The organism is Microbacterium sediminicola, assembly GCF_039531125.1.
GTDB lineage: Bacteria > Actinomycetota > Actinomycetes > Actinomycetales > Microbacteriaceae > Microbacterium > Microbacterium sediminicola.
The window spans coordinates 115,344-230,686 of the sequence record NZ_BAAAPL010000001.1 but is presented as its reverse complement, the minus strand read 5'-3'; the positions used below and the strand labels follow the sequence as shown (position 1 = coordinate 230,686).

Here is a 115,343-nt window from a genome sequence, read left to right as displayed (position 1 = left end):
CTCATGACCGGCACTGCCGCCGAAGCGCAGAACGACCCCCGTGTGATCGAGGCGTACATCGGAAAGGAGGTCTCCGATGACGCTGCTTGAGCTCAGGGACGTCGCTGCGTTCTACGGACCGGTCCAGGTGCTCGAGGATGTCTCGCTCAGCGTGCCCGAAGGCGGCGCGGTCGGCATCCTGGGCGCCAACGGCGCCGGTAAGACCACGACGCTGCGCGCGATCTCGGGCTCGGTGAAGGCGCGCGGCGAGATCCTCTTCGACGGCAAGAGCCTGATCGGCAAGCGCCCGGACCAGATCGCCGCGCTCGGAATCGCCCACGTCCCCGAGGGACGTGGCACGCTCAGCGACCTCACGGTACGTGAAAACCTTCGCGTCGGTGCGTACCTGCGCCGAGACACGCGCAAAGTCGCCGAGGACATCGAGTACTGCCTGGACCTGTTCCCGAATCTCCGCGACCGCATCCGCTCGCAGGGGTCTGCCCTCTCGGGCGGCGAGCAGCAGATGCTCGCGATCTCGCGCGCAATCATGGCGGGGCCCCGCCTCATGCTGCTCGACGAGGCCTCCCTGGGTCTGGCTCCGAGCACCGCGGCCACCGTCTACTCCGCGATCGCACGGCTGCGCAAAGAGTCGGGCATCGCCATGGTGGTGGTCGAGCAGAACGCGACCCTCGCCTTCACCGTCGTGGAGTCCGCCACCGTCCTCGAGACGGGTCGGAACGTGCTGACCGGTCCGACTGAACAACTCAAGGGCATGGACGAGATCCGCCGTGCCTACCTGGGAGGCTGACGCGTGGATACCTTCATCCAGCTCGTCGTCGACGGTCTGTCGACAGGATCGATCTACGCCGCGCTCGCTCTGGCGATCGTGCTCGTGAACCAATCCACCGGAATGGTGAACTTCGCCCAGGGCGGTATGGCGGTCTTCTCCGCCTATATCGCCTGGTGGATGACGACCATGGGCGTCCCGCTCATCCTCGCGATCCTCATCTCGATCATCGTGTCGTTCCTCTTCGGCGCTGTGATCGAGCGGTACCTGATGCGAAGGTTCGAAAGGGGTGATCCCGATACCGCGGTCGTGGTGACCATCGGTCTGCTGACCCTCATCACGGGGGTCGTGGCGTGGATCTGGACCTACAACAACCAGCTCTTCCCGTCGCTGTTCCCGCTGGAAACCGTCGAGGTGTTCGGCGCGGCCATCAGTGTGCGCTCACTCGGCACCGTCGCCGTGATCGTCGTGGTGATGGCGCTCCTCCAGGCGCTGTTCATCGGCACCAAGCTCGGGCTCGCCCTGCGCGCGGTCGCCGTCAACCCCTACTCCGCATCACTTTCGGGCCTCCCCGTCGGCCGAATGCTCATGGTCGGCTGGGGGCTCGCGGCGTCGCTGGGGGCCATCGCCGGTGCCCTGGTCGCGCCGGATCTCACCCTCACGCCGGGAATGATGGACGGCCCTCTCGTCTACGCCCTCGCAGCGGTGATTCTCGGTGGCATGTCGAGCCCGATCGGCGTGGTCGTTGCCGCCTGGATGATCGGAGTGCTGGAGAACCTCGCCGCGGTCTACGTGCCCTTCATCGGCCACGACCTCAAGATCGCGGTGCCGTTCATCCTCATCTTCGTCGTGCTGATCGTGCGACCCCAGGGCCTGTTCGGTCGGAAAGTTGTGGTGCGAGTGTGATGACGAATCTCGATTTCGCCCCCACTACGGCGCCCAGCATCTGGCAGCGCCCCTGGGTGAAGTGGGGCCTGTGGGCCGTTCTCGCCGTCGCGCTCATCGTGCTGCCGCTCGTGCTGCCGGAGTTCACGAACCTGACGCTGGCACGCGTCGGTGTCTTCGCCGTTGCCGTGCTCGGACTCAACGTCGTGATGGGCTACACCGGCCAGGTCTCGCTCGGTCAGATCTTCTTCGTCGGACTCGGGGCCTACGTGACGGCATACGGTGTGACCAACGACTGGAACATCGTCCTGGTCTTCATCGCCGCCTTCGCCATCCCGGCCGTGGTGGGCTTGGTCATCGCGCTCGCGGCAGCCCGACTCGGAGGGCTCGCCATCGCGATGGTGACGATCGCGCTGCCGATCGTGGGCGTCCCCCTGGCCAAGCGCTTCTCCGACATCACGGGCGGATCCCAGGGACTGTCCTCGCGGTTCTCGGATGCCCCGGAATGGACCGGGCTCTTCAACGATCAGTGGCAGCTGTACGTCGTGATCGCGATCACCCTCGTCGTGTTCCTGCTCACCCGACAGCTCGTGACTGGCAAGTACGGCCGCGCGTTCGCCATCGTCAAGAGCAACGAAGCTGTCGCGGCATCCATGGGCATCTCACCCTACGGCTACAAGGTTCTCGCGTTCACCGTCGCTTCCCTCATCGGCGGCGTCAGCGGGTTCCTCTACATGTTCGTGATCCAGTACACCTCCCCAGAGACGATGAGCTTCCCGCACTCGATCACGCTGCTCGCGTCGATGGTCATCGGCGGTGCGGCGAGCATCGTCGGCTCACTGCTCGGCGGCGCCTACTACGTCCTCGTCCCCCAGCTCACGAACATCATCGATCCGAACCTCACGGCGGTCCTGCAGGGCGCGATTCTCCTCGCCGTCCTCTTCGTCCTCCCCGGCGGCCTCGTATCGCTGCCTCGGACGATCCGCCGAATGATCCGCCGCGGTCGCAGCACCGGCCACGGCCCCCAGAGCTCTCCGCCTGCGGCAGCACAGCAGAACCCCGCGGAGGGAACCCCAACAGAGAGGCAAGACCAGGCATGAACATGCGAATGAGAACGAAGGGCGTTGTCGGCATCGTCGCCATGACGTCGGTGCTCGCGCTGACCCTCGCCGGCTGTTCCCGCGGCGGAGGCGGCGGTGACGAGACGTCGGCACCGAGCCCCGGCATCACCGACACGACAATCACCCTCGGCATCACCACTCCGCTCTCCGGCGCGACCGCCGGCCCCGGAACCTGCACCGTCGCGGGCATCGAGGCCTACTTCGGCGCCGTCAACGCGGCGGGCGGCGTGACCTTCGGCGACGGCAAGACCCGCACGGTCGAGATCACAGCCCTCGACGACGCGTACGACCCGCAGAAGGCCAAGGCCAACTACGACCAGCTCAAGGACGAGGTCTTCCTGATGACCGCGGGCCTGGGCACCCCGACCAACCGCGCGTTCCGCGAGGCCGCGATCGCCGATGGGGTGCCGCAGGTTCTCATCATGACCGGCGACCCGCTGTTCAGCGACCAGGCCGAGAGCCCCTACCAGCTCGGCTTCGTGCCGATCTATCAGAACGAAGGCTCCGCGTTCGGAGATCTGCTCGCAGCATCCGGAGAAGACCACAAGGTGGCGATCCTCTACCAGAACGACGACTACGGCAAGGGCTATGTCGAAGGCTTCACGGACGCGGTTGCCGATGCCTCGAACGTGGAGATCGTGAAGGAGCTCTCGTACGAGGCCACCGACACGACCGTCGATGCACAGATCACCGAGCTGGCCGCCACCGGCGCCGACGTGATCTTCAACGCGATGTCGATCACGCCGCTGGTGATCTCGGCGATGCAGAAGGCACAGGAACTCGACTGGCTGCCCAGCTGGTTCCAGCCCTCGAACACGTCCTCGCCGGGCGCGATCCTGGAGCCCGCCGGCGCGGCTGTCTTCCCGGGCGTCTACACGGTGTCGTTCGCGAAGGCAGCGGCCAGCCCCGCCTACGCCGACGACCCCGAGATGCAGACGTTCCTGTCCGACCTGGCGGAGTACGCGGACTACCCCGACACACCGGCCTTCCCGCACTGCGCGTGGAGCTACATGGTCGGTGCCACCCTGGAGCAGGTCTTCGAGAAGATGACCACGCCGACGCGTGACGAGTTCATGACGCAGCTGCGCACGATCTCCGACTTCGTCGCTCCGCTCATGCTCGAGGGCACGTCGGTGAACACCACCGAAGACGGTCTCCCCGCCGTCTCCGAACTGGTCGTCCAGAAGTACAACGGCAACGGCTACTCCGACGCGATGAGCTTCGGTTGATCCGGGGGTGTGGGTCGGAGGCGCGATCCTTCGGCCCACACCACTCTCACCGATGCACACAGCACCGACCGCCGGGGCGGAGGGCGTTCGCGCCTTTCGCCCCGACTACGTCATTGCGCGCAGCAGCGTGGCGATGCCACACAGATGCTGTCGGGTCGCCGCCTCCGCGGCATCCCCATCGTGAGCGATGACCGCGTCGATGATCGCAGCGTGCTCCGGCGCCGATTCGGTCGCGCGCCCGGGATGAAAGGCCAGGCGGAACTGATGACGAGCAGACTGAGCGCGCAGGCGCTCGAGCAGGACACTCGCGGTCGCGTGCCCGCTGATCTGCCTCAACCGCGCATCCATGAGCTGGTTCAGGCGGGAATACTCCAGGAGATTTCCCTGCGCCACCGCCTGTGTCATGTCGTCGCGGATCTGGCGGAGTTCGTCGGCCTCGGCATCCGTCACCCGCTCGGCGGCCTTGCGCGCGCACAACGACTCGAGTCCAACGCGCACCTCGACGATCTCGATCGCCTCGTCGACCGAGATCGAGCGCACACGCGCACCCTTGTTGGGCAGGCGCTCGACGAGACCCTCACTCACCAAGTGCATGAGCGCAGAGCGCACCGTCGCACGGGAAGCGAGGAAACGCTCCGAAAGATCCGCTTCGATGAGCCGCTGATGGGGTGCGAACTCGCCCTGCAGGATCGCGTCGCGGATGCGAGAGGTGACATCGGTGTCACCCGCCGTTTCGGCCTCCGACGCGAGGTGCGTGGCCGGATCTGCCATGAGACATGCCTCCCAGATGCGCGTCGGGCGCGCGTGTCGTCACCTCGCAGAATATCCCACGAACAGAACTGTCGCCCGGATTCGCGACAATTTCGTCTCCAGCTGACGGTGCTCCAGGGCTCGATCACGGGAGTCCGCTGATGAGAGTGGCGGTGATCGGACTCGGCGAGGCGGGATCGACCTATGCGCGCGGGCTCCGCGACCGCGGCGCCGACGTCATCGGCTACGACCGCGCCTTCGAACTGGACGACGTCGGGTGCGCCCCCGATGCCGTCTCGGCCGCTCGCGGCGCAGACCTCGTGCTGAGCCTCGTGTGCGCCGCGAACGCCGCCGACGTCGCCGACGAGGTCGCCGACGTATGTCAGGGCGCCGTGTTCGCCGACATGAACACCGGCTCGCGAGAACTCAAACAGCACGTCACCTCCCGGATGGCGCGGGCCGGCGTCCCGTGCGCAGACGTCGCGATCATGGCGCCGATCCTGCGGCACGGCATCATGACACAACTGCTCACGAGCGGCCCGGGCGCGGCGGAGGTCTCACGTCTGTTCACCGCGCTCGAGGTTCCCATTTCCGTCGTCGGCACGCAGCCCGGCGACGCCGCCAGCCTGAAACTCACGCGCAGCGTGTTCCTCAAGGGACTGGGCAGCCTCGTCTTCGAGAGTCTGCGGGCTGCCGAGGCGCTCGGCGCCCACGACTGGATGCTGGAGCAGATGGCGGGCGAGTTCGGGCCCGAGGGCGAGACGCTGGTCGAGCGGCTGATCACGGGGACTCGCCTGCACGCCGTGCGTCGCAGCCACGAGATGAAGGATGTGCGCGAGTACCTGCGCAGCATCGACGTGCCCGCCGAAATGACCGAGGGCACGATCGCCTGGCTCGACCGGATCGTCGCCGGGGACGACCGCGTCAGCTGAGGCAGCCGACGCGACAACTCTCACGCGAGGGGTCACAACACGCTGTTTCGCAGCGCTGGGAGGCGGCAATTTGTGACCCCTCGCGGGGGAGGTAGCGTCGTAGGCGCCCACTTCCTGTGATCGAGGTACCGATGTCAGACACTTCCCGACGTCCCGGGCGTCGCCGCAAGGACGAGGGTCCGCGCGCGACGTTCCGCCAGCTCCTCCCCTTCCTCCTCGAGCACCGCGGAGTGCTGGCGATCGTCGCCGCGCTGAGCGTCGTCGGCGCCGCCGCCACTCTCGGTCAGCCGCTGCTGGTCGGGCAGGTCATCACCCGCGTGCAGGAGGGAGATGCGCTGGGACTGCTGGTGTGGGCGATCGTCGCGCTCGTGGTCGTGGCCTCCCTCATCTCAGGCTTCCAGCACTACCTGCTGCAGCGCACCGGCACCGCAGTCGTCTATTCCAGTCGGCGCAGCCTGATCGCCCGCATCCTGCATCTGCCGATCAGCGAGTTCGACGCCCGACGCACCGGCGATCTCGTGTCCCGGGTCGGCACGGACACCACACTGCTGTACGCGGTGCTCACACAGGGGCTCGCGGATGCCGTGGGCAACTCCCTCATCTTCCTCGGCGCGCTGATCGCGATGGCACTGATCGACCCGCTTCTGCTGCTGGCGATCGTGATCGTGATCGGGCTGTCCGTCGTGGTGGTCGGATTCCTCAGCGGTCGGATCCGACGCGCGACGAGCGAGCAGCAGGAGAAGGTCGGCGAGCTGGCCTCCGCCGTCGAACGCGCGGTCGGCTCCGTGCGCACCGTCCGCGCCTCGGGTGCCACCGATCGCGAGACCGACGAGATCACGGGCGTCGCAACCGAGGCCTACGGGGTCGGCGTGCGGATCGCGAAGGTGTCGGCGCTGGTCGTCCCGGTCGCCGGTATCGCGCTGCAGGTGTCACTGCTCGTCGTGCTGGGCCTGGGAGGCTTCCGCGTTGCGTCCGGCGCGATCGAGGTGGCGAGCCTGGTCACCTTCGTCATGTTCTTGTTCCTCCTCGTGGTGCCGCTCGGCACCTTCTTCGGCGCGATCACCTCGGTCAACCAAGCCCTCGGCGCGCTCGGCCGCATCCAGGAAATCCTCGACCTGCCCACCGAGGCCGCCGAGGACGCCGCGATCGCGGCATCCATCGCCACGACGGCGCCCGCGGGGGCGCAGGTGCCGGCGATCGAGTTCCGCGACGTGCGGTTCCGGTACCCGGCCGCCGTCATCGCGGCGCGGCAGAAGGCTGAGGCGGAGGCACGGGCGGTGCTCGAGGGGGCGCACGTCGACACCTCGACCATCGCGCTCCCGGGCGATGCATCCGGCGCGAGCGTAGCCCAGGCGGATGAGGTGCTGCGCGGTGTGTCGTTCTCGGTGCCGCGCGGATCCCGCGTCGCGATCGTCGGACCCTCAGGCGCCGGTAAGAGCACGACGCTCACACTCATCGAGCGCTTCTACGATCCGACCGGGGGCGGCATCCTGCTCGGAGGGCGCGATATCCGCACCCTCGATCGCGACGGGCTGCGCGCGCAGCTCGGCTACGTCGAACAGGATGCCCCGACGCTGGCCGGCACCATCGCGCAGAACCTGCGCTTGGCCTCCCCCGACGCCACGGAGGAGGACTGCGAGCGGGTGCTGCACGCCGTCAACCTCGACGAGGTGCTCGCGCGCAGCCCCCTGGGACTCGAGGCTCCTGTCGGCGAGGCGGGCGTCATGCTCTCGGGCGGTGAGCGCCAGCGCCTCGCGATCGCACGTGCGCTGCTGGCCGCCCCTCCGATCCTGCTGCTGGACGAGTCCACCTCATCCCTGGACGGCCTCAACGAGCAGCGGATGCGTGACGCGATCGACGCGGTCGCCGCCGGGCGCACGCTCATCGTGATCGCTCACCGCCTGTCGACCGTCGTCGACAGCGACCTGATCATCGTCATGGACCATGGCGAGGTCATCGGCCAGGGCACCCACTCCGAGCTCGTCGAATCGACGCCTCTCTACCGCGACCTCGCCCGCCACCAGCTCCTCGTCTGACGAGGCTCATCCTCCCGGCGAACCCACACGTACATTGCGAACCCACACGTTCCTGGCGTCGGGAAGGTGTGGGTTCGCAATCAACGTGTGGGTTCGGCGAAAGGGTTGGCTGTGGATGCCGTCGCGTCAGGCGGACGTGAGGCGGTAGCGGAGGGCCGAGAGCTCGGCGCCGAGCTGGGCGGGGACGCGACCGTCGAAGGTGTCGAAGAACTCTTCGGTGAGGTCCGCCTCCCGCGCCCATGATGCGGGGTCGATCGCGAACAGCTCCGCGAGGTCCTCAGCGGGCACGTCGATGCCATCGAGGTTGAGGTCCTCGATCTTCGGGAGGCGACCGATCGGGCTGTCGACAGCGCCGACCTCGTTCTCGATACGACGCGCGATCCACTCGATGACACGCGAGTTGTCGCCGAAGCCCGGCCACAGGAAGCGGCCGTCGGGACCCTTGCGGAACCAGTTGACCTGGAAGATGCGCGGCGCACGGTCGAAGCGGAGCTTCTGCCCGACCTTGAGCCAGTGCCCGAAGTAGTCGGCCATGTTGTAGCCGCAGAACGGCAGCATGGCGAAGGGGTCGCGGCGCAGCTCGCCGACCGTGCCCTCGGCAGCGGCGGTGCGCTCTGAGGAGATCGTCGACCCCAGGAACACGCCGTGTGCCCAGTCGGTGGCTTCCACGACGAGCGGGACGTTGGTGGCCCGGCGCCCGCCGAAGAGGATCGCGTCGACGGGAACTCCGTCGCGGGCATCCCAGTCCGGCGCGATCTGGGGGCACTGCGCTGCGCTCACCGTGAAGCGGGAGTTCGGGTGCGCGGCGGGGCGGCCGGAGCCGGGAGTCCAGGGGTTGCCCTCCCAGTCGATGAGCTCTGCCGGCGGCTCGTCGGTCAACCCCTCCCACCAGACGTCACCGTCGGGGCGGAGCGCCACGTTCGTGAAGATCGTGTTGCCCCACAGGGTCTCGACGGCGGTGACGTTGGTCGACTCGCCCGTGCCGGGCGCGACGCCGAAGAATCCGGCTTCAGGGTTGATCGCCCACAGACGCCCGTCCTCACCGGGGCGCAGCCACGCGATGTCGTCGCCGAGGGTCTCGACGCGCCACCCGGGAATGGTGGGACGCAGCATGGCGAGGTTGGTCTTGCCGCAGGCCGAGGGGAACGCGGCGGCGAGGTGGTACTTCTTTCCCTCGGGGCTGATGACGCGGATCAACAGCATGTGCTCGGCGAGCCATCCCTCGTCGCGCCCGATCACAGAGGCGATGCGGAGCGCGAAGCACTTCTTGGCGAGGATGGCGTTGCCACCGTAGCCGGAGCCGAACGACCACACCTCGAGGGTCTCGGGGAAGTGGACGATGTACTTCTCGTCGTTGCACGGCCACGCAACGTCCTTCTCACCCGGCGCGAGCGGCGCACCGACCGAGTGGACGGTCTTGACCCACGGCGAGCCCTGGGCGATCTCACGGAGCACGTCGATGCCCACGCGCGTCATGATCTCGATCGAGGTGACGGCGTACGCGCTGTCGGTGACCTGCACCCCGATGTGGGAGAGCGGCCCGCCGACCGGGCCCATCGAGAACGGGACGACGTACATCGTGCGCCCGCGCATCGATCCCTCGAACAGTGGGGTGATCGTCGCGCGGATCTCGTCCGGCGCGACCCAGTTGTTGGTCGGCCCGGCATCGGCCTCACGGTCCGACGCGATGAACGTGCGCGCTTCGGTACGAGCCACGTCACTCGGGTGCGAACGGGCGAGGTAGGAGCCCGGACGCCACTCGGGGTTGAGTTTGATCAGCTTGCCCTCTTCCACCTGCTCACGCAGCAGCGCGTCGTTCTCGGCACGCGAACCGTCGACCCAGTGGATGCGGGCGGGCTGGGTCAGAGCGGCGATCTCCTCGACCCAGGCCGTGAGCGCCTCCATTCCCGGGCCGGCGACCGCAGGCATGTCGCCATAGCTCGCCGCGGGCTTCGGTGTGGAAGTCGTCGGGCGGGTGATGTCGGCGATGGCCATTGTCGCTCCTGTGGGGTTCGGTAAGGGGTTCTTTCCTACTTTGCGGCCACTTTCGCCAGGCTTTCCCGTGCTGCTGGCCGCAAGAAATGCGAATCTTTCGCTAGCATTAAAGAATGCCGACCACCTCCTTGGAACTCGCCACACTGGGGCACCGCATCCGCCATCAGCGGGTCTCGCACGGCCTGACCCTCGACGAGCTCGGCGCGCGCGTCGGCGTCGCCGGCAGCCAGCTGAGCCTCATTGAGAACGGCAAGCGCGAACCCAAGCTCTCGCTGCTGCAGGCGATCGCGCAGGCGACCGATGTGGATGTCGCCGAGCTCCTCACCCCCGAGCCTCCCAACCGCCGTGCAGCCCTCGAGATCGAGCTCGACCGCGCCCAGGCGAGCCCGGTGTTCCGGCAGCTCGGGATCTCGCCGGTGCGGGTGACCAAGGGGATGAGCGACGAGACGATCGAGAGCGTGCTGGGTCTGCACCGCGAGCTGCAGCGGCGCGAGCGTGAGGCCATCGCCACACCCGAGGAGGCGCGGCGTGCCAACACCGAGCAGCGGCTGAGCCTGCGCGAGCGTGACAACTACTTCCCCGAGATCGAGAAGCTCGCCGAGAAGCAGCTCGCCGCGGCGGGGCATGTGTCGGGCGCCCTCACCCACCGCACGGTCAGCATCATGGCGGAGCGGCTCGGATTCGAGCTGATCTACGTCAACGACCTGCCCTCGTCGACGAGATCTGTCACCGATCTCGAGAACGGGCGCATCTATCTGCCACCGGCGTCGATCCCCGGCGGACACGGCCTGCGGTCCATGGCCCTGCAGGCGATGGCACACCGTCTGCTCGGTCACCAGCGGCCCACCGACTACGCCGACTTCCTGCAGCAGCGCCTCGAGATCAACTACTTCGCCGCGTGCTGCCTCATGCCCGAGACGAACTCCGTCGCCTTCCTGCAGCAGGCCAAGAAGGACCGCAATCTCGCCGTCGAGGACTTCCGCGACGCGTTCGGCGTCACCCACGAGGCCGCGGGCATGCGGATGACCAATCTCATGACGAACCACTTCGGCATCCGCCTGCACTTCCTGCGGGTGAGCGAGACGGGCGCCATCCAGCGCGTGTACGAGAACGACGATCTCCCGCTGCCGATGGACGTCACCGGCGCCATCGACGGGCAGATCGCCTGCCGCAAGTGGGCGGCCCGCGCCGCATTCTCGGAGCAGAACCGCACGACCGAGCACTACCAGTACACCGATACCCCCGCCGGCACGTTCTGGTGCGCGACGCAGACCGGAACCGTCCCGGAAGGCGCCTTCTCGATCACGGTCGGCGTCCCCTTCGACGATGCGAAGTGGTTCCGCGGGCGCGAAACCTCCAAGCGCGCGGTATCAACCTGCCCCGATGAAGCGTGCTGCAGGCGGCCGGCGACCGAACTCACCGAGCGGTGGGAGGGCAAGTCCTGGCCGAGCGCCCGGGTGCACATGCAGATGTTCACCCCGCTCCCGCGCGGAAACTTCCCCGGGGTGGATGACGCTGAGGTGTATGCCTTCCTCGAGCGTCACGCCGACAGCTAGTCCGTCGAGGGGCTCTCGCTCGGCTCGACGTCTGCCGCCGCGACGCCCGCGGGCCCGTCCCGCAGCCACGCGACGACGAAGACGACGAGACCCGCGACCAGGCCCGCGATGACCCACAGCACGATCAGGTAGTCGACCCACGATCCGATCGGCGGGGAGCCGGGCAGGAAATTGCGCAGCGGGATCGTGGCGAACAGCATCGCGCCGATCCAGCCCAGCATCGTGACCTCGATCTTGCGCTTGCCGCGCAGCACCGTGAATGCCGCCGTCAGCACCAGAACGGGCATGACGACCATGAGGGTCAGCAGCACGATGCCGAACGCAATCGTCGAGGGGGCCCGCGTCGCCGTGAAGGTGACCCCGATCAGATCGACGGGCCCGTCCGCGGTATCAACGGTGTTGACGACGTCTCCGCGTGCGGTGATCGCCCATCCCGGGACACGCCCATCGGCAGAGAGCTGGTACGAGATCGGCACGGCCTCACCGTCGGCATCCACCCGCACCGGAACGATGACCGACTCGGTCGTATAACGGTCGAACGGCCATTGTTCGACGTATCCATCCGTGACCAGCACGGTCGTGGCCGGCGCAGCGACCTCGTCCGCCGCCCACTCGATCGTGCGCGGGCCGTCGGTGTTGGTCACGAACAGATGCAGCGTCTCGTCCGGGGTAATGCGGTCACTGGAGTACGAACCGAGATCTGTCGGCTCGATGCGGACGGAGAGCCGGTTTCCTGCCGCATCGACATCGGTGGGCGTGAGCTCGAGAATGACGTCCCCGGGCCCGGCGTCGCCGGTCGAGCCCGCCGTATCGACATCGCCGCTGAGGCCGTACGCGATGACCACCGTGAGATAGACCAGCACCACCGCGATGATCGAACCGAAAAGGGCGACGACGCGTCGGCGACGCACGCGGGGGTCCGGGCGCTCACTCACGGCGCCATTGTGACAGACCGCGCGCGGGTCAGTCGGCAAAGGGGGTCAGCCGGCAAAGGGGTCAGGCGTGAGCGTGTACTTGGTCTGCAGGTACTCGTGGATGCCTTCCGCGCCGCCCTCACGGCCCAGACCCGACATCTTCCAGCCACCGAACGGTGCCGCGGCGTTGGAGACGACCCCCATGTTCAGGCCCATCATCCCGGTCTCGAGCCGCTCGATCATGCGCTGCCCCCGAGCGAGGTTCTCGGTGTAGACGTAGGAGACCAGACCGTACTCGGTGTCGTTGGCCAGCCGCACCGCCTCGTCCTCGTCATCAAACGGCACGATCGCGAGGACCGGACCGAAGATCTCCTCGCGCAGGATGTCACTTCCGGCAGCGACATCCGAGATCACCGTAGGGAGGTAGAACGTTCCGGATCCCGCGAGCGCCTCACCGCCGGTCGTGACCTGCGCACCGCGGGCGACGGCATCGGCGACGAGCGAGGATGCCTTCGCCACCGCGCGGTCATCGATGAGCGGACCGATGGCCACGCCCTCCTCGGTTCCGCGCCCCACCTTCATCTCAGCGACCCGCTCGGTGACCCGCCGCGTGAACTCCTCGACGACGCGGCGGTGCACGATGAAGCGGTTGGCCGCGGTGCAGGCCTGGCCGATGTTGCGGAACTTCGCGGCGATCGCCCCGTCGACGGCCTTGTCGAGGTCGGCATCCTCGAAGATCACGAACGGCGCGTTGCCGCCGAGCTCCATCGAGGTGCGAAGAACGCCCTGCGCCGCCTGCTCCATGAGCCGCTGCCCGACACCGGTCGAGCCCGTGAACGAGAGCTTGCGCAACCGTGGATCGCGGATGATCGGCTCGGAGACCGCGCCCGAGGCCGATGTGGTGATGACGTTGACGACGCCCGCCGGGACTCCCGCCTCCTGCAGCAGCTTCGCGAAGAGGAGGGTCGTCAACGGCGTGAGAGCTGCCGGCTTGATCACCACCGTGCACCCGGCGGCCAGCGCCGGTGCGATCTTGCGGGTCGCCATTGCCAGCGGGAAGTTCCAGGGTGTCACCAGGAAGCACGGTCCCACCGGGTGCTGGCTGACGATCATGCGCCCTTTCCCTTCGGGGGTGGGAGCGTATCTGCCGGTGACTCGTGCCGCCTCCTCGCTGAACCAGCGCAGAAACTCACCACCGTAGACGACCTCACCGCGCGACTCCGCGAGGGGTTTTCCCATCTCCAGGGTCATCAGCAGCGCGAAGTCCTCGGCCCGTGCGGTCAGCAGATCGAACGCACGTCGCAGGATCTCCGCTCGTGAACGCGCGGGGGTCGCCGCCCACGACGGAAACGCCTCGGCGGCGGCATCCAGGGCAGCGATGCCGTCGGCCGGGCTCGCATCAGCGATCGTCTTGACCACGTCCCCCGTCGCGGGGTCTTGGACGGTCAGCGTGCGCCCGCTGTCGGCGGCGACCCACTCGCCGCCGATGAAAAGCCCGTCGGGGACTGTTGCCAGAAGATCGCGTTCGCGTGGATCGACCATCAGCCTCTCCTTTCGCTGCGTTCAGCGCCGACGCACCTCAACTCGGCGCGCCGCCGTACCGTTCTCAGGTTACGCCGGTCCACCGCGCTGCCCCATCCGGGAGATTGCACCGGAGAGACAGCGCTGCGCGGCGATGAGTCTGAAGCGTGCGAGCCTCAGCCGGCGAGGCGCTCGGCGGTCTCCACGACGTTGGCCACCAGCATGGCGCGGGTCATCGGGCCCACTCCCCCGGGGTTCGGCGAGAGCCAGCCGGCGACCTCGGCGACGGCCGGATCGACGTCGCCCGAGAGCTTGGCACGGCCGGATTCGGTCGTGCCGACGCGGGTCACACCCACGTCCAGCACCGCGGCGCCCGGCTTGATCCACTCGGGCTTGACGAGGTGGGGCTGCCCGACGGCCGCGACGACGATGTCGGCGCGGCGCACCTCGGCTGCAAGATCCACGGTGCGCGAGTGCGTGAGCGACACGGTGGCATTCGTACCCTTGCGGGTCAGGAGCAGCCCAAGAGGGCGACCGACCGTTATGCCGCGACCGATGACGGTGACATGCTTACCGGCGATCTCGACTCCGTGGCGCAGCAGCAGTTCGATGACGCCGTTGGGCGTGCAGGGAAGCGGCGCGGGGATCGCGGTCTTCGGGTCGACGCCGAGCACGAGACGGCCGAGGTTCGTCGGATGCAGACCGTCGGCATCCTTGTTCGGGTCGATGAGCTCGATGATCGCGTTCTCGTCGATGCCCTTGGGCAGCGGCAGCTGCACGATGAAGCCGGTGACGGCCGGGTCGTCGTTGAGCGCGCGGACCGCGTCAGCGATCTCATCCTGCGTCGCGGTCTCGGGAAGCTCGACCGCGATGGATGCCACGCCCACCTCGGCGCAGTCGCGGTGCTTGCCGGTGACATACGAGCGGGAGGCGCCGTCGTTGCCGACCAGCAGCGTTCCGAGCCCCGGGACGATGCCCTTCTCGGCGAGCACGGCGACGCGCGCGCGCAGCTCTTCCTTGATGGCGGCTGCCGTGGCGATCCCGTCCAACGACTGTGCGGTCATGCGCTTCTCCTGTTCATCGTCCCGACGACGTCTGCGTCTCGGAGCGTCAGACACCTATGTCCATAGGTATCGTACGACACTCGTGATACCAGACAGCTCCTAGTCTTACAGATGACTGAAACTAGGACCATCCCGCTCACGCGTCCTCGTCGACTCAGAGCCCCGGATACAGCGGGAAGGCGTCGGCGAGGACGGCGACCCGGGCTCGGAGCGCCTCGACGTCCGGTTCCGGCAGCAGCGCGAGCGCGATGATGTCGGCGACCTCGGTGAACTCCGCGTCCCCGAAGCCGCGGGTCGCCAGGGCCGGCGTGCCGATGCGCAGACCCGAGGTGGTCATCGGCGGACGCGGGTCATTGGGCACCGAGTTGCGGTTGACCGTGATGTGGATGTCGTGCAGCAGGTCTTCTGCCTGCTTGCCGTCGATCTCGGCGTTGCGCAGGTCCACGAGGACGAGGTGCACGTCGGTGCCGCCCGAGCGCACCGAGATGCCCGCCTCGACCACGTCGGGCTGGGCCAAACGCTCGGCGAGGATCACGGCGCCGCGGACAGTCCGCTCCTGGCGCTCGCGGAACTCCGGGGCCGCAGCGAGCTTGAACGCCGTGGCCTTCGCGGCGATGACGTGCATCAGCGGGCCACCCTGCTGGCCGGGGAACACCGCGGAGTTGATCTTCTTGGCCAAGGCCTCGTCGTTGGTGAGGATGAAGCCCGAGCGCGGGCCGCCGATCGTCTTGTGCACGGTCGAGGAGACGACGTGCGCGTGCGGGACGGGCGAGGGGTGCACGCCCGCGGCCACGAGCCCGGCAAAGTGGGCCATGTCGACCCAGAGCTTCGCGCCGACCTCGTCGGCGATCGCGCGGAAGGCCGCGAAATCGAGCTGGCGGGGATAGGCCGACCAGCCGGCGATGATGACGGTCGGGCGGTGCTCGAGGGCGAGGCGACGCACCTCGTCCATGTCGACGAGGCTCGTCTCGGCATCCACACCGTAGGCGACGATGTCGTACAGCCGGCCCGAGAAGTTGAGCTTCATGCCGTGCGTGAGGTGCCCGCCGTGGTCGAGCGAGAGACCGAGGATCGTGTCGCCGGGCTTCGCGATGGCGTGGAGCACGGCCGCGTTCGCGGTCGCGCCGGAGTGGGGCTGCACGTTCGCGTACTCCGCGCCGAAGAGCGCCTTGGCTCGCGCGATCGCGAGCTCTTCGGCGACGTCGACCACTTCGCAGCCGCCGTAGTAGCGCTTGCCCGGATACCCTTCCGCGTACTTGTTCGTGAGCACCGAACCCTGAGATTCGAGCACCGAAACCGGCACGAAGTTCTCGGATGCGATCATCTCGAGGAATCCGCGCTGACGCGCCAGCTCACGGTCGAGGATCTCGGCGATCTCGGGATCGACCTCAGACAGCGGGGCGTTGAAGAACGGTTCGCTCATGGCGTTCGGCTCCTTGGTGACAGCGGGCGGGGAACTCGGGGGTGGGACGACGGTCGCGGGGGTTACCGCCTCGACCCAGGCGTACGGTCGAGTCCGTGTCGGTCGCTCCCCGGTGGTCATCCACCTCAACGCCAGTCGCGACATGCCGATCATACCGGATCGACCTGCCCCTCCCACGCGGGATGCCGCCGTTGATAAGGTGGGCGAAGGAATTTGTTAGGACTCCTTACTGAAGGTGCCGATGACCGTCGACAGCCGGGAACCTCTCCCGCTCGTGCCCGCCCCGACCGTGGCGCGCCACCTCGGAGCGCCGGGGTTCACGCTCAACGGCCGCGTCGCCGTGACAGGGGACGAGGCCGCGGTCGAGACGGTCCGCGGCTTCCTCGCGGCCCGCACGGGCCTGCTCCTGGGGACCGCCGCCGAGGGCGTCGGCATCGAGCTGAGGATCGAACCCGGCGGTGCGCCGGAGTCCTACACGCTCATCTCAGACGCGGGTGGCGTCGCGGTCGCGGGCGCCGACGCGGCGGGGCTCTTCTACGGCATCCACACCCTTATCCAGCTCGTTCGCCGCGACCGCGACAAATGGCTCATCCCCGCCGTACGCATCGAGGATGCCCCGCGCTTCGCGTACCGCGGCGTGATGCTGGATGTCGCACGCCACTTCTTCCCCGTCGAGACCGTCTGCGCCTACATCGACCGCGCGGCCGCGCTGAAGTTCAATCACCTGCACCTGCACCTGAGCGATGACCAAGGGTGGCGGATCGACCTCCCCTCCCGTCCGGAGCTCACCCGGCGGGCGGCGAGCTCGTCGGTCGGGGGCGACCCCGGCGGCTTCTATTCGGCCGAGGACTACGCGCGGATCATTGCCCACGCCGCCGCCCGGCACATGACGGTCGTCCCCGAGATCGACATGCCGGGGCACACGCACGCGGCGGGGATCGCCTACCCCGATCTCGTCGAGACGCCGGTGCTGACCGACCAGATGCGCGCGGATGCCGCGGCGTTCGCCTCCCCGCTGCCTGCGGAGGGCGTGCCGTACACCGGGATCGTCGTCGGGTTCTCCTCGCTGCGGATCGGCGACCCCGCGACCGACGACTTCGTCGCGGATGTCGTGACCGACCTGGCCGCGATGACACCCGGGCCCTACCTCCACATCGGCGGCGACGAGGCGCTCGGCACGGACGCCGCCGACTACGCCGCCTTCCTCGCCCAGGCGACCCGAGCCGTCGCGGCGGCGGGCAAGACGCCGATCGCCTGGCACGAGGCCGGCGCCGCGCCGAGCCTGCACCCCGGCACGATCGGACAGTACTGGGGGTTCGTCAGCCCGACCGGCGACATGGATGCCAAGACCCGCGCGTTCGCCGAGCGCGGCGGTCGCGTCATCCTCTCCCCCGCCGATGCGGTCTACCTCGACATGAAGGACGCCGAGGACTGCCCCCTCGGGCTCACCTGGGCGAACGGGCCGACATCGCTGCACCGCTCCTACGCCTGGGAGCCGGGGAGTGTCATCCCGGGCCTGCCCGAGGAGGCCATCCTCGGTGTCGAGGCACCGCTGTGGACCGAGACGATCGCCACCGCCGCAGACATCGACCGCATGGCGTTCCCCCGCATCGCCGCCGCCGCCGAGGCCGCCTGGTCAGCGCCGCACGCGCGCGACTGGGACTTGTTCCGCGTCCGCCTCGGCGGCCTCACAGCCCTCTGGGACGCCTACGGCATCGGGTTCCACCGCTCCGACGACGTTGATTGGCGGGACGACGATGCGTGAACACCCCGACGCCACCCTCATTCACTCGGCCAGGCTCGTCGCCGATGGGACCAGCACCCCGGACACCTGGGTGCGCTTCGCGCACGGCACCGTGACCGCGATCGGCACCGGCGACTCGTGGATGGCATCCTCGGAGTCCTCCGAGGTCATCGACGCACGCGAGATCGCGGGCGAAGGAGCAATCCTCACCGCTGGTTTCGTCGACATCCACTGCCACGGCGGTGGGAGCGCCAGTTTCGAGGGCGATGACGACGACATCCGCCGGGCGCGCACCCTTCACCGCGCGCACGGCACGACGCGTCAGGTGCTCTCGCTGGTCTCGGCTCCACTCGGGAACCTCGCGGCGCAGGTGGCGCGCATCGCACGGTTGAGCGAGTCGGATGCCGACATCCTCGGCTCCCACCTCGAGGGCCCCTTCCTCGACCCCGGCCACAAGGGCGCCCATGACCCGCGGGCGCTCACGGAGCCGGCACCGGATGCGCTCGCCGCACTGGTCGAGGCAGGCGGGGACACGATCAGGCAGATCACGCTCGCCCCCGAACTTCCGGGCGGCACCGACGCCGTGCGTGCGCTGGCCGAGGCCGGCATCCGCGTGGCCGTCGGGCACACCGACGCCGACCTGCGCACGACCGCGGCCGCCTTCGATGCCGGGGCCTCGATCCTCACCCACGCGTTCAACGCGATGCCCGGCCTCCACCATCGCGAGCCCGGGCCCCTCGGCGCAGCGCTGGCGGACCCGGATGTCACGATCGAGGTCATCGCCGACGGCGTCCATGTGCATCCTGAGCTCATCCGGGTCCTGTTCGCCGCGGCTCCCGAGAGGGTCGCACTCGTGACCGACGCGATGGCGGCCGCCGGGGCAGGCGACGGGCACTACCTGCTGGGCGACCTGTCGGTGGATGTCATCGACGGCGTCGCGCGTTTGCGGGACGGTGGGGCGATCGCAGGCTCCACGCTGACGCAGGACGCGGCGCTGCGACAGGTCGTGTCCGCAGGCGTCGACCTGCCCGCCGCCGTGCAGGCGCTCACAACGACCCCCGCCCGCGCGATCGGTCGTCCCGACCTCGGCACGCTCACCGTCGGATCGCCTGCTGACGCAGTGCTGCTCAGCGCGGACCTCGAGGTGCGCCAGGTGTGGTTCGAGGGGCTCCCCGCCACTCCGGCGGACGTCGGGCCGGCGCGGGGCGCGAACTAGACTTTCCCTATGCCCGACGCCGCCACACCCGCCCCGCAGCCCGCCGGAACCCGCGCTCCCCTGAACGCGGTCGACGTGCTGGCGCTCGTGTGCGAGCTGTTCGCGTTCGGCACGCTGGCGTTCTGGGGGTTCGCCGCGTGGGAGTTCCCGTGGAACATCGTCGCCGGAATCGCCGCACCGGTGGCCGCGATCCTGATGTGGGCGTTCTTCGTCTCGCCGCGCGCGGTGTTCGTCATCCACCCGTTCCTGCGCGCGCTCATCGAACTGCTGATCTACCTGTCCGCAACCATCGCCTGGTGGAGCATGGGCCTGGGCTGGGTCGGCCTCGTCTTCGCCGTAGTCGCCGTGACCATCGGGGTCCTCGCGGGACGCCGCCGCTTCGCATGACAGAGCAGGCGGCCATGGTGGATACAGAGCAGGCGGCCACGGTGGATGTCGTCGCGCAGCTGGTCGCCGCCCTCGGCGACCGCGTCGACGTCTCGGATGCCGCCCGCGACGCCGCGCGCGCGGACAAGTCCGGTCACGCCGCCCCCGGCCGCCCGCTCGCCGTCATCCACGCCGCCTCCGTCGCCGACGTGCAGGCGACCCTGCGCATCGCCCACGCGACCGGCACCCCGGTCGTCACCCGCGGGGCCGGGACGGGGCTGGCCGGCGGCGCGAACGCCGGCGCCGGGGAGATCGCCCTCTCGGTGCGCGGCATGGACCGCATCCTCGAGGTGCGCGCGGATGACGCCATCGCGGTGGTCGAGCCCGGCATCCTGAACGCCGAACTGAACCGGCAGCTGGCGCCCCACGGCCTGTGGTGGGCACCGGACCCCGCCAGCCGCGAGATCGCCTCGGTCGGCGGCAACATCGCCACCGGCGCCGGCGGGCTGCTGTGCGCAAAGTACGGGGTCGTGCGGGATGCCGTACTGGGCGTCGATCTGGTGCTGGCCGACGGGCGCCTGCTGCGCCTCGGACACCGTACGGTCAAGGGCGTCACCGGCCTCGACCTCACCTCCCTCGTCATCGGCTCAGAGGGCACGCTCGGGGTGATCGTCGGCGCGACGCTGAAGCTGCGGCGCCTGGTTCCGGGCGACGTCCACACCATCGCAGCCACCTTCCCCGACGTCGACGCCGCGGCGCGCGCCTGCAGCGCCGTCACCGCTGCGGGTCTGCAGCCCTCGATCATGGAGCTGCTGGACGCCGCATCCCTCGCCGCCATCCACGATCTGCTCGATCTCCCCGCCCCGACACCCGGTGCCGCGCAGCTGACGATGCAGACGGATGGCCCGACGGCAGCCGCCGAGGCCGCCGCGATCACCGAGGTCCTGGCGGCCACCGGCGGCGCGGTGTCCCTCTCGGCCGACCCGGAAGAGGGAGAGCGTCTGCTGCGGATCCGCCGGTCGATGCATCCCGCGATGGAGCGGCTCGGCACCACCCTCATCGAGGATGTCTCGGTGCCGCGCAGCGCTCTGGCGGCGATGTTCGCCGAGATCAGCCGCATCGAGCGCGACTACGACCTGGTCATCCCGACCGTTGCGCACGCCGGCGACGGAAACCTGCACCCGAACTTCGTGTTCGAGGGCACGGAAGTCCCGGATCACGTGTGGCGCGCCGCCGACGAGCTGTTCCAGGCGGCTCTGCGCCTGGGCGGCACCCTCACCGGAGAACACGGCATCGGCGTCCTCAAGCGCCGCTGGCTGGCCGACGAGCTGGGCGAGGACCAGTGGGAGATCCAGCGCCAGATCACCCGCGTCTTCGACCCCACCGGCATCCTCAACCCCGGCAAGGTGTTCGTCTCGTGAGCGGCATCGTGCGGGTGAGCGCCGCCGTCGTGGTCGATGAGGACGGCCGCGCCCTGGTCGTGCGAAAGCGCGGCGCGCGCGTGTTCCAGCAGCCGGGAGGCAAGCCCGACCCGGGCGAGACGCCGCTCGAGACGGTCGTGCGCGAGGTCGCCGAAGAGACCGGCATCCACGCCTCCCCCGCCGACTTCGTGCCGCTCGGACGCTTCAGCGAGGTCGCCGCGAACGAACCGGATCATCAGGTCGTCGCGGACGCGTTCCTGCTGCGGGTGGAGGGCGTCGACGCGACATCCACCAACGAGATCGAAGAGCTGCGCTGGCTGCGGGAAGAGGATGTCGAGCACACCCCGCTCGCGCCCCTCAGCCGCAATCACCTCATCCGCTTCGCCTGGGCCTGACGCACCTCAGGCGCCTACGGCGAGGGGGTGGTCCGACACGTCCAGGGTGGCTCGATAGTCGCGAGGGGTGCACCCGTACGTGCGCGAGAACGCGCGCGTGAACGTTCCGACGTCGCGGAAGCCGCACTCGTACGCGATCGACTCGATGGTGCGCTCACCGGGAGCCTGCAGCAGCTTCTGCGCCGCCGCGAGGCGCTCGGACCGCAAGATCGCAGCCGGGGACTCGCCCACTTCTTCGAACACCTGGTACAGCCGACGCCGGGAGATGAGGTGCAGGCCCGCGACCTGATCCATGTCGATGCCGGACTCACTCGCATGCTCGCGGAAGTAGTCGCGGACCGCGCACCTCAATCCCTCCGATGTGCGCGGAATGCCCGCCCCCTCCCCGAAGGACGCTCGGACCATCACCTCGGTCAGGTCTCGCATCGTGGCGGCGCTCGACTCGGTCACCCCGTCGGTGTGCACCGTCGTCGCGTATGCGAACAGACGACGCACCGGCGCGGCCCCGACCCCTCCCGGAACGCGCAGGCGCTGCATCGCGTCCTCGAGCATCCCGACCGGAAGCGAGAGCGAGGATCGCGAGACCTGCATGATGAACTGCTCCTGGTCGGGAGCGGAGTAGTCCAGGAAATACTGTCTGTCGGTGGCGTACACCGTGACCGACCCCGGACCGACGGACGTCCCCCGCCCCTCCTGGGAGACCAGCCCCGTCGACGACCGCTGCAACGAGATGTGGATGTCGTCGCTGACCGCGCGGTCCGCAAGGCGGGCCGTTCGCTCGGCGCTCGTGCCGCACGTCGTGACCTGCGAGACCGACAAGCCCGAATCGATCGACGTGTGCACCATCCGCCCGCTGAATGCGGACTCGAAACCCGCACAGCGCAACGGCACGAAACACCCGCTCACAACCGCTTCCCAGCCGTCGGCGCTCTCTGCTTCGAGAACAACCACGTTCGCCTCCTGGTGGAAATCGAGCATAGCCGGGCCCGATTGAGACGAAAAGGGAAAAACCGGACGCAGTGCACAAAACGCCGGATGCCGCGCACAAAACGCCGGATGAACGGCTCGCGGGGCCTGCGAACGTCGTAATGCACGACGATGACGACCGCGATGAGGAGAGACGATGACGTTCTTCGCGCAGACCGAGTGGGATGGCCGCGCCTATGTGGGCGGCTGGGTCCACTTCACCCAGACAGCCCCCGTGGTCTCCCCCTCCACCGGAGAGCAGCTCGCTGCCGTCGGCTCGGCCAGCCCCGCGGAGATGATCGATGCGATCGAGCGGGCGGACGCCGCTCAGCGGGCGTGGGCGGGACGCCCCGCGCACGAGCGGGCGGAGATCATGCGGGCGGCAGCCGGCATCCTTGAGGAGCACCGGGCCGAGCTCGAGCGGTGGCTGCGCGATGAGGCGGGCTCCGCGGCCGGCAAGGCGGCGTTCGAGGTCGGGCTGGTGCACGGGGAGCTGCACCATGCGGCCGCCACGGCGATGATGCCGTACGGGCAGCTCCTGACGAGCTCGCACCCCCGGCTGAGCCTCGCGCGACACCGCCCCGTGGGCGTGGTGGGGGTGATCTCGCCCTTCAACTTCCCGGCGATCCTCGCCGCGCGTTCGGTCTTCCCTGCGCTCGCGCTCGGCAACGCCGTCGTGCTCAAGCCCGACCCGCGCACCGCCGTCGCCGGCGGTCTGTTCCTCGCGGCAGTCCTCCGCGAGGCGGGCATCCCCGAGGGCGTCTTCTCCGTCGTCCCCGGCGGGGTGTCGGCCGCCGAAGCCCTCGTCGAGCATCCGGCCGTCCCGGTGATCTCCTTCACCGGCTCGACCGCGGCCGGTCGCGTGATCGGCGAACGCGCCGGACGCCTCCTCAAGCGTGCGCATCTCGAGCTCGGCGGCAACAACGCCATGATCGTCATGCCCGATGTGGATGTCACGGCAGCGGCTTCAGCGGGCGCATGGGGTTCATTCCTGCACCAGGGACAGATCTGCATGACCACCGGTCGTCACCTGGTGCACTCCTCGATCTACGACGAGTACACCGAGACCCTCGCGGCCAAGGCACGCGCGCTTCCGGCGGCCGCCCCCGACACGGGTGCGCCGCTCGGACCGCTCATCGATGCGCGCCAGCTCGCGCACGTGGACAGCATCGTGCAGGCCTCCATCGGCGGCGGTGCCTCACTGCTGGCCGGCGGCACCTACGACGAGCTCTTCTATCAGCCGACGGTGCTGGCCGACGTCACTCCCGAGCACCGGGCCTTCACAGACGAGATCTTCGGGCCCGTCGCCCCGGTGCTCCGCTTCGACGACATCGACGAGGCCGTGGACCTGGTCAATGCGTCCGAATACGGACTGTCGGTCGCGATCTTGGCCAACGACGCGTTCCGGGCGTACGAGCTGTCGGACCAGATCTCCAGCGGCATCATCCACATCAACGACCAGACGGTCGACGACGAACCGCAGGCACCCTTCGGCGGCGTCGGCAGTTCGGGCACGGGCGCCCGCTTCGGCGGGCACGAAGCCAACATCGAGGCCTTCACCGAGACCCAGTGGGTCACGGTGCAATCCCACATCGCGCAGTACCCCTTCTGAAACACACCACAGCAACGAGAAAGGAAGTGCGAGCATGCATAGGAGCACCCTCGCGACTGCGGCAGGCCTGACGGTCGCCGCGCTCACCCTGACCGCCTGCACGAGCGGCGGAAGCACCGAACCGACAACGGCTGACAGCGCTGAGGCCGGAGATGCCGTCGCTCAGGCCTCGGCATTCCTGGCCCCGTGGGACGGAGACGGCAACAAGCAGCTGCTGATCGACGAGCCGCTGAACGAGCCCGTGGCGGAGGGAACACATGTCGTTTACCTCGACGTGGGCACCCCCGTCAGCGCGGTCATGTGGGCGAACCTTCAGACGCCCGCCGAACTGCTCGGCCTGAACCTCGAGCGGGTGGAGGTCGGGCGCGATGCGCAGAGCATCAACTCGGCGATGAACACCGTGGTCGAGCTCGCGCCCGACGGCATCATCAACATCACCCTGGATCCGATCTTCTTCGAGTCCCAGATCGAGGAGCTCGATGCGATGGGCATCCCCATCGCAAGCGGATCGGTCATGAACACCGTCGAGTACGGCCTCCCCGAGGCATTCAACGGTCCGGACTGGATGACGGCCAACGGGGAAGCGCTGGGCGCCGCTGCGATCGCGCGCTCCGGCGGAGCCACCGAGTTCGTCTTCTACAACATTCCGGAATTCCCCTTCTCCGAGTACGAGCAGGCCGGAGCCGCCGACAAGATCGGCGAGCTGTGCCCCGACTGCACGCTGCGTGTCGTCGATATCCCGATCGCGGAGCTCGGGTCCACCGCCGCCGACCGTGTCGTCAGCGACCTGCAGGCGCACCCCGAGACCGAGTACTTCATCGCGGCCGTCGACGAGGTCCAGATCGGTCTGCCCGCCAAGCTCTCGCTCGCCGGAATCGACGTCAAGGGCATCGGCATGTGGACGGCGCCGCCGAACTACGAGCAGATCGCTGCGGGTGAAGAAGACGCCACCCTCTCGGTCGACCTCGGTCTCATGATGTGGACGGTGCTCGACCAGCTCCTGCGCGAGATGCAGGGCCAGGCCTACGAGTGGCCCGACGCTCAGACCCGCGCGGCGAACCTGACGCGCGTGACCACCCAGGCCAACGTCCCCGAGGACCCGGTGCGCGGCTACGTCGCGATCCCGGACTACCAGGAGCAGTTCGCGGCCAACTGGCTCGTCGGCTGAAGCAGATCCCGACACTGGGGTGGGGCCGGATCCTCGGCTCCACCCCTCTCCCTTCCCGAGAGGACCCCATGTCCACGACACCGCAGCAGCCCCTCCTGAGCATTCGCGGGCTCCTGAAGGTCTTCCCCGCCCTCACCGCCCTGGACGAGGTGAGCCTGGATGTCGGCGCCGGCGAGGTCGTGGCCGTCGTCGGTCACAACGGTTCGGGCAAGTCGACCCTCGTGAAGATCCTCGCGGGGGTCTACTCCGCCAACGCGGGCGAGGTGTCGTTGGCGGAAGGGGCGCAGCTGCACTTCATCCACCAGGATCTCGGGCTGATCGCCGAACTGTCGGCAGCCGAGAACCTCGAGCTCGCGAAGGGCACGGGCTCCCGCTCGATCGCACCGACCCACCCTCGCGCCGAGCGGGCGCACACCGACGAGCTCATCGGTCGCTTCGCGCAGCGCTTCGACACCCACACCCCTGTCCGCAACCTCACGACCGCGCAGCGGGCGATCGTCGCCATCGCGCGCGCGCTGGACGGCTGGACCCATTCGTCGAACGTCCTCGTCCTCGACGAGCCGACGGAGTCGCTCCACCGCTCCGAGGTCGACGTTCTCTTCGACGCCGTCCGTCAGGTCGCCGCGCAGGGAACCGGTGTCATCTTCGTCTCCCACCGCCTCGACGAGGTCTTCGAGCTCGCCGACCGCGTGGTCGTCCTTCGCGATGGCAAGAAGGTCGCAGACAGAGCGGTCGACGCACTCGCACATCACGAACTCATCGAGCTGATCGCCGGCACCGAGCTCACGCCGATCGACGACGGCCACACCGCTCTCACCGGACAGGCGGAGCCAGTCCTCACCGCTCGCAGGCTGGGGGGCGGGAGCGTCCAGAGCCTCGACCTGGATGTCGCACCCGGCGAGATCGTCGGCATCGCCGGGGTCCTCGGGTCCGGCCGTGAAGCCGTACCCGGCCTCATCTTCGGCGCAGTGCCCTCGTACTGCGAGGACTTCCGCCTGCACGGCGACGTGTACGACAACCGCACACCGCAGGAGAGCCTGCGGCGGGGCATCGCCTTCGTCCCCGGCGATCGTGCACGCCTGGGCGTGATCCGCGACATGACCGCCCGGGAGAATCTCACGCTGCCGCAGCTGCGCACCCTCACGACGCGGTGGGGCAACATCTCAGCGAAGCGCGAACGGGCCGAGGGGGGCGCACTGCTCGCCGAATACGACGTCAAACCTCCCCGCCTCGAGCAGCGCATCAGCCTCTTCAGCGGCGGCAACCAGCAGAAGATCGTGATCGCGCGGGCACTCCGTGACGCGCCCGCGATCCTCCTGCTCGACGAGCCGACCCAGGGCGTCGACGTCGGCGCCAAGGCCACCATCTACCAGGCGATCCGCGCCGGCGCCCACGGCGGCACCGGCGTCGTCGTCAGCTCGTCGGACGCGAAGGAGCTGGCAGCTCTGTGCCACCGCGTCGTGGTGCTGCGCGACGGCGAGGCCGCGGCCATCCTCAGCGGGGACGACCTCACCGAGCACCGCATCATCGCCGAGGGCTACGGGCTTCCCATCGCCGCACCACCGCCGGCCGCAGCCGGCCCCATCCCCGACACCACCGAGGAGTTCCCGTCGTGAGCAGCCAGCGAGCCGCCATCCTGCACAGCCTGTCGTTTCGCAACATCAGCGCGGTGTACATCTTCATCATCCTGTTCGCCGTCTTCGCGCTGTGGATCCCCGACCGCTTCCTGCAGATCGGCGTATGGCGCTCCCTCCTCGACGCCGAGGCACTGACCGGGTTGGCAGCCCTCGCGGCGCTCATCCCGCTGATCGCCGGATCCCTGAACCTCGCCGTGGGCGCACAGGTCGGGTTCTGCGCGATCACGTCCGCCTGGCTGCTCTCCAAAGCCCAGTTGCCGATCATCATCCAGCTGCCGGCCGTCATCCTCGCCGGGGCGCTGATCGGATTGATCACGGCGCTCGTGATAACGATCCTGAAGGTCGAACCCATCATCGCGACCTTGGGTATGAGTTCGATTCTGCTGGCCGGAATGGCGTGGGTCTCGGGAAGCCAGCAGATCCTCGATCTCGGTCCCGACTACCGCCTGCTGGCGACGACGCAGATCGGCGGGGTGACACTGCCGGTGTACATCCTGATTGCGGTCGCACTTGTCGCCTGGTACGTCCTGGAGCGCACCCCCGCGGGTCGCCGGATGTACGCGGTCGGCTTCAATCCCGACGCCGCACGCCTCGCGGGCATCAACGTCAACAAGATCAAGGTCTGGTCGCTGGTCGCCGGTGGCGCGCTGGCCGCCCTCGCCGGCGCGCTGCTGACCAGCCGCATCAACGCGGGCGATCCGACCGTCGGACCGAGCTTCCTGCTGCCGGCCCTGACAGCCGTATTCCTGGGGTCGACCCAGTTCCGCGGCGGGCGCTTCAACGTCTGGGGAACGATCGTGGCGATGTACGTCCTGGCGGTCGGCATCAAGGGACTGCAGCTGGCGGGCCTGCCCCGCTGGGTCAACGACCTGTTCTACGGCCTGGCGCTGCTCATCGCCGTCGCGCTCTCGCAGTGGGAGAAGACCTCTCGTCGCGGTGCGGCCATCGATCGCACGCTGCGCAGCATCGGCTCAAGCTCCCGCAAGAAGGACAGCGCCTCAGTCCCGCCCCCTCTGCCGACTGACGGATCTGCACAACGCAGGAGTTAACGGGCGAAACAGCTCCAGACTGGCTCGCACCGGGGCATTTCGGCACCCAACTCCTGCATTGTGCCGGGGAGTCCGGGCCAGGATGGACCGAGGGTGTCCCCTACAGCCCCTGCCAGGCCGGCTTGTTGGCGTACGCGTACCGGTAGTAGTCGACGTGGTCGAGCTCGCTCGCAGCCTCTTCGTCGACGATGACGGTCACGTGCGGGTGCAGCTGGATCGCCGACCCCGGCACGGATGCGGTGACCGGGCCCTCGACGGCAGCGGCGAGCGCCGCCGCCTTGCCCGCACCGAACGCGAGAAGTACGAGATGGCGCGCCTCCAGGATCGTCCCGAGGCCCTGCGTGATGCAGTGCATCGGCACCTCCGCCGGCGAAGCGAAGAAGCGGGCATTGTCGTCGCGGGTCTGCGCGGTGAGGGTCTTCACGCGCGTCCGCGAGGCGAACGAGGATCCGGGCTCGTTGAAGCCGATGTGCCCGTCGGTGCCGATGCCGAGGATCTGCAGGTCGACGCCGCCGGCATCCAGGATCGCCGCGTCGTAGAGCTCGCCCGCGTGGGCGATGCGCGCGAGACTCCCGTCGGGGACGCGGACGCGTGCTGGATCCAAGCCGAGCGGCTCGACGACCTCACGGGTGATGACAGAGCGATAGCTCTCGGGGTGGGCCGGATCGAGCCCGACGTACTCGTCGAGCGCGAAGCCGCGCACCTGCGAGACATCCACGCCGTCAAGGCTCGCGCGCAGCGCCTCGTAGACCGGCAGCGGCGTGGACCCGGTGGCAAGGCCCAGCACGAACTCGGGGTTTGCGCGGATACCGCGGGCGATCTCGTCAGCGACGAGCGCACCGGCCTCGGCGCGCGTGGGCATGATGATGACCTCAGCCATGCGTGAGAACCTCTCTTTCCTCCATCGGCGCGGCACCGATGATCGCCGCACCCAACGCCGCCGCCGGCACGCCGGGTGCCAGCAGCTGAACCCGCGCGGCGAGGTCGAGCGAGCTCAGGAACGCGGATGCCGCGGCGCTGCGTTCCAACTCCGCGACGACGTCCCCGCGCAGCCGCTCCCCCAGAGCGCTGATCCCACCGCCGAGCACGACGGTCTCGACATCCGCTGTCAGCACAAGCACGCGGACAGCGGCCGCCACCCCCCGCGCGATACCGACGCGCAGCTCCCGCGCGTCGGAGTTGCCCGCGTCGGCCGCATCGAAGATGTCCCTGATCGGCAGAGCGCCCGGTCGGCCCCAGCGCTGTGCGACCGCGCCACCGCCGGCGAGCGCCTCGATGCAGCCGCTCTGACCGCACCGGCACGTCGGCCCCGCGGGATCCACCGAGAGGTGTCCGATCTCGCCGGCGGCCCCGCGCGCCCCGCGCCAGAGCCCTCGATCGGTGACCACGCCTGCCGCGATGCCGGTTCCGAGGTTGAGGAACGCGGTCGTCTCGACCGCACCCAGCGCGCGCGCTGCCCCCACGGCCGCAGCCTTCACGTCGTTCTCGACCCGGACCTCGGCGCCGAGCGCCCGGCGGACGGCGCCGGCGAGGTCGAGCTCGGCGACGCCGAGGTTCACGGCGTGGGTGACGCGGCCGGTCGCGGCATCCACCTGCCCGGGGATCCCGATACCGATCGAGGCGACCTTCTCGAGCGTGAACCTGCCTTCGCTCAGCAGCGAGTGGACCGCCTGCACGACGGTGTCGACGACGGCGTCCGGCCCCCACCCGGTGGCGGTGCGCACGCGCGCGAGGATCTCGTCGGCCTCGCCCACCGCGACCGCGTCCGTCTTGGTGCCCCCGACATCCAGTCCAAGTCTCATCGCCCGCTCACCTTCTCGGCAGCGGTTGTGGTTCGTGCGCGCATCAGCCCTTGACCGCCCCCGCGACCAGACCACCGGTCATGCGTCCCTGAACGATCAGGAAGAAGATGACGACGGGGATGGCGATCATGGTGGAGCCGGCCATGACCGCTCCCCAGTCCACCGCCCCTCCGACGCTCGAGGACTGGAAGGCATTCAGCCACGGCATGAGCGTGAGGTTGTAGCCGCGCATCATGAGCAGGGCCATCGTGAACTCATTCCACGACTGGATGAACGCGAAGATGCCGGTGGCTACGAGGCCCGGGGCCAGCAGCGGGAAGGTGACCTTCCAGAACGCCTGCGACTTGGTGCAGCCATCGATCATGGCCGCCTCTTCGAGGTCGGCCGGGACTCCTGCGACGAAGCCGCGCAGGGTCCAGATCGTGAAGGGGATCACCGCGGCGGTGTACACGATCCCCAGTCCCACGAGCGTGTTCATCAGGTGCCAGTCGTCGATCATCCCGTAGATCGTGAACATCATCGCCTCACCGGGGATCATCTGGACCACCAGCACCGAGATGATGAACCCGCGACGCCCGCCGAAGTGGAAGCGCGCGACGGCGACGGATGCCAGGAACGCGAACAGCAGCGTCACGATCAGCACTCCGAAGGTGACCAGCATCGTGGTGCCCAGGGCATGCGGGAAGTCGGTCTGACCGGGGGCCGCCTCACGGGTCCACGCGGTGATGAAGTTGTCGAACGTGAGGTGCAGCGGCAGCACGCTGGGCGTGCGCGAGACGATCTCGCTGTTGGGCGTCAGCGCCATGTTCACCATCCAGTAGACGGGGAACACCGAGGCGACGAAGACGATGAGCGCAGCGAGGTTCAGCGCGCCCCTCGAGAGGAGGCGACGGGGGCGCAGGCGCGGACGGTCGGCACGTCCCGGGCGGCGCGTGCCCGGCGCGGGAGCGTCATCCACCCCGACGGTGCCGAACTGGGTGGCGGGTGTGACGATCGTGCTCACAGCTCCTCCTCCTTCAGGGTGGTGCGGACGTAGCCCCATGACAGCGCCAACAGCAGGATGACCATGACGACACCGATCGCGGCAGTTGCGCCGAACTCGCCGACGCCCTGGCGGAACAGGTAGGTGCCGAGGACGTTGGTCTCGGAGGCCAGTCCGCCACGGCTTTGCAGTGCGTAGACCTGCGTGAAGATGCGGAGGTTCCAGATGATCTGGAGCACCAGCACCACGGTCAGGACGCTGCGGAGGTACGGGAAGACGATGAGGCGGAAGCGCGAGAAGCCGTTCGCGCCGTCGAGGGATGCCGCCTCGAGCACTTCGTCGGGGACCTGGCCGAGCGCGGCGTAGGTCGTGAAGGCGACGAAGGGCACGGACTGCCAGACGACGATGATCGTCAGGACGAAGAAGAAGGACCAGGGATTCAACAGCCACGAGTGGTTGGTCCAGTTCGAGGTGCCGGTGAGGGCGTTGAGCATGGCGTTGACCACGCCGTACTCGGTGTCGAAGATCCAGCCCCAGACGACCGTCGCGGTCAGCGGCGGCATCGCCCAGGCCACGAGGAGTCCGACCGAGACGAGGATGCGCCAGGCGCGGCTCAGTCGCACCATCAGGATGGCGACCAGCATCCCGAGGGTCATGTTCAGGATCGTCAGCACGATCATGATGCCGAGGCTTCGCGCGAGGACGGCGGGGAAGTCGGACTGCGCGAACAGGTCGATGTAGTTCTGGAAGCCGACGAAGCTCGGCCACGTGCCCTGCACCTTGTTCTTGACGGTGTAGTCGGTGAACGACTGGATGACCATCAGGACCGCCGGGTAGACGGTCATGACGCCGATGACGATGAGGGCGGGGGTCAACAGACCCCAGGCGGCACGCGCCTCGCGGCGGGCCTTGCGGCGCGTGCGGGCTGCGGGCGCGGCTGCCGGGTTCGGCGTCGGCGCGCCCGATGAGGGAGCCGGTGCGGTGAGGATGTCGGTCACGGTCCCTCCTTTCTACGACGGTTGTGAGTGGGCGGACAGGGGGCCGCCGCGCGGGGTGTCCACGCGGCGGCCCCTGTCATGCATCAGATCGGCGCTGCGATCACTGGTTGAGGATCGCCTCGATCTGCGCATCGAGCTCGGTCGCGATGGTCTCGACATCTTCACCCTGGGCGATGCGCACGAGCGCGTCGGGGATGATCTGGGCGGCCTCGACCTCAGCCCAGTTGGGGCTGGCGGGGGTGCCCTTCGAGTTGGCGAGGGCCGCAGCCTGCGCCTGTGCGATCGGGGTGTCGGGCAGGGCGGATGCCGCCGAGATGATGCCGGGGGTCAGGCCCTGCTCGGCCAGGAGCACCTGGTAGCCCTCGGAGAGCATGATCTCCAGAGCCGCCTTCGCCTTGTTCGGCGCCGCGCTCTTGGTCGCGATGGCCACGTTCGAGCCACCCGCGAAGATCGGGGCGGTCTCACCCTCGACGACGCCCGGCAGTGCGAACGCACCGAGGTCAGCCGCGTAGGTGTCGGGGCAACCCTCGGAGTTCTGTCCGGCATCCTCGTCGGCCCACGGCCACGCACCGGTGAGGTTACCCGCAGCCCAGGCGGGGCTGGAGATGAAGCCGGCCTCGCCGTTGCAGAAGGCGATGTTCGCCATCAGCTCGTTGCCGTCGGCGGGTGCCACCGTCGCGTCGAGATAGACGGTCTGCAGGAGCGACAGTCCCTCGAGGCTTTCGGGGCTGGAGAACTGCGCATCCCAGGTGTCGCCGTCCTGGACGGCGATCTCGCCGCCGTAGGCCCAGATGTAGGGAAGCGCGTTGTACCAGTCCTTGCCCGGGGCGTAGATGCCCGAGACGGTGTCGGTGGTGAGGGACACACCCTCGGCGACGTACTCCTCGAGTGTCGCGGGCACGGCGTCAACGAGCATCGGGCTGTAGAAGACGACGCGGCCGCCGGCGTAATACGGAGCGGCGTACAGTGCGCCGTCGTAGGTACCGGATTCGACGAGACCCGGGAGGAGATCAGAGCCGCCCAGGGCATCCTGGATGTCGCTGATGTCCAGGAACAGGCCGGCGTCGGCGAAGCCGAGGGCCTGGGTGTTCCCGACCTCGACGATGTCGGGCGAGTCGTTGGAGGACAGCGCGGCGGTGTAGGTGTCAGAGACATCCGCCCACGTCTTCTCCTCGATCGTCAGCGTCCAGCCCTCGTTCTCGGCCTCGAACGTCTCGACCAGGTAGTCGCGAGCGGTCTGGGGCGTGTCGGTCCCGACCAGCCAGACCGTGAGGTCTCCGGTCTCCGGCTCCGCGGCCGCACCGGCGCAACCGGCCAAGACGACGGCCGACGCACCCGCGAGTGCGGCGGCTCCGAGAATTCTCTTCATGGTGTCTTCCTCTGTGTGTGGTGTGGGTGAAGGGCAGGTCTCGCAGGATCGAGGCGGTCACATGGCCGCCCACTCGGGGTGTCGTGTCGCGTCACGACACCCCGAGAAGTCCTGAGAGGACCATGACGGCTGCTCCGCGCAGGACGATGTCCTGGCCTTGCTCCGTCATCCGGACTCGCACACCGTCGTGGAACCTGGTGAGCGTTCGTGCCCGGAGGGTCTCGACGGTCGCCTGCGCAAGCGGCCCGTCGAGAAGTTCTGTGGGACCCGAGAGGACGATCTCGGGAAGGTCGAGGGCGCCGACGATCGGCGCGAAAGCGATGCCGAGCCGCACGCCGGCGTCGGTGAGCACCTGGTCACGGTCGACGTCGGGTGCCGACAGACGCGTGGTCAGCGCAGGGACGGACAGCCATGCCTCCAGGCATCCGACCTTGCCGCAGGCACAGGCGGGGCCGCCGTCGGTGCCGACCACGACGTGACCGATCTCCCCCGCGGCGAAGTGGGTGCCGCGCACGGGACGCCCGGCCAAGACGATGCCCGATCCGACACCACGGCCGACCTTGACCAGGACCAGGTCATCTCCGGCGTCGCCGAAGCTGTACTCGGCGAGAACCGCCGCGTTCGCGTCGTTGGCGACGAGCACGGGCAGCTGAACAGCGGCCTCGAGCTGGGCACGCAGCGGCACCTCGGTCCACCCGAAGTTGGGAGCGCTCAGCACGATACCGTCGTCATCGACGACGCCGGGGGTGCCGACACCGACGCCGAGGATGGGGGCGTGCGCGTCGGCGACGAGGGCCCGTGCGAGCGTGAGCACCGCAGCGTAGGCGTCGTCGGCGGCGGCGGGCGCGGCGACCGCGTGCCGGGCGACGATCTCGCCGTCCAGCGTCAGGACGGCGCCGAGGAACTCATCCGGACCCGACAGGTCGATACCGAGGATGCGATGTCCGGCACGATCGAGGTCAACGAGGATCGCAGGTTTGCCGGGTCCCGCGGCCTCGCGGGCGCCGAGCTCGGCCACCAGGCCGTCGGTGATGAGTTCGGCGACGAGGTCCGAGATCGTGACCCGCGTCAGCGCCGTTTCGCGGGCGAGATCCGCGCGACTCATCGCACCGTCGTGGAACAGGGTCTGCAGCACGAGCGAGCGGTTGTGCGCGCGGGCGTGCTCGGGAAGGACCTTCGCCGCCGTGCGGCGACGGGCGCGTGCGGAGCCGTTGGATACGACCGCGGTGGGCTGGGTGTGCGCGACTTCGGTGGAAGAGCCGCGCTGCACTTCCGATGCAGACATGTTTGTTAGTACACCTTACGAATTAACATCCCGCAACCCCGGGATCGTATTTGCTAGGGGAGTTTACAAACCCGTTACACCCGGCACGAGCACGAAACCGACGTGAAATCCCGCACCGCGCGCGACGATGGAGAGGTGAAGAGCTCTCTCCCGTCGGTGGTCGCGCTCGATGCGGGCCAGTCCGGCATCCGCGCGCGCACCGCCCCGGCCGAGGGCACGGCCGAGCTGCCGTTTTCCCCCGTCCGCACCGATCGGCCGGTCCTCCCCCAGATCGCCGCCGTCGCGCGTGAGGCGAGCGCCGGCGTGCCCGGGCCGCTCGTGCTCGCTGCCGGGATCTCGGGACTCACCGCCGCGGATGCCGATCCTGCCGGCATGCTCGGCCAGCTCGGCGCGCGGTTCGTCGGTGTGCACCTCGCACATGACTCAACGACCTCCTATCTCGGCGCGCTCGGCACCGCCCCCGGCGCGGTCGTCGCCGCCGGCACCGGCGTGGTGACACTCGGCGTCGGGCCCGCGGGCGTCGCACGGGTGGACGGTTGGGGCTACCTCATGGGCGATGCCGGCAGCGGGTTCTGGATCGGACGCCGCGCACTGGAGGCGGTCATGCGCGCCCACGACGGCCGCGGACCGGCGACGGCGCTGACCGACGTCGTTCGCGCGCAGTGGCCGGAGCTGCCTGAGGCCTACATGGCACTGCAGGCCGACCCCGAACGGGTCTCGCGCGTGGCATCCTTCGCGTACGCGGTCGCCGAGGCCGCAACCTCCGGCGACACCGTGGCCCGGGAGATCACCGAACTCGCCGCCGCCGAGCTCGCCCACAGTGTGCGCATCGCACTCGCGCGCGCCGGCGTGACCGAGGCCCCCGTGTGCGCCGCGCTCGGAGGCGTCTTCCGCTCGGAGGCGCTTCGGAAGACCTTCACCACGCAGTTGTGGGCGGACACACCCCGGCCGGTCCGCGTCATCGAGCCGGCCGGCACCTCCGTCGACGGCGCCGCCACCCTGGCGACTCTCCCAGCCGACCACCCCCTCGCCACTCAGGTCTGGTCCGCGACCCGCGAGGGCATGCGCGAAGGCGCCGCACCCCGATGAGGATGCGGCGCCTTCGCGCATCAGGGTCGGTGAGCCGCCTCAGGCCAGGGCGTCGATGACGGCATTGAGGGTCGCGGAGGGACGCATGACCGTCGCGACGAGCGTCTCGTCCGGGCGGTAGTAGCCGCCGATCTCGACGGGATTGCCCTGCACGGCGTTGAGCTCGGCGACGATCGTCTGCTCCTCGGCGGCGAGCTTCTCGGCCACCGGCGCGAAGAGCGCGGCGAGTTCGGCATCCGCGGTCTGGGCGGCCAGCTCCTGCACCCAGTACAGGGTCAGGTAGAAGTGGCTGCCGCGGTTGTCGATCGTGCCGAGCGAACGTCCGGGCGAGCGGTCCTGCTCGAGGAAGGTGCCGGTGGCGGCATCCAGCGTCTCGGCGAGGATCTTCGCGCGGGCGTTCCCGGTGGTCTCGGCGAGGTGCTCGAGCGAGGCCGCGAGCGCGAAGAACTCACCCAGCGAGTCCCACCGCAGATAGTCCTCGGCCAGCAGCTGCTGCACATGCTTGGGTGCGGACCCGCCGGCACCGGTCTCGAACAGGCCGCCGCCTGCGAGCAGCGGCACGATCGAGAGCATCTTGGCGCTGGTTCCGACCTCGAGGATCGGGAAGAGGTCGGTGAGGTAGTCGCGCAGCACGTTGCCGGTGACCGAAATGGTGTCCTCCCCCTTGCGCAGGCGCGCGAGGGTGTACGTCGTGGCCTCTTCGGGCGCGAGGATGAGGATCTGCACGCCGCGAGTGTCCAGCAGCGCGAGACCCTGGTGCACCTTGGCGATCAGCTGCGCGTCGTGCGAACGGTTCACGTCGAGCCAGAAGACGGCAGGGGCGCCGGTCGCGCGGGCGCGGGTGACGGCGAGCTTGACCCAGTCCATCACCGCGATGTGCTTGGTCTGCGTCGCACGCCAGATGTCGCCGGCGCCCACGGTGTGCTCCAGAAGCACCTCACCGGCGGAATCCACGACCTGAACCACCCCGGGCGCGGCGATCTCGAAGGTCTTGTCGTGGCTGCCGTACTCTTCGGCGGCCTGGGCCATGAGACCGACATTCGGGACGGTGCCGATGGTGGCGGGGTCCAGCGGGCCGTTCGCGATGACGTCCTCGATCGTGGCCTGGTAGACACCGGCGTACGAGGAGTCCGGGATGACCGCGATCGTGTCATCCTCGCCCCCGTCGATGCCCCAGACCTTGCCGCCGTTGCGGATGAGCGCCGGCATGGAGGCGTCGACGATCACGTCCGAGGGGACGTGGAGGTTCGTGATCCCCTTGTCGGAGTTGACATACGACAGGCGCGGGCCTGCGGCGATCGCGGACTCGATCGCCGCGGCGATCTCGTCGCCGCCCTCGACCGAACCGAGCCCGGCGAGGATCGAGCCCAGGCCGTTGTTCGGGGTGAGCCCCGCGGCGGCGAGCGTGTCGCCGTAGGTCGCGAAGACGTCGGAGAAGAAGGTCTTCACGACGTGACCGAAGATGATCGGGTCGCTGACCTTCATCATCGTGGCCTTCAGGTGCACGGAGTACAGCACATCGTCGGCGGATGCCGCCGCGAGTGTCTCGGCCAAGAAGGCATCCAGAGCTGCGGCGGACAGGAACGTCGCGTCGATGATCTCGCGCGGGAGGACCTTCAGGCCCTCCTTCAGCACCGTGACGGTGCCGTCTTCGCCGATGTGCTGGATCGTGAGGACGTCGTCGTGGGCAGCGACCCAGGACTTCTCGTTGCTCTTGAAGTCGTCGTGCCCCATGGTGGCGACGCGAGTCTTCGAGCCGTCGGCGAAGGGCTTGTTGCGGTGCGGGTGTGCCTTGGCGTACTTCTTCACGGCCAGCGGCGCGCGGCGGTCGCTGTTGCCTTCGCGAAGGACGGGATTGACGGCCGATCCCTTGATGCGGTCGTAACGGGCGCGCACATCCTTCTGCTCGACCCCCTGCGGCTCATCCGGGTAATCCGGAATGTCGAAGCCCTGCGCCTGCAGCTCGGCGATGGCTGCCTTCAGCTGCGGGATGGATGCCGAGATGTTCGGCAGCTTGATGATGTTGGCCTCGGGAAGAGTCGCGAGCCCACCGAGCTCGGCCAGCGCGTCGCCGACCTGTTGCTCGGGCGTGAGGTTCTGCGGGAAGGCGGCGAGGATGCGCCCGGCCAGCGAAATATCGCGGGTTTCGACATCCACCCCCGCCTGGCGGGTGATGGCCTTCACCATCGGGAGGAACGATGCTGTCGCCAGCGCCGGAGCCTCGTCGGTGTGGGTGTAGATGATGGTGGATTCGCTCACTCGCCCGTCCTTCGTTCAGCCGCCGGGAAAGCCTACCGCACGTCGGGAAATATCTTGATATCGAGATAGTTTGGTGATGAATGCGGATCGCGAGGTGCCGATGTCGAACTTCCCGGCTAGCCTGTGCACATGACGGAACTACGACTGGTCGAACTGTCTGCGGCGACGGTCGAAGCGGTCAACAACTTGTCACTCAAGCCGGGCCAGGAAGACTTCCTCGCCCCCGAGAGTTACGAGGTCGCCGCATCCGATGTCGACCCCGCCACGATGTGGCAGCGCGTCGTTCTGGACGGTGACGATGTCGTCGCTTTCGTGAGCGCGAACTTCGACGACGGTGCCCCACAGGAGTACTTCCGCTCCGTGCTCTGGCGGATCAATGTGGATGCCGACGAGCAGGGTCGCGGCGTCGGACGATTCGCGGTGCAGAGCGTGCTGGAGGAGGCCCGCGCACAGGGCGCCGCCGGCGTCCACGTCATCTATACCGCCGACGAGGCCGGCCCCGGCGCCTTCTTCGAGCGCATGGGTTTCTCCCCCGTCGGCGAGACCGAGTACGGCGAGGTCGTCGCCCTTCTCTCGCTGTAGTCGCCCTGCATCGAACCATCCCGTTCTCGTCGAAGTGGCCCGCTATGCGGGATGGTTCGAGGAAAACGGGATGGTTCGGGGCGTTGTCCTCGCGAGTCACACGAGCGACTGCCTCCGGGCCCTGGCGTCGCCGTCGCTAGACGAGCGACTGCCTCCATGCACTGTGCAGCTGGGCGAACTTTCCGGTTCCGGCGATGAGGGTCGCGGGCGCGTCGTCTTCGATGATCCGCCCGTGCTCCATCACCAGCACGCGATCGGCGATCGCGACCGTCGAGAGTCGGTGCGCGATGATGATCGCCGTACGGTCGGCCAAGAGCGTCTGCAGCGCATCCTGGATCAGCCGCTCTGACGGGATGTCGAGCGATGCCGTCGCCTCGTCCAGGATCAGCACCGCGGGGTCGGCGAGGAAGGCGCGAGCGAACGAGATCAGCTGCCGCTGTCCGGCAGAGACCCGTCCGCCGCGCTTGTTCACGTCGGTGTCGTAGCCGTCCGGCAGCGCCTCGATGAAGGCATCCGCCCCCACGGCGCGCGCCGCCGCCTGGATCTCCTCGAGGGTCGCATCCGGTTTGCCGAGAGCGATGTTGTCGGCGACGGTGCCGCTGAACAGGTACGCCTCCTGGGTCACCATCACGATCGCGCGGCGGAGGTCCTTGGGGTGGAGCGAGCGGAGGTCCACTCCGTCCAGGGTCACCGCACCGCCGGTCGGGTCGTAGAAACGCGACACGAGTTTGGCGAGAGTCGATTTGCCCGCCCCTGTCGTCCCCACCAGGGCGATGGTCTGGCCCGCCGGGATGTCGAGGGAGAAATCGGGAAGGATCGTGCGGTCGTCCGAGTAGCCGAAGGTCACGCCGTCGAAGCGGATATCGCCCTTGGCGTTCCAGAGGTCCACCGGCGAGGTGGGCTCGGGCACCGTCGGGTCCTCTTCGAGCACTCCTGACACCTTCTCCAGGGCTGCGGTGGCCGCCTGGTAGGAGTTCAGGAACATCGCGACCTCCTGCAGGGGCGCGAAGAAGTTCCGCACGTACAGCACACTGGCCAGCAGCACGCCGACGGCGATCGACCCGTCGATGACACGGATGCCGCCCCACAGCACCACGAGGGCGATCGAGACGGATGCCACGGCCATGAGCCCGGGCTCGAACGTGCCGAACAGGCGGATCGAACGCATGTTGACGTCGCGGTAGTCCTCGGCGAGCCCGCCGAACTCCTCGTCGTTGCGCGGCTCCTTGCGGAACGCCTTCACCGCCCGGATGCCGGTCATGGTCTCGACGAACTTCACGATGACCTTCGCGCTGACCACGCGCGACTCGCGGTACACGAGCTGCGAGCGCAGGAAGAACCAGCGCATCAAGAGGAACAGCGGCACCCCCATCACGGCGAGAACGACCCCGGACTGCCAGTCCAGCAGCAACAACGCGATGAGGGTGAAGCCGCCGTACAGCAGGCCCGACACGAGCTGATTGAGTCCGCCGTCCAGGAGTTCCCGGATGGATTCGAGGTCGCTGGTCTGGCGCGAGATGATGCGGCCGGACGTGTACGACTCATGGAACTCGAGGCTGAGGCGCTGAGTGTGCACGAAAATGCGCTTGCGGAGATCCAGCATGACGGCCTGGGTCAAGCGGGCCGCGACCACGGCATACCAGCCGACGAGCGCGGCACCGCCGAAGCCGGCGACGAGGTACACCGCGACCACGCCGATGGTCGGCAGCCAGTTCGCCTGGTCGAGCACGGCGGGAAGCGCGGTATCGATGCCGTACGCGATCAGTGCGGGCCCCGCGACCTGCAGCGCTGTCGAGACCACGAGCACAACGCCCGCGAGCACGAGCTGCCACCGCAGCGGTGAGACGAGCGATCCCAGCAGCCGCAGCGAGCGTGACCGGATGGCGCGGCTCTCGGCGCGCGTGTAGTCCGAGCGGTCTTCACCGCGGGTTCCGACGACGGTGTTCACAGGGTCACCTCCCGCTTCTCGGCTTCGGCCTGCTCGTCTTCGAGACTGGAGATCACATGGCGGTAGTGCTCGCTCGTGCGCAGCAGCTCGGAGTGGGTTCCCACCGCCGTGACGCGACCGTCTTCGAGCAGTGCGACACGATCGGCGAGCATCACGGTCGAGGGGCGGTGGGCGACGATGAGCGCCGTCGTGTCGGCGAGGACCTCGCGGAGCCCCTCCTCGACGAGCGCCTCGGTGTCGACATCGAGCGCAGACAGCGGGTCGTCGAGGATCAGCACCGACGGCTTGGCGGCGACCGCGCGCGCGAGCGCGAGGCGCTGACGCTGGCCGCCTGACAGGCTCATACCCTCTTCGCCGATCACGGTGTCGGCACCCTTCGGCAGGTCGGCGACGAAGTGCGCCTGGGCGACCCCGAGCGCCTCGTTCAGCGCCGCTGCCGCTTCTTCGGAACCCGGCTCGAGGTCCTCGCGGCCCAGCAGCACGTTTTCGCGGACGGTCTGTGAGAACAGAGTCGCCTCTTCGAACGCCATGCCGATGTGGGTGCGCAGCTCCCGCAACGTCAGGTCGCGGATGTCGACGCCGTCCAGCAGCACGCGACCGCCGGTCACGTCGTACAGGCGCGTCGGCAGGGTCGTGAGAGTCGTCTTCCCGCACCCGGTGAGACCGACCAACGCCATCGTCTCGCCGGGGCGCAGGGTCAGATCGATCCCGTCGAGCAGGTCGCGCTGACCGGCGGGAGCGTCCTGGTAACGGAAGTGGACACCCTCGAACGTCAGCTCGCCGTGCGGTTCCCGAAGGGTCCGTGGCTCGCTCGGATCGCCGATCGTATCGACCTCATCGAACACCTCGAACACGCGCTCGGTGGCCGTGCGGGCATCCAGCAGAAACGAGAAGAGGAACCCGATCGACTCCATCGGCCAGCGCAACACCGTCGCCATCGCAAAGTACGCGATGAGCTCGGCCGGACCGATCTGACCCAGCTGGATCAGCACGATGCCGGCGCCGAGCGCGAGTGCGAAGGCGATGTCGGGGAGGAGGATCAACCAGAACCAGATGAGACCGACAGCACGGGCCTTCGCGATCTCGGTGCCGCGCAGCGTCTCGGCCTGCCGGGCGAACTTCTTGAGGGCGTGGCCGCCGCGCCCGAAGGCCTTGAGCACCCGGATGCCGTGCACGCTCTCCTCGACGGCGGTCGCGAGGTCTCCCGACTGGTCCTGGCTCTGCCGCGCGAGCACGCCGTAGCGCTTCTCGAAGCGATAGCCGGCATACCAAAGCGGTGCGCACGAGACGAGGAAGACGACCCCGAGCACCCAGTGCCAGCGGAACAGCAGGATGGCGCCGATGATGATCGTGAGGACGTTGACCACCAGCAGCACGAGTCCGAAGGCGAGCCACCGACGGATGATGCCGATGTCCTGCATCATCCGCGAGAGCAGCTGACCGGACTGCCAGCGGTCGTGGAACGCGACCGGCAGCCGCTGCAGGCGCCGATAGAAGCCGGTCCGCAGCTCGTATTCCACCCGTGTCGAGGGGCCGAGCACGAACCATCGCCGCGCCCAGACCATGGCCGCTTCGGCAAGCCCCAGCGCCAGGATCACGGCAGCGCCCCAGACGATCTGCGTGATATCGCCCGAGGCGATGGGACCCCCGACGATCGCCTCGAGGACCAGCGGGAACATGAGCGCGAGGACACTCGCCGCCAGCGCGCTGAACACGCCCAACACCAGGGGCCCGAGCACCGGACGGATGAACGGAAGCAGCCGGCCGAGGGCTCGTAAGGTGGATGCCTCGCGCGGAGCGCGCTCAGAAGTGACGGTCATGATCCTTGTGGGAGAGTGGTGCGCCGCTGGTGTGCGGTGGAACTTGACGTCGGCGGGCGGTGGACACCGCCGGACGTGACGCCGCGAACGCGGCAGCCCTCCAGCTTAGGCCGGGCCTCAGAGCTGCTGCAACCGCTCCCGTCTCAACAACGCCTGCTTGACGTCCATTCCCCAGGCGAACCCCCCGAGCGAGCCATCCGTGCGCAGGACACGGTGGCAGGGGACGAACAGGGCAGGCGCGTTGCGGGCGCAGATGGATGCCGCTGCCCGCACCGCGCGCGGATTGCCGAGCTCGGCGGCGAACTGGGTATACGTGAGAGGGCTCCCCGGCGCGATACGCCGCAGCGCGCGCCATCCGGTGAGCTGCAGGTCGGTGCCGAACTGGGCCACGTCGACCGCGTCGATCGCGGTGAGTTCGCCCGCGTAGTACGCGGCGACGGCGGCGGCGGCATCCGTGCGGCCGCTCACGGCCGTTTCGGGGCGGTGCATCGGGTGCACGCGCGCGAGGATCTCGGCCGGGTTGTCGGTCCAGCCCGACGCGAGCACCCGGCCCTGGGCATCGGCGAGCAGGGTGAACGGGCCATCGGGGGTGGACACGGTCTCGACTGTCGCGGTCATGCGGACTCCTCGTTGCGGGTCGGGGCGGCGGACGCTCGGCCGCGTCGGGTTGCGGGTCGTGCGGGCGGACGCGCGTCGGCGACGGCGCGCCACAGGTGCGCGGTCATGTACGTGCGCCATGGTGCAGTGCGCCCGGCCCACGCGGCGAAGCCGGCAGCATCGGAGGGAATGCCGCACAGGGCCGCACCGGCGCGCACCGCGACATCTCCGGGAAGGGTGATATCGGGGTCGGCGAGCACACGCATCCGCACGTAGTCGGCGGTCCAGGGCCCGATGCCCGGCATCGCGAGCAGGGCACGCCGCTGGTCGGCCCTGTCATCGGCCATCGTGAGGGTGAGGGATCCGTCGGCGAGGGCAGCCGCCGCCGCGCGGATCGCCCTCACCCGAGCGCCCGGGCCGCGCAGCACCTCGGAGGCGTGCTCGGCGATCGCGGTCATCGTCGGGAACAGCAGGTTCTCCGTAATCCCGTCCGCGGCCGGGACGCGCTCGCCGAGCTCCTCGGCCAGGGTCGTCAGCGCGGTGCGCGCCGCGGCCACGGTGATCTGCTGCCCGACCATCGCACGGATGAGCATCTCGTGAGGGTCGGCGGCTCCGGGTACGCGGATGCCCGGCACCGCGGCCACTCGCGGCGCAAGCTCGGGGTGCCCCGCAAGTGCCGCGTCGATCGCGGCAGGATCGGCATCCAGATCGAACAGCCGCCGGGCGCGGGTGACGAGGGGCGCGAGATCGCCGAGGTGGGTGAGGCGCGCCCGCAGGCGCACCCCAGCCTCCGGCCGCTGGTCGGCCGTGCGCAACTCGAACCAGGCCGGTCCGCCGGGAAGGCTCAGGGTGCGTGCGAACGACGTGCTCGTGACGGTCTCGACACCCGGGAGGGCACGGGCGGACATCCAGGCGAAGAGCCCCGCCGTATCGAGAGGCCCGCGGTGCGGGAGCACCAGATCGATCGCACCCGCGGCGTGGGGCTCGTGCTCGCGACGACGGGCGCGCAGCTGCAGCGGAGTGAGGTCGAACACCTCGCGGATCGTGTCGTTGAATTGCCGGACACTCGAGAACCCGGCCGCGAAGGCGATGTCGGCGGCGGTCATGTCGGTGCCGATCAAGAGCATCCGCGCGGTGTGCGCGCGGTGTGCACGGCTGAGGGCGAGGGGTCCCGCGCCGAGCTCCGCCGTGAGCATCCGCGTGAGGTGCCGGCTCGAATACCCCAGACGGGTCGCGAGGCCGGTGACACCCTCCCGCTCGACCACGCCCTCGGCGATCAGTCGCATCGCCCGGGCTGTCGCGTCACCGCGCAGATTCCACTCGGGCGAACCGGGGGCGGCCTCGGGCAGGCAGCGGCGACACGCGCGATAGCCGGCTTCGTGCGCGGCAGCGGATGTCGCGAAGAACGTCACGTTCGAGGCTTTCGGCGTGCGCGCGGGGCAGCTCGGCCGACAGTAGATCCCGGTCGTGCGCACCGCAGTGACGAACTGACCGTCGAACCGGACATCGCGCGCATGGATGGCGCGATACCTCTCGTCGAAGGTCATCGCCAGCCGCGTCGGCGGGCTCTGCGTCGCTGTCACCCCCTCAGCCTGACACGCCGAGCCGCCCCGCACTGGCGGAAATCAGACACGACACCCCACGGCATCCACCCCACGGCATCCGCCCAACGGCATCCACCCAACGTGGGTCGAAACCAGTTGTCCCCTCCGGAACCAGTGCCAGGGTGCACACGCAACGACTGGTCTCGCGCGCTGAGGCTGGTTTCGCGGGAGATCTGCGGCGCACCCCCTCCCCTGGGCGGGCCCCGAGGGCTAGCGTGGCCACATGGGGGCACGAGAGTACGACGTGGTGGTCATCGGGGCAGGGGCGGTCGGCGAGAACGTCGCCGACCGTGCGGCGCAGGCAGGGCTGCGCGTGGCGATCGTCGAGGACGAGCTCGTCGGCGGTGAGTGCTCCTACTGGGCGTGCATGCCCTCGAAGGCGCTGTTGCGGCCGGGCGCGGTCCTGCGCGCCGCGCGGGCCGTCGACGGCGCACGCCAGGCGGTGAGCGGTGGGGTGGATGTCGAGGCCGCCCTCGCCCGTCGCGACCGGATCACCCACCACAACCCCCTCACCCATCACCACGACGATCGCTCCCAAGTGGAGTGGCTCGCCTCTGCCGGGATCGACCTCGTCCGCGGTCACGCCCGCCTCGCCGGCCGCAAGCGCGTGCACGTGACGCAGGCCCACGGACGCTCCCTCGATCTCATTGCGGATGAGGCGATCGCCGTCTGCACCGGATCGCGCCCACACGTGCCGGACATCCTGCGCGACATCCAGCCGTGGACAAGCAGCGACGCGACCACCGCCACACGTGCGCCCTCGTCACTCGCGATCGTCGGTGGCGGGGTGGTGGCGTGCGAGATGGCGACAGCCTTTGCCGACTTCGGCACGGCTGTCACCGTGATCGCGCGCTCCGGGTTGCTGGGGGGAATGGAGCCGTTCGCGGGCGATGCCGTGCGCGATGCGCTCGTCGCGCGCGGGGCACGCGTCCGGACCGGCGTACGCGTGGTCGACGCGGTGCGGTCCGAGAGCGGCGCGAGCCTCACGCTGTCGGATGGGACGACGCTGGCCGCCGAGCAGGTCCTGGTCGCGACAGGTCGGGCGCCGCGCACCGATGACATCGGCCTCGAATCGGTCGGGATGACGCCAGGCTCGTGGCTGGAGGTCGACGACACGATGCTGGTGTCCGGCTCCGACTGGCTTTATGCCGTGGGCGACGTGAACGGGCGCGCGCTGCTCACCCACCAGGGCAAGTACCAGGCGCGTGCCGCGGGTGACGCGATAGCGGCACGCGCGCACGGCGCGCCGCTGGACCTGCGCCCCTTCGGGACGCACGTGGCGACATCCGATCACCGGCACGTGCCGCAGGTGACCTTCACCGACCCCGAGGTCGCGTCGATCGGGATGACCGCCGAGCAGGCCGAAGAGGCGGGGATCCGGATCCGGGTGCTCGACTACGACCTCGGGTGGCTGGCGGCAGCATCCACCCTCTCCGATGCCTACCGCGGCTGCGCGCGAGCCGTCGTCGACGAGGATCGCGGCATCCTGGTCGGCGCGACCTTCGTCGGAGCCGACGTGGGCGAGTTGGTGCACGCGGCGACGATCGCCGTCGTGGGGGAAGTGCCCCTCGCCCGCCTGTGGCACGCCGTGCCGGCGTACCCCACCCTCAGTGAGGTGTGGCTGCGCTGGCTCGAGTCCTACGGGCGGCCCTGACGCTTCAGTGGAAAGCGCCTGCGGCGTCTACCTCTACGGCTGGGCGTCGATCACTCGAGCCCACGGCCCCCAGTCCGGGTCATGGGCAGGCCACACGATCGCTCCTTCTCGGTCGAGAGCATGCAGCCGATCGATCGATCGCTGAGCATCGTCCGGACCGTTGGGACCCACCGTCGATCCGCACGGGATGCACAGCTCGACATTGCGGCGAAGATCAGCCGCATCACCGGCCAAAATGACCGTTTCTTCCGGGAGCTCCACGCTGATCGACTGATGACCCGGAGTGTGCCCAGGGGTATACAGAGCCCGCAAGCCCGGCGCCAACGACGTGTCACCATCCACGAGAAGCACCGACAGCCCGAGGTGATCGAAGTCATCACGGAAGAGAAACGCCGCGCGTGGATCCTCCGCAGCGCAGACGTGTTCCCACTCTCGCCGCTGGAGCACGAGCGGCTGGTGGACCTTGAGCATGCGCGCGGCACCTGTGTGGTCGAAATGCGCGTGTGTGAGGAGCGCGGCGGCGAGATCGCTCCACGAGAGACCGGCTGCGCGGATCTGATCCCGGAGCGGGTCCGTCCCGGGAACCACGGGGGTGTAGTTGCGATACGAGAATCGCGCTGCCCGGCGATGGTCGTCTGCAACATTCGCGGGATCGAATCCCCCGTCGATGAGCACCCAGCCGAAGTCGAACACGATCGCCGCCGCCGTCACCGGTTCCATGAGATAGCGGAATCGACGTCCGCCCGCGACGGAGACCGACTCTGAGATCGGCTCGTAGCCGAGAACAAGGGGCACAATGCGGCGCGGCACTCCTCCCACGGCGAGCTGCTCCCCCGGGATCCACGCGCGAGTAGCGACGTCGGTCATTTCGCGACCGACGTCGCGAGGGTCAGACACACCGCGGCGAGTCGAGACGGGGTGGCGTCATCCGCCTCCCCCGTCGCGCCGAGCTCCGTTGCCGCCTCGACGATCTGGAGGCAACAACGACCGATGAACGCCGGGTCATCGACCACACCGATACGTGCGACAGCTTCGACGTAGGCCTGCCGCAGGAGGGCGCGGTCTGCGTGGAAGCCAGCGAACTCCGACCCCGCGATTTCCGGCGATGCGTACAGTACGGCCAACCGGTGTGGCGCCTCCAGCAATGTACGCACGTCGAGTTCGGCGAGAGCGACGAGCGCGGCTTCCGGGTCAGGTATGGCGCGGATTCTGTCGAGTTGGTCGATTGTCGGACGGACGGTCTGATCGAGCAGGGCGGCAAGGATCTGAGACTTGCCATCGAAGTGGTAGTACAAGGTCGCCTGACGCATGCCTGCGCGCTCTGCGATCTGGCGGGTCGATGTCGCCGCGTAGCCGCGTTCAGCGAACAACACCGCTGCCGCGTCGAGAATCTGCTCTGGCGCTGGACGCTCGTCAGCGTCGGCGCGGATACGACGAGGCCGGCCGACCCGCGCGCGTGCTCTCTCCTCGGTCACGGTCGACATCATGTCAGGCCCTGCAGATAGCCGCGCCAGCCACCAAACGCCGTGATGTCGGTCGCACCCTCGAGGGCGACGCGTTCGCACAGGAATCCGGTCACGCTCGTGCCGTCGTCGAGCCGCGTGCTGCCCACTCCCATCGGCTGCGGAAGCGACGCGACAAACGTTCCGAATCCTGCCGCGGGCAACAGCCACACCTCACCGGCGATGGCCGCACCGCCCTCGACCACCCGCGCGAGGCCGGGCTTCGGTGGCACCGTGTCGAGGGCGTAGAGGCGGTAGTCGGATGCCGTGTGCACCGCGCGCGCGAAGGTGCCGCCCGCCGCCACGAGCTGGTGGTTGAGAGGTTGGCCGCGCAGGTGCGCACCCACGACGAGGATCTCGATAGCAGGCGCCGTGATCCTCTCGGCGAGTTGCGCGAGCGTTCGATCGGCGAACGGGGCGCCCGTCAGCATGACGCCGAACGGCTTGCCGTCGACGACCCCGGCGGGAACGGCGAGCGCACTGCGGTCGAGCAGATTCGCGAAGTTGGTGTACTTCCCCATCCGGCTGTTCGCGCCGATCGGGTCGGCAGCGACATCGTCGAGCGTCGGGTGCCACGTCGTCGTCGGGGTGAGAAGGGCGACCGTGCCATCGAGTCGGCGCAGACCCTCGAGGCCCAGCCGCTCGAGATTTTCTCTGTCGCGGAAGTAGTCGCTCGCGCGCGCCTCCCGCCCGCCGAGCACGATCTTCGCGACCGTCGGGTCGATGTCGGTGCCGATCAGGTCGGCGTGCGTCTCGATGAAGTCGCCGACCGCGGCCGTGCGCTCCGCAACGAACGCACCGCCGTAGAGGAGGGTTGCGGCCTCGAGCAGCGGGGCGATGTCGACCTCCACGATCTCGACGCCGTTGGCGGCGAGGGACGCAACGACACCACGGAAGGCTTCGGCCCACCCCGGTGCGAGTCCTCCGAGGTGCTCGGCGGTCGGCACCGCGACGCGGGGGCGCGCGTCAAGCGCCGGGGCCGGGGCATCCGCGCGGGCCAGCGGGTCGACGCCGTCAGGGCCGGACATGATCTCGGCCGCCGTGCGCGCCGCGCGGAGGTCGCGGGCGAACACCGTGACGCAGTCGATGGTGCGGCAGGCGGGGACAACGCCGGTCGTGGGGACAAGGCCGATGGTCGGCTTCACGCCGACGATCCCATTGAGGGCGGCGGGAACGCGGCCGGACCCGGCGGTGTCGGTGCCGAGGGCGATGTCGACGATCCCGAGGGCGGTCGCAACGGCAGAGCCGGAGCTCGACCCACCCGAGATGCGGTCTGGCGACCATGCCCCGCGGACCGCGCCATGCGGGCTCCGGGTGCCGACAAGGCCGGTCGCGAACTGGTCGAGGTTCGTCTTGCCAAGGATGACAGCGCCCGCCTCGCGCAGGCGAGCGACCGCCGGGGCATCCACCTCTGGGTCGTATGCGTACGCGGGGCTTCCCGCCGTCGTCGGCAGCCCCGCGACATCGATGTTGTCTTTGACCGCCGCGACCAGACCCAGCAACGGGAGGGTCTCGCCCGCGGCGGCACGGGCATCCACTTCTTCCGCGGCGAGGATCGCGTCATCTTCGTCGCGGAGGGCGATCCAGATCTCGGGACGATCGACCTCGCGGATGCGGGCGTACGCGGCGCGGACGCGCTCGCCGGCGCTCATGCGAGGTCTCCGATCGTGGCGAGAACCTGCCCAGCCGCGACGGCCTGACCGGGGGTCACGAACACACGGGTGATGGTGCCCTCGCGGGGCGCAGTCACGGCCGTCTCCATCTTCATCGCCTCCAACGCGATCAGTCGGTCGCCGTGGCCCACACGGTCGCCGGTTTCGACATTCACTTTCCACACGCTCGCCGCGAACGGTGCCGTCACGGCCTGCTGCCCCGGCGGAACCTCGATATCGGTCGGCTCGGCGGCAGCGACCGCCTCGACGGCCCGGTCGAACTCGCCGGATGCGCGCCAGCGGTCCTTTTCCGCCTCGAAGGCGGCGTGCTGGCGCTCCCGGAACTCGGCGATCCCGGCCGCATTCTCAGCGAGGAATCCGTTGTACTCGGCGACCGAGAACGCGCCGTCGCTCGTGCGGTACGACCCGCGGCCCGCCGCGGTCTCAGCACGTAGTTCGAGCAGTTCGTCAGCCGAGACCGGGTACCAGCGGATGCGGTCAAAGAAGCGCAGCGCCCACGGATCGCTCTCGAACAGCCCACCGCGGCGGTAGGTGTTCCACACCTGCACAGTGCGCCCGACGAACTGGTAACCGCCGGGACCCTCCATGCCGTAGATGCAGAGGTAGGCGCCACCGATGCCGACCGAGTTCTCGGCCGTCCAGGTGCGGGCGGGGTTGTACTTCGTCGTCACGAGCCGGTGTCGCGGATCAAGCGGCGTCGCGACCGGAGCGCCGAGGTAGACATCCCCGAGACCCAGAACGAGGTACTCGGCGTCGAAGACGGTCTTCGCGACGTCGTCGACGGTGTCAAGCCCGTTGATGCGACGGATGAACTCGATGTTCCACGGCGTCCACGGGGCATCTTCGCGCACGCCCGCCATGTACCGCTCGATCGCGAGGCGCGTCGCCGGGTCATCCCACGACAGCGGCAGGTGCACCGTGCGCGACGGAACGACGATGTCGTCGGTTGCAGGCAGGTCAGTCTCGAGTTCGCGAAGCAGACCGACGAGTTCGGAGGCACGCAGGGTGTGGGCCTCCGTGTGGATCTGCAGCGACCGGATACCGGGGGTCACGTCGATGATCCCCTCGGGCGCTGCTGCCGCGAGCCGCTCCTGCAGGGCGTGAACGCGCATCCGCAGGCCCAGGTCGAGCACCTGCTCCCCATATTCGACGAGGACGTTGTCGTCGCCGTCGCGTCGGTAGGTGACGCCGGGGCGGAGCATCCGTCCCGCTGTCTCGATCGGAGCAAGGCGCGCAATGATGCCGTCGTCCCCGTCGCCGACGGGTGCGGACTCGGCCCCCGCGTAGGAACCGGGCAGCACCTGCGCAGCGAGTGCTTCGCGGATGGGAACGAACCGCACACGGTCACCGGGGCGGAGCTGTCCGATCTTCCAGAGATCACCGCTCGCCACGACGGCGGGGCACACGAAGCCGCCGAGGCTCGGGCCGTCGGGGCCGAGGATGATCGGGGTGTCGCCCGTGAAATCGAGCGCGCCGACGGCATATGCCGTGTCGTGAATGTTCGAGGGATGAAGGCCCGCTTCGCCCCCGTCGGTGCGCGCCCACTCGGGCTTGGGGCCGGTCAGCCGCACGCCCGTGCGCGCCGAGTTCACCTGCACCTCGTAGGCGGTCGCGTAGAGCTGGTCGATGTCGGCGCGGGTGAAGTATTCCGGTGCGGCATGCGGGCCCTCGGTGACCGCGATCGTCCAGTCAGAGGTCAGCCGCGGGCGGTCGGCGAGAGGAATTGCGGCGACGGACTCGCTGGTGTCGTGCGCGCCGATCCGCAGGACGTCGCCCGCGCGCAGCGCACGCCCGCCGTGGCCACCGAATCCGCCGAGCGTGAAGGTCGAGGCGCTGCCGAGGTAGGCAGGCACGTCGATGCCGCCGCGGACGGCGAGGAAGAGGCGGATGCCAGGCCCCGGCGCGTCCCCGATGTCGAGCAGCCCACCCGCGGGAACCTCGATGGGCTCCCACAGGGGTATCGGATTCCCGTCGACCGTGACCGGGGCATCCGCTCCCGTGAGGCAGACGGTCGCCGGTGCGCTGAACCGGAGCGCAGGCCCTTGCATCGTGATCTCAAGCCCCGGTGCGTCATCGCTGTTGCCGACGGCACGGTTCGCGGCGCGGAACGACAGCGGGTCCATCGGGCCCGAGGGCGGAACGCCGATATGCCAGTACCCGAGGCGGCCCGGCACGTCTTGCACGGTCGTCATGAGCCCCGGCCGTTCGACGTCGATGCGGGCATCGGGATCGTGGCTCACGCCGAGCGTTCCCGTGTCGTGCGTGACGGACCGGAAGGCGGGAACGTCGCACAGGTCGCGGAGCATCCCGGTGCCCGACACGATCCCGTCGATCCGGCTGGCGGCGAGCGCATCGCGGAGCAGATCGAGCGCCGCATCGCGGGTGTCGGCGTGCGCGATGACCTTCGCGAGGAGCGGGTCGTAGTGCGGGCTGACCTCGGCGCCGGTCTCGATCCAGGTGTCGACACGGACGCCGGGGATCGCGGGGGCACCGTACCCGGGGAGGGCGACGCGAGTGACTAGGCCCGTCGACGGCGTGTTCTGCCGTGCGGGGTCTTCGGCGTAGACCCGCGCCTCGACGGCGTGCCCGCGCGGGGCCGGTGTCGCCTCGAACAGCGCGGGGTCGATGCCGGTGTCACCATCACGAGCGAGGGTCAGCATGAGGGCGACGAGGTCGAGCCCCGTGACGGCCTCGGTGACCGGATGCTCCACCTGGAGTCGCGTGTTGACCTCGAGGAAGTATGGCTCGGCGGTCTCGGCGTCGTAGACGAACTCGACGGTGCCGGCAGAGCGGTAGGCGACGGATGCGGCGAGCGCGCGTGCCGACGTGTGGAGGAGCTCGCGCACCGCGGCGGGAAGGTTCGGCGCGGGGGCTTCTTCGATGACTTTCTGGTGGCGGCGCTGCAGGCTGCAGTCGCGGTCACCGAGGATTGCGACCCGGCCCTCGCCGTCGCCGAAGATCTGCACTTCGACGTGGCGGGCGCGGGAGACGAGCTTTTCGAGGAAGACGCCCGCGCTCCCGAAGTTCGCTCCCGCTTGGCGGACGACGGCGTCGAACGCGTCGGTGAGAGCGGCAGGGTCGGCGCACGCACGCATCCCAATCCCGCCTCCCCCGCCGGTTGCCTTGAGCATGACGGGGTAGCCGATGCGCTCTGCCTCGGCGAGTGCAGTGTCGACGTCGGGGAGGAGGCCCGTGCCGGGCAGCAGCGGAACACCGGCTGCTTCGGCGAGCGTGCGGGCCGTGTGCTTGAGGCCGAACTGCTCGATCTGCGCCGGCGTCGGGCCGATCCACGCGAGCCCCGCCGCCTCGACGGCGCGGGCGGCGTCGAGGTTCTCGGCGAGGAACCCGTACCCGGGGTGCACGGCACCGGCTCCCGTCTCGGCCGCGGCGGCGAGGATCGCGTCGATTCGCAGGTACGACTCGGCGGCGGGCGCAGGGCCCAGCCGCACGGCGAGGTCGGCTTCACGGACGTGCGGGGCGGCGCGGTCGGCATCCGAATACACCGCCACCGTCTTCAGCCCCACCGCGCGGGCGGAGCGGATGATGCGGCGGGCGATCTCGCCTCGGTTGGCGATGAGGACGGTGTCGAAGGCCGTCACGGGCGCGTCACGATCATGCGCAGCGGTGTGCAGTTGAAGTCGTTGCAGGGGTTGTTCATCTGTGGGCAGTTCGAGACGACGACCAGCACATCCTTTTCGGCGCGGAGGGCGACCCGCTTGCCGGGGGCGGACATCCCGTCGACGATGCCAAGCGAGCCGTCTGATTCGACCGGCACGTTCATGAACCAGTTGAGGTTCGAGACGAGGTCACGCGCCGTGAGTCCGTGGCGCGTCCCTTCGGCGAGGAAGTTCTCGCGGCAGCCGTGCTGGTAGAGCGTGTGGTGGCCGTATCGGAGCGTGTTCGACTCTTTGCTGCAGGCGCCCCCGATCGTGTCTTGCCGGTCGATCTCGTTCGCAACAACCGTCATGAGCGGCAGGCCCCGATTGCTGCGCAGCACCGTTCCGGTGCGGACATACGCGTTCCCCTGCCACGCGATCGTGTCGGCCGCGCTGTACCGCTCGGCGGTGTCGGCCGCGTCGAAGATGAGGCAGTCGGCCGACTGGTTGCCTCCGACATCCACGATCGTGAGCACGTCCCCCGCGCGGACGATGCCCGACCAGGGGGCGCGGGGAGCGACATCCTCATCGAGCACGATCGCGCCCTCTGCGAGCGGGGTGGAGCGGTCGAGGATGCTGCCCGGGGCGTAGACGGGGCGGTCGGGGACGGTCGTCGTGATGGTCATGCGCGGGCGCTCACAGTCCTGCCAGCTCGGCGTAGGCGATCGTGTTTCGGTAGGCGCGCTCCCGTTCGGGGGTCGCCGAGAAGACAGCATCGTCGGGGGCCGTGGGGCGGGATGCCCGCGCGACAACCTGCAGCGGCCCGACGACGTAGTCCGCGCGCGGGTCGCGGGCATGCGGCACGTTCGCGATCAGGATGATGAGCGGCAGCTCGGCAACGAGGTCGACGTGCGTGCCAGGACCCGCCGAACCCTGCCAGTCGAGGGCGCCGTCCGCGTCGACGCGGATGCCCTGGAAGAACGTCACGGCGGGCGGAAGGTCACGGAAGGTCAGGCCGTGTTTGACGCCTGCGAGCGTGAACAATCCCTGCCCCGAGGGCGAAGGCCCTTCGGGCGCAGCGTCGCCGTACTTCTGGCTGTTCCAGGCATCGCTCGTCGTGCCGCAGAACGCATCGTGGTGACCGGAGGTGTCGGCAGCGATCGTCGCCAGCACGCGCCCGTCGCCGGAGAGCAGCGGATGCCCCTCCCCGAGGTAGGCCTGCCACGGGATTTTCTGGGTATCGGCGACATTGAGTCGCTCGCTCGGGGTGATGGCATTGAAGACGAGGACGTGCGCGCACGCGTCACCCGAGACGTCCGTGAGACGGATGCGTGTTCCCCGCGCGACCCGCAGGTGCGTGTAGCCGCCGGGCGCGACGGTCTCGGCCCACCGGAGATCCTCGGCGGCGACATCGGAGGGAGCGAAGGGCGCAGTAGATGCAGGCAGGTAGGGCATCCACGGCGATTCGGCCGCGCGCGACCGGGCGTTCTCGCGCGCCCGCGTGACGTCGGCGAGCGGCTGTTCGGATCGCTGTGCCATGCGATCTCCTCCCGAGGAACGGTTATTTCTATCGATCGACAGAAATAGTGTCACGCATCCGGATTACGGAAGTGTTTCGCCCGACGGTGCGGTGTTTTCGAGATCCCCCTCGGAGGCGCCCGCGCCCCCTCCCCCCGCCGCCGTGACGCGGACGACATCCCCACGACGCAGGGCAAGGGTCGTCGTCGTGAACGGCACGTCCTGCCACTGCCCATCCGCCCGGTGAATCGCAACGCGAGCGGGCGCTCCTGGCCCGCCACCGGCGATGCCGCGCGCCGCATGCTCGGGTCGGCGTTGCTCGGCGGCCACTCGACCGGTCGCCTCGTCGGCGAGGAGTTCGTAGTCGCGCCGCACGGCACGCCCACCCCGCCACTTTCCGGCACCTCCGGTGTCGTCGACGAGGGCGCAGGCTCGCACGCGCCACGGGTATTCGAGCTCGATCACTTCGGCGGGGATGAGGGCGCAGTTCGAGGTGTACGAGTCGATGCCGTCGTCGCCGGGTGCTCCCTGCCGGGCTCCTCCCCCACCACCGACGGTGTCCATGAGGGTCTTCTGCGCACCAGTCCGCGGGTCAACGGCCCGCATGAGGAGCGTCGGGAAGGATACATGGGCAGATGCCACGGCGCGACCCGGCAGCAGCTCGCCGAGTGCCTGGAATGCGGCATCCGTCAGCACCTGCACCGCCATATGGCGTGAGACGACGGCCGCGGGCCGGCGGGGGTTGAAGAGCGACCCTTCCGGGGCGATGACGTCGATGAGTCGCATATAGCCGTGGTTCTGGCGGATATCGGTGCCGAGGAAGCACCGCAGCGCGTAGAACAGGCCCGACATCGTGCTCGAGAACGGCACATTGAAGGTTCCCGTCGTCTGCTCGGCCGACCCGGTCAGGTCGACGCGCATCCGCCCGTCGATCACCTGCACCTGGATCTGCACCGGGAGGGGTGTGTCGTAGTGCAGGCCGTCGCCGTCGAGAGCAGCGCGCACCGTCACGGTGCGATCGGGCCATGACCGCAGGCGCGCCTCGGCTCGGGCGGACGTGTCGTCGATGAGGTCGGCCGCAGCATCCTCCAGGGTATTGACGCCGTACCGCTCGGCGAGTTCGCGCAGCCGTTCGGCCCCGCGAACGCACGCCGAGGTCTGGGCGGCGATATCGCCGTCGACGGACTCCGGGTCGCGGACATTGCGGAGCAGTAGCTGCCACAGCGCCTCATTGCGCACACCTGCCTCGATCAGGCGCACGGGTGGGATCTGGATGCCCTCTTCGAACAGGTCGCGGGAGGCATCGGGGTTTCCCGGTACCGCTCCCCGGTTGCGCGCCGCGATGCCGCCGATGTCGATGTGGTGCGCGACCGTGGCGACATACCCGACGAGCGTGCCACCCGCGTAGACGGGGGCGAACATCTCGATGTCGGGCAAGTGCGTGGCCCCCTGATACGGGTCGTTCGTGATGACGACGTCCCCCTCGGCAAGCGACCCCGTCACGGCGAGCGCGCCACGCAGGGCGAATTCGAGCGTGCCCGCCTGCGCGGGGATGAGGTGCGAGTCGGCGATGAGGCGGCCGGAGGCATCCAGAAACCCGCACGAGAAGTCGAGCATCTCGCGGATCATGGGCGAGAAGGAGCTCCGCTGCAAAATGAAGGACATTTCGCGCACGACGGCTTCGAACCCGTTCCACAGCAGTTCCCGAACGACGGGGTCGGTCACGCGCAGAGATTCCGGTGCGGCGGTCACGTCCGCTCCCCTCGCTCGAGGATCATTCCGGCACCGGCGACGGCGGCGATCCGCCAGCCCGCCGGGATCACGGTCGTCGTGTCGGTCTGGGTGACGATCGCCGGGCCTTCGAGTCCGGCGGCCGCGGACCCGCGATCCACAACCGCATAGTCGACGGGTTCGCCGTGCAGGTCGTACCCCGCGCGCCGGGTCGCTGGCACCGGGCTGCCCGTCGCGTGTGTCGCCGCCCATTCGCTGCCCGCGCGCGGCACCGCGACACGCAGGCGCAGGGTCACGAGCTCAACGGATGCCTGCGGCCACGCGTGTCCGTACACCTGCCGGTGCCGCTCATGGAAGGCGGCGGCAACACCGGGAACCGCGGCAGCACCGAGGCCGTCAGGAACGGGGATCGTGAGTTCGTATGCCTGGCCGGCGTACCGCAGGTCGGCATCGAGAGCGAAGACCACCCCGTCCCCGCGTGCGAGCTCGCCGAGCTGCGCCGCGGCCCGCGCACGCAGGTCGGCCGTGACGGCATCGACGGTGACCGCATCGATCGCGTCGAGCGGGGCGACGAGAGTACGAGCGAGGTCGAGACGGCCGTCGCTCATGACAAGACCCAGCGCCGAGGTGAGCCCGGGGTATCGAGGCACGATGACGCGGGCGATCCCGAGTTCGTCGGCGATGTCGCAGGCGTGGAGCGGACCGGCACCGCCGAAGGCCATGAGCGCGTGCGCGCGGATATCGATGCCGCGGGCGATCGTCATGACCCGCAGCGCGTCGGCCATGCGGGCGTTCGCGATGCGGGCGATGCTCCCCGCGGCACGAGGTACGGTCATCCCGAGCGGCTGCGCGACATCGGCGGCGACGGCGGCGCGGGAGCGGGCGGCGTCGAGCGGGAGCTTTCCGCCGAGCAGGCCCGCAGGGTCGAGGATCCCGCGCACGACGTGCCCATCGGTGGTCGTCGCGCGGGTTCCCGTGCCATACGCGGCAGGACCCGGGTCCGCGCCCGCACTGTCGGGTCCGACGCGCAGCGACCCGAACTCGTCGACGACTGCAAGAGAGCCGCCGCCTGCCCCGATCGGCAGCACGTCGATCTGCGGCAGCGCTACCGGCATCCCGCCCACCTCGCCCCGGTATCGGTGCTGCGCTGAGCCATCGGCGATCACGGCGATGTCTGCGCTCGTGCCGCCGACATCGAGCATGACGACATCGCGAATACCGAGCCGGGTGCCGAGTTCGGCAGCCGCGATCGCGCCGCCGGCGGGCCCCGAAACGAGAAGTGCGACCGGCTGGCGACGTGCAAGCTGAGCGGGGATGACGCCGCCACTGGAGGTCATGAGCTGGAAGGCGCCGACGAAGCCGCGATCGCGCAGGCGAGTTTCGAGCCGCTCGATGTACCCGCCACATTCGGGGAGCAGGGCGGCGTTGAGCACCGTCGTCGCGGTGCGCGGATACTCGCGGAATTCGGGGGCAATCTCAGAGGAGACCGTCACGGGAACACCGGGAAGCTCTTCTGCAAGGATCGCCGCGATGCGTTCCTCGTGCGCGGGGTTCGCGAACGAGAACAGCAGGCTCACGGCGACGGCATCCACCGCTCCCGCGAGCGCGCGGGCGGCGGTTCGCACGTCCGTCTCGTCCAGCGGGGTGACAACCGATCCGTCTGCACCGATCCGCTCGCGGATGCCGTGCACCCGCCCCCGTGGCACGAGCGGCGCCGGCCGCGCGAGCCAGGGGTCGTAGAGGTCGACCCGCTGCTGCGTCGCGATCTCAAGGATGTCTTCGAAGCCCGCCGTCGTGAGGAGCCCCACCCGGGCGAAGCGGGCCTGGATGACGGCGTTGGTTGCCACAGTCGTGCCGTGCACGACGGCTCCGATGTCGGGGAGGTCGAGCCCGGATGCCGCGCGCAGCCCGTCGATCGCAGTGAGGAACGCGATCCCCGGATCGGTCGGGGTCGACTTCACCTTCTCGGTGAACAGCCGCCCCTCCGCATCCAGCAGCGCGGCGTCGGTGTGGGTGCCACCGATGTCGATCGCGATGACGTTCTGTGCGCTCATGTGGCCTCTTCCACGAGGTCGGCGGCGGCTCGGGCCGTGCCCCACGACAGCGCGATCCCCGCACCACCATGGCCGTAACAGTGCACGATGCGACATCCGCCCCGCGTCTCGCTCTCGACGCGCACGGTGTCGCGGACGGGCCGGTGCCCCACGGCGCGGGAGAGCACGGGGGCCTGGGCGAGCGCGGGTTCGAGCAGGCGCGCACGACGCAGGAGATCCGCCTCGACGGCGGGATCGGGCGACTCGTCGAAGACTCCGTTCTGGACGGGGCCGCCAATGAGCACGTCGTCGAAACGCGGCACGACGAACAGGGGCGCGAGGGATCCGTCCCGCACGATCGTCGTCATCGCGAGCCCGGGGTTCGCCACGCGCACCACCTGACTCCGGACGGGGCGCATGCTCGGGTCGTCGGCAAGTGTTCCCGCGCCAAGACCCGCGGCATTCACCAGCGTCACGCCGGGCGACGTCAAATCGGCGAGCGCACCGACGCGGCGGGTGTGGATGGTGCCGCCAAGGTGTGCGAGGGTCTCTCGCAGCCAACGCAGAAACCGTGTCATATCGATCAGCGGGATGCTCGAGACTGTCCCGGCGCCGTAGCCGTCGGGGAGTTCGTCAGGTGAGGCATGGCGGATCGGTGGCGTGAAGCCGCGCGTCCACGGGTCGCCGGCCGAGGGGGCACGGCCCACGACGCGGCAGAGCTGCTCACGGATACCCGTATCGGGCCCCGCATCGCGCCGCAGCCGCGCGAGGGTCTCATATGCCCAGCCACGGGTGCGTTCGCTCTGCTCCACGAACGGCACGGCCCAGAGCGCCGCAGCGACGGCGGAGTCGGCATCGGCGCTCTTCTCGGCGACGACCCGGACACGATGACCGCGCTCGGCAAGCGTGACGGCCGCGGTGAGTCCGACGACGCCCGCGCCCAGAACCGTCACCTCATGGTTCACGATTCCTCCCTCGGGGCGACGCGCGACGTTCGTGCGAGTGCGTCAGAATGGATCCTAAACTACCAGCTATGGATACAACCTCGTATGACAGTTCCGCTGTTCTCGTCGGCGACATCATCACGATGGACCACGACGCCCCCCGCGCCGAAGCGCTTGCACACCGCGACGGTCGTATCGTGGCGATCGGGTCACTTGACGAGGTGCGCGCGTCCGTTCCCACCGGAACCCCCGAGACCGCAGCACGGGGAACCGTCGTCCCCGGCTTCATCGACTCCCACTTCTATCTGCAGCGCGGCGGACTGAAGTCCCTCGACCTCTTCCCCGATCACGAGCCCACTCCCGCCGAGTACCGGGAACGGATGCTCGAAACCGCCCTCGACCCGGATTGGAACGGCCCCTCCGCCCCGACGGCGGCCGACCGTCGCGCCGGGCTCCGCCGCGTGCAACCGCTCCTTCATGCGTTCGGCATCACCGGAATCGTCGACCCGTGGGCAACGACCGAGACGGTGCGCGTCTATCAGCAGGCGCATGCGGCAGGCGAGCTCACGATGCGGGTCACCGCGATGCCTTACTTCGAGGGCCTCCGCGATCACCTCGTGACCCCCGAGTCGGTCATGGACGCCCTCGGCGGGGTCGGGATCGGGAGCGGTTTCGGTGACGACACCCTCGCGTTCGGCTGCGTCAAGGTCTATGCCGACGGCGAAGGCAAACGTCAGCAGGCCCTGCGCGAGACGCCGTGGCCGGCGACGGGCGAGCTCGGCATCCGCGCCATCGAGCCCGATGAGCTCGAGCGCATCGCCACATTCTGCGCGCAAAACGGCTGGGCGCTCGGCGTGCACGCGATCGGCGGCGGCGCGATGCGCATGGCGATCGACGTCTTCGAACGCGTGGATGCCCACACCCCGCTCGCGGGACTGCGGTTCCGCCTCATCCACGCCTACCTCGAACCGGCGCCCGATGTCATCGCGCGGGCTGCCCGCCTCGGGGTGCTCCTGTCGGCGCAGCCGGCGATCCAGTGGAGCAACGCGGCGTGGCTCACAGACGTGCTCGGGCCGGACGCGGCATCCACGAATCCCCTGCGGGACTGGACGGATGCCGGAGTCCGCATCGCCCTCGGATCTGACGGACCGTACTTCCCCTTCGATCCGCTGGAGGTCATGCGCTTCACGCGCACCCGCGAGTCACGCGGGAGCGATGCCCCGATCGGGCCCGACCAACGACTGACCGCAACCGAGGCCCTCGCCGGGTACACCCGCGACGCCGCCTTCGCCGCCCTCGTGGATGCCCGCCGCGGCATCCTACGCCCCGGCCTTCTCGCCGACTGGGCAGAGCTCAGCCTCGACCCGCTCGCCGCGCCGGATGCCGCCCTCGCAGATGGGGAGGCGCTGCGCACGGTCATCGGCGGTCGGGTGGTGTTCGACGCCACCTGAGCCGATCCCGCACGCCGGAGCGGGTCAGCCGCGGTCGAGAAGGCGCCGGGGCTCGTCGACGAGCATCCGCTCGACTCGCTCAGCGCTCAGCCCGCGATCCACGAGAACCGGCGCGATCGTCGCCATGAGATGGGCGTAGCCGTAGCCGCCGAATGCGCGAAGCTGCGCTTTGGTCCACACCGACTGGCCCAGAACGTGACGCGAGTGCGGATGGGTCTCGAGGAAGTCGAGAAAGTACGGGATCCGTTCATGATCGGTGGGGTTGTCGAGGCGCCCCAGGTGCATCGCTTCGGTGCCGAAGCACATCTCCAGCACCGCGCCGGCATCTGCAAGCTCATCCCAGTACCCGGCATCCATGTACTCGTCGGCGTTGGTGAAGATCACGCGCGATGCCGGCAGCCCCTCAGCCGCCATCAGGGCCAGAACGTCGAGCCCCCACCGCGTGTCCTGGTCAAGCCGCACCGATACCGCGCACCCGGCATCCGAGGCGGCACGCGCGGCCGCGCGGAGCTGCGCTCGCTCACGCTCTTCGAACGCGTCCGTCGTCCCCATGATCCCGAGCATCCCCGCGCGAAACTCCGTGCCGGGAACGGCGTCGTGAAGGGTGCGCCGAAACAGGCCTTCGAGCTGCTGCTCGGTGAGCTCGGCAACGGAGTCTGGCACGGTCCGGGGAATGTAGGTCCCGTACGAGCTGACGATGCTCATGCCGGATCGGCGCGCGATCTCGGGAAGACCCGCATGGTCGGGACCCAGCCCGAGCGACGAGGACTCGACGAGAGCGAATTGCCCCGCCGAAACGGCATTCCCGACCTCTTCGACTGCCAGGTGCGGATCGTCGAGTCGAAGGTTGTCGGCGAAGGCGAGCATGTTCCAGCGCAGATAGCCGAGGTTTTCGATGGCAACCGTCTCGTCAGCGGGGGCCGGCGATGCCCCCGCGCGCTGAAGGGTGGAGGAGTCCGCGAGCACGTGGTCGTGCATGCAGGTGGGCCCGAGCGTCGATGCGTCAATGGGTCCAAGGACTGTTTCGATCATGGCGGTGCTCTCTCACGTCTTTCTCGTGTTGCGGATCCATAAACCTAGATTTAGGATCCAATTATGACGCACGTTCTCCGCCCTCTCGAGGTCTCCGATCTGGAGGCAAAACCCCTCGCCCTACCGAGCGCGGAGCCGCTCTCTGGCGAAATCATCGTTCGCTCCAAGGTCGAGTTCACCGACAAGGACAGGACCGTCATCTCGGGAATCTGGGAGAGCGACCCGGGGGTTTCGAGGTGGGAGTTCACCACTCGCGGCGAGATCATCCACCTGCTTCAGGGTGTCATGATCGTGCACGAAGATGACGGCGAGCCTGTGGAGCTCACTGCGGGGAGCGCTGCATACTTCCCCATCGGCTGGAAGGGCGTGTGGACGGTTGTCGAGCCGGTCCGCAAGTTCTACGTCGTCTACAAGTGAGAAGGCCATGACCAATCGCCTGCAGCTGGGTACCTTCGGCACCAACCTCGCACCCGGAATCACCTTCACCACGATCCCCGGCGCGCTGACCACCGACTGGTCGAGGGCGAAAGACATCGCGCACAAGTCCGAAGCCATGGGGTTCGAGGCGATCGTGCCCATCTCGCGGTGGAAGGGCTACGGCGGGGAACACAACCCCCACTCGGATGCGTACGACACGCTCACATGGGCCGCCGCCGTCGCAGCGGTCACATCGAGCGCGCGGATCTACGCAACCGTGTCGATGCCGGTCGTGCACCCGGTGATGGCAGCCAAGCAAATGGCGACCATCGATCATGTCTCGGGCGGCCGCGCCGGAATCAACGTGCTCGCAGGCTGGTATCGCCCCGAGATGCCGATGTTCGGCGCAGACCTTCTCCCCCACGACCGGCGCTATGACATGGCCGACGAGTGGATCGACATCGTCACGCGGTGCTGGTCCGAGGACGAGGAGTTCGACCACGAGGGCGAGTTCTTCACCCTCCATGGCGTGTACTCGATGCCGCATCCGCTCGGCGCGCGCCCGACGATCATGAACGCGGCGATGTCCGGCCGCGGTCTGGATTTCGCGCTGCAAAACGCCGACAACATCTACGTCAAGCTCAGCGATGACCGGGATGAGGCAACGGCGCACGTTCGCCGAATCAAAGACGCGGCGCGCGAGAAGTACGACCGCGACATCCAGGTCTGGACGTTCGGATACGTCGTGGACGGCCCCACCGAGCGCGATGCCCGCGACTTCTTGCACTACTACGCGCAGGAGAACGGCATGCACGATGCCGCGATCAACGCGCTGAAGATCATGGGGGTCGAGGCCGAGGTCGCCGGAGACAACTCGACCGCCGCGCGACGCTTCAGCTGGGTCGCCGGTGACGGCGGCGTTCCCCTCATCGGGACCGCCGCGCAGGTCGCCGACGGACTCGAATGGCTCGCCGACGTCGGGATCGACGGATGTCTGCTCGGCTGGCCGCTCTGGGAAGAGGGCATGGACCGATTCGCGACCGACGTCATCCCCCTGCTCGAGCAGCGCGGACTGCGCGCCTCGGGCTGACGCCGTCGCAGCGTCAGTCCGAGAGAACGAGCACACGGGCGCCTGATCGTGAGCGCACGCTCACGGGCGCGTCCGCGACGATGACAGTGCCTTCCGGCGCCGCGAGCCAGCCTGCGCGATCCCACACCTCGACCCCACCCGAGGCCACCAGCCACACCGACCCCTCCAGCCGCGCTCCCCGCTGATCGATGGCAGGAACCGGTCGGGTCTCGCCTTCGAGGGGGGTGTCGATCGGCGCGACGGGATCACCGAGTCGTTCGACCCGAAGGCGATGCGCCAACGCGAGGATCTCGGCACGCGGTGCCGGCGGTGTCGACCCGGCCGGCGGGAGGCCCGGCGCGGTCGCCGGCACACCCATGGCGCGGGTCCAGGCCTCCAGCCCCGAAGGTCGACTCACAACGATGACCTCGGCCGGTTGGTCCGTCCTCACTCGGTAGCAGTGGCCGATACCTCCGGGAACGGTCACCGCGCGGTTCGGTCCACACCGATACCCGCGCGCTCTGGGGTCGGTCCACCATGAGGCGCCATTATCGGGTCCAGGGTGCATCCACACGTCGATAACTCCGGAGAGCACCACGTAGGTCTCCTCTTCAGGATGACGGTGGAGAGGCGGGCCACTGTGGCCGGGCAAGATTTCGCGCAGCACACTGAGCCGCGCCCCGGTTGACGTCGCGGGCACGAGGATGTCGCTGCGCGTGCCCTCCGACCACCACGCCTCGGCTTCGGCGGGGTGCGCCAGCACCACCGGCGAGGCAGTCACAGCTGCGCCTCGACGCGCGGAATCACCTCAGTGGCCAGCAGTTCGAGCGACCGGCGATAGGCCTCGGGATCGGCGCTGTAGTCATAGGCCGAGACGAGCAGCACCCCGAATCCGCCGGTGTGCCGGTACAGCCTGAGAATGCCGTCGGCGACGGTGTCGGGCGAACCGACCAGCCACTTCTCGGCGAGGCGTTCGAGGGTGACCTCGCCGGTCGCGGCGATCTCCGGCGCGAAGTGCGGGAGAGTGCCGCGAGAGGCAGCATGAGGCAGGATCCAGTCTCGGTAGGTTCTCCCCATCGCTCCCCCCATCGATCGCTCCCACGCGAGCTCATCGCTGTCGGCAACGAAGAGGGGGTGACATACGCGCCACACCGCCCTGTCGGCAGGTCGACCCGCTTCGAGCGCACCCTCCTGGTAGACGTCCCAGTGTTTCGCCGCGTAGTCGGGGCTGTGCACGACCGTCAGGGGGATGAAACCCTGACCACCGGCTCGGCGAAGACTCGCGGATGACGGGCTTGCTCCCACCACGGCGACCTCAGGGTGGTTACCGGAGTATGGCGCCAGGTGCGGACCCGCCACGAGGGGGTCGTAGTCCGGAGAACCGACCGACCAGAATCGACCCGTGAATTCGAAAGGCTCGCGCCGCGCCCACGAGCGCCACAGGCCGAGCATGATCTCCTGTGCCTCACGGGTGCGTTCCGCATTGTCATGCGGCCCGCTGCTGCCGAAGAGCTCCTGATCGGTTCGGTAGCTCCCGGCGCCGAAGGCGACCATGTACCTGCCGCGCGCCACGTTGTCGAGCCAGGCGATCCGCGCCGCGAGCTCGGCCGGGTGATGGTAAGGAAGCAGGTGCGCCGCCGGACCCAGCCGGATGTGCTCGGTCTCTCGTAGCGCGGCCGCGATCAGGAGGTCGGGCGCGGGAAGCGGCTCCCACCCGAGGGTGTAGTGCTCCCCGATCCACGCCTCGTCGAATCCCAGCGCGTCGGCCCACTTGAGCACCTGGAGATCCCACTCATGCGCGTCGGCGAGGGTGTTCTCGGGCATCCGGAACGGCGCGCAGAACAGACCCAATCGCAATCGGCCGATCGCGGTATCCGTCGTGCTCATGCCAGCCCGAGAAGTCGAGCCGCATTTTCCCCGAGGATCGCCTCTTTCTCCGCACGTGACAGCAGCGGCAGCTCTTCGACGATCGCGGCGGTCTGACCGGGGGTGTACCAGGGGAAGTCCGAACCGAGCGTGATACGCGCCGCACCGATTCCCTGCACGAGCGTGGCGACCTCGAGAGCCGACGGGCCTTCGGTCGCGTCGATCCAGATGACGATCTCCGACAGATCGAACATGAGGTGCGGGTAGGCGTCCGCAAGCGCGAGCGTATCGCGCCACGATCCCCCGCCGAGGTGGGCGAGCACGACCTTCAGCTCAGGACGCTCGGCGGCGAGCGCGGCGAAGGCACCCGGCTCCGAGAAGCCCTTGCCGCGCGTGTCGGGGCCGCTGTGGAAGACAATGGGGGCACCGGCCTCGGTCAGAGCGTCGTACACACCCGCCATGCCGGGGTCGTCGGGGTAGGTACGAATGGCGATCGGGTGCAGCTTCATCCCGCGCGCGCCCCAATCGCCGAAAGCCTCAGAGAGGTGTGCGTACGACTCTTCCGAGGTCATGACGGCAGGGTTCGCGCTGACGAACGGGAGCAGTTGCGCGTGAGGCGCCGTCATCTCGCACACCCACTTGTTGTAGGCGATGAGATCGTCTCGCAGTTCCGGATGCACGGGTGTCGTCGGCCAGTGAACCGCGCCCTCAGGCGGATCGGGATAGCTCGGTACCTCGAAGCTGCCCAGCACGGTCGCGTAGTCGAACCCGCCGTCGGCGAGCGCCGCGAGCGCGTCATCCACTGAGCCTCCGACGCCGGCGAGCGTCACGTCCTTCTGCCCGTACTCGACGATCGGATAGTTCTCGATCTCGTACAAGCCTCGCGCCGGGTCAGCGTAGATGTGCAGGTGTGTGTCGACTCTCATGCGGGATTCCCCGGAGCGGACGAGCGGGTTTCGACGACGGTCACCATCTCGAAGACGTTGCCCCCCGAGAGCGAGGTGACACCGATCCCCGCGGAGGTGGAGCGACCGATCTTGTCGCCGAAGACCTCGACGAAGAGGTCGGCGGCGCCGTTGGTGACGAGGTTGACATCCCAGAAGTCGGGGTCGACGCACACGAACGTGAGAGTGCGGATGAACCCGGTCACCTCATCGAGGGAGCCCACGGCGAAACGGATGAGTCCGAGTACGTTGATCGCGGCGTACCGCGCGGCTTCATAGCCCTGCTCCAGGGTCACGTTCTGACCGACGCGTCCCGGGTGAACCTTGTTCCCCTGTCGATCCTCGGGCGTGATCCCGCTGATCGTGAGCGTCCGACCCAGATGGTGGAACGCCTTCATGGTGGCATACCGCTCTCCGTACGGCGGGTTGGCGTAGTCCGGGATCACCAGCCCCAGTTCGCGCACCCGTTCCTCAGCGCTCCATGACATGGCAGGCTCCTCTCTGACTAGAATGGATCCATTCTAGTTGTTTTCGTATCCGACTTTGTCTCTGCCAGAAATGAGGTTCCGATGGTCACCGCGGAAGAACGCGTTCTCGAGTTGGGTCTGTCGATCCCGGACTACGCGAATCCGCCCTATGGCAAGCGTTATGGCCCGATGAAGCCTTTCCATCGGATCGGAAACCTCCTCGAACTCTCGGGACTCACCCCCGAGAACCGGGCCGGCGACCGCCTCAACCCCGGAATCGTCGGTGTGGACGTCACGATCGAAGAGGGCTACGCCGCGGCACGGCTTACAGCGATCCACACGCTCGGCATGATCCGCTACGCCATCGGCTCCCTCGACAACGTCAAAAGCCTCTCGCGCGCGCTGTGCTTCGTTGTCGCACCACCCGGATTCGAACTGCTGCACGAGGTGTCCAACGGCGCGAGCGACCTCTTCCTCGACGTGTTCGGAGATGAGATCGGCAGCGTCGGCCGCGCGTCGATCGGCTCTACGACACTGTCGCGGAACAACTGCTTCGAATTGTGGCTGAGCTTGGAGTGCCACCCGGAACCCGGCGAATGACCTCGTCCGCGCCCGCGGACATCACCCGCACCATCCCGTTCTGGCTGATCTTCGCCGCCTCTGCTCTGGGCGGCATGACGAACTCGGCGAGCACCCCGATCATCCCGGTCTACGTCGAGGAGGTTCTCGGCGGCGGCACAGACGTGTCGGGGGTGCTGATCTCGCTGGCGGCGGTCGCATCGATGATCGCGATGCCCATCGCCGGCATGCTCGGCGACAAGCACGGATACCGACCCATCGCGGTCGCGGGCAGCATCCTCGCCACCGCTGCGATGGCGATGTTCGCCCTGCTCCCGATGCTCTGGGGGGCAAGTCTGGCGCGCGTGCTTTTCGGCCTGGGCAACGCGGCGGCGATGACCTTGATCATGGCCTGGCTCGTCGCAATGGCCGCCCCCGCGCATCGCGGAAAGGCGTTGAGCATCTACGGGCTGAGCGTCTGGATCGGTGTCGCGCTCGGCCCACAACTCGGGGCGGCCGTCAACGAGGCAGCCGGCGCGATGTCGGTGTTCCTGGTCTGTGCTCTCTTGGAGTTCGCGACCACCGTGCTGATCATGCTCCTTCCCAAACCGGTGAAGCCGGCCAGCGCTCGCCCGCCCTCGACGACCACGAAACCCATTCCCCTGCCCCCCGGCGGGATGAGCGCTCTGTGGGCAGCGTTCCGGGCCGTGTGGGTTCCGGGTGTCGTCGCGGCCACCGCGTGGTGCGGAGAGGGCCTCATGCTCGGGTTTCTCATCATCCACCTCGGCGCGGCAGGGATACCCGCGTCGGGCGTGCTCAGCGCCGCCTCCATCTTCGGTGTCTTCGCCGCCAGCGTCATCCTCGCGCGAATCGCTCTGGCCACACTCCCCGACCGCGTCGGGCCGCTGCGCGCGACGGCCGTGTCGCTGGTTGCGCTCACCGCTGGGCTCGTGACGCTGGGGATCGCCCCCACGTTCTGGGTCGCCGCCGTCGGCGCCGCACTCATCGGCATCGGATTCTCACCGCTCTACCCGTCGTTGACGATGCTCGCGACTCGGGAGTTGCGACCACAGAACCGAGCGCTCGGACTCGGGATCTTCTCGAGCTTCACGAGCATCGGCTACGGCGGCGGCGCGCTGATCGGCGGTCTGGTACTCACTGTGGCGAGCTCGATGTGGGCATTCCTGCTCGTCGCGGGCCTTCAACTCGTCGCGCTGGCCGTCGTCACGATCTTCACGAAGGATCCGTCACCGCGCACACAGGTCGGCAAAGACGAACCCCGGGATCCCGCCGCATGAGGACGTGCGCGCCTGCGTCATTGGCGACCTAAGCCGCGACCGCGAGGGTCGCGGTGTCCTCTGTCAGAGGAATGATGTGGACACGCTGCGTGTCCCGGCACGCCAGGCGCGCCCGCGACCCGACCGTCAGCGACGACACATCCATGGCGCTCGGCAGCGAGCAGACGATGCGACGCCCTGCGTCGGTCTCGAGCTCCAGGCGGAATCGGTTGCCCTGGAAGCTCAGCAGTCGTACCGTTCCGGTGACAAGCCACGCCGGCGCCGCCTCGTCGTCGCGCACGATCGTGAGGTCCTCGGGACGGATGACCGCCGTACCGTCGGCGTCCACACCTTCGACCCGATCGAGAATGCGCCCGTCAAGGGTCGGCAGAAGGTTGGCCTCGCCGAGGAACCCCGCGACATAGGAGTCCGCTGGGCGACGGTAGAGGTCCTCTGGCGAAGCCACCTGCACCAGCCGCCCGTCGCGCATGATGGCGACCCGATCCGACATCGTGAGCGCTTCGGTCTGGTCGTGGGTCACCGAGACGGTGGTGATGCCGACCTGGCGCTGAATGCGGGTGATTTCGACCTGCATGTGCTCGCGCAGTTGCTTGTCGAGGGCGGCCATGGGCTCGTCCAGAAGCAGGATCCCCGGATCGGACGCCAAAGCGCGCGCGAGCGCGACGCGCTGGCGCTGGCCACCCGACAGCGATGCCGGTGACCGATCGGCCATCCCTGGCAACTGCACGAGCGCGAGCATCTGCTCCGCAACGGCCTTGCGGTCTTTGGCCGGTCGACGCGCGGCCAGGAGCGGGAATGACACGTTCTCGCCGATCGACATGTGCGGGAACAACGCGTACGACTGGAACACGACGCCTACGTTGCGCTTCTGGGGCGGCCGGTTCTCGACGTTCTGACCATCAAATGCGACGTGGCCGGAGTCGACTCCTTGCAGGCCGGCGATCACGTTCAGCAGCGTCGACTTTCCCGACCCGCTCGCGCCGAGCAGGGTGACGAATTCGCCGGGCTCGACGTCCAGGCTCACGCCCTTCAGCACATGATTGTGACCGAGAGTCACGTTGACGTCGGCGATGGACAGCGCAATGGTCATTCGACCACTCCTTCCAGTTGAAGCTTCTGCTCACGGCGCACGTGGCGGCGCTTGTCACGCCGCGCCCGTAGCGCGTTGCTCACCGGGATGACGGCCAGCACGATGATCGCGAGCAGGGAGACAAGGGTGGATGCCGCGGTGAGCTCTGGCGAGAACGCCTCCTGCGACGCGTTCAGCATCCGCAGCGGCAACGTCTGAAGTCCCGGTGGCATGAGGAAGACCGCGAGCACGACCTCGTCGAAGACGACGATGAACGCGAAGAGCAAGCCCGAGAGGATGTAGGGCAGGAGGGCCGGAAGCTCGATCTTCCACAGCACGAGGGGCCAGCGCGCACCGAGGGTGCTCGCGGCCGGCCGTAGCGACGGATCGATGCGCGCAATGCCACCCGACACGAGTACGAACACGTACGGCAGCGCGATGAGCGCGTGACCAAGGATCAGCGACACGAGGTTTCCGCGCAAGAAGTCGGTGTTGATGTAGACCCCGTAGACACCCACCGCGTACGCGATCGGCGGGAGCGCGATGGGAACGATGAACAGCGTGCGGATCCAGCGCTGCGCGGCACGGCTGCGCACCCGGGTGATTCCGATCGCCCCGGCCACCCCCAGCACAGTCGCGATGAGCGTGGACAACGATGCGGTCCACAGCGACAGCGTGAACGACCCCATCCAACGGCGGTCGGTGAGGACCTCCTGGTACCACTGCAGCGAGAAGCCTTCGGGAGGGAACTGGATGAAACTTCCCGAGGTCCACGACGTGGCGACGACGATCAGGAACGGGATGAGCAGCAGCGAGCTGACGAGGATAGCCACGATGACGATGGGAAGACGCCAGCCACCGAGGGAACGGGAAACGGTCGATGTCATCTGCTCAGCCCCACTTCTCGCTGACCTTGAACAACCGGTCGGCGATGAGATACACCAGCATCGTTCCGCCGACAAGCAGGATGCTCATCGCGGCCCCGATTTCTGGGTTGTTCGCCGTGTTCATCTGGGCGTTGATCACACCCGAGACGGTCATGTTCGACGGGCCACCCAGCAGCAGGGGTGTCACATAGAAACCGAGCGACATGACGAACACGAGGATGCCCCCACTCAGCACCGACGGGACGATCTGCGGCCAGGTCACCGTGCGGAAGGTGAGCACGGGACCGGCGCCGAAGACCCGCGCCGCATTGAGCTGCTCGCGGTCCAGCGACTGCAGCGCAGACATCACCGGCAGCACCGCGAAGGGCAGCATGACCGCCATCATCGCCGGATACATGCCGATCGTCGTCTGGTAGATCTCGATCGGCTCCTCGGTCAGACCGAGAAGGTTGAGGAACCAATAGATCGCGCCTTTCGGGAGTTCCAGAAGCATCCATCCGAACGAGCGCACCATCACCGAGGTCCACAGCGACAGGATCAGCGCGGCCAGCAGGAGCAACCGCAACCACATCGGTGCCGCCACGATCGCCAGCGCGTAGATCGAACCGAAGACCATCGTGAGGATCATCACGACGGCAGCCATCAGAACGGTCCGGCCGAGGGAGCTGATGAAGGCCGGCACGGCGAACATGTCGATGTACGCCGTGCCCCCTTCGAAGGACTGGAGAATGAGCGCGAGCATGGGGAGCCCGAGCGTGAGCACGAAGAAGATGAGCGGCGGCCACAGCAGCCAGCGCGTTTCGGCCTTGCTCACGCCGACGCTTCGATCGCGGGCTGCGCCTCGCGTGCGCGGGATCGCTACGGACGGTGTACTCACTGAGACATGCTCCAATGTCGACATTGCGCCCGCGTTTCCTCGGGCCGTGGAACGGATGTGGATCCAATATACGTGTTCGTGGATCCCCACCGGTTGCCGAGGTGTTTCTTGTGTGTTACAGCTCGCCGGTGGTCCGATGTGCACGCACTACGGGGCGGTCCGGACACTGTCCGAACCGCCCCGTGTGCGTTTGCGTAGGTCGTGAGGATTACTCAGCGAGCCATGCGGTGTAGGACTCCAGGAGGAGGTCCTTGTTGTCTGCACGCCACTGCTCATCCCACTCGATCACGTTGTCGTGCTCGGGCGAGTTGGCGACGTTTGCCGCGACATCCTCGGGCAGGTAGTCGAAGACCTCCGAGTTGACGGGACCGTACATGGTGCGCTCGGTGAACACGGCTTGGTTCTCGGGGTCGTTCATCCACTCAGCCAGCGCGATCGCCGCATCCGGGTTGCTCGACTCTGCGGGAATGACGAAGCCGTTCGGCGTGATGAAGGCTTCGTTCCACTGGATCGTAACGTCCTCACCAGCGTTGGCAAGTGCGGTGAACTGTCCGGTCACGGTGACGGCGATCGCCGCACTACCGCTGGTGAGCAGCTGCTGCACTTCTGGGTACGAGGTGTAGAACACGAGGTCATCGCGGATCGAGTCAAGCTTGGCCTCGGCGCGCTCGATGTCGAGGGGGTAGAGGTCCTCGAGCGCGACACCATCAGCCAGCAGTGCGATCTCGTACGACGCGTCGTACGATCCCGGGGCTCCCGGCCACGCACGCAGACCCGGGTAGGTCTCGGTGTCGAAGAAGTCCGCCCAGTCCTGGGGGCCGCCGTCGGGGAAGGTCTCGGTCAGCCACCCCTGAGCCAGGCCGATGTAGAAGCCACCGACGGTGTAGGGACGCAGCTCGTCGGGCAGCAGGTCACCCTGAGCGGCCTCGGGGAGCTCGTACACGTTGTCGGAGTAGCCGAGGATGTCTGCGGCGCCGACCTGGAACACGTCGTAGTCACCGGCTTCGCCTTCGAGCATCGAGTTGAAGATGGCGTCCTCGATCGACACCGAGATGACGTCGACCCCGGTCTCCTCGTAGAAGCCATCGAAGTAGGCGATCTGACGCGACTCATTGGTCGCCCCGCCGTAGTCGGCCCAGATGACCTCGCCACTGATGTCCGTGGCTGCGGAGGTGTCGCTCGAGTCGCTGGAACCGGCGCATCCGACCGCGAGTGCGGCAACGACAGCAAGTCCGATGCCGGAGAGCACAAAACGGCTCGTTCGGGTGGGGGTGTTCATAGGATTGTCACTCCTTGTGGTGGTACTTCGGGTCGGGGATTCGAGCGATTGCACGATCCGGGGTTGTTCGGGCTGGTGGCGTGCACAGTCGCCACCAGCCCGAATGGTTTAGCCCGCGAGCCAGGCGGTGTAGGACTCGACGAGCGTGTCGTAGTTCTCGCCGCGGTAGACGTTGTCCCAGTACAGGACCTGGTCGGCGTGCTCGGGCGAGTTCACGAGGTTTGCCGCGACATCCTCGGGCAGGTAGTCGAAGACCTCGGAGTTGACCGGACCGTACCCTGTCCGCTCGGTGAAGACGGCCTGGTTCTCAGGGTCGTTGATCCACGCGGCCAGCGCGAGCACTTCCGCTTCGTTCTCGACGTCAGACTGCGCCACGAAACCGGACGGAATCGCAAATGCCTCGTTCCACTGGATCGTGACGTCTTCGCCGGCGTTGATCAACGCTTGGAACTGACCCGTGACGGTGACGGCGATCGCCGCGCTGCCGCTGGTGAGCAGCTGCTGCACCTCGGGGTAGGACTGGTAGAAGACGAGGTCGTCGCGGATCGTGTCGAGCTTGGCCTCAGCGCGCTCGAGATCGAGCGGATAGAGGTCCTCGGGGGCAACGCCGTCGGCAAGGAGCGCGATCTCGTACGAGGCGTCGAAGCTTCCGGGCGCGCCGGGCCACGCCCGCTTGCCAGGGAACGCCTCGGTGTCGAAGAAGTCCGCCCAGTCCTGCGGGCCACCGTCCGGGTAGGTCTCTGTGAGCCAGCCCTGCGCCTCGCCGAACACGAAGCCGCCGATGTAGTAGTCCTGGACGTCCTCGGGCAAGAGGTCTCCCTGGGACTCCTCGGGAATAGTCAGCAGATTGTCGGTGCTCAGGAGCACCTCTGCGACGCTCGACTGCCAGATGTCGTAGTCGCCGGGCTCGCCTTCGAGCATGCTCTGGTAGATCGCATCCTCGATGGAAGCAGAGATGACGTCGACCCCGGTCTCCTCGTAGAAACCGTCGAAGTAGGCGATCTGGCGAGACTCGTTGGTGGGCCCGCCGTAGTCTGCCCAGATGATCTCGCCGCTGAGTTCGACATCAGCGCTCGAGTCGGAGTCTGTGCTCGTGGCGCAGCCCGCAGCCAGCACGGAGACAGCAGTCAATGCCGTCCCGATGGCCGCGATGCGGCGGATTCGGATGTTGCGTGTCATGTGATGCACTCCTTGAAGGAAGGTGATGCGTGGGATTGGTGCGGTGCGTGGATCCAATATTTGCATCTGTGGATCCCGGTTTGATATCGAGAATGTTTCCACCCCGTAACAGGACGCCGGGAACGCCGTCCGGCCCACGCCGCGCGCAGCGTCAGGAGCGCAGCTCAGGTGCGCGAGACACCTCACCCAGCACGCTCTCGATCGCCGCGCCGAGCGAGAGCAGCCGACGATCGCCCATCGACCGCCCGACGACCTGCATCCCGACCGGCAGACCGCCGGCAGTGAAGCCGGCGGGCGTCGCCAGCACGGGGTGACCCGTGACCGTGAGACGACACGCCACACGCTGCCAGAGGAAGTAGCGATCGAACTCAACACCGTCGACCTCGTCAACCCACTCGAGATCGGCGGGCGGAGCGACAACGGGCGCGCCGGGGTAGACGATCGCATCGACGTCCTGCAGGACGGCCGCAGTACGGCGGAAAAGCTCGGTGCGCTGCGCGTACGCATCCATCAGGTCGGCCGCGCGCAGCTGCAGACCTTCAGCAACGTTGCGGAGGTAGTCCTCTCGAAACCCCGTGCGACCCGAGCTCAGACGCGCCCGACCGTCGGCAGCGAAGCCGAACATCTCGATGACCTGCCAGGCGTCGTCCGCCTCGGTCAAGTCGGGTTCGACGTCGACGATGGTCACCCCGGCACTCTCGAGCGTACGGCGCGCCCTCGCCATCGTCGCCCGCACCTCGGCATCGATCGGAAGCCCCCACACATCGGGGCTCCACCCCAGTGTGATCTCGCTCGGGTGGAGGTCATCGAGGCCGGCAAGCGTCTCAGGGTTACCCTCCCAAGAGAGCGGCCAACGCGGATCGTGACTGCTGATGCCGGCAAGCAGCAGGGCAGCGTCTGCGGAGGTCCGAGCCATCGGGCCTGCGACACCGTGCGGGTCCCAACCATTGCCAGGCCGGCCGCTGGGCACGAGTCCAGGCGTTGGCCGCAGACCGACGACATTACAGAACGAGGCCGGATAACGAATACTCCCACCACTGTCGGAGCCGTCAGCGATCGGGAGCATCCCGGAAGCGACCGCTGCGGCCGCTCCGCCACTGGACCCGCCGGCATGCCGACTGAGATCCCAAGGATTCCGGCAGACTCCGCGGACCGGATTGAAGGTGAGCGTGCCGAGTCCGATCTCGGGCGTATTCGTCTTCCCGATGATCAGAGCACCGGACCGACGAAGATGCTCGGCAAGAACCGAGTCCCGAGCGGCGGGCGGTTCAGCCGCGTACGCAGCCGACCCTTGCGAAGTGGGAAGCCCAGCGACATCCATCAGATCCTTCACGCCGGTCGGCAGCCCATGCAGGACGCCCACAGCATCCCCTCGTGCAACGGCGCGATCGGCGTCTGCCGCCAACGCGAGGGCGACGCGTTCGGGCACGAGCGTGACGAAGGCGTGGACATGCTCTTCCCACTCCTCGATGCGTGCGAGGTGGGCCGTCATGACCTCGACCGCGGAGATCTCGCGGCTCGCGATCCCGGCGGCGAGGGCCCGAGCGCTCCACGTGTGCAGGGCGCTCATGCCGCACGCCTGTACACCGTGCGGCCGCCCACATCGGTACGCAATACCCGCAGCCTGCGCAGGTCGTCGATCGCGATCGATCGCGGGTCGGCCTCCCACAGCGCCCAATCGGCGATGTACCCCTCCCGGATCATTCCCCGGTGGTCGTCAGCCATCGCGGCGTATGCCGCGCCCGTCGTGTACGCCGCGAGCGCGTCGTCGACCGTGATCGCCTCATCCATCGAGAGCGGCTGATCCTCGCCCTCGACCCGGCGCGTGACGGCCTGCCAGATGAGGTGTCGCGGATCGAACGGAAAGAACGGCCCGTCGGAACCGAAAGCAACGGTCGCTCCCGCATCCAGCCAACTACGGACAGGGTTGGCGTGCTCTGCCCGATCCCCGAGCTTGGCACGCAGCCCGCGCCCGTTGTGCCAGATGATCGAGGGTTGGAGCGAGGCGATGACTCTTGCCTCCGCAGCGGCCCGGATCGTTTCCAGGCTCGGTTCGAGATAGGCGTGGATGAGCTGGAAGCGTCGGTCGACAACTGCGGGGCCGGCTGCACGGTAAGCCGCAGTCACCGCCGCGATCGCCGCCGACCCGACCGCGTGGGTTCCCACCCCCCACCCGTTGTTCGCGCACCAGTCAACCAGGCGCGCAAACTCGGCGTCCTCGATGCGCTGCAGGCCGCGGTAGCCGGTGGAATCCCACGGCTCGTCAAGATAGGCCTGCCCTTTGAGCGCCTCGCCGTCGGCATAGACCTTGATCGGTCCGACCCTCAGCATGTCGTCACCGAACCCCGTTGAGACCCCGGTCCCGTCCAGGTGTGTGATCGCCGCGTCAACGTCAGGAATTTCCAGAGTTCCGATCGGCAGGTATGGCATCGCGAGGGTGCGCATCGTCAACCGACCCCGGCGATGTGCCTCCTGATATCCGCGCATTTCGTCGATCGTCGACGCGGGGTCAACCACGCCGGTGATACCGAGCGCGTGGAGCCACGGCTGCACGACATCGAGCGCCTTCACCCGCTCATCGAGCGTGGGGGGTTCGGCACCGGCCCAGTCGGCGTCATGGAAGGTGCGCCTCATCGTTTCGATGAACGCGGCGAGCGTCGCATCCTCGGGAAGATAACTCAGTGCCTTCAGCCCGCCCCGCTCCATATGCAGGTGGGCATCGATGAGGCCGGGGAGCACAACCCCCGATAGCTCCACGACCGACGCATCGGCGCCCACGAGAGCCCGGACCTCATCGACAGAACCGACCCCGACGATGCGATCGCACAGCACCGCGAACGCATCCGCCATCGGTCGGTCCGCATCCATCGTGACCACGGGAGCGACGTAGATCGTCGCGGGGAATGCGGCGCTCACGCCACCACCGCCTGCGCGGGCTGGCGCGGATCCGCCGCCGATTCCAGGAATCCGGTGGCGGTATTCCGGAAGATTGCTTCCACCGCGGCGGCATCCCGCGTGTATGCGGGCCAGCGGCGGACGTTGTGACCGCGCTTTTCCAGCTCAACGTAGAGGCTCTCGTCGAATCGGTCTTCGAGAAAAACGTGCGCGGCCAGGTAGTCAAATGGCGCAAAGGAGTTCGGAAAGCTCCAGGTGGAGAACCGGGGCGCGTTCACCGCCTCCTGAATGTCCATCCCGAAATGGAACATGTTGAGGAACACCTGCAGCATGGCTTGCACCTGCATGTCCCCGCCGGGGCACCCGAACGGCATGACGCTCCCGTCATCGCGGACAGCGATCGCGGGGTTGGGAGTGAGCCGGGGACGCTTGCCCGGAGCAACTCCGGAGGGGTGTGCCGGATCGGGTCGTGACTGCAGCCCACGAAGCGAGGGAACGACACCTGTTCCGGGAATCACCGGCGCCGTCGACGCGCCGTCCGAGGGCGTCGCTGAGAACGCGTTGCCCCACCGGTCGACGACACACACGTAGCTGGTGCCGCCCTCGCCGATGTGTCGCACCTCCTCTGCACTGATCGCGTCAGGAAGGATCTGCGAGTCCCCGAACAGCGCGGGGGGAAGTCCATCGAACGCGTGGGCCGGGTCTATCGCGGCCGCGCGCGCCGCGATGTGGTCGGCACCGAGCAGCCGATCGAGCGGAACATCGACGAATGCGGGATCTCCGTAGTGATGCTCCCGATCGGCGAACACCGCCTTCAGTGCCTCGATCACAAGGTGCACGTATTCGGGGCTGTTGTGCTCCATCCCATCGATACCGCACTGCTCGACGATCAGAAGGGCCTGGGCAAGCAGCGGCCCTTGGCACCACGCGCCGCAGGTGTAGATCGTGAAGTCCCGCCACCGCGCAGCGACGACCGGCTCGTAGCGTGAGCGGAATTCCGACAGGTCGTCGGCCCCGAGATACCCGCCGTTCTGCTCGTGGTACTCGACGATCCGCCGCGCCGTCTCGCCTTCGTAGAACGATCGTCGCGCAGCTTCAAGCCCTTCTCGGCGATCGCCGGGGCATGCCGCCTCTGCCTCGATCATCAGCTCGATGGTGCGCGCGAGGTCGGTCTGCACGAACCGCTCCCCCACCTCGGGCGGACGCCCACCGGGAAGGTAGATCGCTTCGTTGGCGTCCCATCGCCGATACCCCGACTGACGCTTGGCGATGCCGTCAGCGAGCAGGGGGAACACGGCGAAGCCGTCCCGTGCGAGTCGCATGGCGGCACCGGCCACCTGCGCGAAGGTCATCGTCCCGTAATCACGCAGCGCCGTGATCCAGGCATCCGGCGCCGCTGGTGTCACGGTGCGCAGGATGCCGGTGGGGATGGTGCCACCGTGGTCGGTCATGAACAGATCAGCCGGAATCCGCCGCGGCCAGACTCCGAGACCGTCGATGCTGACGGTCTCACCGTCTGCCGTGCGGATCATGATCGGCGCGACTCCCGCGAAGTTCACCTCGTCGGCATGCAGCACGGCCAGCGCCATGCCGGCACAACAGCCTGCGTCTACCGCGTTGCCGCCGGCTTCGAGAATCGAGAACGCCGCGGCCGAGGCCAGATAGTGCCCGCTCGATACAGAGTGCGTCGTGCCATACAAGGTCGGGTTCGGGGCGGGCCAGATGGCCGGGGTCTCGGTCATGCGCGTCCTTTCGGTTGTCTGGGTGGGCAGACGAGTGGCCCGCTATGGGGTCTGCGTCAGTACGGGGTCGGGGGAACTGAAGCGGTCGACGATGTTGCCGAGCAAGGTCGAAATCTCGGTGTGACCGTCCATGTCGTACAAGGCGCCGGCGAAGGCGATCGATCCGGTGGAGAAGACCGCCCCGCCGCCCTCACGCGGCACGATGACGACATCCGAACGCACCTTGGGGTTGCGCGCACCACCGAGCACCCGACTGGTCATGTTGAAGTTCTCCCGAGCTTCGAGCATGTCTTCGCTGTGACCGACGGATGTTGCCAGCACGATCACATCCGGCGACGTACCGAAGAGAGGGTTCACGGAGTCCACCTCGATACCGGCCGCCCCTTGGGACACTCCGTAGTCGCCGAAGTCGCCACCGGGGCCGACAACCCCGTCGAAGACCCACTCGACGCGGGGATCCTCGCTGATGCGCCGGTAGCCGGCGGAGGCCCCGGGGTTGCCTGCCGCGACGAACCCGACACCGAAGGACTTCTGCGGCGGGCGCCCGCGGAAGCGCCAGATCCCGCCTTGTTCGCCGGTGAACGAGAGGTGGTAGTCGCCGGGGTCGGCGCTCCACGCCTGAGTGCCGCCCCATCGGCGGATCTCCACCACCTGCGAGTCCTCGGGGTCGTATCCGGTCACCCAGTACATTCCGTTCCCGCCCATGTACATGAGGCGCCCACCGGTCGCGGCGAACTCTTCGTACGCGTCGAGCATCGACCCGCTCACATACTCGGGGTGAGATCCCGTCATCACCGCCGCGTACCGTGACAGAAGTGCCGCTCCCTGTTCGTGCACGTCCCGGTCGATCGCGATGTCGTAGGGCCGACCGGTGCGTTCGAGCCAGTCGATGATCTGCATGTCGCCGGTGAACTGCCACACGGGAGCGTTGTGGTCGTATACCCGCTCTCGCAGGGTGAGGATCGGTCGACGCCAGCTCGAATAGAACACCGGCGATCCATCACCGTGCACTTCGTACAGCGAGAGCCCGAGTTCCCGTCGCGCGTTTCGGAACAGTTCGAAGTCATCGAGCGTCGGGACCATCTGACTCCACACCTGCGTGCGGGGGCTGTCGACGCCGACGTGGTCGTTGGCGTAGGCGAGGTAGGAGTTGGTCGGCAACACGAGAAGCATCCGCGCCGTCGCCTGGTCGAGCCGAGGACGCACGAACACGGGCACGAGGTCTTCCGAGCCGTCGCTGGCGGTCAACCGCAGACTGTAGACCCCGCTGCGCAGGTCTTCGGGAAGTGTGATGGATTGCTGCGGCACCCAGCGGCAGTCGGTGATGTCGTCGCGGTGGAAGTGGATTGCCGCATATTCGTCCGGAGCGAAACGCGCATCGAAGACATCACCCTGCCACCTCGACGAGGTGACGAGACGGTGCGGATGGTTCACTGTCGCGCCGTGGAGTTCGTTGCCCGAGACGTCGTGGACCCGAGTCGTGTGCGTCACCCCGGAACGGTCGATGCCCGCTGCGATATCCCACGCCGCGACAACAGCGCCGTTCGTGCGCAGCTCAGCGCGGGAACCGGTGGCCGCGGCATCGGCGACGATCACAGGATTCTCAATCTTGCCGTCGAAGCACTGCAGCGGGATCCGATCGTCGCGCAGCTCGCGGCACCCCCAGAGCAGCGGACCGCGCGCCGGCATGACGGGAGCACCGAGGACGACGGACGCTGTCTGCTCGGCGCGGGCGGCCCGAACGAATCTGTTGGAGGCGAACGTGCCCGCGTCGGCCAGAGAGATCTCCAGTCGCTCACCTGGAACTCCCGGAATGCGCGCGACGATGTCGTACCAGCGCCCCGCCTCCAGCGGCTCACCGACCGACAGGCTCACAGGGCCAGAACGCGTACTCACCGCAATCGTCGCGCGCCCGGTCGCCGACAGACCGACCGACCACCCTGCGGCGTCCTGGGCATGCCCGATGATCGACTGCGGCCCGAGGGTCTCGTCGCCCGGGCGCGTCGCCATGACGGCGCACGCGACCGTGAGCCCAGCGGGGCCGATGGACGGCAGCCGATCGATACGTACATACGACCCGATCGCCGTGTACTGCTCGATTCCGACGTCCGCTACCGGCTCGACCCCTGGCACGCGTTCGCATCGGCGCTCGACACCGGCAGACGGTATTGCGTGGGCCGACATGCGGACGAGCTCGGCTTCCCAGCGATCGGCGACAGTGCTTACGAAGAACGTCACGACATCGCCCGGGCGATACGCGATCTCGTCGGTGTATCCCATGATGCGGGCTGGGATCGCGACGGGGTCACCGTGCTCGGTCATTTCAGGCCTTTCTCTGTTCTCGCCACGTGACGCCGCTACCAGGACAGGCCATAGTCGCGCAGGCGGTGCACCAGCACCGCGTGTTCGGCGGCATCGCGATCTGGATGTCTGTCGCGGGAAACGACTCGTGGCGGTTTGCCGGCGGTACGCGGCCGCTCAGCGATCGCGAATCCGTCGCTGAGCTCGACGATCGCGTAGCGGGGAAGATCGGGATCGGGATTGCGGCGGACGAAGTCGAGAACCTCGACGATGTCTGCCGGATACGGCGGGTTGGGATTCGCCCGCGCGCGTTCCATGAGCTCGGCAGTGACCAGCCCTCTGATCCGCGTGTCGAGGATGGCTCGGTCCTGGGCCGTCAATGTCATGATGCGACCTCCCCCAGATCGGGGCGTCGCGCCATGACGTCGGCGACAGCGGCCTCCCAGCTGAGGCCGTACTCGAGCAGGAGCCTGTCACCGCGGTACGGGCCGACAAACTGCACGCCGATGGGCAGGCCCGCACGCGAGAAGGTCATGGGCATCGACAGGGCAGGCATCGCCGTTGCCGTGATGCGACTGCATGAGCGTTGCCATGCGTAGTACTTGTCCATGGCGATGCCGTCGATCTCGGTCGGGTACTCCCACTCGATCGGGAAAGGCAGCACCTGCACGCAGGGCGCGAGCACCAGATCGTAGTCCCCGAGGAGCGCCTGGAACTGGCGGAACAGGCGCGTGCGCGCTCCGCCGGCCTTGGCGATGAGAGCGGGGGTGAAGCTCCCCGTCCACGAGATGTCGTCTTTGAGGGTCTGCTTGACAAGCTCGGGATACCGAGCAGCGTCGTCACCATGCCCATCCAGGAACTCGAGCGAACGGAACGTCTCGAAGACGAGGTCGGCTTCGCTCATGTCGAGCTCCACCGGGACGACCTCCGCACCCAGGCTCTCGGCGAGGCGGGCGGCCGCAAGCGTCGCCTGCCGCACTTCAGGGTCGAGCGGCAGCCCACCGAGGTCCTCGCTCAACGCGATCCGCGCGCCATGGAATGACCGGGGTTGGAGAGAACGGAACAGGGACGGGTCTTCGTCGATCGAGAGGGGCGCGCGCCTCTCGGGGGCTGAGATGACCGACAGGAGGAGTGCGGCATCCTTGACGTCGCGCGCGAGCGGGCCGAGGACGGACCCCGGATCCCACGCATTGCCGGGGCGCGCTGAGGCGACGCGGCCGGCGGTCGGGCGAAGACCGACGAGGTTCGTGAACGAGGCGGGATTTCGGATGCTGCCACCGAGATCCGACCCGTCCGCGACGGGGAGAAGCCCCGCCGTTACCGCCGCTGCCGCACCCCCGCTCGAACCGCCCGCCGAGCGGGTGAGGTCGTACGGGTTGCCGGTCGCTCCGAACACATCGTTGAAGGTATGTGATCCCACACCGAACTCGGGCACATTCGTCTTGCCGACGAACACGGCGCCGGCATCTCGGATGCGGCCAGAGATGACACTGTCGGCTTCGGCGATATGGTCGGCGTAGATCCGCGACCCGTGGGTGGTGCGGATGCCGGCGACGTCCATGAGGTCTTTCACCGCGAACGGGAGGCCGTGCAGTGGGCCCAACCACTCCCCCGCCGCGAGCTGGCGGTCACGCTCGCGGGCATCGTGGAGCGCCTCTTCGGGGCGCATCGACACGATCGCGTTGATCACCGGGTTGAACCGGTCGATCGCATCGAGGTGCGCGCGCACGACCTCGACGGCCGACACCCGGCGGGTACGGATGAGCTCCGACAGCGCGGCGGCGCTGAGGGTCGTCAGTTCGTTCGTCATGCGCTCTCCTCACAGAGCATCTGGGCCACCTTCTCGCCCATCACGACGGACGGCATCGCCGTTGTCGCACGGGGGATCTGGGGCATGATCGACGCGTCCGCGATGCGGAGACCTTCGATGCCGTGCACCTGCGCCCGGGCATCCACGACCGCCATCGGGTCGTCGGCGGTGCCGAGCCTGCACGTGCCGACGGGGTGCCAGTAGTTGTCGGGATTGCGGTACAGGTGCGCGCGCAGCGCCTCGGGTACGAGCGTGTCGGGGCCGGGATGGATTTCTGCACCGACAAGGGAGGCAAGCTCGGGTGTCGCCGCGAGTTCACGGAGGATCTCAGCGCCCTCGGCGAGGACCCGAACATCGATGCCCTCGGGGTCGGCGAGGAACCGATGGTCGATCCAGGGCTTGGCCTCGGGGTCGGTGCTCTTCAGCCGCACGAATCCGCGTGAACGCGGCTGCAGGGCGGATGTTCCCACACTCCAACGCTTGCGCTCGGCCGCATGGGTCGGGCTGTAGGGAAGGAAGTGCAGATCGAACGCTTCGGTATCGAAGCTCGATGCGCGCTTGCCCATGGCCTGCTCGTCGGGCGCCCACCCGGCCGCGCGTGCCGCGGTCATGTCGGCGGTCATGTTCTCTGACCCGGCCCAGCTCATGAGGAGGAACGGCTGGTCGTGGAGGTTCTCACCGACACCGGGAAGATGGTGGACGAGAGGAATCTCGAGCGGAGCGAGGTGCGCGAACGATCCGATGCCCGAGCGCAGCAGCACCGTCGGCGAGTTGTATGCCCCGCCGGCGAGCACGATCGTGCCGCCGCGGACCGTGACGACCTCACCTCTGTGGTGAACGACGACCCCGGTTGCGCGGCCGTTTTCGATGATGACACGGTCGACGAGGGCGTCACCGACGATCGTGAGGTTCGGCAGGTGACGGGCCGCGTCCAGGTAGGCGAATGCCGTGTTGACGCGCACACCGTCTTGGATGTTGACCGCTTCGGGAGCGAAACCCGCGGCCTCGTCCATGTCGTTGAGATCGGCGATACGCGGCATCCCCACGGCCGGGGCCGCATCATACCACGCGTGCTGCCACGGGGTGAGTTCGTCTGCCGTATAAAGCTTCACGCGCATCCGCTCGGTTCCTGCCTGGAAGAGCGGGAGCAGGTCTTCGGTTCCCCAGCCGGTCAAGCCGCTCTCTGCCCACGAGTCGTAGTCGCGGCGGTGCCCCCAGGTCTGCGTGCAACCGTTGAAGTCGCTCGATCCGCCGATGGCGCGGGCGCGTTCGAATCCGACCGTCCAGGGGTAGGTCGATCCGGAATCGTAGCCCCAGTCGTATGAGGTGCCCAGGCGCGTCGCGTCAACGATGTCGGAGGGCCAGGCGGGGTCGCCCTGCGGGCCGAAATCCGGGCCCGCCTCGAGGACCAGGACGTCCTTTCCCGCCTCTGCCAGTCGCGCGGCGACGACGTTGCCGCCGGTCCCTCCCCCGACGATGACGTACTCGGCTTCACTGGGGATCATGCGTGCACCACTTCTTCGTTCGCGCGGCCAGAACCCCGCAGGGCGGCCGTTTCTTGTTCATCGACACCGGCGGCGCCGATCGCAACGCCGTACACTTCGCGCGCCCGTTTCGCGCTGATCCAGCCCTCACGCACGTCCTCCCATACGCGGGCCGGCTCGCGTAGGCGAGGATCACCGAAACCACCGCCACCCGTGCGCGCCGAGACGACGATGTCGCCGTGCCCGAGGTCGATCGACCCGACCGACGCCATCGGCTCGGTCGCGCCGTTCGCGCGGACGAGCCACTGGCGCGCCGCGCCTCCCGGACCGCCACCGCGCGCGCCCTCGGGCGGGTAGACGGCACCGTCGTTGGAGTACTGCACTTCGATCTCGCAGTCCAGGGGTCCGAACTCGACGAGCGTTCCGGGGGTGCCGCGGCGGTACCCCGCACCCTCGGAGTCGGTCAGGAGTTCCTGACGGTGGATGACGATGGGGAACATCCACTCGTCGATTTCGACGGAGTCGCGGCGGAGCATCCCCGCCGTCCCCGCGTCACCCATCGTGAGCCAGCCGTCGCCGTGCGGGCTGCCGGCACCGCCGGTTCCCGCGAGCATGAGCATGTTGACGAAGGGCGCGCCGTCCCGCCGCGGATCACGGCCCGAGATGACCCCGGAGGAGGGCGGCATGATGAGTCCGGCGTCGGCCATACCCATCGTTTCGGAGATCTCGGCGAAGGCCCGGCCGACGACGTTCGCGGCGCGGGTGGCGAGGTTCGTCGTCGCGAGCGAACAGCTGTACGGATGCACCGGAATGCCGATCGCGGCGCCCTCGCGCAGGTGCACCCGCATCCGGCGGAAGCTGCCACCATTGAGCGGTGCCGCACCGTTGAGGGTGTTCCAGATGCCGATGAGAGCTGACGAGGTCGTCGTTGCCTGCGTGAGGTTCAGGCCCGAATCGAGGCAGTCGTGGTTCTCGGTGAGGTCGACATCGATCATGCCGCCCTCACTGTCGACGGTCACTTCGGCGACGATCGGCATCTCATCGGGGATGCCCGGGTACGGGTCGTGGTGGGTGACGGCGCGGCCCGTTCCCGACACGAGCCCGCGGACGGCCGCGGCGGCGCGCTGTTCGCTGTAATCGAGCCACTGCGCGGCGAGCTGTTGCAGGCGATCCCAGCCGCCGGCAAGCCCCGCGAGGTCACGCATCCGGCGCTCGCCGATCCGTGCCGAACCGACGAGGGCGCGGTAGTCCCCCCGCCACTGCTCGGGCACCCGGATGCGCAGCTCGCACATCCGGAGGATGTCGTCGATGTCTTCGCCGTCGCGCTGCACCTGCACCATCGGGAAGATGAGGGCCCCCTCTTCGTAGACGTCGCGGGCTTCGACGTGGAAGGTGCTCGGCAGGGAGTTGCCGCAGTCGGCTTGGTGCGCCTTCGCGAGCACCGTGAACCGGTGGATGCCCTCGTCATCGACGACGGGGATCACGATGACGTGATCGGCGGCGTGTGAATTGCCGTGATAGGGCGAGTTGTGCAGGAACGCATCACCCTGCTTCGGGTGCGGATGCTGCTGCGACAGGTACCGCGAGATGATGTCGGGGCCGCTCAGGACGTGGATCGGCAGGCTGTTTGCCGCCGCGAGCATCTCGTGGCCGGCCGTGATGACGCAGCACGAGAAGTCGTGGGCGGTGTTGATGATGCCCGAGCGGGACGTGCGGAACAGCGTGTTGGCCATCGCCCGGACGACGTTCTCGAACCGGTTGGCCCAGAGCGCAAGCTCGATGCTCGGTGTGGTGGGTTCAGGCATCCGCGTCATCCCTTCGCTTTGATGGCCGCCGCGTACGGCTCGATGAGGATGTGCCCCTGCGGGGAGAGCGCGGCGCGCGCGCCCGGCGGCAGGGCGACCGAGGTCGCGGTCGCCTCGATGATCGCGGGGCCGTCGACGGGGGTGTCGGCGAGCTCACGGACGGGAACGACGCGCGCACCCGTGTGGAGCACGCCACTGAACGAGACATCACGGTGTGTTGCCGCGCGGGCGGGCGCGGCGGCTTCGAATCCGCGCTCCGCTTCACTGCCGTGGGATGCGCGAACGCGCCACGTGAGGAACTCGACCGTACCCGTCGGGTCGTCGGTGCCGTAGGCCAGGGCATGGGAGCGGTGGAATTCGGCGACGAGGAGCGCGAGCGCACCACCGTCTTTGAAGGCGCCGTCGGGGACGGGAACGACGAGATCCCACACCTGACGGCGGTAGCGCGCCTCGACCGACCAGTCGAGCGTGATCTCGCTGCGGTCGACGCCGATGGCCGCGGCGAACCGGTCGACGCGCGAGGACAGTTCCGCGATGACGCCGCCGACTCCCTCGGCATCGAACCGGTCGGAGCTCGTCGGGAACGTCATTGACGACTCTTCTGCGAGCGGGGCGAGCATCCCTCCCGCCGCAGCGAGAACCGACCCGAAGGCGGGGATGACGGCTGTCGCGGTGCCCAGGCGCCGGGCGATCTCGACGATGTTGAGGCCCGCAGCGCCGCCACCCCCGACGAGGACGGCACTGCGCGGGTCGACGCCCTGCCCGAGCGTGATGAGTTCGATCGCGTTGACCATCTGCTCTGTGGCAAGAGAAAGGATCGCGTCAGCGGCGGCGAGGAGGTCGACGCCCATGCGGTGCGCGATCGCCCCGACCGCACGCTCGGCGGCACCACGGTCGAGGGTGAGTGAACCATCGAGGAACGTGTCGGGATCGATGAGGCCCGCAACGACGCTCGCGTCGGTGACGGTCGCCGCAGTTCCCCCGCGCCCGTAGCAGGCGGGACCGGGAACAGCGCCGGCGCTCCCCGGTCCGACGTGGAGCAGGCCCCATTCGTCGACCTCGGCGATGCTGCCACCGCCGGCGGCGATGCTGCGGATGTCGACGGAGGAGAAGCCCGTGATGTGGCCCGCGCCGATCGGCCCGATCCAGGTCTCGCGCGTGGAGACGACCTGGCTTTCGCGCACGAGGCTGATGTCACACGTCGTGCCGCCGGTGTCGAAAACGATCGCGTCGAACACCTCGCCCACCGTCTCGACGCTCTCGGCGACGACGTGTCGCGCGGCCGACGGTGCCATGGCGGGTCCGGAGTTGAGGGTGTGGATCGGGGCGTCCGCCGCCATATCGGCGAGCAGGCTCGATCCGGTCGAACTCACGAGCAGGAGCTGCCCGCCCAGGCCCGCATCCCGCAGCCGCCCCTCGAGTCCGTCGATGTACGCGGCCATGAGCGGTTTGAGCGAGGCATCGATAACGGCAGAGGACGCGCGGCGGTACTCGCGCATGACGGGGTTGAGTTCGTGCGAGAGCGTGACGGCAACGCCCGGCAGGTGCTCGGCGAGAAGTTCGCCGACGCGCCGCTCGTGCGATCCGTCGACGACCGACCACAGCAGGCAGACGGCGACCGCCTCGACCGATGCGGCCTTGATGGCCTCGATCGCGGAGAGGACGGCATCCTCATCGAGCGGTGTCATCTCGCTGCCATCGGCCAGCAGGCGCCCCCCGACCTCGAACGTGAGTCGGCGTGGCACGAGCGGTTTCGGGTACTCGGTCGACAGATCGAACGGGCTGTGCCTGCCGCCCTCACGGAACAGCAGAATGTCGGGGTGCCCTGCCGTGACCAGCAGAGCCGTGGGTGCCGTGGTGCCGGTGAGCATCGCATTCAGGGCGCGGGTCGTGCCGTGCACGAACACCTCGCTGCCCGCGAGGAGGTCCGTCGGTGCGACCCCGACCGCGCGGGCGGCGACAGCAACGGCGTCGAGCACGCCGCGCGCGGGATCATCCGGAGTCGTCGGCGCCTTGAACGCGCGCAACTGCGCCCCATCGTCGAGGACGAGGTCGGTGAAGGTGCCACCGACGTCGGTCGCGATGCGCCACCGGGGCGATCCGGTCACGAGGCGACCTCCGCCGCTTTCGCGGCAAGCCACGCCCCCACGGCGTCAGAGGTCACGAGCGCATCGCGCTGCAGGTAGCCGACCGCTTCCAGCGCATACTCGTGCGCCCGCTCCGATGATCCGCCGACGCAGTCGGTCAGCACCCGAACGCGATAGTCGTGCTGGTGCGCATCGACAGCGGTGTAGTGGATGCAGACGTCCGTCAGCCCGCCGACCATGAAGAGCGTCTCGGCCTTGTAGGCCTTCAGGACGATCTCGAGCTCGGTGCCGAAGAACGCCGAGTAGCGGCGCTTGCGGACAACGAACTCTTCCGGCCGCGGGTCGAGCCAGGCGGCGATCTCGGTGCCGTCGTCACCCTCGATGCAGTGTGGTCCCTCGGCGCCGTCGAGCTCGCGACCGATGTCGACGAGGGAGGCCTTGTGCACCTCCTGCACCCACACGACGGGGATTCCCGCCTCACGGGCGAGGTCGACGGTGCGACGCACGCGCGGACGACGGGCCTCGCGCCCGCCCATCGTGGGGATGCCGCCCTCTTCGTCGGGCGCGGCACCGCTCCCGCCCTGGATGTCAACGACGAGGAGAACGGCGTTGCCGACGACTCGGGGGTCAGCGGGGGCGGGCTCGGTCATCAGGGGCGCTCCAGCAGTCGACGCGGGTTGTGGACGAGGATCTGTTCGGCCACCGCCGGGTCGCCCGCGATCTCGGCGATCGCCGGCCCGATGCGACGGAACAGGTGGTCGTACCCGTGCCCGCCGTTGCGATGCATGTGCGCCTTCATCCAGATATCGGCGCCGATGACGAGCTGGTCGCCGAAGCCTTCCGAGAGAAGCCACGCGACCATGTCGAGTCGTTCGCCGTCACTCGGGCTGCGGAAGGCGGCGCTGCCGTAATAGGCGTCCGTCCCGAACGTGTCGTAGGCGAGCATCGCGCCGGACTGCGCCACCTCGCGGTGGTACTCCCGATCCCACAGCTCGTCGAGGTGACCGATGACGATCCGGTCGACGGGCATCCCCTCGTCGAGGAGCACCCCGAGCACGTCCACCCCACCTTTGCCGCGGAAGGACTGATGGGTGTAGACCGCGGCACCGGTCTCGGCACCGGCACGCGCCGAGGCGCGCAGCGACCGCCACTCGGCATCCGTAATGGGCCAGCTCGTGCCGATCTCACCGAGGATCGCGGGCCGGATGCCGGTGTCGCCGATGCCGTCACGCAACTGCGTGAGGAGCATCTGTGTGATCCCGTCGATGTCGGCCGTCTTGACCTCGTCGGGCATGGCGTCTTCGACGTAGTAGCCCGCGCCGACCATGATGTGCACGCCCGATGCCCGCGAGATCGCCGGCAGATCGGCAAGGCGGCGACCCATTCCGTCGAGGGTGAGTTCGACGACGCCGGAGCCCCCCGCATCGGCGACATGCGCGAGTTCTGTGGAGGCGATCGTCGCATCGTCGAGGACGAGGTTGTCGGGCATCGAGAGGGCGTTCCAGCGGAGGTATCCGGCTGTCTCGGGGCCGATGGGGCCGGCGGGCGGTTCCTCGCGCGGATCCTTCGCCCACATGCTCAAGTCGCTCAGCAGGTGTTCATGGATCGAGGTGGGACCGAGGTCCGTCGCCTCGATGGGTCCGAGCACGGTGTGGATGGGCATGGAGCTCTTTCGGTCTACTCGCCGAACACGGCGCGGCGGGGGTTGTCGCGGTGGATCATGTCGAGCGTCTCCGGCTCGATGCCGGCCTCGATCGCGAGGGTACGGAACTCCTCGAAGAGGAACGTGTAGCCAGGGCCGCCGAGTGCGCGCATGTGTGAGCGCTGGCAGACGTCCTGCGAGAGGAGGATCTTCTCGGCGTACCCGGCCTCGATCATCGTCTTGAGGTAGTCGATGCGACGGTCGACCTGGTGACGGATGACGTTCCCGCCGATTCGGCAGGTCATGAGGCAGTCGAACTCGACGAACGCGCCCTTGCGGAGGATCGCGAGGGAGTACTCGACACTCTTGACGGTGTCGGCGTGGCCGATGACGACCCGGGAGGGATCCACGCCCTCTTCGGTGATGATCTCGAGCTGGGCAAGCCCGGTCGGGAAGGTCGCGGCGTGGGTCGAGATCATGATCCCGGTCTCGCGGCTCGCTCGCGCGGCGGCACGGAAGGAGCGCTCTTCGACGGCGGTGACGTGCGAGAGGTCGGACGCGATCTCGCCGATGATTCCCGCGCGAACCCCGGTGCCGGGGATCTCCTCGAGCAGGTCCGCGATGAGAAACCCTGCGATGGCATTCGTCGAGTTGCGGTCGAACCACTCTTTGTCGAGGTACGTGTCGTAGTAGTGGCCGGTGCCGAGGATCACGTTCACGCCGGTGGCTTCGGCCATCTCTTTCGTAGCGAGCACGTTCGCGATCGACCGTGATCCGGTCGTCGCGTTCTGCTGCATCTGGCGCATATCGTCGCTCCACCCCACCGGCGCGGCGTAGTCACTGAGTTCACCATTGGTCATGTCGATGAGAGTCGATCCGCCCGCGGCGCGGTAGAGCGCGAGCTCGGATGCCATCTCGTCGGCGACGTTGAGGTAACCGTCCTGCGGTGTCGTGCGCGTCATGTTGATGTACACGTGCTCGTGCGGCAGCGTGACCCCGAGCTGTTCGGGGGTCAGCGGGCCGGTGACGGACTCGACGATCTCGGGCATGAGTGCTCCGTTCAGTTCGCAGCGATCGAGATGACGACGCTCTTCGGTTCGAGAAAGGCGTGCAGGCCCTCGTCACCGAGTTCGCGTCCCACACCGGACTCGCCGACGCCGCCGAACGACAGCGCGGGGTCGAAGATGTTGTACGTGTTGACCCAGACGGTGCCGGCACGCAGGGCCTGCGTCATCCGGTGGGCGCGGTTCAGGTCATTGGTCCAGACACCCGCGGCAAGGCCGTATGAGGTGTCGTTGCCGATGCGGATGGCATCCGCCTCGTCGTCGAACGGGATGATCCCGACGACGGGGCCGAAGATCTCCTCGCGGGCGATCGTCATCTCGTTCGTGACGTCGCTGAACAAGGTCGGAGTGACGTAGAACCCGGGGCCATGGGTCTCACCGCCGGCGACGAGGGTCGCTCCTTCGGCCACACCCTTCTCGATGTAGCCGAGCACGCGCTGTCGCTGTTCTTCTGAGACGAGCGGGCCGACCGTGATACCCCCGTCGAGTCCGTCACCGACCGGTACCTTGGCGACGGCGGCCTTCAGACGCTCCGTCATCTCGGGGAGTATCGACCGCTGCACGAGCAGGCGTGATCCTGCGGTGCACATCTGGCCGGAGTGCCCGAACGAGGCGCGCATCGCGGTCAGGACGGCGGCGTCGAGGTCGGCATCCTCGAACACGATGTTCGGGCTCTTGCCGCCCAGTTCGAGGGTCACTCGGGTGAAGTGGTCGGCCGCGGCGTGCGCGACGAGGCGCCCCACTTCGGTGGATCCCGTGAAGGTCACCTTGGCGATGCCCGGGTGCGCGGTCAATGCGGATCCTGCGACCGCGTCACCGGTGAGCACACTCACGACACCGTCGGGAACGCCCGCTTCCTGCAGGATCGCAGCCAGGCGGAGGAGCGTGAGCGGGGTGTCTTCGGCGGGCTTCGCGATGACGGGGCATCCTGCCGCGAGCGCGGGGGCGAGCTTGAAGGACGCCGTCATGATCGGGAAGTTCCACGGCAGGATGATCGCGACCGGGCCGATCGGCTCGTAGCTCGTATAGACGTGGTGTGATCCACCATCGATGGGGACGACAGTGCCGTTGATCCGCGACGGAGCACCGGCGAAGTGGCGGAACGTGCGCGCCGAACTCGCGGTGTCCGCACGGGAGCGCTCGATGGGCTTTCCGTTGTCACGCGTTTCGAGGATCGCGAGTTCTTCGAGGTTCGCCTCGATCAGGTCGGCGACGCGATTGAGGATCCGCGCCCGGTCGAGCGGCGCCATGCCCGACCAGCGGCGGTCGGTGTAGGCCTCCTGTGCGGCGGCGACCGCGGCATCCACATCGGCGACGGTCGCATCGGCGACAGTCGTGAGGGTTTCCCCCGTCGCGGGATCGATGACGGGCCGGGTTGCGCGGTCGCCCGCGTCAACCCAGGAACCGGCGAGGAAGAAGGGCTCGTGAGCGGGAAGTGCGGTGACGTCCGTTCTGAGGGTCATGTCGGGTCCTTTCGTCCGCTCAGAAGATGTCAAAGTATTCGCGCTGCTCCCAGTCGGAGACATGGCGCAGATAGCGGGCGTACTCGGCGCGTTTGATCGTGAGGTACCAGTCCACCACGGTGTCTCCGAGAGCGTGCCGGAAGGCCTCGTCGCCGTCGAGGGCGGTCACGGCGTCGCCGAGGGACGACGGGAGGCGCTCGGCGTCGGCCTGGTACGGGTTCGTCGTCGGGGCCGGCGGAACCAGCCCGCGGTCGACGCCGTCCATGCCGCTGATCAGCTGCGAGGCGATGTAGAGGTAGGGGTTCGCGGCCGGTTCGCCGGAGCGGTTCTCGAGCCGGGTCGCAGGATCACCGACACCGCCGACCGCACGCACCATGGCGCCCTTGTTGTCGACACCCCACGCAATGCGGTCGGGTGCGAGCGAGAACGGCTGGTATCGCTTGTAGCCGTTGACGGTCGGGGTCGAGAAGGCCGCGGCGGCGGGCGCGTGCGCGAGCAGACCCGCGAGGTACGAGGCACCGAGCGGCGAGAGGGGTTCGTCGGCCGTCTCGGGCAGGAACACGCCTTCCCCGGTTTCGAGGTCGACGAGCGATTGATGCAGGTGCCACCCTGTCGAGGCGCCTTCTGCTCCCTGTGGGCGCGACATGAAGGTCGCGTGGTAGCCGAGTCCCGCGGCGATCCGGCGCACGGCGGTACGGCACAGAACGATCGCGTCGGCGATGGATGCGGCATCCCCCGCTTCCATCGTGAGTTCGAACTGGCTCGGCCCGAACTCGAGTTCGAGGGAGCGCAACGGCAGATCGAGGAGGGTCAGGCCGCGGTAGAGGGCATCGACGAGCGGCTGCATCCGGTCGAGGGATTCCTCGTGGAGAAGCTGGGATCCGCGCGTGGTCGGCATCGTGGGGAGCGCGTCGCCCGGCCGGCCGGGGGCGCCGACGTGCGCCGAGGTGATGTCGGTATCGGTTGCGCGGAACACGTGGAACTCGAGTTCAGCACCGACCGTCATGCCGTATCCCTTGGCGGCGAGCGCGGTGAGCTCGTTGCGCAGGATCGAACGGGTGCAGAACGGCACGGGCGATCCGTCAGGAAACCGCAGGTCGCACAGCACCCAGGCGGTGCGTTCGGTCCACGGGAGCACGCGAAAGGTCGTCGGGTCGGGAACGAGGACGATGTCGCCGGCGCCCGAAAATCCGTCGATGCCGACACCGGTCTCTTCGGAGAAGACGGCAAAAACCGACTGTCCCGAGGTGTCCTTCAGAACGAGCGAGCTCGGGACGGTGATACCTGAGCGCATCGCGGCGGCGACGCCGGCCCGGGTGATCGTCTTGCTCCGCAGAATGCCGTGCTGGTCGACGAACGAGAAGCGCACCATCTCGATGCCGATCTCGTCGATGACGCGCCGATTCTGCCCCGCGGCGGCGTAGTGTGTGTCAGTCCACAGTCCATGTCGCGAGATGAAGCCGTCGCGGTCGGCGGCGAGCATGGGGCGGGCCGATGCGCCACCGCCGTTTTCAGAGACAGGGCGCTCGTCGACGTTACGTTCATGCATCGATGGTCACCTCTGCCTGCTGACGAGGACCCGCCCACGGAGATGCCTGGCGGCGTTCGTTCTCGCGTTCGATCCAGCGGGTCTGCCAGACATCGTTGGCCGAGATCGTGTCCATCGCGAGCGGGCCGGTGAGGGCAGCGGCTTCTGCTGTGCTCACCGGATGCGACGGGGTTTGGGCACCGGCGGCGAACGCCTCGATGGCACGGAGGAGGAGTCGCCGGTTGGCGCTGACCGCGCGGTCAGAGACACCGAGTCGCTCGACGGTGCGGTCCTGGATCGGACCCATGCTTTCGACGGCCCACTGGTCGTGGACGTTGATGTCGAGTCCCATGCCCGTGTAGGTGAGGTCCTTCTGCTCCTGCGGGTCGAAGCCCCAGTTGTTGTCGCGGTTCCGCAGCGGGCGGTAGTCGGGCAGGCTCACCCCGTCGAGGCGCTGCTTGAGGAGGGTGTCCTTGTCGGTCGTCTCGGCGAAGTCGTACCAGATCATGAACCAGTAGTGGTTTTCGTCGTCGATGGGGACGTGCCACTGCGTGAAGACCTTGGTGTTGCCGAAGGGCACGACGAACGCGTTCGGGAAGAGGAGGTTCGTGACGCGGACGTGCTTGATGTCTTCCGTGAGTTGGCGGAGGGCGTACACACGGAGGCCGTGCTCAGCGCTTTCGACCTCGATGTCGGGGCGGTAGCTCTCACCGACGAGCATCGAGAGCTTCTTGCCGGTGCCCTCGACCTCTTCGGCGAACTGCTGCCCGTACATTTCGCGGGGATCTTCCTGGATGAAGCGGTGCAGGAACGACACATGGCTCGGGTCGATGCCACCCTCGAGGCCCTGCAGCCAGTTGCACTCCCACAGGCCTTTGAACGCGAAGGTGTATTCCTCGGGCGCGACGAAGCAGTCGTAGTCGGGGAAGGGTGGCGGGTCGCCCGCGCCCATGTAGGTGAAGATGATGCCGTTCTTCTCGACGCACGGATAGTTCGCGATGCGGATCTTGCCGAGGAACTGGCTGTGGTCGGGTTCGGCGGGCTGCTCGACGCAGCGGCCCTCACCGTCGTAGAGCCACCCGTGGTAGAGGCAGCGCACGCCGTCCTCTTCGAGTCGGCCGTACGAGAGGTCGACGCCGCGGTGCGCGCAGTACCGGCTGATGAGCCCCCAGCCCTGACGCTTCTTGAAGAGCACGAGATCCTCGCTCATGATCCGGATCGCTTTGACGGGGCGCTCCCCGGGCATCTCGGAGACGAGGGCGGCGGGCTGCCAGTACGAGCGCAGCAGATTGCCGAGAGGCGTTCCGGGACCCGAGCGGGTGATCTTGTCGTTGTCTTCCTGCTTCAGCATCCTGACTCTCCTTCGGACGGGGTGCGGGCGCTCACGCGTCCAGCACCAGCAGCGGACAGGCCGCGCGGGACACGCAGACCATGAGGCAGTCGCCTCGTTGTTTCTCTTGCGCGGTGAGCACGAAGTCGCGGTGTTCGACCTCGCCGTCGACGACGCGGGTCTCGCAGCTGCCGCAGATGCCCTCTTCGCAGTCCGAGAGCACGTCGACACCGCCTTCGCGCATGACCTCGAGGATGCTGCGCTCGGGCGGCACGTCGAGTTCGAGGCCGGACTTCTGCAGCAGGATCGAGAACGTCCCGCCGGGTTCGTACTCGATCACCGGCGCTGAGAAGAACTCGACTCGCACGCGGTCGCCGCCGCACTCTTGCAGATGGGTGAGCATCTGCTCGGGCCCGCAGGCGTAGACGGCGGCCTCGGGTGCTGCGGCGAGCGCGGCATCAAGATCGACGCGGTCGCTCTCATCGCGCGCGACAACGCGCACCTTCTCGCCGTACGCGGTGAGCTCATCGAGAAATGCCATGCGCGAGCGGGCGCCGCCGAGATAGAGAAGTGACCAAGGGATACCAGCGGCGTCGACGTCGCGCACCATGGGCAACAGCGGAGTGATACCGATTCCGCCGGCGATGAACAGGTATTCGCCCGCCGGCTCGAGCGCGAAGTGGTTTCGGGGGCCCCTGATCGTGATCTCATCCCCGACACGAAGGGTCTCGTGCACCGCACGTGATCCTCCCCTGCTGTCGTGCTCGCGCAGAACTGCGATCCGGTACCGGCCACCGTCGGGTCGACCGCACAGCGAATATTGGCGAACGGGCGCACCCGGCAGAACGAGGTCGATGTGGGATCCGGGAGTCCAGTCGGGCAACTCCCCGGCGAGGGCCTCCAGCTCGACCGAGACAATGTCGTCCGCTTCGCGCGTCATCGAGCGCACGCGCACATGCATGTCGGCGGATGAATCGTGGAGCATGTTTGGATCCTAACATGGATTGGATGGATCCAATCTAGAGAACTTGGTGCGCGATGGCTCGGTCCCGCATCCAATTGGGGTGCGGTTCTGCTACCGTTCAAGCGCGTCAGGGGAGCGCGATCGGAGGATGCGGATGTCGACAATGGGGGATGCCTCCCTGTCAGAGAAGACGGGTCATGCGCTCGTCGACGACATTGCCGCAAAGATTCGGGAACGGATCATGTCCGGCGACATCCCGATCGGCGCTCAACTTCGCCAGGCAGAGCTGGCCAGCGACTTCGGCGTGAGTCGCACCCCGGTGCGAGAGGCACTCCGCCAGCTGCAGACCGGCGGCCTCATCGATGTCGTCCCCAATCGCGGCGCCGTCGTGCGTGTCCCGGCTCCCTGGGAAGTCCGCGAAGCCTACGAAGTGCGTGCGGAACTCGAGGCGCTCGCGGCCTCTCGCGCGGTGACCCGACTCTCCCGTGCTGAGATGGATCGCCTTCGGACCGCAAACCAAGAAATGTACGATCGTTCCCTCGCTGAGAGCGAAGCCGGAAGCGCACGGGGCCACAGCAGTCGGCAAGAGAACGATGTGTTCCACACGACGATCACCACAGTCGCGCAGAACGCGCGGCTGGCACGAACGATCGATGAGATCAACGAGACGTTCCCCCGGAACGTTTCCGCTCAGCTGCTCGTGGGCGACGATCGCTACCGTGAAGAGAACTTCCGTGAGCACGCGGCCATCATCGACGCGATGGAACGCGGCGATGCCGTAGCTGCGGCAGATGCCATGCGCGAGCATGTCCGCAAGGCGGGAGAGCACCTGGCGCAGTGGTACGAGCGCCGGTCGTCGACCGTTTTCCGCGGCTGAACCGCCGGGCCGCGTCAGATGGCCGGCGGGCCGTCCGCGCGAAACCACCCGTACGTGTGCGCGAGATCTGTGAAGACCCCCCGCAGGGCAGCGGCCAGTACCTCGAACTCCGAGGTGTCGGCGACCAGCGGCAGTCCGATATACATCAGCGGACGCCCTCCCTCGATCATCACGCGACAGAGCACACCTCGGGCAGCGAGCCGCGCGCCGATGTTGGCGTGGCTGTAGATCTCGGCGAGCTTCGAGTCGGAATACCGCTGACCGTCCAGGGCGGCTGAGCGCAGCTCGATCGCGAGGAAGAACCCGGCGCCACTCACGCCGACCACGGTTGGGAGGTCCATCAGCGCTTCGAGGGTCGCGCGCAGCTCCGACTCCTTGGCAGCGACGCGGCCCGGCAGGTCGATCCGTTCCATGATGTCGATGTTGCGCAAAGCGATCGCACACGAGACGGGATGTCCACCGAACGTGTTGCCGTGGTTGACGACGCGACCGGGCTGGCGGAACTCCTCATCGATGCGGTCGTGGATCAGCACCGCGCCGATCGGGGCGTTGGCAGAAGAGAGCCCCTTGGCGATCGTGATCATGTCGGGTTCGAAGCCGAACCGCTCACTGGCAAACCATGCGCCGATGCGGCCGAACCCGGTGATGACCTCGTCGAGGACGAGCAGAATCCCATACTTGTCGCACAACTCCCGTACTCCCGCTGCATACCCGGCCGGCGGCACCAGGCATCCGCCGTGGTTCTGCAGCGGCTCCACGATGAGCATCGCGATCGTCGCGGGGTCTTCCTGCAGGATGCGCTCCTCAAGATCCGCGAGGAGGAAGGCGGTGAAGTCCTCCTCGCTCTCATCCGCGGGCCGATCTCCGCGATAGGTGTTGCGGAAACGCACGCCTCCCGGGACCAAGGGCTCGAAGGTCGCACGGTAGTCGTCCAGCCCCATGAGCGCGAGCGCACCCATGGTCGTCCCGTGGTAGGCGAGACGGCGGGACAACGCCTTCCATCGCTTCTCGCCGCGCAGCCCGTGATACTGCCGCGCGAACTTCCACGCGGCTTCCACGGACTCCCCGCCGCTGGGTGTGAAGAAGACGTGCGAGAGACCGGCGGGCGCATGCGACGAGATCCGCTCGGCGAGCTCGATCGCCACCGGGCTCGCGCTGCCCCAGATGGCTTGGTAGCCCAGCGCCGTGAGCTGCTCGGAGGCGGCCTCGGCGAACTCTGCTCCATAGTCGTAGCCCAGGTTGGCGCAGAACATGTTCGATACGCCATCGAGGAACCGGTCGCCGTCCGAGTTGATGAGGTAACACCCCTCGCCGCGCACCATCACGTTGATGGCGCTCGCGTCCGGGTGTGCGAAGTGCCGCCACAGATGCGCTGACGCCGAGGCGCGATACTCGTCGGTTGTCTTCGTCATCATGACCATCTCTCCCTCGCCGAGCCCGGCGCTCATTCCCACACCATCACCACGGCCGAGGCGACCATCATCAGCATCGACAGTGCCATGCTCGCCTCGTGTACGCGCCGTGGCAGGCCGGAACTATGCCGCGTCGCGAGCACCAGAGATCCCGTGACGTGCGCCACCGATGCCACCGCGAGAACAAGCACGATGGCCACCAGGGAAGCTCCGTGCTGATGCGCGACTGCGGCGTCGTGTCCAGACGCTCCGCCCACGACCATCAGCGCAGCCATCAGGATCGCCCCGACACCGAGCAAGGCGTGCATCGCGCGGACGTGCCCGGGTTCGTGGCGGATCGATCGTCTGGCACTCAACGCGAGCACCGCTCCCACGGTCAACGCCGCCCAGAACACGACAGGGATGCCGATGATCCCCGTGAGCTGGTCCAGCATGGCCACGGCCATGAGCGCCGTCAGTAGCAGCTCACGCCAGCTCCGTCGCACCTCGGGCACGAGGCAGCAGGCGCCGACGGCCGCCGTCCCCGTTGCGCCGACATGCAACATCTCCATGATCAGCCGTGGTGGTGACCGGCCCCGGGCCCGCAGTGGCAACTTCCGCCGCTGCCGCAGCCGCAGCCCGAGTGCGCCGCGGCGGGAGCAGCTGCGGGGGCATGACAGGACGAGATCGACTCCTGGGCAGGTACATCCAACGATGGATTCCGCGTGAAGAAGCCGTCCGGTTCGAGTCGGAATCCGATGCGAGCAACCGGCATGATCGGCCACTCTTCCGGACGCGGATAGTGATGCACCGCGATGACCGGCCACACGACCAGCTCCGCACCGTCCAGCGGACGGTCTGCCTGCTGCCACGCCGTGATTCCCTCCGCACCGAGGTCGGCCTGGTTGGGGTACTCGCCCGTGATGAATCGCTCCTCGGCAGCGTAGGCGCTGGCCCACAGGTGCTTCGAAACGAACGGCGCCTTGCGCTCGACAATGCTCCCGGGCTTGGCGAACAGCTTCGTGGTGTTGGGCATCATCAGCCGGTAGGAGGTCGATTCGCCGAAACGGTTCGTGCGGTCCGTGCTCTCGATCCGCCAGTGCATGGCGCGCGATGAGTCCGCCATCCGCCCCGCATCCTTCTCCGAGACGATGGTGTTCGACACCATCTTGCAGGCGTTTCCGAAGGGGTTGAGTTCTTCGTCCTCCTCCACCTCGGCATGGACCTCGACAAGACGGTTCTGGGGTCCGTCCACGGCCGTGTCCAGACGGACGGCGAAGTAGTGCTGGTGCGTCGGTGCCTGCACATTCGGGCTCACCATGCGCCCATAGCGGGGCATCTGTCCGTCGTCGATACCCGAGACGGAGAGAATGCCGGTGAGCTTGATTTCGAGCTCAATCGCACCGTCCTGGTACAGCGACCAGTAGAAGCCGTAGTCGTAGTTCGCGACAGTCGCGAAGAACGAGATGACGAGACGCCGCGAACGGCGGACGTCCGACTCACCGGTGCGGGTGTTCACGTGCTTCCACAGCGTCGAGAAGTCCTCCTCGTGGAGACAGACGCCGTTCGTGATGGTCTTGGCCTCGCCGTGACCGTCCAGCACGTTGGCGTCGAAGTAGTGGATCTCTCCCACGCAGTCGCAGCCGAGCTCAAGCGATGCTGTGAGCGGTCCGGCGCCGTACTCGCCCCAGTCGAAGAAGTTCTTGCGGTACGCCGTCGGGTCCGAGTCGAGATAGGGAACGTACATCTCATTCACCGCCGCGCGCCGGAGAACGGGCCTCACGACGTCGCCATCGCGGTAGGAGACGTCGTGCAGGACAAGCCCCTCACGATGAGTGAACCCGATCCGGAATGACCAGTTCTGCCAGGTGACCTCGTGACCATCGACGTCGAATCCGGGGCCATCGGCCTGAGTGATCTCGAGGGGCGCAACCGCACGGTCGGGACCCCATGTTCCCGAACGGTAATTGCCCCCCTCGGAGGCCATCGGCAGCACGCCGTGATCCTCGACGCGGATGACATCCAAGGTCTCGAGGTCGAGAATCGGCACGAGGCCGGCGACAGGTCGCGCGTAGCCGTTGTCGTCCGCAGATTCGCGGTGCCAGACCGTTCCCCACGACAAGCGACGATCGGCGAGGTCCTCGGGTTCAAAGCCGGTGATGGACTCAGGGTCCACCCACACCAGCGACGTGTCGGTGATCCCACGCTTGGCTAGCGCCTCGACGATCAGCGGGTGGTTGCGCGCCGCCTGCGCAATCAATCGCGCTTCATCGGACGACACACCCGGACGTTTCGCGTCAACGGGCGTCCAGCTCCCGAGGGATGCGGTGGCACGGTCCGTGCCCGAGGTCCACCCGGTGACCTCCCACGCAGCATGAGCGTCGGGGTTCATCACGACCAGGCGCACGGGGCGCCCCTGCCCGGTGGCCAGCGCACGCGCGAGCGATTCCTCCAGCGCGATCCCCCAGAAGCGCGGCTGCAAGCCGATGCGGTCATCCGTGCGGACGAGGGCAACGACTTCGGCGATCTCTTCCGAGGTGAGCGGGTCGCTCCAGTGCCGGGAGTGGGTCATTGTGGTGCTCCTTGTGTTTCAGATCGCGGCGTGTCAGATCACGACACCGATGCCATCGGCGCGCGGGTCGCTTGCGGCATCCAGGCGTGGACCGGTGCGCCGGACAAGTTGTACATGGCCGGCTTCATCGGCTGGCCCGGGGAAGGTCGCGTGGCTGATGCCGAGCGTCGCCGCTGCGGTGGCGATGTTTTCAGTCACGCCCGGTTCGGTGACCGCGGTCAACACGGCGTGGCCAAGGTCGCGTTCCCCGACGACCCACCGGGCACGGGAGAGAATCTCGTCCAGGGATGAGTCAGCCGCCACGGCATCCGGCAGGAGTTGCGCGAGGATCCACGGTTGCGCGCGACCTCCCTGGCATCCGGCGACGACGATGGTGTCTTCGCTGTCGACGATCGCCGGGGTGAGCGTGTGCGGCGGCCGCAAACCCGGACGAATGAAGGCGGGGTGACGTGGGTCGGCGGAGAACGCGCTGGCGCGATTGTGGAACAGGATCCCGGTCTCGGGGTCGAGCAGACCTGACCCGAAGGTCATGTACACGCTCTGCACGATGCTGACCGACCATCCCTCGTCGTCGGTCGCGACGACCGCAGCAGTGTCGCCCTGGGGCCGCGGCTCTCCGGTGACCCCGCCGGATGTGTGAGTCAGCCCGATGAGGTCATCGATCACAACGTCGGCACCGGCGGGATCTGCCAGCAACGCCGCGCGGGTGTGGACGCCGCGGACGCTCGCGGCCAGCACCCGTTCGTCTCTCGTGCCCTCCTCGCCGACTGCGCCGGCGATCACGCCGAGAAGGATCGCGCCCGCCGACGGTGGCGGCGCCACCGACCACATCGACTCCCCCGCCTCGTATCGAAGCGCGGGGACCACCTCGGGCGAATAGCCCGAGAAGTCTTCAGCGATGTGGACCCCGTGAGCCGATTGCAGTGCGCGCACGAGAGCTCGAGCTATCGAGCCCCGATAGAAGGAGTCGGGATCGGCGGCCAGGGTCGTGAAGGTGCGCGCCAAGGCAGGCTGCACGAGCAGCTCCCCCTCGGTCAGCGGTCGACCATCGGGCGCGAAAACCTTCCGCAGTCCCTCGTCTGCGAACACCGCGGGCGCACGCGAGGTGAGTGCTCGCGCGAGTCCTGCACTGACCGGTGTCCCCTGCTCGGCGCGGTCCGCGGCGCGCAGGAGCACCTCCGAGAGCGGACGCGTCGCACCGAGGTCATGTATGGCCTGCCACCCCCCGAACATGCCGGGAACGCTCACCGAGTGGGCACCGAATCGTGGAACCTGCGACCATCCGGCGGAGACAGCATCCACCGCGGCCGGCGCTGTTCCCGCCGCGAGCACCGCGTGGGTGTGACCCGCTGGTGTACGCACGAGAGCGATCAGGTCGCCGCCGACGGCACACTGATGCGGGTAGACGACCGACAGCATCGCCGCGGCCGCGAGTGCGGCGTCCAGGGCGTTTCCCCCCGCTGCGACGGCATCCTCGCCGGCGCGCACAGCTTCGGCGTGCGGCGCGGCCAGCGCAACGCTCATCGCTGACTACCTCTCCGCGCCACCGAGATGAAGTCGAGGTCGGGGCGCTCGATGCCCACGGCGAGATCGGCGAGAGCCTCGCCGATCGCCGGCCCGAACTTGAAGCCATGACCGGAACAGGCGGATGCAACGATGACCTCCGGTGCGTCGGGGAGCGCACCCACGATGAAGCGCTTGTCGTCGGTCATCGTGTAGAGGCAGGCGGCCGCTTCGACCGGCGTGGAATCAAGATCCGGAAGATAGCGGCCGAAGAGCTCACGGAAGTGGGCGATCTCGGCATCGGTCGGCGCAGCGACGGGCACGTCGGGATCCCAGATTTCCCCCGCATCGACGCCGATCTTGACGCCGTTGCCGTCCGCGTCGGGAATGCCGAACATGAGGCCTTCCGGACGATCGATGGAGAGCGCCCCCAACGCCGGAGGCATCCCCGCCGGCTGCCCCGGTGCGACCGTGAGGGTGAGGATGCGCCAGACCTCGATCAGATCAGCGAACCGCGGGAAGGTCTGAGCGACCCACGACCCCACGGTGAACACGATGCGCGATGCACGGAGGACACCCGATTCGGTGCGGACCTCGACACCGTCTGCGATGGCATCCCACCCGAGCATCCGGTCCTCGAAACGCAGGTCAGCTCCCGCCGCCGCCGCTTCTGACTGGAGAGCGCGGACAGCGCGCTCGGCTTCGACGACGCCTGCGCTCGGATCGAAGACCGCACGATACCCGTCAGGAACCCGCAGCCCCGGCATCCGATCGTGCAATTCGCGCGGGTCCGAGACCAGGACGCAGTCCGCTCCCTGTAACTGCGATTCTCCGGCGTGGGCATAGAGGCCACCGGTGCGGTGAAGCATCCGCTGGCCTGACCGTTCCTCGAGCTGCGCCCACCCGGTGAATGCGCGGTCGACGAGGTCGTTCCAGACGGGGTTCGGATAGGCGCGACGGATCATGCGGGTGCGGCCGTGCGATGAGCCCCGAGCATGAACAGGGGCGAACTGCTCGATTCCCGCGACGCGCACCCCCCGTCGTGCGAGGTGCGACGCAGTCGCGCTCCCGTGGATGCCCAGACCGACGACGATCACGTCGACGTGCGAGGAAGTGTTCACGCGGCTCCTCCCCCGGCAACGGCGGCGACGGCGGACAGCAGCGCAGCCACGTCGGCCTCATCGTTGTACACGTGTGGTGATGCGCGCACGACGCTGGGGACACCCCGATCTCCGATATCCCACTGCCCATGACTCGCCGGCACGGATACCACTCTTACCGATCTCTCTGCGAGCGCGGTGACAGCATCGGCGGGAGCGACACCATCGATGACGAATGTGACCAGCGCTGAGCGCGGATTGCCCGGGTCAGTGACGGTGGTGCCGGGAATCTCAGCGAGCGAGCGACGAAGCAGATCGCCCTGCGCAACGAACCAATCCTCGGCGGGCGCAACTCCGCGGGCACGCGCTTCGTCCAAGGCGTTACCGAGGCCGAGTCGGCCGGCGATGGATGCCTCCCAGCTCTCGAACCGGCGGGCAGAAGCATCCAGCTCCCAGTCGAGCGGCGCATACCAGTGCGAGCCACGCACGTCGGGGGCGGTGGGAGTCAGCCGCTCGACGAGGTCCGACTTCACGTAGGCGAAGCCGGTTCCGCGCGGCCCTCGAAGGAACTTGCGTCCGGTCGTGACGAGCACGTCGCACCCGATGTCGACGACGTTTGTGCGCAGATGACCGACGGACTGCGTGGCATCAAGCAGGAAGGTCCCGCCGTGCGTGGCGACAAGCGCACCGATCTGAGCCGCGGGCTCGACGATGCCCGACGATGTGGGGATGTGCGCAACGCTCACGATCGCGGGCGGCCCGCCGGCGAGGAGTGACTCCAGTGACTCCAGATCGACGCATCGCGAACCATCCACCGGAAGAATCTCCAGAGAAATGCCCCGCTCGCGCGCGATGCTCATCAGGTGAAGGGCATGACTCACATAGGTGCTTCGACTGACGAGGATTCGAGAGCCCGGCGCGATCCGCAGCGCATCCACGAGCACCCGCAGACCGGTGGTCGCACTGTCGAACATTGCGATCTCTTCACGGCGGGCACCGATGAGCGCGGCAGCCGAGTCGTACACGGCCTCTACGCGATCGCGGGCACTGGCCGCAGCCTCATACCCACCGACTTCTTCTTCGCGACGCAGATGGGAGACGACCGCCTCGACCGTGGCCCGAGTCGGAAGCGCAGCCCCCGCCGCATTGAAGTGATGCGCCTTGGCAGCGCCTTCCGTCGCACGTCGCTCGGACAGGGTGTCGACCGCGTGCGGGCGGGATACCGCGGGCGGCGTGTCTGTTGTGGGACGCGAACTCATCGACGGGTGGTACCTCTCAAGTAGGATCCAAACATACCATGCTTGGATCCAAAGTCTGGAGAGATGTTCATGTCACGGATGATGGCGTTCATCAGCAGGGAGCCGCAGAAGCTGGCCGCCGCTTTCGCCGAAGACAGGGTGTCAGCGTTCATCGCACTGTCCTCTCTCCACGCCGACGGCTGGGGACTGTGCAGGTTGAACGCGGCCGGAATTCCGGAACGCGCAGTGGCGACGACGCCGCTCCGAGACGACGATCTCGCCACCCTCGACACTCCCACCCGAGGCGCAATCATCTATGCGAGATTCGCGAGCGCAGGGTCCGCCGTGAACGACGCCAACATCCAGCCCTTCACGGCGAGCGGCTGGGGCTTCTCCCACAACGGCGCGCTGAGTCCGATCGAGACGGCACGCACTCTCCTCTCGACGCACGAGCGCGCCACGCTCACCGGCACGACCGACAGCGAGGTGTACTTCACCGCCCTCCGGCGCGTGATACCCGAGGGTGAGATGTCTCCGCGCGACCTCGTTGCCATCGCACGCGCGGTGAACGAGGTCCGCGCACTGTTTCCCGACGCCTGTCTCAACGCCTTCCTCCTCAGCACGACCAGTCTCGTGATCATCCAGTCAGAAGGCACCCGCGGGCTTCCCGCAGCGGCATTCGAGCGGCGCGGATACCCTCCTCGCGCGTTGCCGCCCGGTCACGACGACGGCTACAACCGCCTGTGGATGACCTCGGATCCCCACAGTCATCGGGTCGCCACCACCGGTGTCGACGTGACGAGATGGCAGCCGCTCACTCCCGACAGCGTGACTCTGCTTCGTCCCGGAGAGAAGCCCCTCATCGTCCCGATCCGGCCCTGAACCCCACGGCCCGAATCAGTGGAAAGCTCCTGCGGCCCGAATCAGTGGAAGAAGTGGCGCTCGCCGGTGAAGAACATCGTGAGGCCGGCGTCCTGGGCCGCCTTGATGACCTCGTCGTCGCGCACTGAGCCGCCCGGCTGCACGATGGCGGAGATCCCCGCGTCGATCAGCACCTGCGGTCCATCAGAGAACGGGAAGAAGGCATCGGATGCCGCCACCGACCCCGCTGCGCGATCGCCTGCCCGCTCAACGGCGAGGCGGCACGAGTCGACGCGGTTGACCTGACCCATGCCGATCCCGACGGTGGCGGAGTCCTTGGCCAGGACGATGGCGTTCGACTTGACCGCGCGGCAGGTCTTCCAGGCGAAGATCAGGCCGGTCATGTCGTCGGGCCGCTCGCCGGAGACGAGTTCCCAGTCTGTGGCGACACTCTCGATGTCGTCCGGGAATCGGTCGGCGTCCTGCAGCAGCAGACCGCCGGAGATGAGACGCACGTCCATCGGCTCTTGCTTCCAATCGGCAGGCAGCTGGAGGACGCGCAGATTGCTCTTGAGTCGGAAGACGGCGAGCGCCTCGGGCTCGAAATCGGGGGCGACGATCACCTCCGTGAAGATGTCGCGCAGGTTCTCGGCCATCTTCAGCGTCACCTTGCGGTTCGCCGCGATCACGCCACCGAACGCCGACACCGGGTCACAGGCGTGGGCGCGCAGGTGGGCGCTGGCGATCGGGTCGAGTGCGCTGGGGGCCGCGACCGCGATGCCGCACGGGTTCGCGTGCTTGATGATCGCGACGGCGGGCTTGACCAGGTCGAACGCGGCCCGCAGGGCGGCGTCGGCATCCACGTAGTTGTTGTACGACATCTCCTTGCCCTGCAGCTGCGTGGCCTGCGCGATGCCGTGGCCGCCGGTGCGGGTGTAGATCGCGCCGCGCTGGTGCGAGTTCTCGCCGTAGCGCAGGGTTGCGAGCCGCTCGGCGCGGATCGTCAGGTGAGCGGGGAGGTCGGCCTCCTCCCCCAGGGTCTCGCCGGCGAACCAGGTGGCGACGGCGCGGTCGTACTCGGCGGTGTGGGCGAAGGCTCGGGCCGCGAGCTCGCGGCGCTGGGTCAGGCTCGTGCCGCCGGCACCGATCGCCTCGATGACCGAGGGGTAGGACTCGGGCGAGACGACGATCGCCACGTTGTTGTAGTTCTTGGCGGATGCTCGGACCATGGCGGGCCCGCCGATGTCGATCTGCTCGACCACGTCGTCACCCTGGGCACCCGAGGCCACCGTCTCGACGAACGGATAGAGATTGACGACGACCAGTTCGAAGGGCTGGATGCCGAGCTCGGAAAGCTGATCCTCGTGATGCGCGAGACGCAGGTCTGCCAGAAGGCCCGCGTGCACGGCCGGATGGAGGGTCTTCACGCGTCCGTCGAGCGACTCCGGAAAGCCGGTCACGGACGCGACATCCGTCACCGCGTACCCCGCGTCGCGGATCGTCGCCGCCGTGGAGCCGGTCGACACGATCTCGACGCCCCCGGCGGCGAGGGCTGCGGCGAGCTCGAGCAGGTTGGTCTTGTCGCTGACCGAGACCAGCGCTCGGCGGATCGGGACGACGTCGCGGTCGCGGTAGAGGGACGGATCGTGGCTCGGACCGGCCATGGCGGATCTCCTCGGTGTCGGGTTCGGTTTCAGGTTGTCACAGACGAGTGCCGGGGTGCGCTCGGCATCCCAGCTGCCTGGCAGCGGATCGCGCTGCAACGAGATTCACGGTGAGGGGTGGGCCGCGGTCAGGTCGATCTCACCGGCGGCGATGCGGCGGACGACGTCGATGAGCAGACGTCGCTCAACAGGTTTGATCCTCTCATGGAGGGTCGACTCGTCGTCACCGGGGAGCACCACAACGCGTTCCTGGGCGAGGATCGGACCGGTGTCGACGCCGGTGTCGACCACGATGACGCTCGCACCGGTCTGGAAGACTCCGGCCGCCAGTGCGTCCCGCACACCGTGGGCGCCGGGAAACTCGGGAAGATATGCCGGATGCGTGTTGATGATGCGCGGCGCCCAGGCCTCCACGACGGCCGGTGGCAGCAGCCGCATCAGGCCGCTGAGCACGACGAGGTCGGGCTGCCAGACCGCGAGGTTCTCCACGAGCGCCTGGCCCCAGGCCTCGCGGGTGGCGTACTCCTCGTAGGGCACGAGGAAGCTCGGGATGCCGAAGGCCTCGGCGTGGGCGAGACCCTCCGCCTCCCGATCGGCGCCGACGGCGACGATGCGGGCGGGATAGTCCGGGGCGGAAGCGGCATCCAGCAGTGCCCGGAGGTTCGATCCCGTGCCGGAGATGAGAACGGCGACGGTGAACACGTTCTCAGTCTACCGACGGCTCCGCGTCTGCAAGAGGCGTCGCGGACGCCTCTCGCGCGTCGACCACGCCTGTGGGGGTGTCCGCGGAACGCTCCGCCCGGCGCGGTGAGAGCAGCAGGATGCCGGCACCCACCGCCACCTCCAGGCCGACCGCAAGGGCGACCGGTCCCGGCTCCGGGCCCAGCTGCGCGAGCCGCCCGGGCCCGAGCGCGCCGGATGCCACGAGGGAGAGCAGTGCGGCCGCGCCCGCGGTGAGCGTCGCGATCGCCCCCACGGCGACCAGGCGCGGGAGGACAGGTTCGTGGGTGGCGCCGACCGTGCCGGCGAAGAGCGAGCGCGCAACCCATCCCGCGAACGCACCGATCCCGACGGGCGCCAGCGCGAGCAGAAGCAGCCACGGGGTGGTCGATTCGGGGATGACCCCCAGCAGGGGGATACCGGGGAGCACCCCGGTCTGGGTCCCGACCGCCGAGACCACGCTCCCCTCGCCGAGGGCGACGCCGGGCCCGGCGAGGAATGCGATTGCCCAGACGATCAGGGTGGGCAGATACAGCAGCCCCGCCAGGGTCAGCATGATCGCGCCGAGCAGGTCTGCGCCGGATGCCTCGTACAACGCCACGATCTCGCTGCCGCGCGCGAACACGGCGACCGCGACCAGCAGCGCTCCGGCGCCGATCAGACCGACAATGGAGATCGCGACGCCGCGCCCGATGATCTCGGGAACGACGCTCCAGCCTGACGGAGCAGACTCGGCGAGGTCACGGAGCCGGGCGAGCGGACCACGCTCGGCCTCCCGCCATTCCCCCACCAGGGCGCCCAGCAGGGCAGGCAGCGCGAACACGAGTGCGGGGAAGACGATGGCCTCCACGCGTGAGACGGCGGCGATCTCGGTCGCGGACGTGAGGGCCACTCCGGCGGCGATGGCCGCGAAGACGAGACCGCCCGCGATCACGCCCGTGAAGGCGGCTCCGGACTGAGACGCGCGGGTGCCCGAGCGCGCCCCGGAGATGGCAGTGAAGGCGACGAAGCCGAGCGGGGCCAACGAGACGGTGAAGCTCGCGGCATCCGGGGAGATGCCGGTGGCCAGCAGATAGTCCGTGGGAAGGGTGAGATCCAGCGGCACGAGGTTGCCGAGCTGCCAGATCTTCGCGGCCGAGGGCCACAGCGCATCCCAGGGCGCGGCACCCGACATTCCGAACACCCACAGCACGGTGAGCGGCGCGAGCGCGGCGGCGATACCGACGCCGGCGGTCACGACCGCGTCGAAGGCGGCGAGGAGGAAGACGAGGACGCGGTTCATGCCGAGACGAGGCTACCCGCGGAGCCGACCGGCACCCGGGCGGCTCACCGAGTGCTGCGCCAGACACCGCCGCCGGGAAGCTGCCCACCGAACAACTGCCGGAGATTCACGAGCGTGAACCCACGGTCGGCGAGACCGTCGTAAACCGCGGATGCCGTGCGCGCCGTCGTCTGCTGGATGTCGTGCTGGAGGACGATGGACCCGGGGCGGGGCTGGCCCACGGCACGGGCGATCACGACGTCGTCTCCCGGCTGGCGCCAGTCCTCGGTGTCGACGTCCCAGAGGATCGCCGCCATCCCGGCTACCTCGAGGACGGTGTCGTCGTACGCGCCGTACGGCGGACGGAACACCGTCACCTGCTGCCCGGAATCCCGGGTGAGGACCGTCGTGGTGTTGCCCAGCTGCGCGGCGATCTGCGCGTCGGTGAGGGTCGTGAGGTCGGGATGGCTCCACGAGTGGTTCTCGACGAGGCTTCCTTCGGCGACGATCCGCTGGAGCGTCCCGACGTTGGCGGCGGCGCGAGAGCCGAGCGCGAAGAAGGTCGCCGCCGCGTTGTGCGCAGCGAGGTCGTCGAGGATCCCGGGGGTGAGGCTGCTGGGTCCGGCGTCGTAGGTCATCGCGACGCACGGGACCAGGGTGCAGTCCACCGGCCAGAAACCGGTCGTGACCGTCGCGGGCGCCTCGAAGGTCGCCGCGGAACCGACCGCCGCCGACACTGCGAGCCCGAACGGCGTGAGCAGGCTCGCGGCGGTGTCGGTGGGCACCGCGAGAACCATCGGCTCACTCGTGGGCGGAAAGCCCAGCGCCGCGAGCTCGGGCGCGGTGAAGCCTGCGGGGATCGTGATCACCGCCGCACCGTCCGGCGCGAACACGGTGGATGCCAGCGCTGTCCGGATGCCTGCGGCCTGGGCCTCATCCGGAGGTGCGACCGTGGCAAGACTCAGTGAGCCGGCGTCGCGACGCAGGCCCGCGACGATCCCCTCCCACAGCGTGACCTCGGCATCCTCGATCCACAACTGCTCGGCGGTGGCCACCTCGTCGGTGGCCAGGTGCGCGTACACGATGGTCGCGTCGTCGTGCGTGACGGTTCCCGCGTCTCCGGAGACGACCCGCACGCGCTCCCCGAGGTAGGAACCGGAGGCTGCGACCACGTCACACACGATGGCCGTCCCCGATCCGCCCGCGGGTGCGAGCGCGGGATCGGCGAGAATCTCGGCGGCCGGGCGCAAAGTCGATCCCGCGACGCAGGTGCGATCGGCCATCCCTGCCCCCTGGTCGAACACCTGCGGACTGTAGGCGACGCCGGTATCGGATTCGCGTGCCCCGATCGCGTCGGTGACGACGGCGGTCATTCGAGCGTTGAACGCGTCCTGGCTCGACGCGAGTGCCCATCGGGCCTGGATGCCGACGCCGTCGTTGCGGATGCGTTCGGCGCGCAGACCGCCGACGGCCGCGGCATCCAGCGGTGCGGGCGCCGTCGTGACGGGATACGGGGCGCTCGGCCAGTCCGGCGGCACCCACCCCGACACCGCCACCGGCGCGCACGCGGCGAGCGCCAAGGCGAGGGCCGCGATCGTCGCAGCGCCGACGAACCGCCTCATCCGATCGCCCGGATTCCGGGAAGGAGCTCGGCGAGAGCCGGCAGGTAGTCGTCGGTCGCCTCGGGCGAGACCTGCGCCGTGACGATCGCCGACGGCGAGGTTCCGGGTTCGCCCACCGCGACGACCACGATGCGCTGGTCCGCGGTCTCGGCGTGGACGATCACCCTCCCCCCGTCGATCGTCTCGGTCACCGGCGACTCGAGAGGTGTCCCGGCAGCGTCCTCGGCAGCCGTCGCGATATCGAACGCCGCCTGCGGGTCGGCGTCGGCGGCACGGATGTCAACCCTCAGCATCCCGTCGGGGCTGCCGAGGGTCAGCAGGCCGCCGTCGAGCCAGGGAGACTGCACCGTCCACCCCGCGGGGGCGATCGCCTGGACGTGGCCGTCATCGGAGGTGACCGTCTCATCGACGAGTGCGGTGTGGGTCGAGAGATTCGCCAGAACCGGGGGCAGGGCGATGAGGGCGATCGTGGCCAGCAGCGCGAGGATGCCGACCCCGCCGATGATCGAGAGGACCCAGATCCATGCCGAGCGCTCTTTCCGCCGCGCCGTGTGCGCAGGCACGGAGGATCCTGGGGGCGAGGCGGGCGCGGCGCCGGAGGGCATCGACATGGCGCCTCCCGCATGAGCGTGCGCCGCGACATCCGCGACGCCCTGCCATTGTCACCTCACAGCCTGGTGTCTTGCTGGAGGCAGGCCGACGTGACCGAATCGTTGTGACGCGAACCCACACGTTGATTGCGAACCCACAGGCTTATTGCGTCACGAACAGGTGGGTTCGCAACGAAGCTGTGGGTTCGGCGAGGGAGGTGCGCTCAGGCGGGTCGAGCACGAAGACCGCGATCTGACGGTCGGTCGTGGTCTGGTAGACGTTGTAGTCGGGCCAGACGTCGGCCGCCCGCTTCCACCAGATCGCGCGCTCGTCGCCGGTGACCTCGCGCGCGAGGTAGTCACGCTTGGTCTCGGCATCCTGGAGCTCGACGGCAGGGTTCTTGCGCATGTTCCCGGCCCACTTCGGCTCGTCCGGCGCGCCGCCCTTGGATGCCACGACCGCATAGCTGCCGTCGTGCTCGACGCGCATGAGCGCGGTCTTGCGCAGGCCCCCGGTCTTGGCCCCGACGGTCGTCAGAACGATCACCGGCACTCCGCGCAGCATCGTTCCCTCGGCTCCGGCTGTGGCTTCGATCTTCTCCGCCTGCTCGCGTGCCCAGTCAGCAGTGCTGGGCAGGTACTCCCCGTTCAGTGGCATACCCTCACGCTACCTCCGCTGGCGACCTCGGGCTCCGGCATCCTGAACCCCCCCCTTCGCCGAAACGAGCTCGTACACGCGAAACCACCCGCTCCGCGCGCCAGTAACGACTGGTTTCGCGCGCAACGGGTGGTTTCGGCGGAGGGTGGGGCGCGGCGGCGCCCCGTGGGGCCTAGAGACCCTCGATGATCTCGCGCATGAGGGCGGCGGTCTCGGACGGCGTCTTGCCGACCTTCACGCCCGCGGCCTCGAGGGCTTCCTTCTTGGCCTGGGCGGTGCCGGCAGAACCGGACACGATCGCACCGGCGTGGCCCATGGTCTTCCCCTCGGGGGCGGTGAAGCCGGCGACGTAGCCGACGACCGGCTTGGTGACGTTCGCCTGGATGTAGGCCGCGGCGCGCTCTTCGGCGTCGCCGCCGATCTCGCCGATCATCACGATCGCCTTGGTCTCGGGGTCAGCCTCGAAGGCGGCGAGCGCGTCGATGTGGGTCGTGCCGATGACCGGGTCTCCGCCGATGCCGATGGCGGTCGAGAAGCCGAGGTCACGCAGCTCGAACATCATCTGGTAGGTCAGGGTGCCCGACTTCGAGACCAGACCGATCGGACCCTTGCCGGTGATGTTGGCGGGGGTGATGCCCACGAGCGACTCACCGGGGGTGATGATGCCGGGGCAGTTCGGACCGATGATGCGGGTCTTGTTGCCCTTGGACTGGGTGTAGGCCCAGGCCTCGGCGGTGTCGCCGACGGGAACGCCCTCGGTGATGACCACGAGCAGAGGGATCTCGGCGTCGATGGCCTCGATCATCGCGTCCTTGGTGAACGCCGGGGGCACGAACGCGATCGAGACATCCGCGCCGGTCTCGGCCATCGCCTCGGCGACGGAGGCGAAGACGGGGAGCTCGACGGCGTTGCCGTCCTTGTCGGTGTGCGAGACGGTCGTGCCGGCCTTGCGGGCGTTGACGCCGCCCACGACCTGCGTGCCGGCCTTCAGCATCAGCGCGGTGTGCTTGGTGCCCTCACCGCCGGTGATGCCCTGGACGATGACCTTGGAATCCTTGTTGAGGTAGATCGACATGTCTGTAGTCCTTTTCCGGATGTCTCGATCAGGCGGCGGCGAGCGCGGCGGCCTTGTCGGCGCCTTCATCCATGCCGGCGGCCAGGGTGACGAGCGGGTGGTTGGCGGCGGCGAGGATCTCGCGGCCCTCCTCGACCTGGTTGCCGTCGAGGCGGACGACCAGCGGCTTGGTGGCCGCGTCGCCGAGGATCTCGAGGGCCTTCACGATGCCGTCCGCGACCGCGACGCACGAGGTGATGCCGCCGAAGACGTTGACGAAGACGCTCTTGACCTGCGGGTCGCCGAGGATGACATCCAGGCCCGCGGCCATGATCGTGGCGGATGCTCCGCCACCGATGTCGAGGAAGTTGGCGGGCTTCACGCCACCGTGGTTCTCGCCCGCGTACGCGACGACATCCAGGGTCGACATGACCAGACCTGCACCGTTGCCGATGATGCCGACCTCGCCGTCGAGCTTGACGTAGTTCAGACCCGACTCCTTGGCCTTGGCCTCGAGCGGGTCGGCGGCGCCCTTGTCCTCGAGCTCTTCGTGCTCGGGGTGGCGCACCTCGGAGGCGTTGTCGTCGAGGGTGACCTTGCCGTCCAGGGCGATGATGTTGCCGCCTCCGTCCAGGATCAGCGGGTTCACCTCGACGAGGGTCGCCCCCTCGCCCTTGTAGACGTCGTACAGCGTGACGAAGACATCCGAGACCTTCTCGATCAGCTCGGCGGGGAACTTCGCCGCCGTGGCGATCTCGACCGCCGTGGCCTTGTCGATGCCGGTCAGGGGGTTGACCTCGATGCGTGCGAGCGCCTCGGGCTTCTCGACGGCGAGCTGCTCGATCTCCATGCCGCCCTCGACGGAGCAGAGCGAGAGGTAGGAGCGGTTGGAGCGGTCCAGGAGCACGGAGAAGTAGAACTCCTGCTCGATCGAGGCGCCCGCCGCGATCATGACGCGCTGGACCACGTGGCCCTTGATGTCGAGGCCGAGGATCGCCTTCGCAGCCTCGTAGGCCTCGTCGGGGTTCTTGGCGACCTTCACGCCGCCGGCTTTGCCGCGGCCTCCGGTCTTGACCTGAGCCTTGACGACGACGACGCCGCCCAGCTTCTCGGCCGCTGCCTTGGCCTCTTCAGGAGTGTCCGCGATGATGCCCGGGAGTACCGGCACCTCGTACTTCTCGAAAAGGTCTCGTGCCTGGTACTCGTACAGATCCACGCTGATGTCCTCCGCTGTGGCGTCGGGTGTGAGAGGGGTGGGGATATCTCGATGTCGAGAGAGTTCGCCCAAGAATCCAGCCTACTACTCGGATGAACACGCTCCGGACGCGAGGGATGCACGCGCGCGACACGTCGCGCATGCATTGCCTGCGCCATCCGCGAGCAGGTGCGGATGCCGGGAGTAAGGTCGGGGCATGGCTGAGGTTCAGGCGGTGTCGCCGTCGGCGCGCGACGATGTGGTCGCCGCAGCGCTCGACCTCTTTGACCGTCACGGGTTCGAAGCAACCTCCGTCGAGCAGATCGCCAAGGCTGCCGGCATCTCCCGCTCGACCTTCTTCCGCCAGTTCGGGGGCAAGGACGACGTCGTCTTCGCCGACCATGAGCTCCTGCTGGCACAGCTGCGCTCGTACCTGACGGCGGCGCATGAGAACCCCTGGGTCGCGGTCTGCGATGCGGCGACGCAGGTGTTCGAGCACTTCGCCGCCGACCCTCAGCTCGCCCGTCGGCGCTACCGCGTGGTGCGGACGGTCCCGGCTCTCCGCGAACGCGAGATCATCGCGGTCTTCCAGTACGAGCGCCTGTTCGACGAGTACCTGCGGCGCAGCATCCCGGGCTTGGACCCGCTGGATGCCGTTTCGTTCGCCGCCGTCGTGACCGCCGTGCACAACCACGTGCTGCGCCAATTGCTGCGCGACGAGGTCGCGATTCCCGTCGAGACACTGCGGGCCGCACTCGACGACGCGATGCACACCTTCGGCGTCCACCCCGACCCCGATCCCCCGGCCGACGATCAGGTCGTGGTGGCGGTCTTTCCCCGCCGCATGCCCCTGGCCGAGATCACCCGCCGCGTCGCCACCTCCCTCGAGTCCTGAGGCTCCCCACCGGCATCCTGGGCCGCGATCTCGCGCCCGTTCTTCCGGCCGTCGGCAGCGCGCGCGAGACTGGGTACCATGGATGCCGACACCCAGTGTCGTCGTGAGTGAGACGGGGTGCCAGTCGGTCGCCCTGAAGGAGCAACGATGCCCGAGTACACCCCGATCCCCGGCCAGCTCGTCGAGGGCTACGACGTCACCGCCCCGCAGAGCACGGACTATGACGCCGTCTTCGCCGACATCCCCGCCGCCGACCGCGAGGTCTGGCAACGCGCCCGCGCCGTGGGTCAGGAACTCGTCCCCCTCATGCGCGACGCCTGGGACACCGCCACCTACCCCCTCGAGGCTGCACGCCGCCTCGGGGACGCAGACCTCTTCACAGACGGCGTTAGCCACTCGGCCATCACCCACCTCTCGCCGCTGGCCGCGGGCCTGGTCAACATGGAGATCTCCCGCGCCGACGGGTCCCTGGGCACCGTGATCGCGGTCCAGGGCGGCCTGGCGCTTCGCACCCTGGCGCTGTTCGGCAGCCCCGAGCAGCAGGATGCCTACCTCACCGCCCTCGCCGCCGGCACCGTGCTCGGCAGCTTCGCGCTGACCGAGCCTGACCATGGCTCAGACTCGGTCTCGCTCGAGACCGAAGCCCGCCGCGACGGCGACGAGTGGGTCATCCGCGGCGCGAAGAAGTGGATCGGCAACGGTGCCTCGGGCGGCATCACCTTCGTGTGGGCGCGGGTGGTCGACGAGGGCGCCGACGACCACGGCGCGGTGCGGTGCTTCCTGGTCGAACAGGACCGCCCCGGCTACATCGGCACCGTCATCACCGGCAAGGTGTCCCTCCGCGGCATCCACCAGGCCCACATCCGCCTCGAAGACGTGCGC

The 115,343-nt window shown here is 68.3% G+C and carries 96 protein-coding genes and 1 riboswitch (2 of these 97 cut by a window edge); of the genes, 29 read left to right on the top strand and 67 right to left on the bottom strand.

Annotation, left to right across the window (positions count from 1 at the left end):
- The 5 genes in view from ABD206_RS00960 to ABD206_RS00940 are tightly spaced (at most 8 nt apart) and all read left to right on the top strand, a layout consistent with a single transcriptional unit that may run on beyond the window.
- Positions 1 to 90, top strand: the final stretch of a protein-coding gene (locus tag ABD206_RS00960; RefSeq protein WP_344067954.1) for an ABC transporter ATP-binding protein. It extends 693 nt beyond the left edge of the window; only the last 90 of its 783 coding nucleotides appear in the window; its start codon lies beyond the left edge, outside the window; its stop codon occupies positions 88 to 90.
- Positions 77 to 787 carry an ABC transporter ATP-binding protein gene (locus ABD206_RS00955; RefSeq protein ID WP_344067952.1) on the top strand — a complete coding sequence of 237 codons (711 nt, stop codon included), beginning with the start codon at positions 77 to 79 and terminating at the stop codon, positions 785 to 787. Before ABD206_RS00960 ends, ABD206_RS00955 begins: the two co-directional genes overlap by 14 nt.
- A 3-nt stretch (positions 788 to 790) precedes the next feature.
- Positions 791 to 1,672 carry a branched-chain amino acid ABC transporter permease gene (locus ABD206_RS00950; RefSeq protein ID WP_344067950.1) on the top strand — a complete coding sequence of 294 codons (882 nt, stop codon included), beginning with the start codon at positions 791 to 793 and terminating at the stop codon, positions 1,670 to 1,672.
- On the top strand, positions 1,672 to 2,751 hold the full coding sequence (locus ABD206_RS00945; protein ID WP_344067948.1) for a branched-chain amino acid ABC transporter permease: 1,080 nt from the start codon (positions 1,672 to 1,674) through the stop codon (positions 2,749 to 2,751). Before ABD206_RS00950 ends, ABD206_RS00945 begins: the two co-directional genes overlap by 1 nt.
- An 8-nt stretch (positions 2,752 to 2,759) precedes the next feature.
- Positions 2,760 to 4,001, top strand: a complete 1,242-nt coding sequence (locus ABD206_RS00940; RefSeq protein WP_344067946.1) for an ABC transporter substrate-binding protein — start codon at positions 2,760 to 2,762, stop codon at positions 3,999 to 4,001.
- A gap of 105 nt (positions 4,002 to 4,106) precedes the next feature.
- On the opposite strand, the gene ABD206_RS00935 is transcribed toward ABD206_RS00940, so the two are convergent.
- The gene (locus ABD206_RS00935; protein WP_344067944.1) at positions 4,107 to 4,772 is read right to left on the bottom strand and encodes a GntR family transcriptional regulator; all 666 of its coding nucleotides are present in this window, start codon (positions 4,770 to 4,772) and stop codon (positions 4,107 to 4,109) included.
- 140 nt (positions 4,773 to 4,912) lie between these two features.
- Between ABD206_RS00935 and ABD206_RS00930 the strand changes: the two genes are divergently transcribed.
- Together ABD206_RS00930 and ABD206_RS00925 are read left to right on the top strand one after the other, a co-directional pair.
- A complete protein-coding gene (locus tag ABD206_RS00930; protein WP_344067942.1) occupies positions 4,913 to 5,683 on the top strand; it encodes an NAD(P)-dependent oxidoreductase in 771 nt (256 codons plus the stop codon).
- Positions 5,684 to 5,814: 131 nt separating this feature from the next.
- Complete coding sequence (locus ABD206_RS00925; protein WP_344067940.1) at positions 5,815 to 7,719, top strand: ABC transporter ATP-binding protein; 1,905 nt, start codon at positions 5,815 to 5,817, stop codon at positions 7,717 to 7,719.
- 126 nt (positions 7,720 to 7,845) lie between these two features.
- Here the strand turns inward: ABD206_RS00925 and ABD206_RS00920 are convergent, their stop codons facing one another.
- The gene (locus ABD206_RS00920; protein ID WP_344067938.1) at positions 7,846 to 9,714 is read right to left on the bottom strand and encodes a phosphoenolpyruvate carboxykinase (GTP); all 1,869 of its coding nucleotides are present in this window, start codon (positions 9,712 to 9,714) and stop codon (positions 7,846 to 7,848) included.
- 113 nt (positions 9,715 to 9,827) lie between these two features.
- Here ABD206_RS00920 and ABD206_RS00915 point away from each other — a divergent pair, with 113 nt between their 5' ends.
- Positions 9,828 to 11,270 (top strand): helix-turn-helix domain-containing protein, encoded by a 1,443-nt coding sequence (locus ABD206_RS00915; protein WP_344067936.1) that lies wholly within the window; start codon positions 9,828 to 9,830, stop codon positions 11,268 to 11,270.
- On the opposite strand, the gene ABD206_RS00910 is transcribed toward ABD206_RS00915, so the two are convergent.
- From ABD206_RS00910 to glyA, 4 genes are all read right to left on the bottom strand, one after another.
- A complete protein-coding gene (locus tag ABD206_RS00910) occupies positions 11,267 to 12,205 on the bottom strand; it encodes a DUF4436 family protein (RefSeq protein ID WP_344067934.1) in 939 nt (312 codons plus the stop codon). The genes ABD206_RS00915 and ABD206_RS00910 overlap by 4 nt on opposite strands.
- A gap of 45 nt (positions 12,206 to 12,250) precedes the next feature.
- The gene (locus ABD206_RS00905) at positions 12,251 to 13,726 is read right to left on the bottom strand and encodes an NAD-dependent succinate-semialdehyde dehydrogenase (RefSeq protein ID WP_344067932.1); all 1,476 of its coding nucleotides are present in this window, start codon (positions 13,724 to 13,726) and stop codon (positions 12,251 to 12,253) included.
- Positions 13,727 to 13,881: 155 nt separating this feature from the next.
- A complete protein-coding gene (locus ABD206_RS00900; RefSeq protein WP_344067930.1) occupies positions 13,882 to 14,769 on the bottom strand; it encodes a bifunctional methylenetetrahydrofolate dehydrogenase/methenyltetrahydrofolate cyclohydrolase in 888 nt (295 codons plus the stop codon).
- A 154-nt stretch (positions 14,770 to 14,923) separates the two neighbouring features.
- Positions 14,924 to 16,192 carry a serine hydroxymethyltransferase gene (gene glyA / locus ABD206_RS00895; protein ID WP_344067928.1) on the bottom strand — a complete coding sequence of 423 codons (1,269 nt, stop codon included), beginning with the start codon at positions 16,190 to 16,192 and terminating at the stop codon, positions 14,924 to 14,926.
- Positions 16,193 to 16,258: 66 nt separating this feature from the next.
- Positions 16,259 to 16,341, bottom strand: a riboswitch (ZMP/ZTP riboswitch).
- A 92-nt stretch (positions 16,342 to 16,433) separates the two neighbouring features.
- On the opposite strand from glyA, the gene ABD206_RS00890 reads away from it, so the two are divergent.
- The 5 genes from ABD206_RS00890 to ABD206_RS00870 are packed head-to-tail and all read left to right on the top strand — an operon-like array spanning position 16,434 to position 21,334.
- Positions 16,434 to 17,957: a family 20 glycosylhydrolase gene (locus ABD206_RS00890; protein ID WP_344067926.1), complete on the top strand. Its 1,524-nt coding sequence runs from the start codon at positions 16,434 to 16,436 to the stop codon at positions 17,955 to 17,957.
- Complete coding sequence (gene nagA / locus ABD206_RS00885; protein WP_344067924.1) at positions 17,950 to 19,152, top strand: N-acetylglucosamine-6-phosphate deacetylase; 1,203 nt, start codon at positions 17,950 to 17,952, stop codon at positions 19,150 to 19,152. The genes ABD206_RS00890 and nagA overlap by 8 nt, the downstream gene beginning before the upstream one ends.
- A gap of 9 nt (positions 19,153 to 19,161) precedes the next feature.
- Positions 19,162 to 19,539 carry a YrdB family protein gene (locus tag ABD206_RS00880; protein WP_344067922.1) on the top strand — a complete coding sequence of 126 codons (378 nt, stop codon included), beginning with the start codon at positions 19,162 to 19,164 and terminating at the stop codon, positions 19,537 to 19,539.
- Positions 19,540 to 19,553: 14 nt separating this feature from the next.
- A complete protein-coding gene (locus tag ABD206_RS00875) occupies positions 19,554 to 20,939 on the top strand; it encodes an FAD-binding oxidoreductase (RefSeq protein WP_344067920.1) in 1,386 nt (461 codons plus the stop codon).
- Positions 20,936 to 21,334: an NUDIX hydrolase gene (locus tag ABD206_RS00870; protein WP_344067918.1), complete on the top strand. Its 399-nt coding sequence runs from the start codon at positions 20,936 to 20,938 to the stop codon at positions 21,332 to 21,334. Before ABD206_RS00875 ends, ABD206_RS00870 begins: the two co-directional genes overlap by 4 nt.
- Before the next feature lie 6 nt (positions 21,335 to 21,340).
- Here ABD206_RS00870 and ABD206_RS00865 read toward each other — a convergent pair whose 3' ends face one another.
- A complete protein-coding gene (locus tag ABD206_RS00865) occupies positions 21,341 to 22,285 on the bottom strand; it encodes an AraC family transcriptional regulator (protein ID WP_344067916.1) in 945 nt (314 codons plus the stop codon).
- A gap of 172 nt (positions 22,286 to 22,457) precedes the next feature.
- Here ABD206_RS00865 and ABD206_RS00860 point away from each other — a divergent pair, with 172 nt between their 5' ends.
- From ABD206_RS00860 to ABD206_RS00845, 4 genes are all read left to right on the top strand, one after another.
- Positions 22,458 to 23,912: an aldehyde dehydrogenase family protein gene (locus ABD206_RS00860; protein WP_344067914.1), complete on the top strand. Its 1,455-nt coding sequence runs from the start codon at positions 22,458 to 22,460 to the stop codon at positions 23,910 to 23,912.
- Between the two features lie 34 nt (positions 23,913 to 23,946).
- A complete protein-coding gene (locus tag ABD206_RS00855) occupies positions 23,947 to 25,080 on the top strand; it encodes a sugar ABC transporter substrate-binding protein (protein ID WP_344067912.1) in 1,134 nt (377 codons plus the stop codon).
- 68 nt (positions 25,081 to 25,148) lie between these two features.
- On the top strand, positions 25,149 to 26,696 hold the full coding sequence (locus ABD206_RS00850; RefSeq protein ID WP_344067910.1) for a sugar ABC transporter ATP-binding protein: 1,548 nt from the start codon (positions 25,149 to 25,151) through the stop codon (positions 26,694 to 26,696).
- On the top strand, positions 26,693 to 27,766 hold the full coding sequence (locus tag ABD206_RS00845) for an ABC transporter permease (protein ID WP_344067908.1): 1,074 nt from the start codon (positions 26,693 to 26,695) through the stop codon (positions 27,764 to 27,766). Before ABD206_RS00850 ends, ABD206_RS00845 begins: the two co-directional genes overlap by 4 nt.
- A gap of 100 nt (positions 27,767 to 27,866) precedes the next feature.
- Here the strand turns inward: ABD206_RS00845 and ABD206_RS00840 are convergent, their stop codons facing one another.
- The 6 genes from ABD206_RS00840 to ABD206_RS00815 all read right to left on the bottom strand — a co-directional run bounded on the left by ABD206_RS00840 (position 27,867) and on the right by ABD206_RS00815 (position 34,202).
- Positions 27,867 to 28,646, bottom strand: a complete 780-nt coding sequence (locus ABD206_RS00840; RefSeq protein WP_344067906.1) for a glucosamine-6-phosphate deaminase — start codon at positions 28,644 to 28,646, stop codon at positions 27,867 to 27,869.
- Entirely contained in the window at positions 28,639 to 29,568 is a 930-nt protein-coding gene (locus tag ABD206_RS00835) for an ROK family protein (RefSeq protein WP_344067904.1), read from the bottom strand. The genes ABD206_RS00840 and ABD206_RS00835 overlap by 8 nt, the downstream gene beginning before the upstream one ends.
- Before the next feature lie 43 nt (positions 29,569 to 29,611).
- Entirely contained in the window at positions 29,612 to 30,571 is a 960-nt protein-coding gene (locus tag ABD206_RS00830) for a carbohydrate ABC transporter permease (RefSeq protein WP_344067902.1), read from the bottom strand.
- Positions 30,568 to 31,548, bottom strand: coding sequence for a carbohydrate ABC transporter permease (locus tag ABD206_RS00825; RefSeq protein WP_344067900.1), 981 nt, complete (start codon positions 31,546 to 31,548; stop codon positions 30,568 to 30,570). The genes ABD206_RS00830 and ABD206_RS00825 overlap by 4 nt, the downstream gene beginning before the upstream one ends.
- Positions 31,549 to 31,648: 100 nt before the next feature.
- Positions 31,649 to 32,917, bottom strand: coding sequence for an extracellular solute-binding protein (locus ABD206_RS00820; protein WP_344067898.1), 1,269 nt, complete (start codon positions 32,915 to 32,917; stop codon positions 31,649 to 31,651).
- Positions 32,918 to 33,008: 91 nt separating this feature from the next.
- Positions 33,009 to 34,202, bottom strand: a complete 1,194-nt coding sequence (locus ABD206_RS00815) for an ROK family transcriptional regulator (protein ID WP_344067896.1) — start codon at positions 34,200 to 34,202, stop codon at positions 33,009 to 33,011.
- A 135-nt stretch (positions 34,203 to 34,337) separates the two neighbouring features.
- Between ABD206_RS00815 and ABD206_RS00810 the strand changes: the two genes are divergently transcribed.
- On the top strand, positions 34,338 to 35,291 hold the full coding sequence (locus tag ABD206_RS00810; RefSeq protein ID WP_344067894.1) for an N-acetylglucosamine kinase: 954 nt from the start codon (positions 34,338 to 34,340) through the stop codon (positions 35,289 to 35,291).
- 39 nt (positions 35,292 to 35,330) lie between these two features.
- Here the strand turns inward: ABD206_RS00810 and ABD206_RS00805 are convergent, their stop codons facing one another.
- A complete protein-coding gene (locus ABD206_RS00805) occupies positions 35,331 to 37,550 on the bottom strand; it encodes an NADP-dependent isocitrate dehydrogenase (protein ID WP_344067892.1) in 2,220 nt (739 codons plus the stop codon).
- Between the two features lie 129 nt (positions 37,551 to 37,679).
- Between ABD206_RS00805 and ABD206_RS00800 the strand changes: the two genes are divergently transcribed.
- Positions 37,680 to 38,132, top strand: a complete 453-nt coding sequence (locus ABD206_RS00800) for a GNAT family N-acetyltransferase (protein ID WP_344067890.1) — start codon at positions 37,680 to 37,682, stop codon at positions 38,130 to 38,132.
- Positions 38,133 to 38,268: 136 nt separating this feature from the next.
- Here the strand turns inward: ABD206_RS00800 and ABD206_RS00795 are convergent, their stop codons facing one another.
- The 4 genes from ABD206_RS00795 to ABD206_RS00780 all read right to left on the bottom strand — a co-directional run bounded on the left by ABD206_RS00795 (position 38,269) and on the right by ABD206_RS00780 (position 44,044).
- Positions 38,269 to 40,080, bottom strand: a complete 1,812-nt coding sequence (locus ABD206_RS00795; protein WP_344067888.1) for an ABC transporter ATP-binding protein — start codon at positions 40,078 to 40,080, stop codon at positions 38,269 to 38,271.
- Positions 40,077 to 41,900, bottom strand: coding sequence for an ABC transporter ATP-binding protein (locus ABD206_RS00790; RefSeq protein WP_344067886.1), 1,824 nt, complete (start codon positions 41,898 to 41,900; stop codon positions 40,077 to 40,079). Before ABD206_RS00790 ends, ABD206_RS00795 begins: the two co-directional genes overlap by 4 nt.
- A 117-nt stretch (positions 41,901 to 42,017) precedes the next feature.
- Positions 42,018 to 42,518, bottom strand: coding sequence for a methylated-DNA--[protein]-cysteine S-methyltransferase (locus ABD206_RS00785; RefSeq protein WP_344067884.1), 501 nt, complete (start codon positions 42,516 to 42,518; stop codon positions 42,018 to 42,020).
- The gene (locus ABD206_RS00780) at positions 42,515 to 44,044 is read right to left on the bottom strand and encodes a DNA-3-methyladenine glycosylase 2 family protein (RefSeq protein ID WP_344071367.1); all 1,530 of its coding nucleotides are present in this window, start codon (positions 44,042 to 44,044) and stop codon (positions 42,515 to 42,517) included. Before ABD206_RS00780 ends, ABD206_RS00785 begins: the two co-directional genes overlap by 4 nt.
- Before the next feature lie 280 nt (positions 44,045 to 44,324).
- Here ABD206_RS00780 and ABD206_RS00775 point away from each other — a divergent pair, with 280 nt between their 5' ends.
- Positions 44,325 to 45,755 (top strand): dihydrolipoyl dehydrogenase family protein, encoded by a 1,431-nt coding sequence (locus ABD206_RS00775; protein WP_344067882.1) that lies wholly within the window; start codon positions 44,325 to 44,327, stop codon positions 45,753 to 45,755.
- A gap of 33 nt (positions 45,756 to 45,788) precedes the next feature.
- On the opposite strand, the gene ABD206_RS00770 is transcribed toward ABD206_RS00775, so the two are convergent.
- The 9 genes from ABD206_RS00770 to ABD206_RS00730 all read right to left on the bottom strand — a co-directional run bounded on the left by ABD206_RS00770 (position 45,789) and on the right by ABD206_RS00730 (position 58,773).
- Complete coding sequence (locus tag ABD206_RS00770) at positions 45,789 to 46,652, bottom strand: N-acyl homoserine lactonase family protein (RefSeq protein WP_344067880.1); 864 nt, start codon at positions 46,650 to 46,652, stop codon at positions 45,789 to 45,791.
- Positions 46,619 to 47,230: a TetR/AcrR family transcriptional regulator gene (locus ABD206_RS00765; protein WP_344067878.1), complete on the bottom strand. Its 612-nt coding sequence runs from the start codon at positions 47,228 to 47,230 to the stop codon at positions 46,619 to 46,621. Before ABD206_RS00765 ends, ABD206_RS00770 begins: the two co-directional genes overlap by 34 nt.
- Before the next feature lie 8 nt (positions 47,231 to 47,238).
- Positions 47,239 to 48,909: an allophanate hydrolase gene (locus ABD206_RS00760; RefSeq protein WP_344067876.1), complete on the bottom strand. Its 1,671-nt coding sequence runs from the start codon at positions 48,907 to 48,909 to the stop codon at positions 47,239 to 47,241.
- The gene (gene uca / locus ABD206_RS00755) at positions 48,906 to 52,529 is read right to left on the bottom strand and encodes an urea carboxylase (protein WP_344067875.1); all 3,624 of its coding nucleotides are present in this window, start codon (positions 52,527 to 52,529) and stop codon (positions 48,906 to 48,908) included. Before uca ends, ABD206_RS00760 begins: the two co-directional genes overlap by 4 nt.
- Positions 52,526 to 53,212: an urea amidolyase associated protein UAAP2 gene (locus tag ABD206_RS00750; protein WP_344067873.1), complete on the bottom strand. Its 687-nt coding sequence runs from the start codon at positions 53,210 to 53,212 to the stop codon at positions 52,526 to 52,528. The genes uca and ABD206_RS00750 overlap by 4 nt, the downstream gene beginning before the upstream one ends.
- A 10-nt stretch (positions 53,213 to 53,222) precedes the next feature.
- Positions 53,223 to 54,065 (bottom strand): urea amidolyase associated protein UAAP1, encoded by an 843-nt coding sequence (locus ABD206_RS00745; protein ID WP_344067871.1) that lies wholly within the window; start codon positions 54,063 to 54,065, stop codon positions 53,223 to 53,225.
- A 63-nt stretch (positions 54,066 to 54,128) separates the two neighbouring features.
- Entirely contained in the window at positions 54,129 to 55,796 is a 1,668-nt protein-coding gene (locus ABD206_RS00740) for a hydantoinase B/oxoprolinase family protein (protein WP_344067869.1), read from the bottom strand.
- Positions 55,793 to 57,829, bottom strand: a complete 2,037-nt coding sequence (locus tag ABD206_RS00735) for a hydantoinase/oxoprolinase family protein (protein ID WP_344067867.1) — start codon at positions 57,827 to 57,829, stop codon at positions 55,793 to 55,795. Before ABD206_RS00735 ends, ABD206_RS00740 begins: the two co-directional genes overlap by 4 nt.
- Positions 57,826 to 58,773, bottom strand: coding sequence for an FAD-dependent oxidoreductase (locus ABD206_RS00730; RefSeq protein WP_344067865.1), 948 nt, complete (start codon positions 58,771 to 58,773; stop codon positions 57,826 to 57,828). Before ABD206_RS00730 ends, ABD206_RS00735 begins: the two co-directional genes overlap by 4 nt.
- 68 nt (positions 58,774 to 58,841) lie before the next feature.
- Here ABD206_RS00730 and ABD206_RS00725 point away from each other — a divergent pair, with 68 nt between their 5' ends.
- Positions 58,842 to 60,203: an amidohydrolase gene (locus ABD206_RS00725; RefSeq protein ID WP_344067863.1), complete on the top strand. Its 1,362-nt coding sequence runs from the start codon at positions 58,842 to 58,844 to the stop codon at positions 60,201 to 60,203.
- A gap of 24 nt (positions 60,204 to 60,227) precedes the next feature.
- Here the strand turns inward: ABD206_RS00725 and ABD206_RS00720 are convergent, their stop codons facing one another.
- Positions 60,228 to 61,235 carry a phosphotriesterase family protein gene (locus ABD206_RS00720; protein ID WP_344067861.1) on the bottom strand — a complete coding sequence of 336 codons (1,008 nt, stop codon included), beginning with the start codon at positions 61,233 to 61,235 and terminating at the stop codon, positions 60,228 to 60,230.
- A 63-nt stretch (positions 61,236 to 61,298) separates the two neighbouring features.
- On the opposite strand from ABD206_RS00720, the gene ABD206_RS00715 reads away from it, so the two are divergent.
- Positions 61,299 to 61,652, top strand: a complete 354-nt coding sequence (locus ABD206_RS00715) for a cupin domain-containing protein (RefSeq protein ID WP_344067859.1) — start codon at positions 61,299 to 61,301, stop codon at positions 61,650 to 61,652.
- 7 nt (positions 61,653 to 61,659) lie between these two features.
- Positions 61,660 to 62,742 (top strand): LLM class flavin-dependent oxidoreductase, encoded by a 1,083-nt coding sequence (locus ABD206_RS00710; RefSeq protein WP_344067857.1) that lies wholly within the window; start codon positions 61,660 to 61,662, stop codon positions 62,740 to 62,742.
- A 13-nt stretch (positions 62,743 to 62,755) separates the two neighbouring features.
- On the opposite strand, the gene ABD206_RS00705 is transcribed toward ABD206_RS00710, so the two are convergent.
- From ABD206_RS00705 to ABD206_RS00690, 4 genes are read right to left on the bottom strand one after another with little or no spacing between them, the layout of a single operon-like run.
- A complete protein-coding gene (locus ABD206_RS00705; RefSeq protein ID WP_344067855.1) occupies positions 62,756 to 63,502 on the bottom strand; it encodes a cupin domain-containing protein in 747 nt (248 codons plus the stop codon).
- Complete coding sequence (locus tag ABD206_RS00700) at positions 63,499 to 64,608, bottom strand: LLM class flavin-dependent oxidoreductase (protein WP_344067853.1); 1,110 nt, start codon at positions 64,606 to 64,608, stop codon at positions 63,499 to 63,501. The genes ABD206_RS00705 and ABD206_RS00700 overlap by 4 nt, the downstream gene beginning before the upstream one ends.
- Positions 64,605 to 65,513: an amidohydrolase family protein gene (locus ABD206_RS00695; RefSeq protein WP_344067851.1), complete on the bottom strand. Its 909-nt coding sequence runs from the start codon at positions 65,511 to 65,513 to the stop codon at positions 64,605 to 64,607. Before ABD206_RS00695 ends, ABD206_RS00700 begins: the two co-directional genes overlap by 4 nt.
- On the bottom strand, positions 65,510 to 66,019 hold the full coding sequence (locus ABD206_RS00690; RefSeq protein ID WP_344067849.1) for a RidA family protein: 510 nt from the start codon (positions 66,017 to 66,019) through the stop codon (positions 65,510 to 65,512). Before ABD206_RS00690 ends, ABD206_RS00695 begins: the two co-directional genes overlap by 4 nt.
- 81 nt (positions 66,020 to 66,100) lie before the next feature.
- On the opposite strand from ABD206_RS00690, the gene ABD206_RS00685 reads away from it, so the two are divergent.
- Positions 66,101 to 66,598, top strand: coding sequence for a RidA family protein (locus ABD206_RS00685; protein WP_344067847.1), 498 nt, complete (start codon positions 66,101 to 66,103; stop codon positions 66,596 to 66,598).
- Entirely contained in the window at positions 66,595 to 67,854 is a 1,260-nt protein-coding gene (locus tag ABD206_RS00680; RefSeq protein WP_344067845.1) for an MFS transporter, read from the top strand. Before ABD206_RS00685 ends, ABD206_RS00680 begins: the two co-directional genes overlap by 4 nt.
- Positions 67,855 to 67,882: 28 nt before the next feature.
- On the opposite strand, the gene ABD206_RS00675 is transcribed toward ABD206_RS00680, so the two are convergent.
- The 21 genes from ABD206_RS00675 to ABD206_RS00575 all read right to left on the bottom strand — a co-directional run bounded on the left by ABD206_RS00675 (position 67,883) and on the right by ABD206_RS00575 (position 95,281).
- Positions 67,883 to 68,944, bottom strand: coding sequence for an ABC transporter ATP-binding protein (locus tag ABD206_RS00675; protein WP_344067843.1), 1,062 nt, complete (start codon positions 68,942 to 68,944; stop codon positions 67,883 to 67,885).
- Positions 68,941 to 69,810, bottom strand: a complete 870-nt coding sequence (locus ABD206_RS00670) for an ABC transporter permease (RefSeq protein WP_344067841.1) — start codon at positions 69,808 to 69,810, stop codon at positions 68,941 to 68,943. Before ABD206_RS00670 ends, ABD206_RS00675 begins: the two co-directional genes overlap by 4 nt.
- A gap of 4 nt (positions 69,811 to 69,814) precedes the next feature.
- Entirely contained in the window at positions 69,815 to 70,624 is an 810-nt protein-coding gene (locus ABD206_RS00665) for an ABC transporter permease (RefSeq protein WP_344067839.1), read from the bottom strand.
- A gap of 271 nt (positions 70,625 to 70,895) precedes the next feature.
- On the bottom strand, positions 70,896 to 71,966 hold the full coding sequence (locus ABD206_RS00660; protein WP_344067837.1) for an extracellular solute-binding protein: 1,071 nt from the start codon (positions 71,964 to 71,966) through the stop codon (positions 70,896 to 70,898).
- Between the two features lie 108 nt (positions 71,967 to 72,074).
- Positions 72,075 to 73,145, bottom strand: a complete 1,071-nt coding sequence (locus tag ABD206_RS00655) for an extracellular solute-binding protein (protein ID WP_344067835.1) — start codon at positions 73,143 to 73,145, stop codon at positions 72,075 to 72,077.
- 151 nt (positions 73,146 to 73,296) lie between these two features.
- Positions 73,297 to 74,715: an amidase gene (locus tag ABD206_RS00650; RefSeq protein WP_344067833.1), complete on the bottom strand. Its 1,419-nt coding sequence runs from the start codon at positions 74,713 to 74,715 to the stop codon at positions 73,297 to 73,299.
- Positions 74,712 to 76,061, bottom strand: a complete 1,350-nt coding sequence (locus tag ABD206_RS00645; RefSeq protein WP_344067831.1) for an amidohydrolase — start codon at positions 76,059 to 76,061, stop codon at positions 74,712 to 74,714. Before ABD206_RS00645 ends, ABD206_RS00650 begins: the two co-directional genes overlap by 4 nt.
- Positions 76,058 to 77,782: a gamma-glutamyltransferase family protein gene (locus ABD206_RS00640; RefSeq protein ID WP_344067829.1), complete on the bottom strand. Its 1,725-nt coding sequence runs from the start codon at positions 77,780 to 77,782 to the stop codon at positions 76,058 to 76,060. The genes ABD206_RS00645 and ABD206_RS00640 overlap by 4 nt, the downstream gene beginning before the upstream one ends.
- Before the next feature lie 42 nt (positions 77,783 to 77,824).
- A complete protein-coding gene (locus tag ABD206_RS00635) occupies positions 77,825 to 80,104 on the bottom strand; it encodes a N,N-dimethylformamidase beta subunit family domain-containing protein (protein ID WP_344067827.1) in 2,280 nt (759 codons plus the stop codon).
- Between the two features lie 35 nt (positions 80,105 to 80,139).
- A complete protein-coding gene (locus ABD206_RS00630) occupies positions 80,140 to 80,469 on the bottom strand; it encodes a N,N-dimethylformamidase alpha subunit family protein (protein ID WP_344067825.1) in 330 nt (109 codons plus the stop codon).
- Positions 80,466 to 81,893: an amidase family protein gene (locus ABD206_RS00625; protein WP_344067822.1), complete on the bottom strand. Its 1,428-nt coding sequence runs from the start codon at positions 81,891 to 81,893 to the stop codon at positions 80,466 to 80,468. Before ABD206_RS00625 ends, ABD206_RS00630 begins: the two co-directional genes overlap by 4 nt.
- Positions 81,890 to 83,398, bottom strand: coding sequence for a GMC family oxidoreductase (locus ABD206_RS00620; protein WP_344067820.1), 1,509 nt, complete (start codon positions 83,396 to 83,398; stop codon positions 81,890 to 81,892). The genes ABD206_RS00625 and ABD206_RS00620 overlap by 4 nt, the downstream gene beginning before the upstream one ends.
- Complete coding sequence (locus ABD206_RS00615; protein ID WP_344067818.1) at positions 83,395 to 85,182, bottom strand: hydantoinase B/oxoprolinase family protein; 1,788 nt, start codon at positions 85,180 to 85,182, stop codon at positions 83,395 to 83,397. The genes ABD206_RS00620 and ABD206_RS00615 overlap by 4 nt, the downstream gene beginning before the upstream one ends.
- A gap of 5 nt (positions 85,183 to 85,187) precedes the next feature.
- A complete protein-coding gene (locus tag ABD206_RS00610; RefSeq protein ID WP_344067816.1) occupies positions 85,188 to 87,290 on the bottom strand; it encodes a hydantoinase/oxoprolinase family protein in 2,103 nt (700 codons plus the stop codon).
- A complete protein-coding gene (locus tag ABD206_RS00605) occupies positions 87,287 to 87,919 on the bottom strand; it encodes a cysteine hydrolase family protein (protein ID WP_344067814.1) in 633 nt (210 codons plus the stop codon). The genes ABD206_RS00610 and ABD206_RS00605 overlap by 4 nt, the downstream gene beginning before the upstream one ends.
- Positions 87,919 to 88,932, bottom strand: a complete 1,014-nt coding sequence (locus tag ABD206_RS00600; RefSeq protein WP_344067812.1) for a phosphotriesterase family protein — start codon at positions 88,930 to 88,932, stop codon at positions 87,919 to 87,921. Before ABD206_RS00600 ends, ABD206_RS00605 begins: the two co-directional genes overlap by 1 nt.
- 14 nt (positions 88,933 to 88,946) lie before the next feature.
- Positions 88,947 to 89,960, bottom strand: coding sequence for a phosphotriesterase family protein (locus ABD206_RS00595; protein ID WP_344067810.1), 1,014 nt, complete (start codon positions 89,958 to 89,960; stop codon positions 88,947 to 88,949).
- 11 nt (positions 89,961 to 89,971) lie between these two features.
- The gene (locus ABD206_RS00590) at positions 89,972 to 91,438 is read right to left on the bottom strand and encodes an aldehyde dehydrogenase family protein (protein ID WP_344067809.1); all 1,467 of its coding nucleotides are present in this window, start codon (positions 91,436 to 91,438) and stop codon (positions 89,972 to 89,974) included.
- A gap of 19 nt (positions 91,439 to 91,457) precedes the next feature.
- Positions 91,458 to 92,987 (bottom strand): glutamine synthetase family protein, encoded by a 1,530-nt coding sequence (locus tag ABD206_RS00585; protein ID WP_344067807.1) that lies wholly within the window; start codon positions 92,985 to 92,987, stop codon positions 91,458 to 91,460.
- Positions 92,980 to 94,317 (bottom strand): Rieske 2Fe-2S domain-containing protein, encoded by a 1,338-nt coding sequence (locus tag ABD206_RS00580; RefSeq protein WP_344067805.1) that lies wholly within the window; start codon positions 94,315 to 94,317, stop codon positions 92,980 to 92,982. The genes ABD206_RS00585 and ABD206_RS00580 overlap by 8 nt, the downstream gene beginning before the upstream one ends.
- 31 nt (positions 94,318 to 94,348) lie before the next feature.
- Positions 94,349 to 95,281: a PDR/VanB family oxidoreductase gene (locus ABD206_RS00575; protein WP_344067803.1), complete on the bottom strand. Its 933-nt coding sequence runs from the start codon at positions 95,279 to 95,281 to the stop codon at positions 94,349 to 94,351.
- A 133-nt stretch (positions 95,282 to 95,414) separates the two neighbouring features.
- Here ABD206_RS00575 and ABD206_RS00570 point away from each other — a divergent pair, with 133 nt between their 5' ends.
- Positions 95,415 to 96,137, top strand: a complete 723-nt coding sequence (locus ABD206_RS00570) for a GntR family transcriptional regulator (protein ID WP_344067801.1) — start codon at positions 95,415 to 95,417, stop codon at positions 96,135 to 96,137.
- 14 nt (positions 96,138 to 96,151) lie between these two features.
- Here ABD206_RS00570 and ABD206_RS00565 read toward each other — a convergent pair whose 3' ends face one another.
- From ABD206_RS00565 to ABD206_RS00540, 6 genes are read right to left on the bottom strand one after another with little or no spacing between them, the layout of a single operon-like run.
- Entirely contained in the window at positions 96,152 to 97,549 is a 1,398-nt protein-coding gene (locus tag ABD206_RS00565; protein ID WP_344067800.1) for an aminotransferase class III-fold pyridoxal phosphate-dependent enzyme, read from the bottom strand.
- A gap of 32 nt (positions 97,550 to 97,581) precedes the next feature.
- Positions 97,582 to 98,100: a hypothetical protein gene (locus ABD206_RS00560; protein WP_344067799.1), complete on the bottom strand. Its 519-nt coding sequence runs from the start codon at positions 98,098 to 98,100 to the stop codon at positions 97,582 to 97,584.
- 2 nt (positions 98,101 to 98,102) lie between these two features.
- On the bottom strand, positions 98,103 to 100,100 hold the full coding sequence (locus tag ABD206_RS00555) for a primary-amine oxidase (RefSeq protein ID WP_344067798.1): 1,998 nt from the start codon (positions 100,098 to 100,100) through the stop codon (positions 98,103 to 98,105).
- Between the two features lie 33 nt (positions 100,101 to 100,133).
- Entirely contained in the window at positions 100,134 to 101,624 is a 1,491-nt protein-coding gene (locus tag ABD206_RS00550) for a gamma-glutamyltransferase (RefSeq protein ID WP_344067797.1), read from the bottom strand.
- Positions 101,621 to 102,724, bottom strand: coding sequence for an N-methyl-L-tryptophan oxidase (gene solA, locus ABD206_RS00545; protein ID WP_344067796.1), 1,104 nt, complete (start codon positions 102,722 to 102,724; stop codon positions 101,621 to 101,623). Before solA ends, ABD206_RS00550 begins: the two co-directional genes overlap by 4 nt.
- Positions 102,721 to 103,962, bottom strand: coding sequence for an aminotransferase class V-fold PLP-dependent enzyme (locus tag ABD206_RS00540; RefSeq protein ID WP_344067795.1), 1,242 nt, complete (start codon positions 103,960 to 103,962; stop codon positions 102,721 to 102,723). The genes solA and ABD206_RS00540 overlap by 4 nt, the downstream gene beginning before the upstream one ends.
- 63 nt (positions 103,963 to 104,025) lie before the next feature.
- Here ABD206_RS00540 and ABD206_RS00535 point away from each other — a divergent pair, with 63 nt between their 5' ends.
- Positions 104,026 to 104,823, top strand: a complete 798-nt coding sequence (locus ABD206_RS00535) for a class II glutamine amidotransferase (RefSeq protein WP_344067793.1) — start codon at positions 104,026 to 104,028, stop codon at positions 104,821 to 104,823.
- Positions 104,824 to 104,864: 41 nt separating this feature from the next.
- Here ABD206_RS00535 and purH read toward each other — a convergent pair whose 3' ends face one another.
- From purH to sucC, 8 genes are all read right to left on the bottom strand, one after another.
- On the bottom strand, positions 104,865 to 106,466 hold the full coding sequence (gene purH / locus ABD206_RS00530) for a bifunctional phosphoribosylaminoimidazolecarboxamide formyltransferase/IMP cyclohydrolase (protein WP_344067791.1): 1,602 nt from the start codon (positions 106,464 to 106,466) through the stop codon (positions 104,865 to 104,867).
- 105 nt (positions 106,467 to 106,571) lie between these two features.
- A complete protein-coding gene (purN, locus tag ABD206_RS00525) occupies positions 106,572 to 107,168 on the bottom strand; it encodes a phosphoribosylglycinamide formyltransferase (RefSeq protein ID WP_344067789.1) in 597 nt (198 codons plus the stop codon).
- A 4-nt stretch (positions 107,169 to 107,172) separates the two neighbouring features.
- Complete coding sequence (locus ABD206_RS00520; protein WP_344067787.1) at positions 107,173 to 108,468, bottom strand: cell division protein PerM; 1,296 nt, start codon at positions 108,466 to 108,468, stop codon at positions 107,173 to 107,175.
- A gap of 44 nt (positions 108,469 to 108,512) precedes the next feature.
- Positions 108,513 to 110,069, bottom strand: coding sequence for a polysaccharide deacetylase family protein (locus tag ABD206_RS00515; RefSeq protein WP_344067786.1), 1,557 nt, complete (start codon positions 110,067 to 110,069; stop codon positions 108,513 to 108,515).
- Positions 110,066 to 110,632, bottom strand: coding sequence for a hypothetical protein (locus ABD206_RS00510; RefSeq protein ID WP_344067784.1), 567 nt, complete (start codon positions 110,630 to 110,632; stop codon positions 110,066 to 110,068). Before ABD206_RS00510 ends, ABD206_RS00515 begins: the two co-directional genes overlap by 4 nt.
- Before the next feature lie 190 nt (positions 110,633 to 110,822).
- Positions 110,823 to 111,317 carry a nitroreductase family deazaflavin-dependent oxidoreductase gene (locus tag ABD206_RS00505; protein WP_344067783.1) on the bottom strand — a complete coding sequence of 165 codons (495 nt, stop codon included), beginning with the start codon at positions 111,315 to 111,317 and terminating at the stop codon, positions 110,823 to 110,825.
- A 172-nt stretch (positions 111,318 to 111,489) separates the two neighbouring features.
- On the bottom strand, positions 111,490 to 112,392 hold the full coding sequence (gene sucD, locus ABD206_RS00500; protein WP_344067781.1) for a succinate--CoA ligase subunit alpha: 903 nt from the start codon (positions 112,390 to 112,392) through the stop codon (positions 111,490 to 111,492).
- 28 nt (positions 112,393 to 112,420) lie between these two features.
- Positions 112,421 to 113,587, bottom strand: a complete 1,167-nt coding sequence (gene sucC, locus ABD206_RS00495) for an ADP-forming succinate--CoA ligase subunit beta (protein WP_344067780.1) — start codon at positions 113,585 to 113,587, stop codon at positions 112,421 to 112,423.
- 196 nt (positions 113,588 to 113,783) lie between these two features.
- Between sucC and ABD206_RS00490 the strand changes: the two genes are divergently transcribed.
- Both ABD206_RS00490 and ABD206_RS00485 read left to right on the top strand, forming a co-directional pair.
- A complete protein-coding gene (locus ABD206_RS00490) occupies positions 113,784 to 114,461 on the top strand; it encodes a TetR/AcrR family transcriptional regulator (protein ID WP_344067779.1) in 678 nt (225 codons plus the stop codon).
- 147 nt (positions 114,462 to 114,608) lie between these two features.
- Positions 114,609 to 115,343, top strand: partial view of an acyl-CoA dehydrogenase family protein gene (locus ABD206_RS00485; protein ID WP_344067777.1) — the 5' portion only. The gene runs 498 nt beyond the window's last position; 735 of the gene's 1,233 nt are visible here — the first part of the coding sequence; the start codon lies at positions 114,609 to 114,611; the stop codon falls past the right edge of the window.

Bases quoted from the DNA above. Each gene is read 5' to 3' on its own strand.
- ABD206_RS00780 (WP_344071367.1), bottom strand. From the start codon at position 44,044: ATGACCTTCGACGAGAGGTATCGCGCCATCCATGCGCGCGATGTCCGG.
- ABD206_RS00575 (WP_344067803.1), bottom strand. From the start codon at position 95,281: ATGCTCCACGATTCATCCGCCGACATGCATGTGCGCGTGCGCTCGATG.
- ABD206_RS00600 (WP_344067812.1), bottom strand. From the start codon at position 88,932: ATGCCCATCCACACCGTGCTCGGACCCATCGAGGCGACGGACCTCGGT.
- ABD206_RS00515 (WP_344067786.1), bottom strand. From the start codon at position 110,069: ATGAGGCGGTTCGTCGGCGCTGCGACGATCGCGGCCCTCGCCTTGGCG.
- purH (WP_344067791.1), bottom strand. From the start codon at position 106,466: ATGGCCGGTCCGAGCCACGATCCGTCCCTCTACCGCGACCGCGACGTC.
- ABD206_RS00565 (WP_344067800.1), bottom strand. From the start codon at position 97,549: ATGACGAAGACAACCGACGAGTATCGCGCCTCGGCGTCAGCGCATCTG.
- ABD206_RS00920 (WP_344067938.1), bottom strand. From the start codon at position 9,714: ATGGCCATCGCCGACATCACCCGCCCGACGACTTCCACACCGAAGCCC.
- ABD206_RS00935 (WP_344067944.1), bottom strand. From the start codon at position 4,772: ATGGCAGATCCGGCCACGCACCTCGCGTCGGAGGCCGAAACGGCGGGT.
- ABD206_RS00660 (WP_344067837.1), bottom strand. From the start codon at position 71,966: ATGAACACCCCCACCCGAACGAGCCGTTTTGTGCTCTCCGGCATCGGA.
- nagA (WP_344067924.1), top strand. From the start codon at position 17,950: ATGCGTGAACACCCCGACGCCACCCTCATTCACTCGGCCAGGCTCGTC.
- ABD206_RS00880 (WP_344067922.1), top strand. From the start codon at position 19,162: ATGCCCGACGCCGCCACACCCGCCCCGCAGCCCGCCGGAACCCGCGCT.
- ABD206_RS00840 (WP_344067906.1), bottom strand. From the start codon at position 28,646: ATGGCTGAGGTCATCATCATGCCCACGCGCGCCGAGGCCGGTGCGCTC.
- ABD206_RS00820 (WP_344067898.1), bottom strand. From the start codon at position 32,917: ATGAAGAGAATTCTCGGAGCCGCCGCACTCGCGGGTGCGTCGGCCGTC.
- ABD206_RS00700 (WP_344067853.1), bottom strand. From the start codon at position 64,608: ATGAGCACGACGGATACCGCGATCGGCCGATTGCGATTGGGTCTGTTC.
- ABD206_RS00680 (WP_344067845.1), top strand. From the start codon at position 66,595: ATGACCTCGTCCGCGCCCGCGGACATCACCCGCACCATCCCGTTCTGG.
- ABD206_RS00925 (WP_344067940.1), top strand. From the start codon at position 5,815: ATGTCAGACACTTCCCGACGTCCCGGGCGTCGCCGCAAGGACGAGGGT.
- ABD206_RS00580 (WP_344067805.1), bottom strand. From the start codon at position 94,317: ATGCTGAAGCAGGAAGACAACGACAAGATCACCCGCTCGGGTCCCGGA.
- ABD206_RS00585 (WP_344067807.1), bottom strand. From the start codon at position 92,987: ATGCATGAACGTAACGTCGACGAGCGCCCTGTCTCTGAAAACGGCGGT.
- ABD206_RS00900 (WP_344067930.1), bottom strand. From the start codon at position 14,769: ATGACCGCACAGTCGTTGGACGGGATCGCCACGGCAGCCGCCATCAAG.
- ABD206_RS00715 (WP_344067859.1), top strand. From the start codon at position 61,299: ATGACGCACGTTCTCCGCCCTCTCGAGGTCTCCGATCTGGAGGCAAAA.
- ABD206_RS00955 (WP_344067952.1), top strand. From the start codon at position 77: ATGACGCTGCTTGAGCTCAGGGACGTCGCTGCGTTCTACGGACCGGTC.
- ABD206_RS00775 (WP_344067882.1), top strand. From the start codon at position 44,325: ATGGGGGCACGAGAGTACGACGTGGTGGTCATCGGGGCAGGGGCGGTC.
- ABD206_RS00605 (WP_344067814.1), bottom strand. From the start codon at position 87,919: ATGACCGAGCCCGCCCCCGCTGACCCCCGAGTCGTCGGCAACGCCGTT.
- ABD206_RS00620 (WP_344067820.1), bottom strand. From the start codon at position 83,398: ATGATCCCCAGTGAAGCCGAGTACGTCATCGTCGGGGGAGGGACCGGC.
- ABD206_RS00535 (WP_344067793.1), top strand. From the start codon at position 104,026: ATGTTCATGTCACGGATGATGGCGTTCATCAGCAGGGAGCCGCAGAAG.
- ABD206_RS00790 (WP_344067886.1), bottom strand. From the start codon at position 41,900: ATGACCGTCACTTCTGAGCGCGCTCCGCGCGAGGCATCCACCTTACGA.
- ABD206_RS00655 (WP_344067835.1), bottom strand. From the start codon at position 73,145: ATGACACGCAACATCCGAATCCGCCGCATCGCGGCCATCGGGACGGCA.
- ABD206_RS00875 (WP_344067920.1), top strand. From the start codon at position 19,554: ATGGTGGATACAGAGCAGGCGGCCACGGTGGATGTCGTCGCGCAGCTG.
- ABD206_RS00685 (WP_344067847.1), top strand. From the start codon at position 66,101: ATGGTCACCGCGGAAGAACGCGTTCTCGAGTTGGGTCTGTCGATCCCG.
- ABD206_RS00640 (WP_344067829.1), bottom strand. From the start codon at position 77,782: ATGACCGAGACCCCGGCCATCTGGCCCGCCCCGAACCCGACCTTGTAT.
- ABD206_RS00800 (WP_344067890.1), top strand. From the start codon at position 37,680: ATGACGGAACTACGACTGGTCGAACTGTCTGCGGCGACGGTCGAAGCG.
- ABD206_RS00940 (WP_344067946.1), top strand. From the start codon at position 2,760: ATGAGAACGAAGGGCGTTGTCGGCATCGTCGCCATGACGTCGGTGCTC.
- ABD206_RS00905 (WP_344067932.1), bottom strand. From the start codon at position 13,726: ATGGTCGATCCACGCGAACGCGATCTTCTGGCAACAGTCCCCGACGGG.
- ABD206_RS00930 (WP_344067942.1), top strand. From the start codon at position 4,913: ATGAGAGTGGCGGTGATCGGACTCGGCGAGGCGGGATCGACCTATGCG.
- ABD206_RS00650 (WP_344067833.1), bottom strand. From the start codon at position 74,715: ATGAGCGCCCTGCACACGTGGAGCGCTCGGGCCCTCGCCGCCGGGATC.
- ABD206_RS00710 (WP_344067857.1), top strand. From the start codon at position 61,660: ATGACCAATCGCCTGCAGCTGGGTACCTTCGGCACCAACCTCGCACCC.
- ABD206_RS00860 (WP_344067914.1), top strand. From the start codon at position 22,458: ATGACGTTCTTCGCGCAGACCGAGTGGGATGGCCGCGCCTATGTGGGC.
- ABD206_RS00720 (WP_344067861.1), bottom strand. From the start codon at position 61,235: ATGATCGAAACAGTCCTTGGACCCATTGACGCATCGACGCTCGGGCCC.
- ABD206_RS00540 (WP_344067795.1), bottom strand. From the start codon at position 103,962: ATGAGTTCGCGTCCCACAACAGACACGCCGCCCGCGGTATCCCGCCCG.
- ABD206_RS00590 (WP_344067809.1), bottom strand. From the start codon at position 91,438: ATGACCCTCAGAACGGACGTCACCGCACTTCCCGCTCACGAGCCCTTC.
- ABD206_RS00890 (WP_344067926.1), top strand. From the start codon at position 16,434: ATGACCGTCGACAGCCGGGAACCTCTCCCGCTCGTGCCCGCCCCGACC.
- ABD206_RS00725 (WP_344067863.1), top strand. From the start codon at position 58,842: ATGGATACAACCTCGTATGACAGTTCCGCTGTTCTCGTCGGCGACATC.
- ABD206_RS00690 (WP_344067849.1), bottom strand. From the start codon at position 66,019: ATGTCATGGAGCGCTGAGGAACGGGTGCGCGAACTGGGGCTGGTGATC.
- ABD206_RS00630 (WP_344067825.1), bottom strand. From the start codon at position 80,469: ATGACATTGACGGCCCAGGACCGAGCCATCCTCGACACGCGGATCAGA.
- ABD206_RS00850 (WP_344067910.1), top strand. From the start codon at position 25,149: ATGTCCACGACACCGCAGCAGCCCCTCCTGAGCATTCGCGGGCTCCTG.
- ABD206_RS00745 (WP_344067871.1), bottom strand. From the start codon at position 54,065: ATGGCACAGCGATCCGAACAGCCGCTCGCCGACGTCACGCGGGCGCGC.
- sucD (WP_344067781.1), bottom strand. From the start codon at position 112,392: ATGTCGATCTACCTCAACAAGGATTCCAAGGTCATCGTCCAGGGCATC.
- ABD206_RS00855 (WP_344067912.1), top strand. From the start codon at position 23,947: ATGCATAGGAGCACCCTCGCGACTGCGGCAGGCCTGACGGTCGCCGCG.
- ABD206_RS00760 (WP_344067876.1), bottom strand. From the start codon at position 48,909: ATGAGCGCCGGCGAGCGCGTCCGCGCCGCGTACGCCCGCATCCGCGAG.
- ABD206_RS00815 (WP_344067896.1), bottom strand. From the start codon at position 34,202: ATGTCTGCATCGGAAGTGCAGCGCGGCTCTTCCACCGAAGTCGCGCAC.
- ABD206_RS00945 (WP_344067948.1), top strand. From the start codon at position 1,672: ATGACGAATCTCGATTTCGCCCCCACTACGGCGCCCAGCATCTGGCAG.
- glyA (WP_344067928.1), bottom strand. From the start codon at position 16,192: ATGAGCGAACCGTTCTTCAACGCCCCGCTGTCTGAGGTCGATCCCGAG.
- ABD206_RS00695 (WP_344067851.1), bottom strand. From the start codon at position 65,513: ATGAGAGTCGACACACACCTGCACATCTACGCTGACCCGGCGCGAGGC.
- ABD206_RS00915 (WP_344067936.1), top strand. From the start codon at position 9,828: ATGCCGACCACCTCCTTGGAACTCGCCACACTGGGGCACCGCATCCGC.
- ABD206_RS00595 (WP_344067810.1), bottom strand. From the start codon at position 89,960: ATGCCCGAGATCGTCGAGTCCGTCACCGGCCCGCTGACCCCCGAACAG.
- ABD206_RS00570 (WP_344067801.1), top strand. From the start codon at position 95,415: ATGTCGACAATGGGGGATGCCTCCCTGTCAGAGAAGACGGGTCATGCG.
- ABD206_RS00735 (WP_344067867.1), bottom strand. From the start codon at position 57,829: ATGAGCGCACAGAACGTCATCGCGATCGACATCGGTGGCACCCACACC.
- ABD206_RS00625 (WP_344067822.1), bottom strand. From the start codon at position 81,893: ATGACGAACGAACTGACGACCCTCAGCGCCGCCGCGCTGTCGGAGCTC.
- ABD206_RS00550 (WP_344067797.1), bottom strand. From the start codon at position 101,624: ATGAGCGTTGCGCTGGCCGCGCCGCACGCCGAAGCTGTGCGCGCCGGC.
- ABD206_RS00785 (WP_344067884.1), bottom strand. From the start codon at position 42,518: ATGACCGCGACAGTCGAGACCGTGTCCACCCCCGATGGCCCGTTCACC.
- ABD206_RS00555 (WP_344067798.1), bottom strand. From the start codon at position 100,100: ATGACCCACTCCCGGCACTGGAGCGACCCGCTCACCTCGGAAGAGATC.
- ABD206_RS00670 (WP_344067841.1), bottom strand. From the start codon at position 69,810: ATGACATCGACCGTTTCCCGTTCCCTCGGTGGCTGGCGTCTTCCCATC.
- ABD206_RS00635 (WP_344067827.1), bottom strand. From the start codon at position 80,104: ATGACCGAGCACGGTGACCCCGTCGCGATCCCAGCCCGCATCATGGGA.
- ABD206_RS00750 (WP_344067873.1), bottom strand. From the start codon at position 53,212: ATGACCATCACGACGACCGTCCCCGACCGCCCCGTCTACGCCCCGGGC.
- ABD206_RS00520 (WP_344067787.1), bottom strand. From the start codon at position 108,468: ATGAACCGCGTCCTCGTCTTCCTCCTCGCCGCCTTCGACGCGGTCGTG.
- ABD206_RS00615 (WP_344067818.1), bottom strand. From the start codon at position 85,182: ATGCCTGAACCCACCACACCGAGCATCGAGCTTGCGCTCTGGGCCAAC.
- ABD206_RS00560 (WP_344067799.1), bottom strand. From the start codon at position 98,100: ATGGAGATGTTGCATGTCGGCGCAACGGGGACGGCGGCCGTCGGCGCC.
- ABD206_RS00675 (WP_344067843.1), bottom strand. From the start codon at position 68,944: ATGACCATTGCGCTGTCCATCGCCGACGTCAACGTGACTCTCGGTCAC.
- ABD206_RS00505 (WP_344067783.1), bottom strand. From the start codon at position 111,317: ATGCCACTGAACGGGGAGTACCTGCCCAGCACTGCTGACTGGGCACGC.
- ABD206_RS00835 (WP_344067904.1), bottom strand. From the start codon at position 29,568: ATGAGACTTGGACTGGATGTCGGGGGCACCAAGACGGACGCGGTCGCG.
- ABD206_RS00490 (WP_344067779.1), top strand. From the start codon at position 113,784: ATGGCTGAGGTTCAGGCGGTGTCGCCGTCGGCGCGCGACGATGTGGTC.